This window comes from Nonomuraea sp. B12E4 (assembly GCF_039871825.1).
GTDB lineage: Bacteria > Actinomycetota > Actinomycetes > Streptosporangiales > Streptosporangiaceae > Nonomuraea.
On record NZ_JBDPME010000017.1, the window covers coordinates 1 to 112669 of the forward strand.

The following is a 112669-nucleotide window of genomic DNA, read 5'->3' on the forward strand; positions in this document are numbered from 1 at the left end:
CAACTCTGGCCTTGGACACACCGCCCACGTTCATGACAACGGCGGTTGCCTATGTCCCGAGACACACTCTGTTGAAGTTTCCTATGTCTTGCGACATGGGTTTCCTATGTCCTGAACCAGCACACTGCCGGGGGCACTCACCTAGATAGGCATTCCAGGCCCCCGACCTGCGGTTTCTCAGCCGCAGGTCTTTTGTTTTGTGCCCTTGGCAGGCAACCGACGGTGCCCGCATGCGAGCCGTAAGACCATGATCAGGGGATATGCGCGGGATGATCTTGAAAGCGTTTCCCCAGCTCATGGGCCCAATTCTCCGCCGTCCCGGCCACCGCTACCCGCCACGACCACCTGCACATTGGACGAACGCCACGGTGACCATGCCAAATGCGTGCGTAAACCTGCGCCGCAGGCGCACCTTCGTCTGCCAGGTACGCGTCCCGCCCCAAGGCGAGCCGTGGCCACCAGAGTCCAGCAGGCTACGACCAGACCGTAGGAGAGCCACTGCGGACGCCGCCCCGGCATCCGACTCGCCCCTTCAGCTCTGGGTCAACTGAAGGACACGTCAACCGGATCACCCTCCTGGATGCCAATAGCCAGGTGGGGCCCTACGGCCTGGCGGAAAATATCGGCTGGCTGGTTCCGCGATAAACCTGGACAATCGCCTATCGTGATGGGGATCTCCGGCTTCAAACCGACCTTCCTCGTCGGACTCGAAGCCGTCCGCCAGGCACACGGACCGGCTCTGGCCGCGCTTGCCGGCAGGCGTCTGACGGGGTTCGCGCTCGTAGGTTTCGCCGAGGACGGGGACTGGTTCGCCGAGTGCCCCGTCATCCTGGACTTCGACGGCGTCCAGGCGGAGATCTGCCACTGGAAGTTCGACGAGCTGTCGATCGGGTGGAACGCCATCGACACGACGGCTGCGATCAGCGGCTGGGAGTACGTCGAGCAGACACCGGCGTGGTCCGGCACCGACGAGCGGCTCGAGCCGTTCGTCGGCCAGTAACTCCACGAGGTCGCCCTGCTCGAATGGCGGGCATCATCACGTCATGACCTGGCGGACGGCACCCTCGCCGTGGAGTTCGTCACGCCCCCATGTCGCGTCCAGCCGGGCCCAGACTGCGCCCACGCCAGTCCCGGCGGCCCCAGGCCAGCACGGGACGGTAATCTCACCTACCGGAGGAGAAACCGAGGGAAAGCCACCTATCAGCAGCACATCGCATAGGCCCGATCAGGGGAAGCTGATTTTCCTGGCGTTGCCTGAAGCCAGGCCAGGCGTTCAAGGACCGCAATAGGTTGATTCACGTGTCAGAGGTCCAGCTGCAGTCCGGCGCGCCACACCCCGTTCACACATCCGAACCGCACGCCGTGCACAACGACCGCCGCAGGCGCCGTCCCCACGCGCTCGACGGCCTCCACAGGCACGGTAGCAAGCCGCACCTCCACCTGGCCCCTGGTCGCAACGGTTCGCTCGTCCACCGAGACGTCCACCGTCACCCGGCCATTCGCCTCAATCTGGTCGATCACCTCGTCCAGTACGGCCACCAGCAGCGCCTCGTCGCTCTCCTCTGCCAGGGAGAACATCACGCAGGCATCGGGCACCGCGTCGCCCACCCGGACGCAGCACTCGACCAGCGCCTGCACCGCCTCGGCCAAGCACTCCTCCCGGCTGTCCGCCCACGCCTCCCCCACGACGTCCGCCGCCCTCAGGACCGCACGATGCCCCCGCCCCATGCGCTCAGCCATACCCGCAGCCGACGGTGTCATCCACGTTCGGATGACCATGGCATCGCAGGCTCGCTCTCTGAGAGGGCGAGCTTGCCGGATTGCATGGCCAGGTCCGGTTCCAAACGAAAGCTCCCGCCCAACTACCGTCCTAATCCTATACTCGGGGCAGCAACGCTTTCGGGTGACGGAGGCACAGAGGTGAGCGACGGTTCTGATAAACCGAAATTCGCTGTGGGCCTGGGGATCGCGGTGTCCGTGATCACCATCTTGGCGTTCTTCGGCATCAAAAGTTTCGATGACCTGTTGAACAACAAGGATTCTGCACGGTCCAAAGCTTGCGCCCTGGCAGTCGCTGCTCGCAATGTCCAGACGATCACTGTGACGCCAGAGGAATGGCAAGCGAATGCCCTGGCATATGCCGACAGGTTGCTCACGGCTGCGGAGGCAACCGATGAGCCGAAGCTCCGTGGGAGCTTGCGCGAGTCGGTATACGCCCACCAGGACTGGGCGGCCGCACTACAAGGAGAGCAGAACAGCCAAGCAGAGCTGGAGAGGCTGCACGAGGCTGAGCGAAAGTGGGCGGCATTCTGCAAGGTTCCCGCTCCGGAGTGAGATTGGGCCCGAAGTGTTGCACAATGCCAAGGCCGCCGCGGGCTGAGCGCGCTGATTCCTACAAGAAACCAAGGGCTGAAGGAGTTCTCATTATGTGAGACCGAGGGCGATGAGCGGGTTGGTGAAGTCGTCGCGTGCCCAGCGGGCGCCTTCGGCGATGTTGGGGTGGTTGAGCAGGCGTAATGCGCCGATCGCGTAGCTTCTCATGGTGGCCAGGATGGACGGAGCCGAGGCGGTCCGTACTCGACAGCGGTCCTCGCTGAGCGTCGTGTCGCGCACGTAATGATCTTGATTTTCGATGGCCCACTCGCCTCTGGCCAGTTCCGCGAGGCGACGCGGACCGGCCAAGGTGGCGGGCAGGCTGGTGACGCCGAGCACGGCGACAGCCGACAGGGGTGTCCAATGCAGGTCGTAGACGTAACGCTCAAGAAGGAAGACCTGCCGCACGTGCGGGAAACGAGTGCCCGGCGGAGCCGGTTGCACCTGGATGGTACGGATCTCGGTGCGGCCGTGGCCGCGGTCGTAGGTGGTCCACTCGATCGGCACGTCCTTCCACGGCAGGGCGTCGAGCTGGTCGAACAGCTTCGGCTGGTTGCCGCCGACCGGGAAGAGATAGAAGGCCTCACGGCGGTGCGGGTAGCGGGCATGCTCACGCTGGCAGTGCAGCCGATCGGCGGTGATGACGACGTTCTTCAGGCAGCCGATCTGGTCCAGCAGCGGCGCGAAAGCGGTGATCTCGTTGCTCTTGGAGGCGACGTCGAGGGTGGCGACCATGACGCCTTCCTCGCTCAGCAGCGCGCCGAGCCGGTGCCGGGCGGGCCGATCGGCGGTGGCGGTGCCGCGCAGGCTCTTGCCGTCGACACTCATCGGGATGAGTTCGTCAGGGTCGTCGTACAGGTCGGCGAGCTGACTGGCGCGGTGCGCGGCGTAGGCGGCATCCACGCTGGCGGCATTGACCAGCTTGATCGTGCGGCACACGGTGTCAGGATGCGGGGCCATGAACATCCCGGTATGCCGCTGTTGCCGGGCTCCGAGCTGGGCCAGGACCTCCTGAGGCGCGGCGGCGACCCAGTGCCGGATCGCGGCGTAGCTGTTCGCCCCGGACACCAGCGCCGCCTGGACCAGGCCGAGCAGTACCGCCAGCGGATGCCGGCGCCCGCGTGAGTCGCGGGGATCGGGCACCTGCTCCCACACCCGGCGCAGATCCCGCAGGTCCGCCTCCTGCCTGTTCGACGGATTCGCCCAGGTCGGCACCGCCGGCCACAGCGGCGATAGCGGACAGGACAGGTGGCATGGCAGACTGCACGGACAACGAGGCTCCGGTAGATCGACTTGGTGTGAGAACCGTCGTTCTACGGGGCCTTGTTGCATCTCACGCCGTCGCCACGCCGTACGCGATCAAGCCGTGACCTGTACCGGCTCCCGCCGGTCCATCAGGTCGTCGGATAACGGCTGGCCTGATTCCTCAGCGACCCGCAGGCAGGTGTCGACGAAGACCTCGAAATGTTCGCGTTCAGGGCGCACCGGCCGAGTTCTGCTGATCATTACGGCGATGGTGCTGCGTTTCAACCGCAACGGCGCCCAGCCGTTGCGCCGCGGCGGCGTCCGGGGTACTGGAGATCTCCAAATCGCGAACAGCGCCGCCCTGGAACTGGCGGACCTTGACGCCGAGTGGGCCGCCCAGGCGACCACGCTGATCCATGCGGGGCTGTTCGAGCACCTGACGACGGAGGCGAACCGATGACCAACACCGCGAACGAACCTCGCCAGGCGGACCGGCTGCTGGTGCCCGCGCTGATGTTCATCGCCTTGGTCGTCGCGGTGGTGGGAAGCCTCGGGGCGCCGCTGGTGCACGCCCGTGCGACAGGTCGAGCCAGGTCGAGCTACCGCACCGTCTCCTTCGGGGGTCGCCGACGAGAGCGTCGAGCCCGACCTGTCGGCTCTGGTGCCACTTGACAGACATGGCCGTGTCGTAACAAAGTTGATTACGATGAGTTCGAACAGCAGGTTCACGGTCGCCATCCACGCTCTGGCCTGGATGGCACTGGTGCAGCCCAAGCGAGACGGCGGCGTGATGACCTCCGACGAGATCGCCGGCAGCGTCAACACCAACCCCGTGGTGATTCGCCGCATCCTGGGGCAGCTGCGCGAGGCCGGACTGGTCGAGGCACGGCGGGGTCAGGGCGCGGGGTGGCTGCTGACTCGCGAGCCGGCCGCGATCAACCTGGCAGCGGTGTACGGCGCCGTTGAGGGTGATCCGCTCTTTGACCTGCACCCCGCCCCTCCCAACCAGGCTTGTCCCGTCGGGCGAGGTATTCAGCCCGTGCTCAGGCGGAGGTACAGCAGGGCCGAAGCCGCGCTGCGCGCCGACCTCGCCGGCACCTCGATCGCCGACGTGCTGAAGGAAACCGTCGCGTAAAGTCCACGGCCGGCCACCAGGTCGGCCTTATTTCCACTCATTGATGTAACAGATATTGTTACAATAGGAGAGATCAGTGCATCGAAATCTCGTCGTGCTCGCACTCGGCGTGTTCGTCGTGGGCACCGACAGCTTCGTGATCGCCGGTATTCTTCCCGCGATGGCGGAATCGCTGCAGGTGAGCACCACAACCGCCGGCCAGTTGATCACTGCCTACGCCCTGGCGTACGCGCTGCTCTCCCCCGTCATGGGTGCCATCACGGCGAACTGGCCGCGCAAACGGCTGCTGCTCGTGGGCCTCACCGTCTTCACCTTGGGCAACATGGCCACCGCCGTACTGCCGGTCTACGCACTCGTGCTGGCCGGGCGGATCGTGGCGGGGCTTGGCGGCGCGATCATCACGCCCACCTCGACCGCGACCGGCGCCGCCCTGGCACCACCCGACCGGCGCGGCCGAGCCATCGCCGTGGTGATGACCGGGCTGAGCGCGGCCACCGCGCTCGGCGCGCCGATCGGTACCGCGATCGGCAGCCTGACCGGAAGCTGGCAGGCGACCATGTGGGCGGTTGTGGCCTTCGGCGTCCTGGCCCTGCTGGCCGTCGCGGCGCTGCTGCCCGAGGTTCCCGCACCGGCGCCCCTCACCCTGCGGCAACGTCTGGCGCCAGTGGCCGACCGGCGTATAGCGCTCACGCTGGGCACGTCGGTGCTGGTCTACACCGGCCTCTACACCGTCTACTCCTACATCAGTGTCAGCTTCCATCGCGCCACCCAGGGCAGCGGGACCACGCTCGCCCTGCTGCTGTTCATCTGGGGACTGGCAGCGACGGCCGGCACCCTGGTGTCCGGCCCGCTCACCGACCGCCTCGGCAGCCGACGCGTCATCAACACCGCCGTCGCCGTGGCCGCCGTGGACTTCGCCCTCCTGCCCTGGACCAGCCAGCACATCGCGACCGCCGCCGCCGCCCTGATCATCTGGGGGATATCCGGCTGGGGAGCCCTGACCCCACAGACCCATCGCCTCATCTCCGTGCTGCCCTCGGCCACGCCCGTGCTGACCGGACTGGCCTCCTCCAGCGTCTACATAGGCGTTTCCGTGGCCGCCGCCGTCGGGGCGCTCGGCATGGCCACCGTGGGCCCCTACCTGCTGGGGCCGTTCGGCGCTGCCCTCATCCTGGGTGGGCTCGCAGCCGCCGAACTAGCGCACGCCTCAATCCGGAGACGTGATGTGTCCGCCGGGCAGGCCGCGTCCAGGCCATGATGTACGTGGGCTATCACGCTCGCACGGGCGCCGGGCCACCTCCGCGTGGTGGCCCGCGTCGGGCAAGAGCCGGTCGAAATTGACCGTCGCTGACAACAAAGACGGTGCCGTTGTTGTCCTGCTTGATGACCATGAAGAGGCTGGTCTCGCCGAGGGGTGGACAGAGCCTGATCGAAGGCACATGGCGCAGCTCGGACCATGGCCCGCCGACAACGAAACCGAACGTACCGGCCTGCGGACAAAGCCACGCCCCGCATCGTCCGGGTTGTCTCGACGGGCTCACCCATGAAGGCGGGCAATGTACTTGCCCTCGCCCCGGCCCTCGGCCAGCAACTGGTGAACGACGGCACGTCCGCGAGCGAATCGACATCCGTGGTCGCGATGTCCAGCAGGCCCTTGCCGATCCGATCGAGAACCCGCCGCAGGCCGGCGGCAGAGCGAGCGGGTGGGCGCGCGCGAACTGCTCGGCGATGGCCTGATCTACCGTGTCCCCAGCCGCAAAGCATAGGCGCGTTCCCCAGCCACGGCCGGGCCGAACACAGCCCCCAACGGGCCGCGCGTGCCGGTCTCCGCCAAGGTCATCAGCACGAGTTTGGGGTAACCAGGCGACCAGCCAGGCGGTGAAGTGCGGATCAGGGGTGTGCAGGGGTTTGAGCGTCGGCTCTGCGGAACTTGGCCTTCTTGGCTCGGTTGCCGCAGATGTTCATCGAGCACCAGCGCCTGTTCTGGCCTCGGCTGGTGTCGACGTAGAGCCCGCCGCACTCCGGGTTCTTGCACACCTTCACCTGGGAGCGCTCGTCACCTCCGAGGATGGCGATTGCATGCTGCGCGATGAGGCCCAGTGCCGCATGGATCGGATGCCTGGACCAGCTGCACCAGTGCGCGCCGGATGCGGTGAGCTGGGGATAGGTCCGGCTCTCGCGGGAGAGCCTGTTGATGAGCCCGATGTCCGCCCGCTGGGGCACGTCACCGCCGACGACCGCTGTGCCGGCGCGGTGGATGGCCTCTCGGAGCTGGCACGCCAGGACGAGGTCCTGGTCGGTGGTTTGCTCCTTGCCGAGGCGAAGACTGTTCGCGTCGAGCCAGTCATTCAGGCGCTTTGGCGTGGGAAGCCGCTCGACCGGCTCGCCGTACCGGTCACTGAGTGTGGCGGTGAATCGGAACGAGAGATGTTCGTTGTCGAGTCGGAATGTCGGCGCTTCCATCGGAGCCCCTCCTGCCGCATATGTAGCTCGTCCACTCATGGAACCATTTTAGTTGGTTCGCATGCCGACGACGAGTAGAGTGGAACCGGCTTAGACGGTTCCACTAGGAGTGTGTGACTGAATGACCGATGTCACGGTGGTCGGTACCGGCGGGATGGGCGCAGCGATCGCCCGGAACCTCGTCAAGGCAGGATTCGAGGTCGCGGCATGGAACCGGGACCGCTCCCGGCTCGCTCCGCTGCTCGACGTGGGTGTGATCGAGGTCGAAGACCCGCGGGAGGTTTTCGCTTTTGGTGTGGTGTTCTCGGTACTCGCCGACGACACCGCAGTGCGCGAGGTGTTCCTCGACAGCGGTGCGCTGCAGCGGGCTGGCGAGGGTGCGGTGCATGTCAACCTCGCAACGATCAGTCCTGATCTGGCCGAGGTAGCGGCAGCGGTGCACGCCGAGCAGCACGTGGGATATGTCGCCGGCCCGATGTTCGGTGGTGTGCCGGTTGCGGAGGCGGGCAAGCTCAACATCGTCACCGCCGGTGAGCCTGAGCTCATGGAACGAGTGCTGCCGATGTTGGAGGCCGTCAGCTCCCGTGTTTGGCCGGTTGGCCGGGCCCCGCGGCAGGCGAACGTGGTCAAGGTCGCAGGGCAGGTGCTCATCGCATCGGCGATTCAGTCAATGTCGGAAGCGGTTGCGATCGGAGAGCGCGGCGGTGTCGACGCCAGGACACTGGTGGAGTTGTTCACCTCGACCATTACGCCCGGCCCTGTGTACACGAACTACGGCGGGCTCATCGCCGCGGCGAAGTATGCGCCAGCAGGGTTCACGCCGGTGCTGGGTCGCAAGGACGTTGACCTCGCCCGCGCCCAGGCCGCGTCGACCGGTATGCGTCTGCCTGTCGGTGACCTGCTCTCCGAACTGCTGACGCAGGCGATCGAGGCCGGGCACGAGCACGCCGACTGGGCATCTCTGGCCGATATGCAGCGCCACCGTGACGTCCCTGGGGCGACCCGGTGAGCGTCGAGACGGACACGAGCACTCAGATCGGCAGAGTCCGCACGCGGCAGCCTGCCCTGGGGAGCGCTCTCCCAGTTCATAGAGGGGTTGGCGATGCGGAAAGTCCAAACGGAGGCGCTGTGGATCGGCTACGAGCAGTGGGGCAGCGAGGATGCGCCGTTGATCGTTCTCATGCACGGGTTCCCTGACGGAGCGGGGGCTTGGCGGGCCGTCGCCGACCAGTTGGTGCCGGCCGGGTTCCGGGTGGTGGCCCCGTACCTGCGGGGCTACGGCCCAACGAGCTTCCGCGATCGAGACCGGCCACGGAGCGCGCAGCAGGCCGCACTCGCTCGCGACCTGCTGGATTTCCTCGACGCGGCCGGCCTCGTGCCCGTTCTGGTCGGTGGGCACGACTGGGGGGGCTCTGACCGCGCAGGGCGCCGCAATCCTCGAGGCGACCACCGGTGACCGTCCCCACGACCGTCATCCTTGGCGCCGACGACGGCGTCGCTCCGCCGCCTCCCGCCGACCTCGCCGCGGTCGGCTTCGCTCACCCCCTCGGCGTCAGGGTCGTCGCAGGCGCCGGCCATTTCCCACACCGGGAACAGCCCACGGAGGTCGCTCAGGCCATACTCGCGACCCTTGAGGAAGCCGAGGTCGAAAGTCCGAAGCGGGGAGATACCGCCCCCGCTGAATTAGAGCGACCGACAAATGGGCGCGTGGGTCGTGTCGTAACAGACCGCAGGCACGGAATCTGATGATCACGGCCTTGGCGACAGTCCGTGATCTTCGAGATGTTCCGTGCCTGCCGCCCGTCCGCCGGCGCGCCGGAGTGTAGAGCCGGGCGTACAGCGGAAATACAGCCGTTCATCGGCCCGCAGCGTGGTGACCGTCACGATGCCGTTGTCGGCCTTGCCGAGGCGGCCTAGCCACTTGGCGGCCGGTGAAGGCCGTCGCACTGCCGTCCTTGCGATCATCGATCACAAGCACCCCTCGGCATGCGCGGCGGTGGCGGGATCAGCCAGCAGCAGCTGCAGCCGGCGCCCCGTTCCCCGCCACATCATCGACGGACGTCTCGGCGCTCGCTGGTGGGGTACCCGTCACCTGCTGGTTCCGCCGCCTGGCGGGCTGGACGGCGCCTGCCTGCGCCGACGGCGAGCGCGAGGAGAGCCAGAACTTCGAAGGCGGCTCCGGCCAGTGGTAGCCGGGAGAGCAGACCGGCTCCCACCAGAACGCCGCCGATGGCGGCGGCCACGGTCTGGCCGAGGTAGACGGCGCTGTTGTTGAGAGCGAGGAGCATATCGCCGTCGCGGCCGCCGAGGGCCAGGAGCCGGTGCTGGATGAGCGGGAAACTCGCCCAGTGGACCAGTCCCCAGAGCGCGAGCGTCGCGGCCGTCCAGGGGAGGGAGTACACGGCGACGCCGAGCCCCGCGAGGACGATCGCGAGCAGCGCGATGGTCGCTGTCAGGCCGGTGACGGCGTTGGTACGGTCCGCCAGGCGCCCTCCGCTCATGACCCCGGCGAAGCTGCCGATCCCGAAGGCCAGCAGCAGCCAGGTACGGTCGGAGGCGCCAGCATGGGTGATGGTGTCGAGGATGCTGCCCAGGTAGGTGTAGACCACGAAGGTTCCGATCACCCACAGCGTGGTGGTTAGCATCGCGAGGGGAGCGCGGCGGATCCGGATCGCCCCGAGCCTGTCACGTACACCGGCCGCCGCCGACCCGGGCAGGCGCGGAAGACTCAGCCACAGTCCGGCCGCGGCGACGAGGGTGATGATCGCCACGAATCCGAACGCCCATCGCCACGATGACAGGGCCCCGATCGCATTGCCCAAGGGGACGCCGAGGGCGATGGCGGTGGTCATGCCCGCGTACACGATCGCCAGTGCGTGACCGCGTCGCTCCGGCGCGGCGATCCGGCCCGCCACCGCCGACGCGGTCGCCGCGAACAGTGCCGCCGACGCTCCGGCGACGATCCGGCCTGCCAGCAGGACGGCGAAGGCCGGTGCGAGCGCTGACAAGGCGTTGCCGGCGGTGAAGACGAGGAGAACGGCGAACAGGAGAATCCGCCGATCCATCTTGGAGGTGAGACTGGCCAGGATCGGTGCCGCCACGGCGTAGGTGATGGCGAAGACGGTCACCGTCTGGCCGGCTGCGGCCGTTGACAACCGTAGGTCGTGCCCGAGGTCAGGCAGCAGGCCGGACACGATGAACAAATCGGTGCCGATCGCGAACATGCCCAGCGCGAGCAGCCATGTCCGGGTGCCTGCGGATCGGGCTTGCGCTGCCCCCGTTTCGCGAGCCATCAAGATCGATCTCCTTCCCGAGTAACCATATGTCAGGTTACTGTGCCCGGTAACCTATCATGAGGTTATGGATGGAGATCGGGTGCAGGGCCGGCCGTGGGTCTGGTTCGGCGGCCGGCCCGCCATCGACTTCGCCAACACGGTCCGCGAGCGCGCCACAGCCTGGCGGGACCTGCTGGAGACCCCCGCCGACCTCGCCGGCTGGTTCGTCGCCGCCGGGATCGGCGACCGCCCCCTCACCGTGGACGATGAACTGCTCACGCGGGCCAGAGAACTGCGTGAAGCCATCGACCAAGGGATCAGGGCGATCCTGCTGGAAGAGGACTTCCCGCCGGCATCGGAGCAGATCATCAACGCATGGCTCGTCCGCGCGGTCGGCAACCCGCCGCACCTGGACACCAGCCAACGCGTCCCTGTTCTGCGGACCCTCACCACCACGCCGTCCGACGCTCACGGCGCGCTGTGCCGCATCGCACTCGACGCGGCGGAACTCATCGGCACGGACGCCCGCGCGACCATACGCGTCTGTGCTTCGGCGCCGTGCAACGCCCTGTTCGTCGACAAGTCAGCGGGACGCCGTCGGCGCTGGTGTTCGATGGCCACCTGCGGCAACCGCGCCAAAGCCGCCCAGTTCCGTCGCTCAGCCACGAACCGGTGAACGGCCGGGAGCGTCAACCCTCGGCCTCAAGACGGACCAAAGACGAACGACGTCGGCGGGCAACCACCCCGATTTTCAGCCCGGAACGGGCCTCCCGGCCAGGGAGATCCGACACTAACCCCCGGGTCTGCTGACTCTTCCCTGGCTAGAACGCCGGAGGACCCCCGCCATTCGAGAGCAACTCCGGCTGCTTGGTTTCCCCAGCGGCGCCGCCAGGGAAGCCACCCTGCGCCAGCTCATGCTCCAACGGTCTCTGCCGGTATCGCCCCCAGCGCACTGGTCCGCCGGACTCAGATCAGCGCCGCGACGGCGGTGTCCACGTCGGCTTCCGTCGTATAAAGGTGGAAGGCGAGGCGTGCCGCGCCGTTGCGGACGGATGCGCGGATGCCGGCCGCTGCGAGCCGCTCGGCCGCGCCCGGGCGGGTGACGCTGACGATCGCGCTGTCGCCAGGCGGCATGCCAAGGCCGGTCCGGAATCGGTTGGACAGCCGTACATCATGGTCGTGGATCGGACCGATACCGATCTCCAGGAGCAGTTCCAGAGTGGGGGCGGCCGCGACATAGGAGAACCAGGGGGCGGCGATGTCGAATCGCCGGGCGTCCTTCGCCAGCCGCAGCGGCGGGCCGTACGAGGCATCTCCGTCACCGGCGTACCAGTTGGCGGCGAGCGGTCGGATGCGGTCGCGCACAGCCGGGCTCACGTAGCAGAAGGCGGTGCCGCGCGGGCACATCAGCCACTTGTACGCCGAGACGGCGAGGACGTCGAAAGGCGTCGCGTCGATCGGGCGCCAGCCGACCGCCTGGGTGGCGTCGGCGACGATGAGCGCGCCGTGCGCCCGCGCCGCCGCGACGACCTCGTCCGTGGCGGCGACCTCACCCGTCGCGGACTGGACCAAGCTGAAGGCGACCGCGTCCGTGCGCTCATCGATCGCGTTGGGCAGGTCGGCGGGCGGCACCGTGCGCACGTCGAGATCGTGCACGAGCCAGGGGAACAGGTTCGACGTCTGCTCGATGTCGGGGACGACGACGCGCGAGCCGGGCGGCAGCGAGGCCGCGACCGGGGCCAGCACCTGCGAGGCGGAGGCGCCCACGGCCACGTCGTCGGCCGCGACGCCGACCAGGCGCGCGAACGCGCTGCGCGCGCGACCGGTGGACCGGTCCCACTTGTCCCAGCCGTTGGCCCCGCGACGCCATTCGGCGAGCGCGCCCTGCAGCGCCGCGAACCCCGGCTCCGGCGGTATGCCGTAGCTCGCGGTGTTAAGCCATCCCGGCTCTGGGTCCCACAGGCGTACCGCCTCGTCAAGATTCATCCTGGTGAGCCTAGAGCTTTGGGTCCGCGATTCTGAAGCCGACCGCCTGATGCACCACGCCCACATGGTCGAGACCAGCGGCGAATCCCATCGCCTGGCCGAGGCCCTTGCCGGAAGAGGCGTCGTTTCCCTGACCTGACCGCCCACCCGGACGCCGCATGTCCGTCTACCTGGAGATCTCATGGCCGCCAGCCTGGATCAGGCTGGCCGCCCACCTGGAGAAGTTCCTGACCGTCCACACCGCCGGTGGCGACGGACGTCGAGATGAAGTCGGGCGCGGCGGTGGCCGGGCGGAACAGTGCGTTGATCTCACCTTTGTCGCCGTAGTAGCGCGGATCGGGGTAGGCCATGGTCTCTCCTGCTGGTGAGGTGTACGCCTATGCGGCCGGGGCGGTGTCGCTGAGGTCACGGGGGACCTCGACGAGCTTGCCCAGGTCCTTTGAAACCAGTCCAAATGGGCCTGTCCCTAGATCTCCATCAGGTGGCGCTTGTCCCGTCTACTCCCAGCCGGTGCGCTTCTTCCTGCCCGCGGTTCACCTCCCTCCGGCTGCGGGAAGCAGGAAAGATCGTGTCACCCGGTCCCGCGAACCGAATCAGTCAACAGACTGGGGTCCCGCCGACTGCCATGCCTCGGCGACGCCGCTGAACCTCTTCGTCGAGTGCGGGACATACGCGGGATGATCTTCCAGGCGATACGGGCTGCAAGACACATCTGCCCAGGTCACAGCACGAGATCCAGCCGTACGGCAACCACCCTCCCAAGCGGGTGCCGCAGGTTCGGGGCGCCGGGAAGGCCGGCCCGGCCGGTGGGCGGCACCGGCCGGGGCGTTGGGAATGTCGGGAGTGATCGGGCGGGCTGGTCAGAGACCGGCCCGGCTCGCGGCCTGGTGGCCGCCGACCAGCGGCAACCGGAAGTTGCTGATCTTGGTCGTCACGCTGATGTTCGCCCGGGTCTGGTCCGCCACGCTGGAGTAGCCGCGGTAGCTGCCGACCACGATCAGACCGAGCCGGTGGCCCGGCGCGAACACGTGGTCGACCGGCAGCAGCGGCAGGTTGAAGTCGTACTTCTCACCCGGGACGAGCGGCTCGGGCGTGGTGAGCGAGTTCCGGTTGAGCGCGTCCATGACGCCCTTGCTGACCCGCTCCCGGTCGCTGGTCACGATGTTCTTCTCCGTCTGCTTGTAGCAGGCGTCGTCGCTCGGGCCGCTCTCGCCCCAGCAGTCCTCGGTGGTCAGCGTCCTGATGCCCTCACCGGAGGTCTCCCAGCTGACCCGGGTCTGCGGGCCGTAATCGACCAGGACCGCGCCGAGGTTGGTGTCGGTCTGGTCCGCCGACGCGTTCAGCCGTACGACCGGGCTGCCGGAGACGTGCAGCGGCGCGGTGAGCGGCGCGGAGAGGAACACCAGCCGGTTCGGACCGACGTTGGAGGTGTCGCTGACCATCTGGGTCTCGGTCTGGGTGGGGTTGTCCTGGAAGGTGAGGTCGGCCGGGTTTCCCTTGGCGCGTTTCACCGACAGGCCGGCGGGACCGCCGGCGACCTCGCCGGGCTGGAACCACAGGCTGGTCTCCCTCGCGCCGGGGATCGGCCAGTCGCGGTAGGACTCGAAGACATCCGGCGACCGCTCGATGTCGACCCGGGGCTCCTTCGTGATCCTGTTGGGCACGCCCTGCAGCCAGTTGTCGAACCACCGGTGCAGGGTGTCCACCCATGCCGTACGCCGGAAGTCGAACGGGTCGACGTGCCCTTCCTGCGAGAGCAGCAGCTTGCGCGGCACGTTGTGCCTGGCGAGCTCGGTCCAGAACTGGCTGAAGTGATCGGGCCGTACGTTGTCGTCGTTCAGGCCGTGCACCATGAAGACGCTGGCCCGCACCTTCGCGACGTCCTTGACGTAGTTGCGCTCCGCCCAGAACTCCGAGTAGTCGCCGGTGGCGTCGCCGTCCGCCGCGCTGAGCTCGGCCCGTACCGGGGCGCAGTGCTCGCGCCGGTCGGGGTCGGTCACGGTGTTGGCGAGGCTCGCCACGTAGTGGTTGGAGCGGGTCACGACGCCGTTCTTGCGGGTGTAGTCGTAGTAGTTCGACGGGCCGGAGATGTCGACGATCGTGCTGAGGCCCCTGACCCCGGTCACCGCCGTCGCGAGCGCCAGGTTGCCGTCGTACGACTTTCCGATCATCCCGGTCTTGCCGTTGTGCCAGCGTGGGGAGGGGACCACGTTGCCGTCGGCGTCCCGCGCGGTGCCCCGGCCGTTCAGCCAGTCGATGGCCACCTTGGCGGACAGGTTGTCCGGTGTGCCGTTGGTGGTCGGGCAGCCGGTGGAGTTGTTGGTGCCCACCATGTCCAGCAGGACGACGGCGTATCCACGGGGCACGAAGTAGTTGTCGTAGAACAGCGGCCACTTGTCGAGCAGGCCGTCGCCGTCGGTGTCCTGCTTGTGCTCGGACTCGTTGCCCCGGCCGAGTGTGGAGTAGTACGGGCTGGCGTCCATGACGACCGGCGCCTTCAGGCCCTGCTCGGTGGCGCGTGGACGCATGATGTCCACCGAGATCTGGTCCATGGCCCCGTCATGGTCGCTGTCGAAAGGGGCGTCCACCCAGACGTGCTCGCGGATCGCGTCGGCGTAGCCGAACACCGGTTGCGTGACACCGTTCTCCACCACGATGCCGGGCCTGCCGTCGGCGGCGGCGGGCGTGATCTGACCCTGCGATGCGAGCAGTGACGCGGCGGCGAACAGTCCCACGCCGAATGCCGTCCTGCGGCGTGGGCGGCTCATGCGGGTTCCGCCAATGATGCTGCTAAAAGGGATACCATGTGGCGGACCGTACAAAACGACCGTTCTGCGGAGCAGTGGTCGTTTGTCGCGAACGCACGCCCCCGATTCCGACGGTTGCCGAATCCCGCCGCCGGGTGCCTGCTCAGGGCACCGGATCGGGGCCGGCGCCCGGTCCGACTACGACGACAACACGCGTACGATCCGGACGAACTCGCCCACCAGCGGGTTGACCGTGCCCGCCGGCCACGCCAGCGCGATCCGGAGCGGCTCGACGTCGATGATCGGCAGCCACTTCAACTCCGGGTGCGCGTAGTACTCGGCCATCGAGCGGGCGCCGATGCACACCGCCGCTCCCGTGGCCACGTGCTCCAGCATCTCGTCCACATTGTCGTTCTTCGGCCCCCAGACCGGCGCGGACCCGTCGGGCCGGGGGTTCACCGCCCACCAGTCGACCCACTCGGCCGGCGCCACCCCGGTCCACCCGATCGGCTCGTCGCGCAGGTCGGCTATGCCCACCGACTCCCGTGCGGCCAGCGGGTGGGTGGCGGCCACCGCCACGCATCTGGGTTCCGTGGCGACCACCTCGTCGCACAACCCGGTCAGGTCGGCGGGCAGCCACACGAAGGCGACGTCCACCCGCCCGTCCCGCAGCGCCTGCGTCTCGCCCGCCCACTCGAACCGTTTCGGCTCGACGGTCGCCTCCGGGTGGCGGGCGGTGAGGGCGGCCCTGGCCCGCCGGGCGAGCGGGCCGCCGCCCGCAACGACGAACCCGACCCGCAGTACGTTGCGGTCGGCCGCGGCGGTGGTCCGTACGAGCCTCGTCGTCTCCTGCCACTCGGCGAGGTGGCGGCGCGCCGCGGCCAGCAGCTGCTCGCCGGCCGGGGTGAGCCGGACCTCGGGCCGGGTGAACAGGTCGGCGCCGAGCCGCTCCTCCAGTTGCCGGATCTGCCGGGACAGCGACGGCTGCGCCACGAACAGCTCCTTCGCCGCCTGCGTGAAGCTCAGCCGCTCGGCGACGGTGACGAAGTAGCGCAGCACCCGGGTGTCCACGTCCATGCCTGAAATGTATGGGCTCAGGTATTGGCCCGTGGCGCGCACCGGCTGGTTGCCTGTCGGCATGACCACGCACATGTCAGCGCCGTCGAGAAGGACCGTCCTCGCCGCCACCGCGGTGGCCGCCCTCGCGCCCGGCACCGCCGAAGCCGCCACCCCCTCCCCTACGCCCGGCACCGCCCAGCGGACCCGGGACCGGTTCGCGGGCAAGGTGGTTTTGATCACCGGTGCCACGTCCGGCATCGGCGAGGCCACCGCCCGCGCGTTCGCGGCCGAGGGGGCGACGGTGTTCTTCTGCGGCCGCCGCGAGGCGCTCGGCGACCAGGTCGCCGCGAGCATCCGGGCCGCGGGCGGCAAGGCCACGTTCCGGCGCGCCGACGTACGCGAGGAGGACCAGGTGCGCGACTTCGTCGAGGCGTGCGTACGCCGCCACGGCCGGATCGACATCGCCGTCAACAACGCCGGGATCGAGAGCCCGCGCGCGGTCCGCCTGCACGAGCAGACGCTCGCCGACCTGGAGGCGGTGTGGCGCACCAACGCCGCCGGCGTCTTCCTGGGCATGAAGTACGAGATCCCGAGGATGCTGGAGCGGGGCGGCGGCGCCATCGTGAACACCGCGTCGGTGTCCGCCGAGGTCGGGTGGGCCACGATCGCGCCCTACAACGCGAGCAAGCACGCCGTCGCGTCGCTGACGAAGGTCGCGGGCCTGGAGTACGCGGCCGACGGCATCCGGGTGAACGCGCTGGCACCCGGCGCCGTGGACACGCCCATGCTGCGGCGCGCGGCCGAGGCGTTCGGGCTGACGTACGAGCAGATCGCCCAGGACTACCCGATCAAGCGGATCGTGGGCGCCGGGGAGATCGCCCGGGTGGTCATGTTCCTCGCCTCGGACGACGCGAGCGCCGTCGTGGGCCACGACCTCGACACCACCGGCGGCTATCTCTCCCGCTAGGTTCGTCGACGACCCCGACGAACCCAGGTCGCCGCGAGCGGGGACGGCCGCTGGAAGGTGTTCCCCGCTCCCGCGCCTGCTGAGCGGGGGCAGGCCCACATTCCGTGGGGTGCTCTTCTCCGGGCTGGAGCGTCGCGACGCTCGGGGATCTCGGCCGGGCTGGGCACTGACCTCACGCCAGGAGATTCACGCCGCGTACTTCGACCCGCCGGCGCGGCTCATCGCATGGTTGCGGGAACGGGTGGTCGACTGGAGGTCCGATCTCAGCGTCCACATGCGTTTTCTGTGAGGACGATGTCCTCCAGCCGGCCTCTGTGGACAACGGCGAGCTCGTCATCGGGTAGGAACCCAACCGTTCACCCCCTCTCGGGCGTCTTGTCTATATGACGGATTCCGAGGCGTTCGAGGCCTTCGTCGCTGCCTGGCACCCGCGGCTGCTGCGTGCCGCCATTCTCATCAGCGGTGACAGGCATCTCGCCGAGGACCTGCTCCAGGATGCCCTGATCAAACTGGCGCGCCGCTGGACGAAGGTGCACACCGACCCGGTCGGTTACGTGCGTACCACCCTGTACAGGGACGTGGCGTCCAGGTGGCGGAGGCGTCGGGAGTTCGCCTCCGGGGAGCCGCTCGACCAGGCGGATCGTGACACCTCGGGAGCGTCGGACCTGAAGGTGGTGTTCGCCGGCGCGCTGGCCAGGCTGCCGGTGAAGCAGCGGGCGGTGCTGGTGCTGCGCTTCTACGAGGACCTGCCCGTCGGGGAGGTCGCCGAGATCCTCCAGGTCTCGTCCGGGACGGTGAAGAGCCAGACGTACGCGGCGCTGAAGCGGTTGCGCGAGATCGCTCCCGAGCTGGAAGAGGTGCTGATATGACGGACCAGAGACTGCGGGAGCTCTTCGACGATCTCGCCGGGACTCTGCCCGAGGGGTCATCGCGCGCGGGCGAGCTGTGGCGGCAGGGCACGCGGAGCCGTAGCCGCCGCCGGTGGACGGTGGCCGCGGCGGCCGCGGCGGCCGCGGCGGCCGCGACGGTCACGGCGCTCGTCGTGGCGGGGATCGCCGTGTTCCCGGAGCCGGTCGAACGCGCCGTCACCGCTCGTCCCAGCGTCACACCCACGCCCGCGATCCCGCCCGTCATGGACACCGCGCCGCCGCCCAGTGCTCAGGCCGGGCTGCCCGCGGTGGCGACCGGGCTGCCGGAGCGGTGGGCCGACATCCCCGTCGTGACCGCGGTTCCCGGCCCCGTCCTGGCACTGGCCGAGTACGGCGACGGGCGGATCTACGTCATGAAATCCGGCGGCCGCATCCCCCTCGACGTGAAGCTGGCCGATTCCGTGGACGCGGGCGGCAACGTGGCGGGGCCGCTGAAGCCCAACTCGCTCGCCCCCGACGGGACGATGGCCGCCTTCCCGCAGAAGGACGAGGTGGTGGTCGTCGACCTCGTGGTCGGCCAGGCCAGGCGCTACCCGGTGCCGGGGTTCAACGAGGTGGTGCTCTGGCGCGGCGGACGGCTCCTCGTCGAGCAGGAGGAGGCGAACTACCTGCTCGACCTGGCCACGGGGGAGGTGCGGCGGCAGCCGTACAAGGGGTTCATGGGTGTCGCGGGCTACCGCGACCTCAGGATCGTCTCGCCCGACGAAGGCGGCTGGACGGTCGTCCGGGAGGGCGAGTCGGAGGTGGAGCTGGACGTCCGGGACATCACCAACGAGGGCAGCATGCCCGTGGGCATGCTGGGCAACCACGGATGGCAGCGCGGCGGCCTCGTCGCCAGGTCCGTGTTGGCCCGCTATGACCGGGGGAAGCCGGCCGACGTCGTCGTCGTGGCCGACATCGCCACGGGACGGGTGGTCAGGACGCTGCTCCTGCCCTGGGGCGATCCTCCTGACATGAGGTGCGGGAAGATCGGCTGCTCCGTGCGCGGCTGGATCGGGCAGGACACGGTGATCATCGAGAGCGCGGACAGGCTGATCGGCTGGAACATCGGCACCGGCGCCCTGTCACGCGTCGCCGACCTGCCCAAGGGCGTGATCGTCTACTCGCTGCGCGGTTGGTGAACGGCCGAGGCCCTCACCGCTGGGCGGGAGTGTCAGGCGAGGGTCCTGACGATGCCCGTGAACAGGCCGGGCAGGCGGCAGGCGGCGGGCACCACCAGCCGGGCCGTGCCGGGGCGGCGCGCGGCCTGCACCAGCGCGCCCGTCAGCAGCCGGTGCGTGCGGGACAGCCGGAGCCACGCGCCGTCGTAGTCCTCGGGCCGGTCCTCGGCCAGGCATCTGACCAGCAGTTCGGCCGAGCGCACGGCCAGCGAGACGCCCTCGCCGGTGAGCGCGTCCACGTAGCCGGCGGCGTCCCCTACCAGCAGGACGCGTCCCGCGCGGCGGGCGCGCACGGCCTGGCGCAGCGGGCCCGCGCCGCGTACCGGGGTGACGGCCGGGCCGGACAGGCGGCGGCTCAGGGCGGGGAAGCCGCGCAGGTGCTCGTCGTAGCCGCGCCGTACCGAGCTCAGGATCGCGACGCCGATCAGGTCCGCGGCGACGGGCGTGACGTACGCTTCGCCGGTGCCCGACCAGTGGACCTCGACGAAGTCGGTCCATGGCTCGATCCGGTAGTGCCTGCGCTGCCCGTACCGGCGGGGTCCGCGCGCGGGCAGGTCGAGGCCGAGGGAGCGGCGCAGCGGCGAGTGCAGCCCGTCGGCGGCCACCAGCCAGCGGGCCCGCAGCCCGCCGGCCGTCACGCCGTCCCGGTCCTGCTCGACGCGGGTGATCTTGCCGGTGACCGTCTTGACGCCCAGCTCGGCGGCCCGCCGCGCGAGCGCGGCATGCAGGCGCGTACGCCGTACGCCCAGCCCGGGGGCGGTGGCGAAGGCGGCGCGCACCTCCCGCCGGCCGTCGAGGTAGTGGATGCCGCGGAACCCGAGCCCCTCGACCTCCACCCCCATCGCCTTCAGCGCCGCCACCCCGCCCGGCATGACGCCCTCGCCGCACGCCTTGTCCACCGGCCCGGCCCGCGGCTCGACGACGACCGCCTCCATCCCCGCCAGCGCCGCGTGGACGGCCACCGCCAGCCCCGCCGGGCCGCCGCCCGCGACGAGCACGTCGATCACGCCGTCACCGCCCCGCGGCGAGGGCGAGGGCCGCGTTCTCGCATCGGATCCGCACCACCATCAGCGCGGCGTTGAGCACCGTGAACGCCAGTGCGGTCACCCACGCCGTGTGCACCAGCGGCAGCGCGAGCCCCTCCACCGCCACCGCCACGTAATTGGGATGCCGCAACCACCGGAACCGATAGGGACCGCGCGTCACCAGCGGCAGGCCGGGCACCACGATCACCTGCGTGTTCCAGCGCGGCCCGAGCGAGGCGATGCACCACCACCGCAGCCCCTGGGCCGCCACGACGAGGGCGAACATCGGCCAGCCGAGCCCGGCCAGGAAGGGCCGCTCCCCCAGCGCGACCTCCAGCGGCGCGCAGAGGAGCAACCCGGTGTGCAGGGCCACCATCCACGGATAGTGTCCCTGACCGGTCATGACACCGCCGCGCGCCATGCTCCACGCGGCGTTGCGCCGGGCGACGACCAGCTCGGCCACACGTTCCAGGCCGACCAGTACGACGAGCACGAGATACCAGGTCATGAGGCAGTCACCCGCAGTCGGATCATGGGAGCGGTCACCAGCGGATCAGGACGAGTTCCGAGCAGAAGCCCGGACCCATGGCGATGATCAGTCCCCAGGTTCCCGGCTCGGGCCGCCGGGTGGCGAGGGTGTCACCGAGCACCTGCAGGACCGAGGACGAGGACAGGTTGCCGTTGGCGGCCAGGGAGCGCCACGTCACGTCGAGCGCGTCGGCGGGCAGGCCGAGCGCGTCCGACACGGCTTCGAGCACCTTCGGCCCGCCGGGATGGCACACCCACGCCGTCACCTCCCCCGCCGTCACGCCGTGCTCGGCCAGCAGGCCGTGCACGTCGTCGGCCAGGTAGCGTCGCACGACCGCCGGGACGCTCGGGTCCAGCATCACCCGGAACCCGGTGTCACCCACCTGCCATCCCATGACGTGCTCGGAGCCCGGATACAGGTGGCTGCGCGTGGCCACCACGGTCGGACCGGCGGCCCCGCGTTCGCCGCCGCAGGCCACCACGGCGGCCGCGCCGTCGCCGAACAACGCGCTGGCGACCAGGTTCGCGGGCGAGGAGTCGCCCCGCTGCACGGTGAGCGAGCACAACTCCACCGACAGCAGCACGGCCACGTGGTCCGGCCAGCCGCGCAGGTAGTCGTGGATCCTGGCGATGCCCGCCGCGCCGGCCACGCAGCCCAGGCCGAAGACGGGGATCCGCTTGACGTCGGGCCGCAGGCCGAGCGCCGTCGCCAGCCGGGCGTCGACCGAGGGCGCGGCGATGCCGGTCACCGACGTGAACATGATCATGTCCACGTCGGTCGGCTCCAGTTCGGCCGCGTCCAGAGCGGCCTTCACACTCTCGAGTCCCAGGTCCACGGCGACCGAGACGAAGGCGTCGTTGGCGGCGCCGAAACCGTTGAGCTTCTCGTACTGCTCGATGGGCAGGGCGAGGTGGCGGAAGTCCACCCGGGCGCTGCGGTGCAGGCGGTCGAGGAGGCGCCGGTCGGCGTTCTCCGGCAGGCACACGCGGGCGGCCAGGTCGGTGAGCTCGGACTGAGGGTAGCGGTGGGGAGGGAAAGCACAACGGACTGCGGCGATACGGGTCATGCAGTTCTCCCTCAGCAGCCGACAACTCTCACTCCCGCACGTTTCCCTTTCAAATGGTCATTTAAGCCACACGGGAGGCGTGGGAATTCTCGGCGCCGGTCACCCGGTCTACGATCATCTTGTGACTGATCCCGACCCCGCGGCCGCCGCCGTCGTGCGCGAGCGGCCGGGACGGCCGGCTGCCGGGCTGGCGCGCGCGTGCCATCCCGGCCCGACCGTGGCCGTGACCTCGCTGGTCACCGCGCTGGCCGTGGCCACGGGGCGGGACGCGGCGGGGTGCGTCCTGGTGGGCGCGGCCGTGCTGGCGGGGCAGCTCTCGATCGGCTGGTGCAACGACGCGATCGACGCCGAGCGGGACGCGGCGGCCGGGCGCGCGGGCAAGCCCGTCGCGGGCGGCACGGTGAGCGCGCGTGCCGTCTGGATCGCCGCCCTGGTCGCGCTGGCCTGCTGCGTGCCGCTGTCCCTGGCCTCCGGCTGGCGGGCCGGCGCGCTGCACCTGGCGGGGGTGCTGGCGGCCTGGGGGTACGACTTCGGGCTGAAGGCGACGCTCCTGTCGTGGGCACCGTACGCCGTGGGATTCGGTGTGCTGCCGGCCTTCGTGACGCTGGGCCTGCCCGGTGAGCCGTGGCCCGCGTGGTGGGCGGTCCTGGCCGCCGCGCTGCTCGGTGTGGGTGCGCACCTGGCCAACGTGTTGCCGGACATCGCGGGTGACCTGCGCACCGGCGTACGCGGCTGGCCGCAGCGCATGGGCACCGCCCGCGTTCGGCTTCTGGTTCCCGTGCCGCTGCTGGCCGCCACCTGCCTGCTCGTCTTCGGGCCCGGCGGCGCCCCCGGTGTGGCGGGCTGGCTGGCCGTGGCCGCCGCCTCGGCCCTCGCGGCCACGGGGTTGCTGCTCGCCGCCCGGTCCTCACGGGTGCCGTTCGTCACCGCCGTCGCCGTGGCGGCCGTGGACGTGATCCTCCTGCTCGCCGGCGGCGCCTCCCTCACCGCATGACCCGCAGGTCCCCACGCCCCGCTCACCGCCCGGCGTGCAGGGACCCGCGCAGCCAGCGCATCCCCACGGCCAGGGCGAGCGGCGCGGGCACCGTACCGGCTCCGAGTCCCACCTCCACCAGCAGGTCGAACACCTCCTTCCTGCTCGCGGCGACCTCGATCGCCGCGTCGATGAAACCCGGGGACTGGGCCAGCCGGGCCAGCACGTCGGTGGTGCGCAGGTGCCGCCCGAGCGCCTCGCGCAGCTTCCCCCGGTACAGCGCCAGCGGATCGCCCGGCGACTCCACCGCCGCCTCGGCCGCCAGCCGCCCGGACAGCAGCGCGTAGTAGATGCCCTCGCCGGTGAGCGGGTTGATCAGCCCCGCGGCGTCTCCGGCGAGCAGGACCCGTCCGGCGCCGGGCGCCGGGCGCCCGGTCGAGAGCGGCAGGTGGTGGGCGCGCAGCTCGCGGGCGGGCCGGTCGGGCAGCAGCTCGGCGAGCCTGCCGTGCAGCACCTGGCGCCCGGGCGCCCCCGCCGCGCGCAGCCGGGGCAGCAGCATGCCGAAACCGACGTTCGCGGTGCCGTCGCCGATCGGGAACGACCAGGCATAGGCCGGCCAGCCCGCCTTCTGCATGGCGATGAGCTGGACGTCGTCCTCTTCGGGCACGTCGGCGTAGCCGCGCACGGCGATGGCGGTGTGCTTCTCGGCGGGGGCGGCCAGGCCGATCAGGCGGCGGACGACCGAGCCGGCCCCGTCGGCGGCCACCACCGTACGGGCCCGCAGCCGCCCGTCGATGACCACCCCGGACCCGTCGAAGGCGAGTTCCTTGACGCGGTGGCGGCGTACCTCGACGCCCCTGGCCCGTGCGGCGGCCACCAGGCGAGCGTCGAACACCCGGCGCGGCACCACGTGGTTGGGCCGCGCGGCCTCGGCGGAGACCCGCACCCCGCCGGGCGAGACCACGGTCAGGCGGGGTGCGGGCCGGTAGTCGTCGATGAGCGCGGGCAACCCCAGCAGGGCCAGCTCGTCGCGCCCGTGGGCGGCGATGCCGTCGCCGCACGGCTTGTCACGGGGGAAGTCGGCCCTGTCCAGCAGGAGCACGCGCAGCTCCGGGCCCAGCTGCGCGGCCCGCAGCGCCGCCGCCGAGCCCGCCGGACCCGCTCCCACGATCACCACGTCCCACATGTCGTCCATGCGAGGTCTGTCCCACCGCACACACGATCAGAAACTCATCACGTCCCGCCGATCCCGCCACGGCGACCAGCCCAGACAGTGGGTGCACGCCGCGGATCAGCGGTCCCTGACGGGGAGCACGCCGCCGACGACGCCCTGCACCAGGTCAGGCGGGATGGGCCGGTGCGCGATGAGGCGGCGGTAGAAGAACGGGCCGCTGAGCAGGCCGATGACGACCTCCAGGTCCAGACCGGCGGGCAGTTGCTTCCCGCCGGGTCGCGGATCGGACTGATGATCTTCTCGACCGACCACGAGTTCACCCTGCATCCCGAGCCGGGCACCGTGCTCACCGTCGATCTGGCCAGGACGTCGGTCGAGCTGCCCGTCGTCGGCGGGCCGCCGGCGATGCCGATCTGCGCCGAGCCGGACGTCCGGCCGACGGTGGTGGTCGGCGGGATCGACAGCGGGGTGCCGAACCGGTCGCTGACCGGCACCTGCACGGTCAACGACCACATCCTGGACACGGAGGACTGGCCGGACCACGGCCAGTTCGTCCGGCACGTGACCGAAGTCGCCGGGCAACTCGTCACGGCGAACGTGATCGACGCCCGGGAACGGTCCGCACTCGTCAGCGCCGCCGCCCGGTCGAAGGTCGGCACGTAGGGATTCGCGGCACACCCACTCGAACGAAAGGCAGACATGCGGAGAAGCGGAGCTGCGGCGGAACCAGGTCAACGACGACCCCACCATCTGTGATCCCGGCGTACTCGTCTATCGGGTCGACGCCTCGATCCCGAACGGCGACGGCTCGATCAAGGTCCACGACGCCAGGCCAGGACTCGGGACGGCAGGGGTCGTGCACCGAACTCGACATCGGCACGCTCGGCCTCGGCGCGGGGAAGAACCCGGTGTTCCGCGACCCGGCGACCGGCGTGACCATCGAGGTCGTGAAGGAGTCCACGGGGAGCGCCGTGGTCCGGGTGACCAAGGCGTGAACCAGACGCCGGTCGACCCTCACGGGAAACCGGCCCGCACCAGGGAGCGGGTACGCGACGGCCATCCCGTCGCGCGCCCGATCCCGGTCGTCGCTCGCTGAAAGTGCCGCGATCTGGTGTGCGTCCTGTGATGCCTGGGGATGAACACCACGGCGCCGCCTCCCGCTCACGCACTGTTCGGGGGCGGCGCCGACGACGACGGTTCGCCGGTTCCCGCGGCTGTGTCGGTCAGGGCGTGGTGGCGGTAGTCCCGGGGCGGAGCGCCGAACGCGGCGCGGAAGGACCGGGAGAAGACCGCGGCATCGGTGAAGCCCCAGCGCCCGGCGATGTGCTGCACCGGCGTGGCCCGCTGGGCGGGGTCGGCCAGGTCCCGGCGGGCACGCTCCAGCCGCTCACGGCGGATCCAGGCCGCCAGGGTCGCGTCATGACCGAGCGTGTGGAAGAGCCGGTGCAGGTGACCGGTGGAGATGTGATGAGCGGCCGCGATCGTCCGCGGCGTCAGATCGGGATCATGCAAATGGCGCCGCACGAAAGACTGGATGCGCAACGCCAGCGTACGGGAGCGCGTATGCGCCGGAAGGGCATCCTCGGTATCGAGATGATGAGCGAGGGTGGCCGAGAACAGGTCCACCACGACCGCCTCCAGCCGGGACGCGTCCGCCGCCCGATAGGTGCCACTGTCCCGCAGCACCCGCGTGAGCGTGCCGGCCAGAAGCCCCCCGACCCCCCGGTGCCCCGGCAGCGGCCGGGTGACGAGCCCGTCGACGCTCTGGTCCGGCAACGGCAGCCGATGCCTGGGGACCTCCAGGCCCACCACGCGCATGGCAGGGAAGTTCCTGCCCACGAACGGCTGTGAGGTGGTGACGAGGTACATCTGGTGGGAGCCGTGCACCTCCTGCCTGCCCGCCTGGCTGATGCCCACCGCCCCGGTCAGCGGGAAGGCGAGCTGGTAGCTCTCGGGATCGGAGCGCCTGATCAGCCTGGCCGTCCGGTGGAAGTCCATCTGCTGGCAGTCCGCCCGCCACACGCCCACCTCACCGAGCCGGACCTGCCGCATCTCCGCCCGGAAGTCCTCCGCGTGCGGGCTGGTCATGTCCATCGGGCAGACAGTCGAAGCTGTTTTCTCCCGCCACAAGTCGAACCGGTCCATCGGTGGCACATCGACAGTCCGCCACACCGATTCCAGCACCACAGACCTCCCCCGTACCAAGGCGTCTTCCTGCCTTCGCCCGCCTTCTCGCTTCCTTCCGCTCGAGTTCACCTGAGTATCGGAACCAGGCCGAAAGTACTGCCGTGACCAAACTTGTGGTCGAGGTCCGGCATGGGGCGGCATCCGCAGGATTAGCCCCATGTCCTGTAACGATCATGCTCCGCTGGTGGTTCCGGTGCCGGCGACGGGATGGGAGGCCCAGCGATGACCTCCCCCGGCCGGGCGCGTATCGCCGCCCTCGACGTTCTGCGCGGGTTCGTGCTGTGCGAGATCCTGCTCGCCAACGTCCAGCTCATCGCCACCGGCGGCACCGCCGTCGCGGCGACGCCCATGGGGGACGCGGACCCCTGGCTCGGGCTCCCGGTCTTCTCCTTGCTGTTCGGTGTGGGGTTCTCGCTGCTGCTGGACTCCGCCGCGAACCGCGTCCCCCGTCCGCGGCTGGTCCTGCTGCGCCGGCTCCTGACGCTGCTCGCGATCGGCCTCGCCCACATGCTGCTGTGGCCGGGCGAGATCCTGACCAAGTACGCCGTCGTCGGCCTGCTGGTGCTGCTGCCCTCGACCTGGCTGCCGCGGTGGGCCACCGCGGGTCTCGCCGCGGTGGCCGTCACGGGGGCGCTGGTCAGCGGCGGGGGCGGTCTCCTGCTGATCGCCGGGCTGTTCCTGCTGGGCTCGGCACTGGTCCGGTACGAGGTGATCGAGCGGATCGAGCACTCCACCCGAGGACCGCTCCTGCTGGGCCTGGCCTTCGCGGCGGGGGCAGCCGCCACCCGATGGGCGCAGGCCCATCTGCCGGCCGGCGCGGGCCCGATGCCGCGGTCCCTGGCATCCTCCCCGGCCGACCTGCTGATCGCCGGCGTGTACGTGTGCGCCCTGCTGGTCCTGCTCAGAACACCGCTGCGACCGGTGCTACGGGCCGTCTTCGCGCCCCTGGGCCGGATGGCCCTGACCAACTACCTGACCGCCACCCTCCTCGTTCTGGCCGCCGGTCGGGTCCTCGGCCTGCCGATCGGGCAGTCCTTGACGGTGGCGTTCGTCACCGCGGGAGCCATCCTGGCGGCCCAGTGGCTGTTCTCCACGCTCTGGCTGCGCCGCCACCGCCAGGGTCCCATCGAGTGGCTCTGGCGCTGGGCCACCTGGGCCCGCCGCTCAGCCCTGCGCGTCCCCGCGAGCTGAGCCCGCCACAGGCCCGCGCTGCACTACGCTGCCGTACAAGATCACGATTTGTCCGGAGGTCGTCTTGCGCCACCCCCTGCATCGAACGTTCCGGCTGCCTGCCACGTTCGTCTCGCTGGTCGAGTTCATCATGGACGGATTGGACCCGAACGATCCGGACGTATGGCGTTACGCCGAGTGGATCGACCGGGGTGGCGACCTTTTCTGCGGGGACCTCGACCCGAGCCTTCTCGGCGAGCCGCCCAGCGGCGACGATCCGCGGGCGCTGTGCGGCGAGCTGACCTATCACTTTCAGCCGCTCGAAATCCTCCCCTTCTGCTGGAACGGCGGTGACGCGCTGCATTACGGGTGGGCGGTACTCGCGCCGGAGCTGGACGCGGAGGACCACCTGTGCGTGTCGTTCGCCCCGGTCGACGATCGGGCGCTCTGGCTCGGCGACAACACGAAGGAGGCGCTGGAGAACCTGCTCGTCGGCAGCGTGGCGAACTGGTCGGCCAGGGGCGGGCCCGAGAAGAGGCGGGAGCCCCCTGCCGAGGACGCGCGCTGGGCGCCGGTGTGCCGTGCCCTCGGCCTGCGCCCCGACCTCGGCTCCACGCAGATCGCGGCAGGGGCCCGTTCGAAGCGGGCGATCCGTCCGGTGGTCCCTCAGGGATGGCGGTACGAACCGACCGGCGACGGCATCGGCGTGCTCGCCGACGCGGCGGCGTTCGCGCCCGGCACCGTACGGGTGGACCACCCGTGGGATTCCGAAGCGTACGAGCCGTCGGCCCGGCGATTCCTCGCCGACGGGTATCCCGGCTCGGCGCTATGCGTGCTCAAGTCGCTCTCGAGTTACGACCGCACGACCGTGATCTTGATGCGTGAGGCCTATCGGCAGCTCGGACGGGAGCTTCATGCCGAACGCGCCGAGTTGTGGCTGCGGCTGCACCCGTCGGACTGACCTCCCGCACCCGGCGCGGTCTCATCCGCCGAGCCGGTCGGCGTAGTCGCGGGCGAACTGGGCGAACGTCCTGCCCGGCCGGCCCGTCACGGCGGTGAACGTGGGCGTGGTGTAGTCGCCCCAGCCCGCGTCGTAGGCCTTCAGGTATTCCTTGGTGACCTCTGCGTCCCACTCCTTCAGCCCGGCCTGCAGCAGCACGGGGTAGGCGTCGTCCGGGGTCAGCGGCTGGTAGGCGATCGGCCTGCCGTACACCTCCGACAGCGTGTCCGTCATGTCCCGCAGCCGGATGCTCTCCGGCCCGGTGAGCGTGTAGGTCTCCCCCTGGTGGCGCGCGGGGTCGCGGAGCACGACTGCGGCGAAGTCGGCGATGTCCCGCACGTCGATCATGCCGATCCGCCCCTCCCCCGGAGCGCCGTAGAAGGTGTCGCCGTTGACGGAGCCGAGCAGGTTCTGCATGAAGTTCGCCGGGCGGAGGACGGTCCAGCCGAGGCCCGAGGCCCTCAGCTCGATGTCCGACAGGGCGTGCAGCCGGCCGTTGCGGGTCGGCGCGTCGTGTCCCGCGCCGATGGCCGACATGCGGACGAGGTGCCGCACGCCCGCCTGCTTGGCCGCCCAGAGTGCGTTGCCGCTGGCGTGCGTGGAGTCCGGGCCCATGGGGACCAGCAGCCACACCGTGTCCACGCCCTCGAATGCCTGGTGCAGCGTCTCCGGGTGGTGGAGGTCGCCGACCGCCACCTCGGCACCTGACGGCGCCTTGGCCTTGTCACGCACCAGGACCCGCAGGTCCACCGTGCCCTGCAGCGAGCGCAGCACCTCTCGGGAGACGGTGCCGTTGGCACCGGTGATCAGGATGGTCATCGCAGTGTCCCCTCTTCCGTGGAAACGAGTTCGTCGATCAGGGCGAAGAAGGCCTGGATTCCTGGCAGGTTGCCGCCCTTGGCGCGGGAGGCCGCGAAGCCGGCCGGCGAGCGCCACTCCACGAGGTCCAGCCATTCGCCGTCGGGCAGCTCGACCAGCTTGGCGCCCAGGAACCCGTCCCGGTCGGCCTGGAAGTCCGCGATCATCGCGCCACGCGCGCCCAGCAGGTCCGTCGCGTGCTCGGGAGAGACGCGGAACCTGGTGATTTCCACTGTCGCCGTCATGCCAGGGACGATATAGTAAGGATCAGTGACAGTCAAAATCAGTGACTAAATGGGAGGCGGGGCCGTGCGTAGGAGCGAGCGCAAGCGGGAGGCGCCCGACCTGGGGATCCTGTCCAGCCGGACGCTGTTCAGCCTGCAGAAGGAGCTGTACTCCCGGCTGTCGGAGATGGGGCACCCACAGGTCAGGCCGCGGCACGGAGCCGTGCTGGCCTACCTGGACGTGACGGGCAGCCGGGCCTCCGAGCTGGCCGCGCAGTCGGGCCAGCACAAGCAGGTGATCGGCACGTTGGTGGACGAGCTGGTGGCGCTCGGATACGTGGAGCGGCAGCCGGATCCCGCCGACCGCAGGGCCAAGCTCATCGTGCCCACCGAGCTGGGCCGCGATCACATGGTGAAGTCGGACGCCGTCCTGGTGGAGATGGAGGCCGAGCACGCGCGGACGGTCGGCGAGGAGGCGTACGCGGAGTTCAAACGTGTCTTCAAGCTGGTCGCCGAACGCCAGACCAGGACGAGATGACCGGGCCGGGCCGGCGACGCCATGTCAAAGTCGAAGAATGGCCGTGCCTGCGGATCAGATCCCTGGCTTTGTCGTTCGCCGATGACCCTGACTACGCCTATGGGTGGGGGCCCGAATATGCCACATACGCCTCCGGGAAGCTCGTCCACCCCGACGGCGACCACGAACGGCCCCATCAACTGGCGGGCCGGGATCACCCGGTCACGTGATCAGGACCCACCTCGACGGAATCCCCGAGTATTCCGCGATCTGGCGAGTGACGGCGGCCACCACCTGATCAGCGACCGCATCGGGAAGATCGCCTTCGATGTCGACGCCGGGTCGTGCGGCGTTCGGAGCGGACCGGAGCAGCCCAGATCGCCGGCTTCCCGGCCGCGGGCCAGGCGCAGTCGCACGCTCGGCCCGAGCAGGAGGCTTACCGGCCCGCGCGCAGGGCCTGGATGAACCAGCCGAACAGCGGTGCCATGCTCGGCGGCACCGGCCAGCCGTTGATCGACGCGAGCAGTTGCAGGTAACGCTCGGCGAGGGGTTCGGCGGCCGTTTCCAGGCGGACCAGCATCCAGCCCCGCAGGTCGGCGTCGTCGGCGCGGCCGAAGGTCTGGGCGTACCGGGTGGCGAGGGCGCCGACGATGGCGGCCGCCTGCGGCGACGCGGGGTCCACCTCCGCGGCCACCGCCGCGCCGACGCGGTCGCGGACCTCCTCGGTGAGCTCGTGGTGCAGCCCCGTGGTGTCACCCTGGGCGCGCTCGGCCGCCTGGTACCCGGCCAGCCGGCGGACCGCCGCGCGGAACTCCGGGTCCTGGACCAGCTCGGCCAGCTCCACCCAGGCGTCCACCTGCTCGGGATCGGGGTCGTCGGGCAGGTCCGGCATGGCCGAGCGCATCATCGCGACCCACTCGGGGTTGGCGTCGAGATCGCCCAGGACCTCGTCGATGAAGTCGGTGACGAGGCGGTGGCGTTCCTCGTTGGAGAGTTTGGCGAGCCTGTGCATGAGTTCCGTCTCCTCTAACGTCGATCCCCGCCTGGCCACCGTGCGCAGCACGGCCCGGCGCAGCCGCAGGATGCGGATCTGCACGTCCAGGGCCTCGGCGTACTCCTCGGCGACCTGCGCCACCGGGAGATCGCGTTCCAGCAGGCGCCGCACGGTGGGCAGGTCGATCCCCAGCTCACGCAGTGTGCGCACGAACTCCAGCCGGGCCAGCGCGCCGACGTCGTACAGCCGGTAACCGGCGGGACTGCGAGTGGTGGGCGGTACGAGCCCGCGGTCGGAGTAGAACCTGATCGCCTTCACCGTGAGCCCGGTGCGCCGGGCCAGGTCTCCGATCGTCAGCAGCGCGTCGCCGTCCATGCGCACAGTCTGCCGCCTCCCCTCAGGGGAGACTCAACGGTTGTCCCCCGCCCGCTTCAGGCCGGCAGCTCGCCGAGTTCGTGGGAGAAGGCCGTGGCGGTGTGATCGGCGCTGTACTGGTACACCCCGATCGGTGCCTTCGCCGGGTCGCCCTTGTCGGTGAAGTCGATCGGGCCGCTGACTCCGTCATAGTCGATGTCCTTGCCGGAGGCCAGCAACCGGGCGCAGTCCAGGAAGTCGGTGCACCGCTGGCCGTCCCTGGTCACCTCGGCCATGGTCCTGGCGAGGCCTTTCGGCTCGTCGCGGCCGGCGGCGACGGCGGCCAGCGCGGCGACGATCGTGGCGTCGTACGCCTCCGGCGCGTAGGTGAAGTCCGTCGGCGCGGAGTCGACCGAGCGCAACCGCTCCTGGAAGGCGGCGCCCACCTCGGCGCCGGCCTGGGTCGCCTTGACGCCGGTGAGGGTGCCGCGGGGCAGGCCGCTGCCGGTGTCGCCGGAGGACAGGTAGCCGTCCGTGAAATACCACCTGCTCTCGCCCAGCCCGTGCAGCTCCAGCTCGCGGGCGATGGCCGCGGTCTCGGTGTAGCCGACGACCACGACGGCGTCCGGGCGTGCCGCGCCGATCCTCCGCACCTCGGTGGCGTAGCTCCTGTCCGCGGTGTCGTAGGTCTCGACCTGGACCTGGTCGACGCCGCGGCGCTCCAGTGACCTGCGGATGTGCCCGCCCAGTCCTCTCCCGTACGGGTCGTCCAGGGCGAGGATGCCCACCCGCCGGCCGCCTTCGGCCCGGATGAGCTCCGCGAGGACGTCGCCCTGGATGGCGTCCGGGGCGGCCATGCGGAAGAACAGGCCGTGGTCGTCGGCGTCGGTGAGCTGGTCGGAGGTCGCGGTGGGCGAGATCTGCACCACGCCGGCCCGCTTGACCTGGTCGATCATCGTCAGCGACGTCGAGGACGTGACCGGGCCGATGACGACGTCGCTCCCCTGGGAGATCAACTGGGCCAGCGCCTGGGTGCCGCGGTCGTCGCTGTCGCCGGCGTCCACCTCGGTACCGATCATCTTCCGGCCGAACACCCCACCGGCGGCGTTGACGTCGGCGACGGCGAGGCGGATGCCCGCGGCCATGGGACGGTTGAAGAACTGCAGGGCGCCGCTCTTGGGCACCAGCGCGCCCAGCTTCAGCACCCCGTCACCGCCCACGTCGGCCGGGGCGATGGTGGCCTTCGCGGTGCCGCCGTCGTGCTGGGAGACCGGCGACAGGGCCCAGGCGGCGACGGCCACGCCGGTCAGCGCGATCGCACCGGCTCCTTTGACCAGGACGCCCTGCCTGCGCCTGCCGGGAGCCGCGGCCGGCCCGGCGGAGGACGCGCTGGACGGCGGACCGAGGTCGGCCGGCCCGGCGGGGGACGCGCTGGACGGCGGAGCGGAGTCAGCCGGTCCGGACGACGGCGGGGGGACTCCTGCCCGCCCGCGAGGGCTCCCGGGTTGTCCCCCGGACGGCGGCGATCCCACCTCGCGCAGCCGTACGGCCGCCTCGGCCGCCAGGCGGTTCGTACTGCGAGCCCCGGCCATGCCCACCAACATCTCCCGGTAGGCGGCGTCCCACGTCTGACGATCCCCGAACTCGTCCGGCAGCGACCGGCCGGACTGTTCGGCCACGCGTAGACAGGTGTCGACGAACACCTCGAAATGCTCCTGCCGCGGGCACACCGGCCGCGTCTTGCTGATCATCCCGTCGATGGTGCTGCGCCTCAACCGCAGGGGAGCCTGTCCCGCGCGGCGACGCGGCGTACGGCTGCTGGCGACCTCCAACTCGCGGACCGACAACTGCGCGGCGTCCTTCAAGGCCCGCAACCGCAGCGCGAACCCTGGCCGCAGATCCGATTCCCACCCCATCTGACCCCCGTCAGGCCGAACCCGAAACCCCAGGTGCCCGGCCCTGCCCGGCACCTGCTCCGTCTCCAGAGAGGACGGACCCCCACCTGCCGATACACGGTCCTCCGGTTCGAAGCGTCCGGCCACATCGCCGGACGCCCGGCCGCGCGCCCAACGTGGGTGACGACCAGCACTCGGCCTTCACTCCCCGTCGCCGTCCGAGACGAGCCGCAACGGCGCGCCACCGAGCGGGAGCGGGCGCTGCCGGCCAGGGAGGCGCACGACCTTCTCAACCATTCGGTGACCACCACGGTGGTGGACGCCGAGGCCGCCGCCGACACCGGCGACCACTCCGAAGCCACGCTGCGGCGGGTGGCGGACACCGGCCGCGCGTCGCTGGCGGAGCTGCGCAGGCTGCTCGGCGTCCTGCGGGAGGTCCCTCGGGACACGACCCGCTGGTGCCTCCCCCGCGGCTCGACCGGCTCGACGACCTGGTGGCCGCCCTGCCCGCGGGCGGCCCACGGGTACGCCTGCGCCGCGTCGTCGCGAGCGGTCAGTCCGTGCTCGCGCCGGAGGCGACCACCCGGATGATCGAGGCGCTGCAACCGCCGATCCCCACGGCCGAGGACCATGCGCTGCTGGAGGCGGCACGCCGGCTCACCGATCGCGCACGCGACGTCTGCGCGCTGATCGCCGAGGGACTGTCCAACGACGACATCGCCGGCCGTCTCCTGATCAGCCGCTGCACGGTGAAGGTCCACGTGTCCAGCATCCTGACCAAGCTGGGGCTTCCCGACCGCCTGCACGTGCTGATGGCCTGGACCCGGCTGCGCTCCCCGCGCTCACGATAGGCGGAACATTTGTTCAAGACTCCTGGCGCCGAGCTTGTGATGCTCGACCGCGGGTCCGGCACGGTGCCGGGGCATCGAGGCTCCGAGCGACAGGAGAAATGATGGCGAAGGGCATGGACAGCGTGCCAGAGGTGCGGGTGGCGGGTGGCCGGGTGCGGGGCCGGATGGACCAGGGGGTGGCGGCGTTCCTCGGGATCCCGTACGCCGCCCCGCCCTTCGGGGCGCGCTGGGTCGGCGGGGCGGCGCGGGCCGAGCCGTCGACCCGGAAGTCACCTTCACCTGGGGGAAGCTGGTGGCCAGCCGAGGGCGGGTACGTGTCGAACGGCTGGTCGCCGAGATCGGATGGAGCCGCAAGCGCCTTTGGTCCCGGTTCCGCGCCCAGATCGGCCTCACCCCCAAGCGTGTCGCCCGGCTCATCCGCTTCGACCACGCCGCCCGCCGTCTCGCCGCCGGCCATGGCGCCGCCCTGGTGGCGGCGGAGAGCGGTTACGCCGACCAGTCCCACCTTCACCGGGACGTCATGGCCTTCGCCGGGATGACGCCGGCCGCGGTCGCGGTCTCGCCGTTTCTCGCGCGCGACGATGTGGCGTGGCCTTCCGAGCACGCGTCCGGCATGTGACGTGGGCTTCCAGTCACGCTGACCAGAGCGGGGAGCGATGCGACCCGGCCGAGGCGGGGGCGGGGGCGGGGGCGGGGGCGGTCCGGTCGGCGGTCCTGTCCGGCGACGGCCCCTCCGGAGGGTTCCTCTCCTGGGACGGAACACCGGTCCCGTGGTGACAGACGCGGTGGCTGTGGCCGCACCGGCCCGCCTCCACCCGGAAGGCGGCCTTTGTGCCTTCCCGGCTCGAACGCGAACGTTGAAGGCGTCTCCCGCGCGAACGTAACGGTGAGGTGCGTCCGCCACCTGGCCCGCTGTCGCGCGGCTGATCTTGTTGCGGCTGGGGTTCATGTCTGGCATACAGGATGCGGCCGAAAGCTCGGCCCAAGGGTCGTATCTGGCGAACGGCGCCATGAACGGAGGATGCGGTGGCAGGGGAACCTGGAAGCGAGGAGGTTTTCGCCGGGCGCCTCACGGCGTGGCGGCAGGAAGCCGGGTGGGAACGGGCCGTCGCGCCACTGCTGGAAACTCTTGCCGCCACCGAGGAACCCGTGGACGCCGCCGTCCTGGCCGCCTGGAGCGGTGTGACGGACGCGGCGCTGGTGAAGCGGCTGTGTGAGGGGCCGTTGCGGCCGTTTCTGACGGTTGTCCCGGATGAGCACCGTCGGTGGCGGCTCGAAGAGCCAGGCTTGCGTGAGTACGTCCTGCGTGTCATCGGCGACAGCGCTCATTCCCGGATCGCCGGCCACTTCCTGGACGCCTTCGGCGGGCTGACCGGCGGCCTCGCGACCCTGGCCGGTGAGCCCGCGATCGGAGCCGTCCACGGCGGGTACGCCCAACGTCATCTCGCCCGCCATCTGGCTTCCGCCGGCCGCCACGCCGACCTGCACTCCCTGCTCACCCGCGGCCACACCCGAGCCGATGGCGAGGTGGTCAATGTCTGGTTCGCGGCGCACGAGGCGATGGGGACCCCCGAGCTGTTCCTGGACGATCTGAGCCTGGCCCGTCACCATGCCGAACGGCTGACCGACGCCGCGTTGGCCGCGGGGCAGCCGGCGCCCGCGTTCGCCGCCGAGGTCCGTTATGCCCTCATGGCCGCCCGCGTCCGCGACAGGGAGCGCGGCGAGGAGTTCGGCCGGCTCCACACGCTCGCCGGGGTGGCCGCGCACCTGTCGCAGGATTCACGGCCGGCCATCCTGCGGCAGGTGCTGGCGGCCGCGATCGACATCGATGACGAGTGGTCCCGCGACCGGCTGCTGTCCGAGACGGTCAAGGTGTTGCCCGGGGAGTTGTGGCGCGAGGCACTGGCAGTGGCCCACACCATGACCAGCGACTTTCGCCGGGCACAGGCGCTGGGGGCAGTGGTTTCCCGGATGTCGGCCGGACAACGCGATGACGCTCTGGCCGAACTTCTGGCGGCCGCTCGCGGGCTCACCGACGACTCGAATCGCGCGCGGTTGCTGGCGGAGATCGCCGAGGGGCTGCCGGCGGAGGCCATGACAGAGGTCTTGGCCGCTGTGCGGGCCGTGGACCATGAGATGTCCCGGGTGCGGGCGTTGGAGGGGGTGGCGCCGCACCTGCCCCCACGGTTGTGGGGCCGGGCGCTGGACATCGCCCGTACGGTCGATGACCTGCATCGCTGGTTGTTGCTGGCGGAGCTGGCCGAGCACCTGCCGCCGCAGTGGTGGGACGACGCGCTGGTGATCGCCCGTGAGACCGCTGACGAGCACGACCGGGTGCGCGCGCTGAACGCGCTGGCCGTGCGGCTCCCGCAGCCGCGGCGTCAAGAGGTGCTGCGGGAGGCGCTGACCGTCACTCGCACGATTCCCGACGCCGTCTACGGCGCGCAGGCGATCGGCGAGGTGATCAGGGCCGGCCTGGACGGCCAGGAGGGAGTGGACGCGGCCCGTACGGCACTGGCCGACCTACGCGAGGCCCCCGAAGGCCGGGACCCTGTCATCGTGCTCGGCGAGGTCGTTGACAGCCCGTCGGAGCGGGACTGGCCGCACCTGGCGGGCGACGTGCTGGCCGCCATCCGCACCGTGCGCGAGGAGGCCGACCGCGCGCAACTGCTGCGCAAAACGGCCGAACGCCTGCCGCGGGAGTGGTGCGACGAGGCGCTGAGCATCGCCCGCGCCCTTGGCGACGAGGAAGAACGCGACAGGACACTGGCCGTGCTGTTCCCGCACGCGCTGCTCGGCAGGGAGGTCTCCGAGGCCGTCGACGCGGTGCGTGACCTTTCCAGCGTTCACTTTCGCGCCGGGGTGTTGCGGGAGCTGGCGCAGCGCGCCGAGGGCGAGCGGCGGGCCGAGTTCGCGCGCGAGGCGCTTGCCGCGGCACGGGCGATTCCCGACCCGTGGCGTGTCCGCGCGCTGGCCGACGTGACGTCGGTGCTGTCGGCGCGGGAATGCCTCGATCTCGTACGCGAGGTACTGGCCACCGTCCACGCCGAGCCGGAGGAGTCTCGGGCGGTCACCCTCGCCGGGTTGCCGCTGTCCCTGCGGGCGGAGGTCGTGGGTGAGGTGCTGAGTGCCGCGCGCGGCATCACCGGTGCCCGCCACCGCGCATGGCTCATGGCCGTGCTGTCGTCGCGCCTGCCGCCGGAGTCGCGAGACGAGGCGTTGGAGGAGGCGGTGGCTGCGATCCGTTCGCTTTCGGGGACAGGCGGCAGCAAGGCGGAGGTTCTTGGCGAAATCCTCGCCGACCTTCCCGAGGACCCGCGCCCCGAGCTCGTACGAGAGCTTCCTGCCGGGGATTTCATGCTCGTCCACCAAGCGCACAAGGTGGTCGCGTTCCTGTCGCCGGGACAGGTGCCGGACGTTCTGGCCGCCATATCCGACCTGGACGACTGGGACGAAAAGGAGGCCCTGCACGACCTCGCCTCATCCCTGCCCGTGCGACTGCTGGATGAAGCGCTGACCGTCTGGCCACAGGGTGACGCCGGCAACCTGGTGGAACTACTGTCGAGAGCGCGGGACGCACACGGCGAGGACGGCTTCCCGGCCATGGTCACCGCGGTGAGACGTCATCTGCCGCACACCGATCGCGCCGGCTGCGAAAGCATCGTCCGCGAAATACGCGACACCGACGAGAACCTGCTGGAGATCGCCGCCGCGGTCAACGACGTCCACCAGTGGTGGCCCTGAGGGCGCAGGATCACGTTACGCGACTCCCTTTGTGTGTCTTTGTAAGCATTCGTCCCCAGTGTGCCTTTCTGCACGGAAAGGGACATTTCGCCCATCTAGGTTGAAAGCGTGCCAAGGAAAGCGCGCACACCACACACAAGGGGGACACGACATGAACACGACCATCCGACGCCTCGCCACCGCGGCCGCCACCCTCGCCGTCGCCGGCGGCATCCTCGCCACCACCGCCGGCGCCGCCTCCGCCACCCCCACGACCACCCCCACCACCACCGCCGCGGCACCCGACCGGCTCGGCGGCCCGCCGCCATCGGAGCCCCATCACCGTCCTGCTCCCCCAGGCTGCCGAGGAGAGCTCTACGCGTTGTAGAGTAAGGTCTTGATCGCGTCTCCTGGACGCCCGCTCACCTCACCGGCGGCGATCTCGGAGCCCGTCGCAGGGGAACGTGCGGGCTGAGGGTGTCACTTACGCCAGGCAGCGTTGACGCGGCGGCACCTACTCCCGGGGAAGTATCGCCGACGGCGACCCGATGCCGATCAAGGGTGGCTGCGTGGACGCGACATCCGCGTCAACGCGCTGGCACCCGGCGGAACAGACACGCCCGCGATGGACTCCGCCCTGGCCGCGTCCGGCCTGGACGCGCCCGCGCGCGAGCAGTGGCGGGTGGAGCACTCGGCGGCGATCCCCCTGCGACGGCTGGCCCGCCCCGAGGAGCAGGCCGCCGCCGCGCTCTTCCTCGCCTCGCCGGAAAGCAGCTACATCACGGGCGTCGAGCTGGCCACCGACGGGGGCGCGACCCAGCTCGGTATCGGGCTCGTCTAGGACGCTCGTTCCAGCTCGTCCCGGTTGGTCGCGACGGCCTGCGCGGTCCGGGTGAACAGGGTGCGGGCCGCGTCCGTACCGCCGCCCGGCCACGCCAGCACGAGCCGGGTGGCCGGGACGTCCACAACCGGCACCGCCACCACGGTGTCCCCGATCCGTTCGGTCACACTGGCGCCGACCACCACGACCAACCGGCCGAGCGACACCAGCTCGACGATCTGGTCCAGGGTGTCGGTCGGGCGGTTCTCCCGGTACGCGTCCTCCCCGGCCAGCTCGGCGAACACCACCGCGGGCCGCCCGGCCAGGCGATGGCCGGGCGGTAGCAGCGCGACGGCGGATTCCTGGGCCAGTTCGACGGTGGTCATCCCGTCCAGGTCGCCGCGAGCGCACATCAGCCCGAGGTCCGCCACGCCACTGCGCAGCGCGCCGGCCTGGTCATGGGTGAAGACGACCTCGACGGGCACCGCCCCGGGCAGCCGCTCGTAGGCCCGCAGGATGCGGGCCATCAGTCCGGGCCCGGTCCCCGGCCTGGTGGCGACGACCAGTCGCTGTTGCCGGGCGGCGCGCTGGGTTCGTCGTACGGCGGCGTCCATCGCATCGAGCGCCCGCCGGCTCTCGGCCAGGAAGACGCTGCCGGCGGCGGTCAGTTCGACCCGGCGGCTGGTCCGCTCGAACAACCGCACGCCGAGCCGGCGTTCGAGCCGGCCGATGGTCCGCGAGAGCGGCGGCTGGGCGATACCGAGCCGCTCGGCCGCCCGCCCGAAGTGCAGCTCTTCCGCGACGGCGACGAAGCACTCCACCTCGCGCGTTTCCACCCGATCCACGCTTTCAGGGTAAACCTCGGCCATCACCGTGCCGGGGTCGCGTCGTCGCTCAGTCAGGGTCGCAGGCCCCTCCTCAAGGTTTCACATGATCCCTCGCCCTTTACAACGTAGATCATGACGACGGCCCACAGGCGCTACGGCACCCGATCTGGTGTGGTGCTACCGTCCATCGCCGAAGCCGGTCCCCATCCAGCCCGCAGTCCTCCTCAGACATCGATCAGGAGGCGTCACGGGCGAGGAGTGCACGGCCAAGTGCGTACACCTCGGCCAGGTCATCGCCGCAGTAGCTGAGGGCGGCCAGGTCGGCGAGGTGATGGTCGGCGTTCACCGCCACTGTTTTGGTCAACTGGCGGAACAGCGGAGCGTCGGACATCGAGTCGCCGTAGGCGACGCATTGTGCGGGCGAAAGGCCGTACCGCTGGCACATGTCCTTCACGACGCGGACCTTGTCGCGGGGGGTGAGGATGTTCGCCGGATCCAGCGGCTCCTGGAAGGGCAGCGGCGGGAACCGGGAAGCCACCACGTCGTCGAAGCCAAGCTCAAGCAGGTGCCGCGCGAAGAAGTCGGGTGACATGGTGATCACCACAGAACGTTCACCACGCTCATGGATGTCCGCGCAGACCTCACGGATTCCAGTCAGCCATGGACTGCCGGCGAACACGTCCGCGACCACCGACGGCGTCAGGTCTCGCCACAAGTCATGGATGGCGGCCGCGAACCCGCGAGTGTCGATCTCGCCGGCCGCGAACCATGCTTCCAACTCGACGACCTTCTGCGTGGATCCAAGATGCCGGGCTATCTGGAGGCTGGCCGTCGTTCCGCTCAGCAGAGTTCCATCCATATCAAAGACATGCAAAGTCAACACAGCTGACAAGTGTGCACGTTCGCGTCGGGATCTTGTACATGAAGGGGACTTCGGGCTCAGCGGCCCGGCCATGAGATGCGGGAGATCGTGAACGCGATCCAGGGCCGGACCGGCTGCCAGTGGGAGTTCCCGCCGCACGACCTGCCGTCCCGTGGCGCTACGTACCACTTCGCCGAGGGCCGCGGCGATGGCACCCGCCCAGACCCTCCATGACCTGCCGCGCCGGCAGGTCGCGTGCCGAGCGGGAGGCTCGGTCGCGTGGGCCGCCCAGGACTCGGGCCGCCGGCCGGCGATCGGGCAGGCTAGGGTCGAGCATGTCCTGAGATGCCCGGCGGCCTGGGCATCTCCGGCGATCTCACGTCAGCACCACTCGAGAGGAGCCGCGGTCGTGACGGATCCGGACGCCGTGACAGGAGCCGTACCCGACCCCGCAGCCACGGCGCGGACCCGGCGGGTCGCCGTCGTGCAGGCCGCGCCCCGCCTGTTCGACCTTCCCGAGACGTTGCGCCGCTTCCGCGAGCTCCTGGGCCGGGCGGCGGACCAGGGAGCGCGGCTCGTGGTCTTCCCCGAGGCGTTCATCGGCGGCTACCCCAAGGGGGAGACCTTCGGCGCCACCGTGGGCCGCCGCGACGACCGGGGACGGGCGTTGTTCGCCGACTACCGCAGGTCCGCGATCGAGATCCCCGGTGAGGCGTTCGAGGAGATCGCCGCCGCGGTGGCCGCCCATCGGGTGCACGTGGTGGTCGGGGTGATCGAGCGTCACGGCGGTACCCTGTACTGCTCGGCCCTGCTGCTCTCCCCCGGCGGCACGCTGCTGGCCCGGCACCGCAAGCTCGTCCCCACCGGGACCGAGCGGGTGATCTGGGGTCGCGGCGACGCGAGTGACGTCGTCGTCGCCGACAGCGAGGCAGGCCGCGTCGGCATGTCGATCTGCTGGGAGAGCTACATGCCGCTCTACCGCACCGCCCTCTACCAGCAGAACGTGCAGATCTACTGCGCGCCCACCGTGGATGAGCGCGACGTGTGGACATCGAGCATGCGCCACATCGCCGTCGAGGGCCGCTGCTTCGTGCTGTCGGCCAACCAGTACGCCACCCGCGCCGACTACCCGCCCGACTTCTTCGCTCCCGGCTTCTTCACCTCCGATCAGGACGATGCCGTCATCCGAGGAGGTAGCTGCATCGTGGACCCCTTCGGCAACCTGCTGGCGGGGCCGTCGTTCGGCGGGCCGGACCTGCTCGTCGCCGACCTCGACCTCGGCCTGCTCGACGGCGCGTACCTCGACCTCGACGTCGTGGGCCACTACGCGCGCCCGGACGTCTTCCACTTCCGCACCGAGTAGGGCGATCAGGTCAAACCATCTCCGGAATTGTGGATCCCGGACGTGCCTGGAGCGAAGGTATTGCCGTCGTCCGGGATGAGGGGATCTCGTCGGGCGAACTGTATGGATTCATCCGGTCGTGATCCGTTGTTGGGTCGCGCCCGGCTCTGCGGGTGAATGTGCCGGGGCGCGCAATCGGATCGCCTTCGCCGCGCTATCCCGATGGCCTTCCGCGTTATCCGGCCGGACAGCGGGCCGTGATCTCGCATAATGCCGCCCGCCGGGGTGCACGAGAGCGGGGGAAGAGGGCGCGAAACGCTTCCGACCTGCCCTGATATCAGCGTGGAAGAGATCGGATAAGGAGCGGATGGCCCCCGTTGTGAATGTTGCGGCAGTTCACCTGATCGGGAGCCGGCGGGGCTGCCGGACGAACCAAAGGCAGGCAGAAAATGAGCAAGCGACTCAGCATCCAGGCCATCCGGATCGTCCTCATCACCATGATCGCCGGCACCGGCGGACTGGCCCTCTCCAGCGCGATGACCGCCACCGCCGCGAACGCCGCCCCGATCCCCTGCGGAGAGCCCTGGCACACCTGCTGATCTGCTGATCGCTCGCCCGGCCGGAGGCCCCAAGAGGGGTCTCCGGCCGACTCATGTCCCCAGGTCTCCGGCCGGGCCAGGACACCGCTGGAGATGGAGCTGCCCGAACACGCGGAAGCATGAGCTTTCGGGGATCGTGACGCGGCTGGTGCGGGCCGAGTGCCGCGCACTGGTCGCGCCGCCGGGGCTGTCAGGCGGACCGGCGAAGGTGGAAGGCGGGGCCTCTCTGGGCGGGGCCTCTCTGGGCGGGGCCTGCTTGCGCAGGGCCTGCTTGGGCGGGGGCCCAAGGCGGCTGCTCCCCCGGGCGGCCGCCCGGTTCCGCGTTCTCGCCGCGGCGGATCACGTCGTCCAGGGCGGCGCGGGCGGACTGCAACTCCTCGATGGCCCGGTCCAGGCGGTCGCGCTCGCCGCGCAGTCGTTCGACGACTCCCGAGCAGGCCGGGGCGGGCAGCGCCTCCTCCCGCAGGCAGGAACCGACCTGGGAGATGGTGGCGGTGGACAGGCCGGCGGCCAGCATCGCCCGGATCTTCAGTACGACGCCGACGTCCGTATCGGCGTACTCGCGATAGCCGTTCGAGGACCGCTCGGGTGCCAGCAGCCCCTGCTTCTCGTAGTAGCGCAGTAGCTGCTCATCGACGCTGGTGCGCCTGGCCAGTTCCCCGATGCGCATGTGCGGGCTGCCTTCCCCTTGACCTTGTAACCGGTTATAGACCTTACCTTCGCGATGAACCACCCGAAGAACCAACGGAACACAAGGGGATTCATCATGATGCCGGCACAGCAGAAAGTGCTTTTGGTGGGTGCGACCGGGCTGCTCGGCAACCGGCTCGCGTCGGCGCTGCTGGCGCGTGGAGCCACCGTACGGGCCCTGGTCCGCCCCGGGGCCACCGGGGAGAAGCGGCGGGCCCTCGACGCACTGCGGGCCAGGGGTGTCGAGCTGGTCGAGGGCGATCTCACCGATCCGGTCGACCGGTTGGCCGCGGCCGTCGGCGGGGCGTCGGCGGTCGTCTCGGCCGTCCAGGGCGGGCCCGAGGTGATCGTGGAGGGCCAGGTGAACCTGCTGAGGGCGGCCGAGCGGGCCGGGGCGGCCCGGTTCGTCCCCTCGGACTTCGCCTGCGACCTCACCCGGCTCGACGACGGCGACAACTTCATGATCGACTGGCGAAGGCAGGCGGCGGCCCGGTTCGCCGGGTCCCCGCTCGGGGTGCTGTCGGTCCTGAACGGCGCCTTCGCCGAGGTGATGGTGGGCTTCATGGGCCTGGTCGACTGGGAGAAGGGGACCCTTTCCCACTGGGGCGACCCTGACCAGCCGCTGGACGTGACCACCGTTCAGGACACCGCCGACTACACCGCCGCCGCCGTCCTGGACCCGGCACTGGCGGGCGGCGGCACGGTACGGTTCGCCGGCGAGGTCCTCTCGATGCGCGGGTTCCACGAGGCGGTCGAGCGCGGCAGCGGCCGCAGGCTGGACCTGCGGACCCTGGGCACCGCCGACGACCTGCGGGCCGAGATCGAGCGCCGGGCCGCCCGGACCCGGAACCCGTTCGACTATGTGGCGCTGCAGTACCAGTGGTGCATGGTGACCGGTAAGGCCAAGTTCGCCGCGCTCGACAACGACCGCTACCCGGAGGTCAAGCCGGCCACCGTCGAGCAGTTCGTACGCGATGCCGGCCCGGCGTCCTGACGCCCTGACCGCCCCCGCCCCGCCCGCCGGAAGGCCGGCCAGCCCAGGGCCACGAACCAGGCGTGTACCTCGACGATGCCCAGCCGCTGCACCAGCCCGGCCGTCCCTTGCTCCGCCCCCGCCGCGGTCTGCCGGAAGGTCAGGAAGAACGCCACGAGCAGGATCAGCGTCAGCGGGCTGCCCGCCAGCAGCCAGGTGCCGAACCGGCGCCACCGCGGCAGGCGGCGGAAGGACAGCCCGGCGACCAGGAAGGCGACCACCGGGGTGCCGATGGCCAGCAGGAAGCCGAGCGTGTGCGGCATCATCTGCTCCAGATCGTAGACCCCGCAGATGATCTGGCCCACGCCGGTGAGCCCGAGCAGGGCCGCGCAGGTCCGGCGCGCCGGCGCCGGGACCGTCAGGTAGACGCCGGCCACGCCGGCGATGAGCATCAGGCCGGTGACGACGAACGCGGCGTTCATGTACGGCGCGGTCACTCCGAGGCCGAGCCCGCTGACCGGCTGGCTGATGGGCGAGTAATCGGCGAACCTGTGGCCGAAGAGGGTGTAGCCGGGGCTGACGAATCCGAGCACGAGCCAGGACAGCTCGAACAGCACGGGACCGGCGACGGCTCCGAGAGCGGCCCAGCGGGCGGTCATCGGCGGACTGACGGTACGTAACATGGCAGAGCTCCTCCAGTGAGCAGGGTCGTGATGACGTGCCCCGCGGGAAGAGTTCCGGCTACCCTTACGGTTGCCGACCTCGTGCAACCGGTTCCGTTCCCGCGGGATCAGTGCGAGGCCGACCCCGGCCGTGGTGTTCCCGCACCGCGACCGGGGTCGTTTCCGGGTCAGCCTGGCGGGCCACCCCCCTCCCGATGATGGGCGTGTGCCCGCGCCCACCCGGGGCCCCAGCCCTTCTCCGGATCGATGATCCGCTGGACGAACCGCTCGACGAACGCGATCTCGGCTTCCAGCAGCGCGAGCCGGTATTCCTCCTCGATGACGAACAGCTCCGGCATTCCGGAGCTCACCGTGCCCTCGATCAGCACGGCGGTCTCCTCGCGTGCCTCGGCCAGCCGCTCCAGCCGCCTGCGCAGCAGCTCGACGGCCTCGTCCGGAGGCAGCGCCCCGATCAGCGACAGGGCGGCGACGAAGCCCGGGTATTCGTGCCTGGGCTGTTCTACCAGCTCGCGCAGCCAGTCGCGCTGTTCCCGCCGTCCCTCGTCGGTCAGGCCGTAGACGGTCCGCTCCGGCAGTTGCCCCTGACGGCCCGTCGCCACCTCGACGATCAGCCCCGCCCGGGCGAGCTGCCCGACCACCATGTAGAGGGACCCGTGGTTGAACTTGATGCTGCGGTCGTCCCCGTGGTCGCGCAGGGTCCTGCTCAGCTCGTACGGATGCATCGGCCGCCGGCTCAGGTAGGACAGGACCGCCAGGGCCAGCAGGTTGGCCACCTTGCGCTTCTTCGCCGCCATCTCTCCCCTCCCGGGCCACTACCAACTATCCGGATCCAACTAGTCAGTGTCAACTACTTCTGGACTCCTCCTTCCGTCCAGCGTGGACGGCGGCGCGGGCGGTGCTCGCGTGGGATGCCCTCCGGGTGTCCAGCCCCGGGCGCCTGCGCCCGTGCGAGAACCCGGGCTGCCGGCTGTTCCTGATCGACCACAGCAAACCGAACCGCGCCCGCTGGTGCTCGATGGCCGTCTGCGGCAACCGCATGAAGGCCCGGCGCCACTACCAGCGCACCCGCCAGGGCGGCGCGGACTGACCGTTTCGCTGACACATCCGGTCCGGACCCAATACGGTGACCCGTTGAAGATCGGCCACGCCCGCAAGCCTTCCGGAGAGCTTCTTCATGCGTACCGCAGCGGCAATCCTGTCCTTCCTGCTAGCCATCACCCTCCTGCCGGCCCTGCCGGCCACCGCCACGGTGGCCGCTTCACCACTGCCGGGCGGCAAGAGCACCTATGTCGTCTCACAGGGCCATCTGAAGGCCGCTTCCCAGCAGAACTGGGTTCGGCTGGGCAACTACCGCTTCGCCGCGAACGGCACGGTGACCTCCGCCATGTACCTGTGGTGGCAGCGCAATCCCCAGGCCAGGCAGCGCACCGGAACGCGTCCCGACGGGAGCTGCACCACCAAGGCGGGCGGCAAGCAGTCGCGGCCGCGCGCCTGCGAGGTGCTCACCGCCGGCGGCTTCACCGGCTCTCCCGACGAGAGCCGCACCGGGACGTACACCGTGGCGGGCAACGTGCTCACCATCCGCTGGAAGATCGCCCAGGCGTGGACGGAGCAGTGGTACGTACGGCCCTCGCCGGACGGCAGGCTGGCCCGCCTGGACCTCAAGCAGAGCACACTGGCCACCCACGGGTACGGCTACGGCAGCAACGCCGCGTTCGGCACCCGCCGCGCGATGAGCTCGGTGAAGGCGTTCCCCGGCTCGCTCAGGCAGGACCTGACGAGCTGGGCGAGCGGCAAGCTCGTCAAATCCGCCAACCAGCCGTTCGGCCACTCCGCCTTCCGCTCCTGCGCCGCCACCACCTCGTGCCTGACCTACCTGCAGCCGTCCTCGAACAGCGCGTGCCAGAAGGAGGGCGGCTGCCCCAATTACGGCGGCGGAACGCGCGCCAACATCAGCTCCATCCAGTACTACCTCACGATGATCTCCAAGACCGACCGCCGCGACACCCTGTGGCACTGGTGCACCTGCCTGGCGATGGAGCGCAAGGAGTTCTGCTACACCGGCAACTCCCACGTCAAGCCGCTCATGCAGATCATCGACGACAAGGGGGCCTTCCGCGGCTGGGTCGGTGCGGAGGCGTCCTTCTCGACCGGTTCCCGGGCGACGGACATGCTGGCGGTGCTGCGCATCTCCGACTTCCGCTGACCGGCCGTGAGCGCGCCCGGCGGCCGTGATCGCTCAACCCGCGGGCTGGGCGCCGCCGGCCGGCCCTGAAGCTCCTTCCCAGCCCTCGGGGCGCGGGGCCGCCCCGAGGGAGGACGGCTTGGCGACGGCGTCGCCGCAGAGCGGCTCGATGCGGTCGACCACCTGCTCGCTCCAGGCCCGGATGGCCGCGGCCTGCTCGGGCGTCAGCGGGTCGAGGAAGTAGCGGCGGACGTTGCCGGCGTGCCCGTCGATGGCGCTCTCCACGGCCCGGCGGCCCTTCTCGGTCAGCCCGATCCCCGTGCGGCGGCCGCTGGCCCCGCTCTCGGCCCGTTCCACGAACCCGCGGCTCTCCATCCGCGTCAGCAGGTGCGAAACCCGGCTCTTCTCCCAGGCGAGCGACTCGGCGAGATCGCCGACGCGCAGCCGGCGGCCTGGTGCCTGCCGCAGCGTCACGAGCACGCTGAACTCGGCCTTGGAGATGCCGAAGTCACGCTGCAGGCCGCGGTCGACCTCCCGGACGAGCAGGCGATGCGCGTGCATCCAGGTGTCCCAGAGCTCCCACTCCTCGGGTGTCAACGTCTCCGCCATGAGGAGATCCTACCGACGACCCGCAGTTGACGCGTCAACTCTTGGTTCATACAGTTGACGCGTCAACTCTGCACGAAGGGAATGGTCGATCCATGAGGCTTCTGGTGCGCGGCGGCACGGTGATCAGCGTCGATCCGAGGACCGGCGACCTGCCGCGCGGTGACGTGCTCGTCGAGGGCGGCCGGATCAGCGCCGTCTCCGAGCACCTCGACGCGCCCGGCGCCGAGGTGCTCGACGCGACCGGGATGCTGGTGCTGCCCGGCTTCGTCGACACCCACCGGCACACCTGGCAGGCGGTGTTCCGGGGCATCGGCGCCGACTGGACGTTCGCCCAATACCGGGCCGCGATGCACGGCACGATGCGCCCGCACTACCGGCCGGAGGACGTGCACGTCGGAACGCTGCTCGGCCGGGTCGAGGCCCTGCATTCGGGCATCACCACCCTGCTGGACTGGTGCCACTGCACCGACACCGCCGCGCACGGCGACGCCGCGCTCGACGCGCTCCACCAGGCACCCGGCCGGAGCGTCTTCTGCTACGGCGCGGGAATCGGCACCGACATCCCCGTCGCCGCCGAACTCGCCCGGATGCGCGGCCGGATCCCCGGCGGCGACGCCCTGGTGACGATGGCGGTGGGCCTGCGCGGCCCGCAGACCACGAGCATGGAGACCACCGTCGCCGACGTCGCCGCGGCCAGGGACCTCGGGCTGCGGGTGAGCGTGCACGTGCACGTGCGTCCGGACGCGACCCAGGGACGCCGGCCGGTCGCCGTCATGCGGGAGCACGGGCTGCTCGACGACCGCACGACGTTCGTGCACGGCAACGGCCTGGACGACGACGAGGTGGCGATGATGGCCGACGCGGGCTGCTCGGTGTCGATCAGCCCGGACGTGGAGCTGAAGATGGGCTTCGGCTGGCCCGAGACCGGGCGCATGCTCGCCGCGGGCATCCGGCCGACCCTGTCCATCGACGACTGCCCCTCCGCCGGTGGCGACATGTTCTCGACCATGCGCACCACGCTCAGCGTGCAGCGCGGCCTGGACACCGCGCGGGGCGGGCCGCCGTCGCTGACCGCCCGTGACGTGCTGGAGTTCGCGACGATCGACGGCGCCCGCGCCGTGGGACTCGGCGACCAGGTCGGCAGCATCACCCCGGGCAAGCAGGCCGACCTGGTGCTGCTGCGCGCCGACGACCTGACACTCTTCCCGGCCAACCACCCGGTGGGCGCGGTCGTGTCCGCCGCGCATCCCGGGCTCGTGGACACCGTGCTCGTCGCGGGGAAGATCGTCAAACGCGGCGGCGCGCTGGTCGGCCTCGACCTCGGCGAACTGCGGGAACGCGCGCTGCGTTCCCGGGCGCGGATCGCCGCCGACGCCGGTGTCGCCCTCGACGGAACGTGGATCCCCGGCGAGATGTAAGGTACGCGACCGCCCACTCCGCTCATATGAGCAAATTTCGGCTCAAGTGTTGCGACGAGGTTAATTCCCGACTTACGGTGCGTTACCTACGTCACATACGGAGGCCCCTATGCGTGGATTCCGGTCGCTCACAATTCCCCTCCTGCTGGTCACAGCCCTGTCCGCCTGCTCGGTGTCCGCCACCCCCGGCGGATCCACCGCGGCCTCCGGCCAGAAGTCGGACGGTCCCGTCACCATCGGGTTCAGCCAGGCGACCCAGCAGTCCCCCTTCTACGTGCAGCTCCGCGAGGGCGCGGAGGCCGCCGCCAAGAAGGCGGGTGGAACGCTCTATTTCGCCGACGCGGGCGGCGACGTCACCAAGCAGAACAACGACATCCAGGACCTCATCACCCGGCAGGTGGACGTCCTCCTGGTCAACCCGGTGGACCCGCAGGGCGTGCAGCCGGGCATCGCCGCGGCCAAGGCGGCCGGCGTCCCGGTCGTGACCGTGGACCGGCCGGTGCCCGAGGGCGCGGCCGCGCACGTCGGGCGCGACAACAAGGCCATGGGCGCGCTCGTCGGCAAGCGGCTGAGCGAGGTGCTCGGCGACAAGGGCGGCACCGTCATCGAGATCCGGGGAGACACCGGCGGCGCGGTGGCACGCGACCGCAGCGCGGGCTTCCACGAGGCCGTCGCGGGCAACCCCAAGATCAAGATCGTCGAGGGGCCGTACGCGGACTACGTGCGCTCCAAGGCCGTCACCGCGATGCAGGACCTGCTCCAGGTCCACCCCGACGTCGCCGCCGTGTACGCGCACAACGACGACATGGCGCTCGGCGCCCTGCAGGTCCTCAAGGAGAACGGCAAGGACAAGGTCCTGGTCGCCGGCGTCGACGGCCTCATGGAGGCGGTCAAGCAGATCCCCTCGGGCCAGTACGTGGCCACCGCGCTCAACGATCCCATCTCCCTCGGCACGAAGGCCGTGGAGACCGTGCTCAAGGTCCAGCGTGGCGAGCACGTCGAGCCCTCCGTCGACGCGGGCACCGCGCTGATCGACACCGACAACGCGGCCCAGTACGCGGGAACGGGCGAGTTCGCCCAGGCAGGCAAGTAAGGAAGGCACAAGGATGTCGGAAACCATGCAGGCCGCGGTGCTCCACGCCCCCGGCGACATCAGGGTCGAGCAGGTGCCCGTCCCGGAACCGGGCCCCGGCGAGGCGCTCGTCCGCGTCGCCGCCTGCGGAGTCTGCGGATCGGACATCCCGCGGATGCTGCACGCGGGCGTCGCCTACCACTTCCCGATCATCTGCGGCCACGAGTTCTCCGGGCACGTCGTCCGGCTCGGCGACCGCCTGGCCGCCACCGGCCGGGTACGCGAGGGCGACCTGGTCACGGTGCCCCCGCTCATCCCCTGCCATGCCTGCGCCCCCTGCAGCCAGGGCCACTTCAGCCTGTGCAAGAACTACGGGTATTTCGGCAGCCGCCGCGACGGGGCGTACGCGCAGTACGTGACCGTGCCGGAGGAGAACCTCATGGTGCTGCCCGCCGGCCTCGACCCCCGGGCGGCCGCCATGCTCGACCCGGCGGCCATCGCGCTGCACGCCCTGTGGCGCACGAAGATGCGCGGCGGCCACCGGGTGGCGGTGGTGGGCGCGGGCCCCATCGGCCTGTTCGCCGTGCAGTGGGCCAGGATCGCCGGGGCCGCCGAGGTGCTGGTGATCGAGCTGAACGAGCAGAAGGCCGCGATGGCCACGGAGGCGGGCGCCACGCACACCGCGACCAGCGCGCGGGCCGCCGCGGAAGTGGCCGGAGAAGGCTATGACGTGGTCGTCGAGTCGGCCGGCGTGCCCGCCACCGTCGACCAGGCCGTGGCGCTGGCGGCCCGGCACGGGGAGGCCGTGTTCATCGGCATCCCGCACGAGCCGGTGGTGCTGCCCGAGTCCACCTTCGCCTCGTTCCTGCGGCGCGAGGTCACCCTGCACGGCGCGTGGAACTCCTTCTCCGCCCCCTTCCCCGGCCAGGAGTGGCGGGAGGCGGCGCGGTCGCTGGCCTCCGGCGACCTGGCGTGGAAGTTCATGATCACGCATGAGCTGGGGCTGGACGCGCTGCCCGGCACCATGGCCAGCCTCGGCGACCGGTCGATCTTCAGCTCCAAGGTCCTGTTCCTGCCGAACGAGGAGTGACGATGGCTGCCTTCCTCGCCCTCGACCTGGGGACCGAAGGCGCCCGCGCGGCGGTCTACGGTGTTGACGGCGCGCTCATGGGAGCGGGCGAGCACTCCTACCCGACCTGCTTCCCCCGGCCCGGCTGGGCCGAACAGGATCCGGACGACTGGTGGCGGGCGAGCGTGCACGCCACCCGGCAGGCGCTCGCCGAGGCGGGCGGGCCGCCGATCGACGGGGTCGCGGTGGCGACCACGGCCTCGACGGTGGCCGTCCTGGACCGGCACGGGCGCCCGCTGCGGCCGGCCCTGCTGTGGATGGACGGCCGGGCCGGCGAGGAGTCCGCGCGCACCTCCCAAGCCGGCCATCCGGTCCTGCGTTACTCCGGCGGCCGCGACGCCGTGGAGTGGCTGGTGCCCAAGGCCATGTGGCTGGCCCGCCACGAGCCGGAGACCTACCGCGCCGCCGCCCGGATCACCGAGGCGGTGGACTACATGGTGTGGCGGCTCACCGGGCGGTGGGCCGGATCGCGGATGAACGCGGTCTGCAAGAGCAACTACGACCCGCGCGGGACCGGCCACCCGCACGACCTCTATGAGGCGCTCGGCATCGGCGACCTGGGCGGCAAGCTGCCGGACGAGATCGTGCCCGTCGGTGACCCGGTGGGGCCGCTCGGCGGGCCGGCCCGGGCGGAGCTCGGGATCACCGGCCCGGCCACCGTCGTGTCCGGCGGGATCGACGCGCACCTGTCGCTGCTGGCCATCGGCGGTGCCCGCGAGGGCCGGGTGTCGATCGTCTGCGGCACCTCCAACGCCTTCGTCACCGAGATCGCCGAGCCGGTCTTCCCCGCCACCGTGTGGGGGCCGTACCCGGACGCGCTGCACACGGGCCGCTGGCTGGTGGAGGGCGGCCAGGTGAGCGCGGGCTCCGTGCTGGCCTGGACGGGCGAGAAGCTCATCGGCCGGCCCCGGGCGGAGATCGGCGGGCTCATCAAGGCGGCGGCCGAGCTGCCCCCGGCCGGCCACGGCCTGATCGTGCTGGACTACTTCATGGGCAACCGCACCCCGCTGCGGGACCCGCGTCTGCGCGGCGCGGTGCTCGGGCTGACCCTGGCCAGCTCCCCCGAGCAGGTCTACCGGGCGGCCGTGGAAGGCGTCGCGTACGGCACCCGCCAGGTCATCGACTCCTTCACCGACGGCGGGATCGCCGTGGAGGAGATCTTCCTGTCGGGCGGCATCCAGCGCAACGAGCTGTGGCTGCAGGCCACCGCCGACGTGCTCGGCCGGCCGGTCCACCTGGTCACCGGCGACAACCTCACGCTGCGCGCCTGCTCGGTGCTCGCCGCGGCCGGCTCGGGACGGCACACCTCGCTGGCGGAGGCGTCGGCGCGGTACGCGCCCCGGGTCCGCACGGTGGAGCCGGTCGCCGCGCACGCGCAGGCGTACCGGGCCGGCTACGCCGACTACCGCGAGGCCACCGCCGCCACGGCGGAGCTCTCCCACCGGCTGAGTGCGAGGTCCGGAACATGACCGACGACGACCAGCTCTACCAGGTGGCCGTCCGCTACTACGAGGCCGGTCAGACGCAGGAGCAGATCGCGCACGCGATGCACCTCACCCGCTGGAAGGTGGGACGCATGCTGGCCGAGGCGCGCGAGGTCGGCATCGTCCGCATCGAGGTGCTGCACCCGCGTTCCCGGGTACGCACCCTGGAGCGCTCGCTGCGGGAGCGGTTCGGCCTGCGCGAGGCCATCGTGGTGGCGGCGGGCGACGGCGACGGCCCCGAGCAGGTGCGCGACCGGGTGGCCGCGGCGGGCGCCGACCACCTCATGGAGCTGCGGCCCGCGCCCGGGCTGATCGGAGTCTCCTGGGGCCGGACGCTCGACCGCCTGGCCGGCGGGCTCACCCCCGGCTGGGCCACGGGCGTCAACGTGGTGCAGATCAACGGCGCGCTCAGCCGGTCACGCCACCCGACCAGCGCGCACAGCATGGCCAGCCTGATGGCCCACCACGGCGGCGGCACCGCGACGCTGCTGGCCGCCCCGGCGATCCTGCAGCAGCAGAGCACCCGCGCGGTGCTGGAGAGCGACCGGGCCGTCTCCGACGTGCTCGCCCTCGCCGCGCGGGCCGACCTGTTCCTGTTCAGCCCCGGGGGCATGGGCAGCGACTCCGTGCTGGTGGACTCGGGCCAGATCGACGCCGGCGACCTGGCCAGGCTCGCGCGGGCCGGGGCGGTGGGCGACGTGCTGGGCCGCTTCATCGACGCCGAGGGCCGGATCGTCGATCCCGACCTGGACGGGCGTACCCTCGGCCTCTCCCTGGACGTCCTGCGCTCGGCAACCACCTCGATCGCGCTGGTCAGCGGCGCGGCCAAGCACGCCGTGTGCGGGGCCGTCGTGTCGAGCGGCCTGTGCGACGTGCTGATCACCGACGACCAGAACGCCAAGCACCTGCTGGAGGGATCATGACCGGCACAGTGACCCGCGCTGGGGAACGCCTGCGCATGACCGGGATCGTCAAACGCTTCCCCGGCACCCTCGCCCTGGACGGCGTCGAACTGAGCGTGCGTCCCGGCGAGGTGCACTGCCTGCTGGGCGAGAACGGCGCCGGCAAGAGCACCCTGATGAAGATCCTCTCGGGCTCGTACCGGCCCGAGGAGGGGACGATCCTGCTGGACGGGCAGCCCTACGCTCCCGCCACCCCGCACGCGGGGCTGGCGGCGGGCGTCGCCGTGATCTATCAGGAGCTGGACCTGCTGCCGGACCTCACCGTGGCGCAGAACCTGCTGCTGGGCAGGGCACCCCGGCTGGGCCCGTTCGTCCGGCGGGCGCGGCGGGCTCGGCTGGCCCGCGCGGCGCTGGACCGGGTCGGCGCGACCTTCCCGGTGACGGCGCGCGTCAGGGACCTGCCGATCGCGGCCCAGCAGCTCACCGCCATCGCCAAGGCGCTGACCGCCGACGCGCGCGTGATCGTGATGGACGAGCCGTCCGCCACGCTCGGTGAGAGCGAGCTGCCCGCCGTGTTCGAGGTCATCCGGTCGCTCGCCGCGGAGGGGCGTTCGGTGATCTTCATCTCGCACCGGATGGAGGAGGTGATGGAGATCGGCGACCGCGCGACGGTGCTGCGCGACGGCCGTACCGTCGGCGTCTACGACCTGGCCCCCACCGGCCCCGGCGAGATCGTCGCGGCGATGATCGGCGAGGCCGGGCAGCAGGCGGGCGCCACGGACCGGGCCGCGCCCGGGGGCGAGCCGCTGCTGCGGGTGGCCCGGGTCCACATCCCCGGCCTGCTCGACGTGCGCGACATCGAGGTGCGGCCCGGCGAGGTCGTCGGGCTCGCCGGGCTCGGCGGCGCGGGGCGTACGACGCTGCTGCGCGCGCTGTTCGGCGACCTGAAGGCCCACGTCGTGGCCGACCTGGAGGGCCGCCCGCTCAAGGTGCGCAATCCCGCCGGCGCCGTGCGGGCCGGCCTGGCGCTGGTGCCGGAGAGCCGCAAGGAACAGGGCCTGATGCTGGGCCTGTCCGTGAGCCGCAACGCCGCCATCGGGGCGCTCGGCAGTCCTCCGTGGCTGCTGCCCGGCCGGCTCGGCCGCCGCGTCACCGAGCCCGCGCTGGCCGGGCTCGGCGTCAAGGCGGCCGGTCCCGGCCAGCCCGTGGGCCAGCTCTCCGGTGGCAACCAGCAGAAGGTCGTGCTGGCCAAGTGGATCACCCGCGGCGGGATCAGGGTCCTGCTGCTGGACGAGCCCACGCGCGGCCTGGACGTCGGCGCCAAGGCCGACCTCTACCGCCAGGTGCGCCACCTGGCCGGCCAGGGCGTGGCCGTCCTGCTCGCCAGCAGCGAGCTGAACGAGCTGACCGCCAACGCCGACCGGATCCAGGTCCTGTACGAGGGCCGCAACGTCGCGTGCTTCGACCCCCGGGTCCACCCGGAGAACGTCATCGCGCACACCGTCATCACAGGAGCCACACCATGACCGCGTCCATCGGATCCAGGGCGGCCGCAACCGCCCGGGACCGCGGCGCCCGCACGCGCCGCGGCGCCGACCTCATCGTCAAGTCCAATCTGCTGCTGGTCTTCCTCGCGCTGTGCGTGGTCGCCTCGCTGCTGGCCCCGCAGTTCCTCACCGGCCGCAACATCGCCAACCTGCTGCAGCAGTCGTCCCTGACCGGGATCGTCGCCATCGGCATGACCATGGTGGTGCTGACGGCAGGGATCGACCTGTCCGTGGGCAGCGTGGCCGCCTTCGGCGGGATGACGGTCGCCCTGCTCATGACCTCGGGTGTGCCGGTCGTACCGGCGATCCTGCTGAGCGTGGCGGCCGGCGCGGTGTTCGGCGCGTTCATGGGGGGCCTGTCGGCCTACCTGTCGCTGCCGTCCTTCATGACCACGCTGGCGGGGCTGACCGCCGTCCGCGGGCTCACGTACCTGCTGACCGACGGCAAGCCGGCCGAGACCGGCGGGACGGAGGCGTTCCAGCTCCTCGGCGGCGGGTTCGTGGGCTATGTCCCGATCGTCGGGATCATCTTCGTGGTGATCACGCTGCTCGCCGGCGGGGTGCTGCGCGGGACCACATTCGGCGAGTACGTCTACGCGGTCGGCAGCAACAAGGAGGCCGCCCGGCTGTCCGGCCTGCCCGTGCGCGGGGTGATCACGGCCGTGTTCGCCGTGTCGGGAGCGCTGGCCGCGCTGGCCGGGGTGCTGCTCACCTCCCGCCTGACCGTGGGCCAGCCCACCGCCTTCGACGGGCTGGAGCTGGACGCGATCGCGGCCGTGGTGCTCGGCGGCACCAACCTGTTCGGCGGGCGGGGCGGGGTGTTCGGCACGTTCGTGGCGGTGCTGCTGCTGTCCGTGCTGCGCAACCTGTGCAACCTGCTTGGCCTGGGCTCCTTCTTCCAGATGGTGGTGACCGGTCTGATCCTGCTGGTCGCCCTCGTACTCAACCTGCTCATCGAGAGGCGTGGCGCCCGTGCCTGACACCATCCCGGGATCGTTGCGGTCCTACCTGCACGGGCTGCCCGGCGTGGACGAGGTGGGCGTGGCCCGCCGCGCCGCGGACCTGGCCACCCGGTCCGTCAAGACCACGGCGAAGCGGCAGGCGCTCGACCTGGCCATCCGGATGGTCGATCTGACCACGCTGGAGGGCTCGGACACGCCGGGCAAGGTGCGGGCGCTGGCGGCCAAGGCCGTACGGCCCGACCCCGCCGACCCGGCCGCCCCCTCGGTGGCCGCGCTCTGCGTGTACCCGGACATGATCGCGACGGCCGCGCGGGCGCTGGCGGGCACCGGGGTCGGGCTCGCCTCGGTCGCCACGGGCTTCCCAGCCGGGCGTACGCCGCTGGAGGTCAAGCTGGCCGACACCCGGGCGGCGGTGGCCGCGGGGGCCACCGAGGTCGACATGGTCATCGACCGGGGGGCGTTCCTGGCGGGCGACTACCGCAAGGTCCTCGACGAGATCACGGCCGTCAAGGAGGGCTGCGGCCAGGCCCACCTGAAGGTCATCCTGGAGACCGGCGAGCTGGTCACCCTCGACAACGTGCGGCGGGCGTCCTGGCTCGCGCTGCACGCCGGGGCCGACTTCATCAAGACCTCGACGGGCAAGATCGCGCCGGCCGCCACGCCGCCGGTCACCCTGGTGATGCTGGAGGCCGTCAGGGACTACCGGGCCGCCACCGGGCGGCAGGCCGGGGTGAAGCCGGCCGGCGGCATCCGCACCGCCAAGGACGCCCTCCGCTACCTGGTGCTGGTCAAGGAGATCGCCGGGGACGACTGGCTGGATCCGGCGTGGTTCCGGCTCGGCGCCTCGACCCTGCTGAATGACCTGCTCATGCAGCGGACCAAGCTCGGCACCGGCCACTACTCCGGGCCCGACTACTACACCATCGACTAGGGAGAGGCGTGGAGATCTTCGAGTACGCGCCGGCGCCGGAGTCACGATCCATCGTGTCCATCCGGCCGTCGTACGATCTGTTCATCGACGGGGAGTTCGTCGAGGCCAAGAGCGACGAGCGCATCGTCACGGTCAACCCGGCCGACGAGGAGCCCCTGGCCGAGGTGGCCGCCGCCGGGGACGCCGACGTGGAGCGGGCCTTCGCCGCGGCGCGGCGGGCGTTCGAGCGGGTGTGGTCGCCCCTGCCGGGTGCCGAGCGCGGCAAATACCTCTTCCGGATCGCGCGCGTCATCCAGGAACGCGCCCGCGAGCTGGCCGTGCTGGAGTCGCTGGACAACGGCAAGCCGATCAAGGAGACGCGGGACATCGACCTGCCCCTGGTCGCGGCCCACTTCTTCTACTACGCAGGCTGGGCGGACAAGCTCTCCCACGCCGGGCTGGCGGGCACGCGCCCGCTGGGCGTGGCCGCGCAGGTCATCCCGTGGAACTTCCCGCTGCTGATGCTCGCGTGGAAGGTCGCGCCCGCGCTGGCCACCGGGAACACGGTCGTGCTCAAGCCCGCCGAGACCACACCGCTCACGGCGCTGGCGTTCGCCGAGATCTGCCAGGAGGCGGACCTGCCGCCCGGCGTGGTCAACATCGTGACCGGCGCGGGCGACACCGGCCGGGCCGTGGTCTCCCACCCGGACGCCGACAAGGTCGCCTTCACCGGCTCGACCGAGGTGGGCAGGCAGATCGCCCGCACCGTGGCGGGCACGGGCAAGCGGCTCACCCTCGAACTGGGCGGCAAGGGCGCCAACATCGTCTACGACGACGCGGCCATCGACCAGGCCGTCGAGGGGATCGTGTCCGGGATCTTCTTCAACCAGGGCCACGTGTGCTGCGCGGGCTCGCGGCTGCTGGTGCAGGAGTCGATCGCGCAGGAGCTGCTGGCGCGGCTACGTGCCCGGATCGAGCGGCTGCGCCTCGGCGACCCGCTGGACAAGAACACCGACCTCGGGGCGATCAACTCGGCCGCGCAACTGGCCAGGATCCGCGAGCTCGCCGCCGCCGGGGAGGCGGAGGGCGCCACGGGCTGGTCGCCGGCCTGCCCGCTGCCCGAGCGCGGGTACTGGTTCCCGCCCACGGTGTTCACCGGTGTCACCCAGGCGCACCGCATCGCCCGCGAGGAGATCTTCGGGCCGGTGCTGTCGGTGCTCACCTTCCGCACTCCGGAGGAGGCCGTGGCCAAGGCGAACAACACGCCGTACGGGCTCTCGGCCGGCGTGTGGACGGAAAAGGGCTCCCTGATGCTGTGGACCGCGAGCCGGCTGCGCGCGGGCGTGGTGTGGTCCAACACCTTCAACGTGTTCGATCCCGCCAGCCCGTTCGGCGGTTACAAGGAGTCCGGTTACGGCCGCGAGGGCGGGTTGCACGGGTTGGAGGCCTATCTCGATGTGTGAGCGGATCATTGCGACAGGGGGACAGTGCCGTGGCTGAGGCATCGCCGCGCATCGGCGTGCGCAGGACCTACAAGCTCTATGTCGGCGGCGCGTTCCCGCGCTCGGAATCAGGCAGGTCTTATCCCGTGACGTCCCCGGCCGGAGTCCACCTCGCCAACGCGGCCCTGGCCTCGCGCAAGGACGTGCGCGACGCCGTGGTGACGGCACGCAGGGCGTTCCCCGGCTGGTCGGGGCGTACCGCCTACAACCGGGGGCAGATCCTCTACCGGATCGCCGAGATGATGGAGGGGCGGCGGGACCAGTTCGCCGCGGAGGTCGCCGCCGCCGAAGGGGCCGGCCGGGGGAAGGCGCAGGCGCTGGTCTCGGCGGCCGTGGACCGCTGGGTCTACTACGCCGGGTGGGCCGACAAGCTCGGCCAGGTGCTCGGCGGTGCCAATCCGGTGTCGGGGCCCTATTTCAACCTCTCCGAGCCCGAACCGACGGGCGTCGTGGGCGTGCTCGCCCCCACCGGCTCCTCCCTGCTCGGGCTGGTCTCCGTACTCGCCCCGGTGATCACCTCGGGCAACACGGCGGTGCTCGTGGCGAGCGAGCGCGCCCCGCTTCCTGCCGTCACGCTCGCCGAGGCGCTGGCCACCTCCGACCTGCCGGCGGGCGTGGCCAACATCCTGACCGGCCGCGTGGCCGAGCTGGCCCCGCCGCTGGCCGGGCACGCCGACGTGAACGCCCTGGACCTGGCGGGCGCGGGCGCGCTCGCGGCGGAGCTGGAGGAGCTCGCGGCGACCACCCTCAAGAGGGTGCTGCGCCCCGGCCGGGACGACTGGAACGCCGCCGATCCCGGTCTGGCCCGCATCCGCCCGTTCCTGGAGATCAAGACCGTCTGGCACCCGATGGGCCGCTGACGGCCGGGCGGGTCGCATCACCCGCCCGCGGTGCCCCTTCAGCCGGCCTCCGTCTTGACGACCGTCGCAGATAGTTCGATTCTCACTACATACGGTGCAGTCCGAACGTCGGTTGGAGGGGGCATCGTGGCGATCATTGTCACTTTCACTGGCAAGACTCCGCTTCCTGAAGGGGACCCCCGGTATCGGATCTGGTCCTACCGGATCGATCCCAGCCCGTCCGGGGAGATCCCGGCGAACCAGCGGATCGCCCTCGCCCTGCCACGCGACCTGGACGTGCAGGACCCCGCCCGCTTCCCGAACGTCCCCGCACTGGCCAACATGTTCCTGATCCGGGACGCCGGCTCGACCCGCCAGTACGCCGGCCGGGTCACCAGCCAGGCCGGCGCCCTGACCATCTCGTTCGTCGCCCCGGCCGCCGAATCGACCGCCGAGACGTTACTGGTCAGGCTGGTGCTCGGCCAGACGCCCAATCCCCTTCCCTTCGCCACCGCCTCCGGCGGGCCCCATGCTCTGGCGCAGATGCTCACGGCGCCGGTCCCCGGCCCGCCGGTCTTCCAGGGCCGTCCTCCGGCCGAGTTCACCGGCATGCTGCCCTATGCCAGCGAGCTGTTCGGCATCTTCCAGCCGCTGGCCGGGTGGTACGGGATGCAGAGTTCGATGCGCGCCGCCGGGGGCATCGCCGATGACGCCCTGGCTCGCCTCAGCCACGACTCGTTCTCGGGAGAGGCCGCGCGCGCACTGGACGACGCGGCCCTGGCCGCCCTGGCGGCGCGCTTCGAGGCCGTGAACCGGGGGATCCTCTCGCCGATCGGGCTGGTGCACCTCTACCGGCAGTACTTCTTCGAGTTCGACACGTTCCTCGGCACGCCGGCCGGACACCTGTGGCTCAGCCCCGGCGGCACGGTGGAGCTCGTCGAGACCAGCACCCGGCGCACGCTGGTCGAAAGGACCGCCGAGCAGTTCGAGGAGACCTCCCGCAAGGTGGAGGAGAGCCTGACCGAGCAGGAGGACATCGCGAACGCGGTCAAGGAGGACAACGCCAACGACACCAAGCTCGGTGTCAGCGCGGCCGGTGGCGCCAACGTCGGCATCTACCACGCGGAGGCGAGCACCAGCTTCGGCTTCTCGAACACGGTCAAGCACTCCTCGGAGGAGACGCACAAGCACTCCCGTACGCAGAGCGCGAAGGTCTCCAGCGAGATCAAACGGAACTTCAAGACCACGTTCAGGACGGTGACCGAGGCCACGGACCTGTCCAGCCGCCGCTACATCGTGCAGAACACCACGGACAAACTGCTCAACTACGAGCTGCGGCGCAAGATGCGGAAGGTCGGCGTGCAACTGCAGCACATCGGCGCACGGCTGTGCTGGCAGGTGTACCTCCCCGCGCCGGGCCGCATCCTCGGCCTGGGGGACCTGGTCCACATCGTCCCGGCGCCGGACCTCACCTCGATCAGAAGGCCGGAGCCGCCACCGCCGCTCGTCCCCAAGACCACCCAGTTCACCGGCGCTTTCCCCATCAGGAAGGTCAGGGGCACGGAGGATCCCCCGGAGGCCGACATGGAGTTCGTGCACCACAATGCTCCGGAGGACGAGGGGATCACCAGCCACGACAACGCCATCCACGCGGTGGCCCGGATGGACTTCACGCCGCCGCCGCCCGACCAGGACTACAAGGTGAAGGAGGCACGGCTCGTCTCTGTCGCGCCGGGACGGGCGTTCCAGTCCCATGTGATCCATACCAATGAGGCGAAGACGGGATTCGCCGTCTACGCGAAATACTTCCATTCAGGAGACCTCAGCCCGATCGGCCTCACCTTCGACGTCCTCTGGGATCCACCGCAGACCAATGCCGCCCAGGATGCCTACAAGGAAGAGCTGAAGCTCTACAACGAGCAGGTGGCCGAGGTGCAGCGCACCGCCTACGCCTCGGCGCTGCGTGATCGGCTCGGCCTGGTCGCGGCCATGCGCCCCCGGCCGTCGCAGGACCTGCGGAGCGAGGAACGCCAGACGATCTACGGAAGCCTCATCCAGAAGCTCAAGCCGTTCGAGCTGTTCGAGAACAAATATCTGGGCTCGGAGCTGCTCCGGCAGATCTTCGACGTGGACGAGATGCTGTACTTCGTCGCGCCGGACTACTGGAGACCGCGCACCGTCCCGCCAGGCACGCCTCCGGACCCTGCCCCGCCCACGGACCCTCCCCCGCCCACGGAAGCCACCGTCGGCCGGTATCCGGTGCCGGACCCGAGCGTGCTCGCAGGCCGGACCGTGGTCAGCTGGTACACCCACACCGACTGGGCGAACGCGATCGATCCGCAGGGCGCCGCCACCAAGGAGTTCCGCGTGAACTACCTCATCACCGAGGACACCCAGCCCGCTCCCCTGGGCAGCTCGCTCGGCTGGCTGATCCAGATCGACGGTGACGTGCGCCGCAACGAGTTCCTCAACGCCGCCTGGGCCAAGGCGGTCCTGCCCGTACGCCCCGGGCAGGAGAAGGCCGCCCTGGCCTGGCTCCAGCAGGCGAACGTGGAAGGGCAGGCGGCACTGGGCCTGGACTACGAGCTCCAGCCCGGCGACCCCGACGACTACCAGGGCCTGAAGGTCGGGCAGGTCCTGGACCTGCTCGCCGAGCAGTTGGAGGAGTCCAACACCCTCATCGGCAACACCCTCGCCTCCGAGCAGGTCTTCGAGACGGGATTCGACCCGCTCGACGGTGGCTTCCGCCCGGCCGACCCCTACGAGATATTCGACCAGTGGATCGAAGTGCTGCCCACCGACCAGGTGGTCGCGGTGGAAGTGCAGTACGACCCCAAGACCGGGCAGCAACTATGACCGGCGGGGTGCCTCCTGTGCCATCACCGACGCCGGCGGCGTGACCCATGGCGGCCGACTGGCGGATCACCGTCGTCATGGACAACGCGAGCGGTGTGCCCGTCAAGGGCACCCGGCTGACGCGGCGGTTGTGGGCGGGGGGCGCCGTCCAGCGACTGCCCGAGATCCCGGTCGCCGAGGCGACGTTCAGCTTCGACGTGCCCGGCGACACCCTGAACATCGTCTGCGAGGTGCGGCACTCACGCTATGCGCCGCTCGTGATGAACCTGGTGCGCGACCCGGGCGAGACGAACTGGCGGTGGACCAACCCCACCCGCCGCGTCCGCACGGTGGGGCAGGAGGTCACGATCATGGCCACGCTCGGCCGCATCAGGCCCGCCCCGCTGAGCCATATTCCCGAGGCCGGCCTGATGCAGCGCGCGCAGGCGCTGAAGCCCCGGCTGGACGCGGCCGAGGCGAAGAACGCCGAGGCACGCCGGCGGAGGCGGCCCCCGGCGGAGCCGAACTTCGTCCCGCTCGACCCCGATCACCGGACGGCGCTCGTCACCAAGGACCAGCGGGCCTACCGTCCGCAGGCGCCGCGTCAAGGGGCGATCAGCGCCTTCCACGTGGCGGCACCGGCGCTGCTGTCCGAGACTCCGGAGGCCGCCGGGTGGGGGCGCTTCGCGACCACCGCCCCGACGGTCGATCCCGTTCGAGCGGGACGGCTCCACCTCGTGGAGTACGGCGAGGTGGGCGAGGAACCGAGCCGGGGCCCGCGCTTCGTCGTCGGCGTGTGGGTGCCGCTTCGCCTGCACGCGCCCAAGGTCGACGCGCTCGACTTCGTCGTCTGGCTGCATCCGAACACGAACAACCCGCTGACCGCTCCCCAGGTCCCGTTCCCGTACCGGCAGCCGTACCCCTACGGTCTCATCGCCGTCAAAGACCCCCTCGGAGCGGCCATCGCGTCCCAGCGGTTTCTCGACATCCCCGTCTTCCACCTGCTCAGCCAGCATTTCCTCGCCTATCAACTGGCCGCCGCGCACCGGGAGGCGGTCATCGTGATCCCGGTCATCCCGTCATTGGGCGGGGCCGGGGACCACCTCGCCTTCGTCGAGAGCCCCGCCACGCTGATGCGGCTGCTCCGGGAGCTCTGCCTGTGGATCCCTCGCGACCTGCCGCGGGGCTCGGACGCCGCCGTCCATCCACCCGCGCCGGTGGTCCGCCGCCTCGCGATCAGCGCGTTCAGTGTCGCCGTGCCGCGCCTGCACACGCTGATGCGCGCCGGCCTTCCCGACATGCGTTACGAAGCGCCCGCTTGGTGGGCCTCGTCCAGGGAGGGAGGGCTCGACGACGCGGGCGACTTCAACCGGGTGTGGAAGGAGCAATGGGCCATCGACGGCGTCGCGCAGGGCTTCCACGCGTACGTGGACGCGGCCGCTTCGTGGGTCCAGCACCAGGCGGGCCGGCGGATCCGGATCTACAAGAGCGAGTTCACGGGTGGCTGGGACCCCCTGGCGTCCCGTCCCGGAGCATGGGCCGCCCTGGTGAAGGGCACCAAGCCGGAGCGGCGCGAGAGTGGCAAGGCCAGGGCCGTCTTCGCCAGGGACCCCCAGGATCGGTGGCAGGCCGCCTCGTTCTCCGAGGAATTCGTCCTCGGCCCCGAAAGCGGACCGGCGGCCGCGCTCGAACCCCGCCTGCTGCCGGCGGGTGCCCACGAGCTGATGCCGCGCGTCTGTTTCGGGCACGCCGCCGCCACGAGCGGCCTGGCCTCCGCTGATTAGCCGGGGGTGTCCGCTGATCGGCCCGGGGATCGGGAGATGCGTCCGGGCGACGTCCGTCATCGGGGGTCGCGCGGACCTTCCTGGGATCGCTGGTACCAGGAAGACGCGGAGGAAGTGGTGCACAGTGGTGTCAAGGGCCCGGCGGCTTCTCCCCTGTACCCGAGCGTTGGAGACAACTGATGAAATGTCCCCACTCCGCCCAGGAGGCGGCAGCCGAGACGATCGTCATCGATCCCCTGGTCGCTGATCTGGCGGGCGAGACCGCCCGGCTGATCGCCGCCGGACCGATGGCCAGGGTCGACCTCCTCGGGGTCCCCGCGTGGGCGGTGACCCGTCACGCCGAGGCCCGGGCGCTGCTCACGGACGCCCGCCTGGTGAAGGATCTGAACGCCTGGCGGCTGTGGCGGGAGGGCGTCGTCACCCAGGAGTGGCCGCTGATCGGCATGGTCGACACGGGTGTGTCGATGTTCACCACGGACGGCGCCGAGCACCGGCGGCTGCGGGCCAAGACCGCGCAGGCGCTGACGCCGAGGCGTTTGGAAGGCGTCCGCGGCGACATCGAGCGGTTCACCCGGGAACTCCTCGACTTCATGGCCGCCGAGGGCGGCGACGGCCGGGTGGTGGACCTGAAGAAGCTGTTCGCGCAGCCGCTGCCGATGCGCGTGGTCAGCCACCTGATGGGGGTCGAGCTGTCCAGTCAGCCGTGGCTGGCGGAGAACTACAAGAAGTTCTTCTCGATGCTCACCCCGCACGACGAGCGCCTGGCGCTCATCGCGGAGCTGGACGAGTGGTACCACGGCATGGTGCGCGCGCGGGTGGCGAATCCCGGGGACGACCTGCTGAGCGCCCTGATCCTCGCTGAGGACGGCGGGCGGCCGATGGACGAGGACGAGGTGGTCGGCAACACCAAGGCGCTGGTGGCCGCCGGTCACGAGACGACGATCAGCCTGATCCTGCACACGGTGCGCGCCCTGCTCACCCATCCGGAGCAGTTACGCCTGGTCCTCGACGGTACGGTCTCGTGGGAGGCGGTGATCGAGGAGTCGCTGCGTCTCGAACCGCCGGCCACTCACATCCTGATCCGGTTCGCCACGGAGGACATCGAGGTCGGTCACTCGGTGATCCCCGAGGGCGACGGTGTGATCATCTCCTACCGGGCGATCGGCCGGGACACCGCGCGGCACGGGGAACGGGTGGACGAGTTCGACGCCACCCGGCCGACGCCGATCCGTCACATGTCCTTCGGGCACGGTCCGCACATCTGCCCGGGTGCGGCGCTGGCCCGGCTCGAGGCGTCGATCGCGCTGCCCGCGTTGTTCGGGCGGTTTCCGGGGTTGCGGCTCGCGGTCCCGGCCGAGGAGATCCGCAATCTGCCCGCGTTCGGACAGAACGACCTGGACTCCCTCCCGGTGCTGCTGGGCGCCTGACCGGCGGCTGGAGGGCGGCGTCAGGTCGTGGTGGGTGGCTTGTCGAGGCCGGTCAACCTGACCAGGGCGGCGAAGCCGTCGTCGGTGCCCGGCCAGTGCCGGCGGACCGCCTGCAGGCCGGCCCGGCGCGCCACGGAACGCAGCACCGCCGTGACGATGATGGCGTCGTCGGCATAACCGAGAATGGGGATGAAGTCGGGCACCAGGTCCAGAGGCAGGGCCAGGTAGGCGAGCAGCAGCGCGAGTCGCACGCGTACGCCACGCGGCAGATCGGCGTCGGCGGCCAGGCGGCGCACCAGGCGCAGCACGTCGGGCAGCAGCCGCAGCGCCTCCCGCAGCAGGTTGCCGCGGGGCCGCACGATCGCCAGCGCGGCGATCAGCGCCAGCCAGGCGACCAGCAGCGCGGCCGCGATCGTGATCAGCAGGTCCCATCCCCACGAGCCCGTCATGCCTGGCCCCCTTCCCGCGCGACCGGCCCTTCGAGGCCGGTCTCTGCGGGCGCTTCGGCCGCCAGCGCGCTCTGCTCGAAGGCGGCCAGGTCGGCGGCGGCGTCCTCGACCGCGGCCCGGGCCGCTGCGGCGGCCGGGGCGGCGAAGTAGTCACGAGCGGCGATCTTCGCGAGCCAGGACCGGAAGCGCTCCAGATCGGCCTCGGACTCCTCGACCTCGGCATAGGTGGCCCGGCCCCGTTCGCGCTCGCGCGTCAGCTCCTCACGGAAGGCCGGCAGGCGCTCCAGCACCTCGGTGTACTCGGCGTCGCGGGCGGTGTTGAGCTCCCCGATGATCCGCTGCTCCTCAGCCGTGTCGGTGAGGGTCAGGCGCAGCATCCGGCCGGTGCCGCCCTGCTGACGCACCCGGTCCAGCAGGCGCCGCACCTGCCGGAGGGTCTGCTCGCGCTCGGGCAGCAGGCACACCGACTGCTGCAGATACAGCGCGCCCAGCGAGCGGAGCTTGCGCCACACCTGCACCCGCAGGGTGGGGGCGGCCCCGGCGGTGGACACGCTGATCAACAGCCAGCCTCGACCTGTCGTATCGTCCGTCACGTAGCTATGTTACACCCGTAACATTCGATGGCGACGAATCGTGCCGGGGCATCGCCCATGACGGTGAGGTGGCGCCGGTCGGGAGGTCAGCCGCGGCGCAGGCCCGGGCCCTCGGTGATCCCCCACATCTCCGCGAGGCGGCCATCCTCGACGCGGAAGATCTCCATCAGCGCCGGCCGCCTGCCGCCGTCCGGGGCCACGGTCCCCTCGATGGACGAGCGGACCGCGACCCTGTCCCCGTCGACCAGGATGTCCTCGGCGACGACGCGTATGTCGGGGAACCGGGCGACGATCTCGCGCCAGGCGCTCTTGCCCGCCTCGAACCCGGTGGCGCCGAGCGGGTGGCTGAAGAAGCCGGGGGTGAACAGGTCCTCGGCCTGGTCGAACCGCCGGGTGTTGAAGCACTCCTGCATCCGCTGCACCAGGGCGCGCGCGGCCTCGCGTGTGGTCATTGGTGTGGTCCCTTCCGGAAGTGGTGGCTGGGGCGGCGCTGAAGCCATAACCGGTGCGCCGCCCCGGTTATCGCTCGGAGTATACGGTGCGGCGCCCCGGTTATGCTAGGAGGGTGTCCAGCCGATCGCCCAAGCCCAATCCAGCGAGGTCATCCGCGGCTCACGGAAGCGACCGCGAGCTGCGGGCTGACGCGCGCCGCAATCGTGAGCAGGTCCTCCGGACCGCGCAGCAGTTGTTCGCGACGGAGGGTCTCGGCGTCTCACTGGACGAGATCGCCCGCCGCGCGGGCGTTGGCCCCGGCACCGTCCACCGGCATTTCCCCAGTAAGGAAGCGCTCTATCTCGCCGTCGCGATCGATCAGATCGAGCACCTGGTGGCGGAGGCGGAGGCGCTCGCCACCACCGGCGACCCCGCGGCCCTGTTCACGCTGCTGTCCCGGATGATGGCCACGGGCGCCGAGAACGCGACGGTCAAGAGCGCGCTCGTGGCCGCCGAGTTCGACCTGCGCACGTCCGCCCCGGGCGTCGCGGCGGACCTCACACGCCATGTCGCGGACCTGCTCGCCCGCGCGCGCGCAGCCGGCGCCGTCCGCCCCGACGTCACCGTCGAGGAGGTGATGGCACTCGTCGCCGGCGCCTTCGCCGCGATCCGCCACGCCAACGCCGAGACCAGCGCGAAACGCTCGGCACACATCGCCCGGCTCATCCTCGACGGGCTACGTCCCCACCCCCGGTGAGCCGGTGTGCTCGATCGCCGTGCGCGGACTCCGGTTCGCGGCACCATCCTGCGATGACCGAGGCCGCGGATCGGCAACGGACCCTGATCTCACCCGCATGACCGGGACAGGTAAAAAGCCACAGAACATGTGTCCGTTCCGGCACCGCGGCCCCGGCCCCTCCCGGGTTGTACTCGTCCTCGGCCGCCGATCCCGGCGGCCGGCCACCGATCAGAGGGGGAAAGATGAGTACACCGCGGACCGAGCGGCGTTCGAGGTTCACCTGGTTGCGCGGGAACGGGGTGCGCGCGCTGACGGCGGGTGCGGCGCTGGCCGCCTCGCTGGCCGCCTCGCTGGCATTCTTCGCGGGGCCGGCGCACGCCGCGGGCAGCGTGACCGTGACGGGCAGCCTGCTGGAGATCATCACGAGCGACCTGGCGGACGACGTCCTGATCAGCCAGGTGAACGGCCAGCTGGTCGTCAGGAACAACGGCGACGTGCTGATCCCCGGCGCCGGGTGCGCGTCGGTCGCCAAGAACGAGGTGACCTGCGAGGCCGACGGCCTCACCCACCTCCTGGCGATCACGCAGCCCGGTGACGACACCGTACGGAACCGGACCAGCCTGCCCTCGCGGGTGAGCCTCGGCGACGGCGCCGACACGTTCATCGGCGGGCTCGGCACGGACCAGGTGAGCGGCGGGAACGGCGACGACCGGCTCGCCGGGCTGACAGGGGACGACCTCCTGCTCGGCGAGGGCGGCTTCGACAGCGCCAACGGCGGTGACGGCGCCGACAAGTGCGACGCCGAGATCGTCACGTCCTGCCCGTAGTCCTGAGGTGCCCCTCAGCGGGATGCCGCCGAGGGGCACCTCAGGCGCCGGCGGCTCCCGGCCCGGCAGGCGCGGGAGCCGCTGGTGTGGCAGTTCCCGCTGGTGACGGCGTTCGGCGCCGGAGAGCTCGGGGTCGTCCTCGCACGGCTACCAGGTGCCGGTCGGCCGCCGGCAGGTGACACCACACCGGCATCGAAGCGCAGAGCGTCGCGATCCGCTTGTCCGTGATCCCCGAGGACGGGCCGGACGGCTGCTTCGGCACCACCGAGTGCACGCCGGACGGCTCCGGCCTCACGTTCATCCGCCTCAGCGACACGCACGGGTACGCGGTCCGGCGCGGCGAGGTGAACGTGCAGGTGCTGGGCGGCCTGCGGGTCGGCAAGTCACCACTGAGGCAGGCCGCCCCGAAAGCCCGCCCGGTCACCGAGGAGGAGTTGCGCCGCGTCCTCCCGCCGCTGCGACCGCGCGACACCGTGGAACGCTTCCGCCAATGGCTGCGGACGTTCTGAGGAACCCGGCCACTCCGCATCTGGATCGGAATGCTCAGCCGCGCCGCATGAGGCCGCGGCGCCCTCGGGCACGCCGACCTGCAGGTGAGCTCCGTGCCATCACCCGAGGGGCCGCGTCAGGCGGGGATCCGGATCGGGGCGAATCACTCCTTGGATCCAGGTCGGGTAGGCGACCGGCGGCACGTATTCAGCCCTACCTCACCTTTTCGCTATAGGCACACTGCGTTATAGATCGTTACCTTCGGTGATGGTCCGTCAGCTCAGGGAGGCCCATGAATCGCCTGTCAGGCGCACTGGCCGTCGTCGTGCTCGTGCTGGCCGCCGGCTGCTCCGACCCGACCAACACCTCCGCCCAGGGTTCCCCGCAGAACGCGATCAACATCTACCTGTACCAGAAGCCGAAGCGCTTCTCCCCGCTGGATCCGCCCACCGGCCCCGACCAGCAGGTCATGACGTTGATCTTCGACAACCTGCTGACCATCGACGACTCCTACGCCTACGCGCCGCGCCTGGCCGAGCGCTGGCAGGTGGCCGAGGACCGGATCACCTTCCACCTGCGGCGGGGCCTGAAGTGGAGCGACGGCACGCCGTTCACCAGCAAGGACGTGCTGTTCACCTACAGGCTGCTGGCCGATGCCAGGAGCGGCGGCGCGATGGCGGGCAAGCTGGCCGGGGCCGCCTTCGAGGCCCCGGACGACGCCACGTTCGTGATCAGACCGGCCAGGCCGAACGCCGGCTTCCTCAGCCTGATCGCCGGCCCGTTCGCGTTCATCCTGCCCGAGCACGTGCTCGGGCAGGAGCCGGTGGACAGGATCGCGGGCAGCGCGTTCTTCAACAACCCGACGGTCGGCCTGGGCCCGTACACCTTCATCAGCTACCAGACCGACCAGTACGTGGAGCTGGCCGCCAACCCGCACTACCGCAAGCCCGTCGCGATCCCCAGGATCTTCCTCAAGCCCATCAGCTCGGACGTGGCGACCGCGCAACTCGGCACCGGCGAGATGGACCTCGTCCAGATCTCCCCCACCGACCTGCGGGCGGTGGAGGCGCTCAAGGGTGTCACCGTCTCGGCGAAGCCGAGCCCGGGCTTCATCAGGCTGGCGGCCGACCTGAGCGACCAGCGCTTCGCCGACCCCCGCGTACGGCGGGCCATGCTCCACGCGATCGACCGCGAGGCGCTGGTCGCCAAGCTCCTGGCCGGCCGGGGCCGGGTACAGAACTCCTCGTTCGTCACGCCCTGGGCGCTGCCCGGCACGCTGGAGGAGTACGCCTACGACCCCGCCAAGGCCAGATCGCTGCTGGCCGAGGCGGGCTGGAAGGCCGGCGAGAGGGTACGGCTGTCGTGGATCCCCGGCCAGCGCGACCGCGACGCGGCGGCCACGGTGGTGCAGGGGGCGCTGAGCGCGGCGGGCATGACCGTCGAGCTCAAGCAGGTGCAGGCGGCCGAGCTGCTGGAGTCCTACGAGAAGCGCACGTTCGACCTGGCGCTCTTCGGCGGCGGCAGCTACGCCGTGGACCCCTCCAGCAGCACCACCATCATCCATTGCGCGGCTTTCTACCCCAGCGGGAGCAATGTCAGTAACTTCTGTGACACGTCGCTGGACACCCTCACCGCCCAGGCCGACGCCCTCACCGACCGGGACCAGCGCGCCGAGCTCTACCAGGAGGCCGCGGCCAGGGACAACGCCCAGGTCCCGTACGTGTGGTTGTACAACCCCGACACCCTGTGGGCCACCAGCTCGCGGCTGCGCGGCTTCAGGCCCAGCGGCGACTTCACCACCGGCTTCTGGAACGCCGACGAGTGGACCCTGGCCGGCTGATGCTCGCCTTCCTCATGCGCCGGCTCCTGAGCAACGCCGCCGTCTTCCTGCTCATCAGCGTCGGCGTGTTCCTGCTGGTCCGCGCCGCGCCCGGCGACCCGGTCCGGATGATGGTCAACCCCGAGCAGCTCGCCTCCGGCGGCCCGGCGTTCGTCGCCGCCAAGCGCGCCGAACTCGGCCTGGACCAGCCGGTCCTGATCAGGTACGGGATCTGGCTGCGCGACGCGCTGACCGGCGACCTCGGCCACTCCTTCGTCAGCCGCCGCCCGGTGGCCGAGGTGCTCGCCGAGCGGCTGGGGCCCACCGTGCTGCTCATGGGCACCGCCCTGGCGATGGGCCTGGTGCTGGCGGTCGCGGCGGGCACGCTGGCCGCGACCCGGCGCGACACCGCGATCGACCACGCCACCACCGTCGCCGCCCTCGGCACGGTCTCGGTGCCCGGCTTCTTCCTGGGCATCGCCGCGATCTACCTCTTCTCGCTGAGGCTCGGCTGGGTGCCCTCCGCCGGCATGTCCACGCCGGGCGACGGCGGCGGCCCCGACATCCTGGCCCACCTGGTGCTGCCCGCGGCCATCCTCGGACTGTCCATCGCCGGGCCGTTCACCCGGTACGTACGCGCCGGGCTGCTGGCGGAGCTCGGCGCCGACTACGTGCGCACGGCCGAGGCCAAGGGCGCCGGCCCCGGCCGGGTGCTGATGCGGCACGCGCTGCGCAACGCGCTGGTCCCGCTCATCACCGTCGTGATGATCTCCATCCCCCAGTTGCTGGCCGGGGCGGTCGCTTTGGAGCAGGTCTTCGCCTGGCCTGGCATGGGGCAGCTCGCCGTCAGCTCGATCGGCCAGCTCGACCACCCGGTGGTGATCGGGTTCGCGATGTTCGTCGCGGTGCTCGTACTGGCCTGCAATCTCGCCGCCGACCTGCTCTACGCGGTGGCCGACCCGAGGATCAGCCTGTCATGACCACGGCCGTCACCCCCGCCTCGCCGCGCGCGCCGGCCGCCCGGCGCTTCCGCCGCAACCGCATGGCGCCGGCCGGCGCCGCGTTCCTCGCCGTCGTCGGCGTGCTGGCGCTGGCCGCGCCGCTGGTGGCCGGGCATGACCCGAACGCGGTGGACCTGGCCGCCTTCCGGGAGGCGCCGTCGGCGGCCCACCTGCTCGGCACCGACTCCTCCGGGCGCGACGTGTTCGCCAGGCTCGTACACGCCGGCCGGGTCTCGCTGCTGGTCGGCCTGCTGTCGGCACTGGCGGCGGTCGCCCTCGGCACGCTGCTCGGCGCCCTGGCCGGCATGTTCGGCGGTCCGGTGGACGCCGTCGTCACGCGCGCCGCCGACGTGGTGCTCTCCTTCCCGTCGCTGGTCGTCATCGTCGTGCTGGCGGGCGTGCTCGGTCCGGGCACCGCCATGCTCGTGCTCGCCTTCGGCGCGTGCCACTGGCCGACCACCTGCCGCGTGGTGCGCGGGCTGACGCTGTCGCTGCGCGAGCAGGAATACGTGCAGGCGGCACGCGCCTTCGGCGCCGGGCGGCTGACGGTGATCGGCCGGCACGTGCTGCCCGCCGTCCTGCCGCAGGTCGCGGTGGCCGGCACGCTGCTGGTGGCGCAGCTCATCCTGCTGGAGGCGGTGCTGTCCTTCCTCGGCCTCGGCGTGCAGCCGCCGCAGGCAAGCTGGGGCAACATGCTGACCGACGCACAGAATCTCACGCTCCTGCAGACCATGCCGTGGTTGTGGCTGCCGCCGGGCCTGGCCATCGCGCTGACCGTCCTGGCCGTGAACTTCGTCGGCGACGGCCTGCGCGACGCCGTGGACCCGAAGGGAGCCCGCCGATGACGCCGCTGCTCACGATCGACGACCTCGCGGTCGAGTTCCCCGCACGGGACGGCGTGGTGCGCGCCGTCGACGGCGTCAGCCTGCGGGTGGGGCGGGGCGAGATCCTCGGCGTGGCCGGCGAGTCCGGCTCGGGCAAGAGCGTCACGGCGATGTCGGTGCTCGGCCTGATCCGGCCGCCGGGGCGGGTGGTGCGCGGCAGCGTCCGCTTCGACGGCGAGGACCTGCTGGCCCTGCCCGCGCACCGGCTGCGCCGGATCCGGGGCCGCCGCATCGCGATGATCTTCCAGGACCCGATGACGGCGCTCAACCCGGTCGTCCCGGTCGGCGCCCAGATCGCCGAGGCCGTCCGGCTGCACCGGCCGCGCCTCGGCCGCGCCGCCGTGCGGGCCCGCGTCCTGGAGCTGCTGGCCGCGGTCGGCATCGCCGACCCCGCCGACCGGTACGGCCGGCACCCCCACGAGTACTCCGGCGGCATGCGCCAGCGCGCGTTGATCGCGATGGCCCTGGCCAACCGGCCCGACCTGCTCATCGCCGACGAACCGACCACCGCGCTGGACGTCACCGTCCAGGCCCAGGTGCTCGGCCTGCTCGACACGGCCAGGCGGGAGGCCGGCGCGGCGGCGCTGCTCATCACCCACGACCTGGGGGTGATCGCCGAGCTGGCCGACCGGGTCGCGGTCATGTACGCGGGCCGCGTCGTCGAGCACGGCGACGTGCACCAGGTCTTCACCACGCCCCGCCACCCCTACACGCGCGGCCTGCTGTCCAGCCGGCCCGGCCTGGAGCCGGCGACCGGGGACCTGGTGCCGATCCCGGGCAGCCCGCCCGACCTGCTGGCGCCGCCGCCCGGCTGCGCCTTCGAGCCGCGCTGCGCGCTGGGCGCCGGCCGCGCCGCCTGCCGGGCGAACCGTCCCGAACCGGTCGCGGTGGCCGGCGGCCACCTGTCCGCCTGCCATTTCCACAAGGAGCTCGCGTGAACGAACCCGCCCGCCCTGGGGTCGGCGTGAGCGCACCCGTGCTGGCCGTCGAGGGCCTGACCAAGCACTTCCCGATCCGCACCGGGGTCCTGCGCAGGCGGAGCGGCGCGATCCGGGCCGTGGACGGCATCGACCTGGCCTTGCACGCCGGCCGTACGCTCGGGCTGGTCGGCGAGTCCGGCTGCGGCAAGACCACCACGGGCCGGCTCATCGTGCGCCTGGCCGAGCCCACCTCCGGCCGCATCCTGTACGGCGGGCGCGACCTGGCCCTCATGTCGCCCGCCGAGTTCCGCCCGCTGCGTGGCGAGATCCAGATCGTCTTCCAGGACCCGTACGCGTCGCTGTCACCGAGGCTGACCGTCCACGAGAGCGTCGCCGAGCCGCTGCGCATCCAGGGCCGCTACCGCGTCGGCGGCCGGGACCGGGTCGGCGAGCTGCTGGAGCTGGTGGGCCTGGCGCCCGAGCACGCCGGCCGCTACCCGCACGAGCTCTCCGGCGGCCAGCGCCAGCGCGTCGGCATCGCCAGGGCGCTGGCCCTGAACCCGCGCGTGCTGGTGCTGGACGAGCCCGTCTCGGCGCTGGACGTCTCGGTCCAGGCACAGGTCGTCAACCGGCTCGCCCGGTTGCAGCGCGAGCTGGGCCTGGCGTACCTGTTCATCTCGCATGATCTGTCGGTCGTGCGGCATCTGTGCGACAGGGTGGCGATCATGTACCTGGGCCGGATCGTGGAGGAGGGTGAGCGCGCGGAGATCTTCGCGCGGCCCGCCCACCCCTACACGCAGGCGCTCATCTCGGCCGTGCCGATCTCGCATCCGTCGCAGCGGGGCCGGCGGAGGCGGATCGTACTCGCCGGTGACGTGCCCAGCCCGGCCGATCCGCCGTCCGGTTGCCGCTTCCGTACCCGCTGCTGGCAGGCGCAGGAGCGATGCGCCGTCGAGGAGCCGGCGCTCACCGGCGCGGGACACCGCGTCGCCTGCCATTCCCCTTTGACGTGACAACCTGTTAACGAAGTCAGGCCGGCGTGTTATCACCGAATCATGATTATTAGTCGCCGGACACTTTTAGGCGCGGTCGTGCCCGTCACAGCGGCCACGGGTCTGGTCGCGGGCACCGGTACGGCCTCGGGGACAGCGGGTTGGGAGGACCTGGCCGCCGGGCTGGGGACGACGGCGGACGACGCTTACGACGGCTCCGACCTGTGGCTGCGGTACGTGCCGGTCAGCGACCCCAATCTCCTCTGGAAATATCGGGAAACAGTCACCACCGTCATCGTGGAGAACGCGGGACGGAACAAAGTACACCGCCACACGCCCAACCTGGGCATGGCGCCGGGATCGGCCGAGCGGCTCGTCGAGTCCACCCTGGAGGCGGCCAGAGACGAGCTGGTCAGAGGGCTGCGCGGGTTGCTGGACCGGGCGGTGCCGGTGAGGGCGGATCCGGGCGACAGGCCCCCCGGCGGCGCCGTGATCGTGGGGACCCGGGACAGCTCGCAGCTCGTACGGCAGCACCTCTCCGCCCGCGACCTGGCCTCCGTCGGCGACGACGGCTACCTCATCCGCTCGGTCTCCAGGGGGACGCGGGAGTTCACCGTCATCGCCGGCAACACCGAGGTCGGCGCCCTGTACGGGACGTTCGCCTTCCTGCGCCGCCTGCAGACGCACAAGACCATCACCAGGCTGGACATCTCCGAGTCCCCCAGGGTCAGGAACCGGCACCTGAACAACTGGGAGACCGTACGTCTCTACTCCGGCAACAATCCCTCGGGAACGGGCGGCCTGAACGGCGAGAACGGAACGATCTTCAACTTCGCCGCCACCGGCCAGAGCGCCGGGCTGAACCTGCCGGTCATCCTCGACCGCTACATCGTGGTGGCGCGGGCGATGGCCTCCGTGGGGATCAACGGCATCACGATCAACCTCGTCAACGCCGACAACGTCTATCTCACACCGGCGTACATCGCGCAGGAGGCGGCGCTGGCCGACGCGCTGCGGCCGTACGGGATCAAGATCGCCCTGTCCATCAACTACACGGCCCCCACGGACCCCCGGTTCGCGCCGGACACGCTGACGAACGAGCAGCTCGATCCGCACGGCGCGGAGTTCAGGGGATGGTGGAACCGGCGGGCGGCGCTGGTGCAGGCGTCCGTCCCGGACTTCACCGGCTTCACCGTGAAGGCCAACTCCGAGGGCCAGCCGGGACCGCAGGACTTCGGCGACGACCACGGGGACGGCGCCAACGCCATCGCGGCGGCGGTGGACCCGCTCGGCATGAAGATCTTCTGGCGTACCTTCGTCTACAACGCCGATGTGGACGAGGACCGGCTGAAGCGGGCGTACCTGGAGTTCGGGTACATCGACGACGAGCGCCAGCCCGACGGGACGAAGGGCCGTTTCCTGGACAACGTGTTCCTCCAGACCAAGAACGGCCCGCTGGACTTCCAGGGGCGCGAGCCCATCCATCCGATGTTCGGCCGGATGGAGAACACCAACCAGGCGCTCGAATTGCAGATCACGCAGGAGTACACCGGCCAGGACGAGATGCTCTGCTATCTGGGCCCCATGTGGGAGGAGGCCCTGAAGACCGACACCTATGCCAGGGACGAGCGGGGCCGGCTGCTCGACAAGCGCCTGATGGGCCACATCGTGGACGGAACGGCTCAGGGCCACTCGGACACCGCCATCGTCGGCGTGGCCAACCTGGGCAACGCCGACAACCTGACCGGCCACCACTTCTCCCAGGCGAACCTGTTCGCCTTCGGCCGCCAGTCCTGGGACTGGACGCTGGACTCCGCGGACATCGCGGCCGACTGGGTACGGATGACCTGGAGCAACCGCGGCAACGTGGTGGGCACCATCGTGAGGATGATGATGGGCTCCTGGGAAGCGCTGGTGAGCTATCAGACCCCGCTTGGCATGGCCCACCAGTTCCGGTCGAGCGACCACTACGGCCCCAACCCCGCGGAACGGCTCGCGCGGGACGACTGGAGTCCCGTCTACTACAACAAGGCGGACAGCTCCGGGCTGGGCTATGACCGCTCTCCCACCGGGAGCGACTTCACCGCCCAGTACTTCCCCACGCTGGCCGCGAGGTACGGCGACATCGACACCGTCCCCGAGAACCTGCTGATGTGGTTCCACCACGTGCCCTGGGACCGCCGGATGCGGAGCGGCCGGATCTTCTGGGACGAGCTGGTCCACCGCTACCAGATGGGCGTCCAGTACGTCACCTGGATGCGGCTGACCTGGGACTCCCTGCGGTCCTCGATCGACGCCCGCCGCTTCGCCGAGGTCGAGTCCAAGCTCGCCGTCCACGAGGCCGACGCCGGCGACTGGCGGGACACCTGCGTGAACTACTGGAAGCGGTTCAGCGGCAGGGACAATCCCGTGGACGGCGGCCCTCTGTCGATCAAGATCGTGGTCGGCGGGCGGGCGATCGGCGCCTTCGACCTGTCCGCTTCCTCGTACCCGATTCCCGTGCCGGCCGGCGCCTCCCCGAAGATCACCAAGGTCATCCCGTCCGACCGGGCGGCCCGGTACGAGATCCTCTCCCAGGCCGACGGCGTTCCCGGTCAAGCCGTCGTGAGGGTCATCAAGGAGGACTTCTTCGGGCCCATCGTGAAGGACTACGTCTTCGTCATGGAGCGCGCCTCCACCTGATGCCCACCGCGACGCTCCGGCTCGGGCCCACACGGCCGGCGAGGCACCGGCTCGGATCCCGCCCGACCGGTGACGCCCCGGCTCGGGTCATTCGCGGCCCTGGGCGTGGCCCTTGCCGGGGTGCTCGGCGCCCTGCCCGGGCGGGATGCGGCCGGTCGCCTTCTTGGCGAGGCCGAACGGCACGGCCACCTCGGCCGGGGGCGGGACGGGCGTACCGGTGCGCTCCGGGCGTGCAGCGCGGCGCTGGATCGTGACCCGCCGGGACGTCAGCTCTCCGACGGGTGACGGCGCCGCCGTGGTGGTGGCGGGCTCGGGGGCAAGTGTCGCCGATGGCGTGGCGGGGGCGGCGGGATCGCGGTCGCCGGGCCGCTGCTCGGCCGCGGGTGGCCCGGGCGACCCGCCCGGCCAGAGGGTGGCGGCCAGCACGCCGAGAGCCAGCGCGGCCGCCACGGCCACATTCCGCACGTTGGCGCGCCGCGTCGGGAGGAGGCGGCGAGGGCGCCTCGGCCGACAGCGGTCCGCGCCACCGGTGGGGCCACGGCGGGCTGCGTCGGCTTCGGCGCCGCGGCGGGCCGCCCGCGCCGGCTGACCGTCTTCGACGCCGACAGCGGGCAGCCGGTGGGCGACCCCGTGGCGCAGGCCGGGGGGTCGCTGCACTGGGGCATGCGCGGGTCCGAGGCCCGGCTGGCGGTCGTGGTGGAGGACGGCGGCGGTGTCGACGTTCACGACGCGCACGGGCGCCACCGGTACCACCTGCCCATCGCCACCACGAGGCGCGTCGGCCGGTACTTCTACGACGGCCAGGAGCGCCCCTGGGCCTGGGAGAGCACCGGGGACTTCGGCGCGTGCCTGACCGCGGGCGGGCGGGCGGAGGTGTGGTCGCTGGGAGACGAACCGGCCCGGGTCGGGTCGATCGAGGCGCCGGACGGAACGGAGGCGGTGCTGTGGGGCTCGGACGGGGTGCTCGCGCTGATCGGCGCGCGAACGCTCCGCTTCGTCGGTGCCTTCTCCGGTGACGTGCTCGGCGACTTCGTGTTCGGCCGCTACTTCGACGATGAGCGGAGCCCGCTCCACAGCGGCTGCGAGACCCTGCACGGGATGTTCCAGGCGGACGCCTTCCCGCTGGCGGACTCCTCGTGGTGTGCCATCGCCGACCCCGCCGTAGGACCAGCCGCGGCTCTGGTGGTCGCCGGCGATGACCCCCTGGACGACCTCGACGCCGTGCTGGCCTGGACCGTCGACCGCCGCTACTCCTGGCCCGTCCGCTGGGGCCGCCTCGACATCGTCGCGAGCATCGAGGCGGCAGCCGCCCTTCTTCGCTGACGGAACTATCCACAAAATCGACCTTTTGAAGGGAGTCGCTTTACCTTCATGCGGATATTTACGTAGTCAGGTCGGAGCCCCAGGTCGGGGGATCCTGGGCAAACGGCCGGGGCGCCCGCGGCATCGGGGGGCAGCGGCGGCGCCACGTTGCCGGGCCGGGCAGGCGGATGTCTGCCCGGCCCGATGATCGTCCCCTCGATCTGATGCTTGAATGCCCTGCATGGAACCAGCAAGCACGCTCGCCGCTCTCCACGAGTTCTGCGCCGAACGGCTCGGCGCGGAGCTCGCCACCCACTTCATGAAACTGGCCCGGCCCGGTTTCGCGCTCACCATCGCGGCGCCGGGTGCGGAGACCGGGCACAGCCGCTTCGGTGGGCGAGCGATGCTCGAACCAGGCACGCCCTGGCCGTCCTGCGACGGTTTTCCGCTGAGCCTGGTCGCCGTGCTCGACACGGACGCCTTACCTCGCGAGTGGCTGGGCGATCTGCTCCCGGACGACACCGGACTGCTCAACTTCTTCACCCTCGACACTCACTCCGCGCAGCGGGACAGCGCCGCCTTCGACGTGTGGGAGCACCGCGGGCTCAACAGCTTCGACCCGGACCTGGGAAAAGTGATCGCGGCGCGCTCCGCCCACGCCGCCCCGGCGGATCCGCCGGACCGGTCGGGCGTCTTCACGCCGGTCGCCTGGACGGCCTCGCCCGGCTTCGCCTTCCCGAACCAGACCTGCGACCTGGCCCTGCCCTACGATCTCGGGCCGGAAGCCAAGCTCAAGAGGGACATGCTCATGAGCGGCCTGTACGTTGCGAACGAGTTCCCCGACTGGGAGCAGCGGCCGGGCGCGCTCGACTCCGAGGACTTGGCCTTCGGCTGGCCGGATTCGCTGAATTCGCTGGTCCTGCCAGATGGCGCGGACTTCCACGGATATCACCACCTGCTTCAACTGTCCCCGTCCAGCTCCTACGAGTGGGGTCTCGGTGCCGACGGGGTGATGCACTGGTCGATGCCCACCGAAGCCCTGCGGACCGGGGACTTCGGCCGCGCGATCCCCACCCCGGACCTGGCCTGACGGTGAGGGCGTCCAGCGGAAAACCGGGCACGAAGTGGCATGGTGGATGGATACGAAGATCGCCGACTGTTGTCGATCAAGCTGAGGCCGTTTCCGCGTGCACCTTGAGGATCTTGAGGAACTCCCGCATCCACGCCGGATGGTCGGGCCAGGCCCGGCCCGTCACCAGGTTGCGGTCGATGTGCGCCTCGCTGTCCACCCAGGTCGCCCCGGCCACCTCCACGTCGGTGGAGCAGGCGGGGTAGGCGCTCACCGACCGGCCCTTCAGCACGCCCGCGGCGGCCAGGACCAGCGGCCCGTGGCACAGCGCCGCGATCGGCTTGCCCGCCTCGGCGAAGTGCCGCACGATCGCCCGGCAGGTCTCGTCGTTGCGGATGTACTCGGGGGCGCGGCCGCCGGGGATCACCAGCGCCGCGTACGCCCCCGGATCGACATCGGCGAAGGCGACGTCGCTCGGCCAGGAGTGACCGGGCTTCTCGGTGTAGGTGTCGAACCCCTCGACGAAGTCGTGGACCACGAACTGCAGCTTCTTCACGCTCGGCGCCGCGAGGTCGACCTCGTAGCCCTCCTCCAGCAACCGCTGGTAGGGATACATCACCTCAAGGTCCTCGGCGGCATCGCCGGTGATGATCAGTATCTTCGCCATCGCGGGCACCCCTTCGTCACGAGCGAGAGTGGATCAATGGTCCCTCCCCCCATTCCCCGGCCCGCCGCGCACCACACCGTGGCGGGAGGGCACCGTTCCCCCGGCGGGAGCGCGCGGGCGCGACGCCTGCGCCCGGCGGACTCGCGCACTCGTCTCCCACGCCGCGGCTGTGATCCACGAGGAGGAATACGAGTACCAGGCGTTCCGGGTGCGTCCGGCGTGAGACGAACGGGGCAAGGCAGGCTAGTGCCGTGCCGACATCCAGGAGCGGAGCGCGGACGTGGTGGTCTCGACCCGGTCGGCGAGGAGCTGGAAGTGGTCGCCGGGCACGTCGATGATGTCGACGGGCGGCGGCCACGACGTTCTCCCGTCCACGCCGGATCCGTGGTCCCGCAGGTAGGGCAGTGGTTCCTGGGCGCGCAGCAACAGCGTCGGCGTGCCGGCCGGTCGTGGCAGCCACCCGCGCAGGATGCGGGTGTAGGCGCCCATCGCGGCCAGGGCCGTGTCGTCGAAGAGCTCGTCGAAGACTTCTCCCATCTGTGACGCGTGATGGGCGGGCATGCCCAGGAGCCACTGCTCGTCCTCGTTCTCGTACGTCACGTGGTAGGTGTCGATCATGACGATGCCGGCGGGTGGTGTCCCGGAGCCGGTGAGCCGGGTCGCGACGGCCTGGGCGGTGCATCCTCCGACGGAATAGCCGGCGAGCACGACAGGACGGTCGCCGAAGTGCCGCCGGACGGTCTCGGCGTGCATGTCGATCAGCGTGGTCCAGTCCTCGGGCACCACGCCGCCGCCGGACAGACCCGGATACGGGATCTCGTACACGTCGCGTTCGCCCGCGAAGCAGCCGGCGAGCCGGCCGAAGACGCCCGCCCCGACGCGCGGGTGGAAGTCGGGGAAGCAGACCAGGGCAGGCCCGCCGGAACCGGTCGCCAGCCGCTCAGGCGGCAGGGCGTGCGCCCCGCGCAGCCCGGACGCGAACGTCGGCAGGGCCATCGACGCCGTGACCAGCATGCGCATCGCCTCCACGGCCTGACCGGCCTGGGCCATCCTGCGATACAGGGAGGCGAGCAGGGATCTCGCGGGTGGCGGCTGTGGCAGCGCCTCGTCGAGCAGGCCGAGGAGGTGCCCGGCCAGTTGCTCCGTACCGGGATGGTCGAACGCCACGGCCGGGGCCAGCCGCAGCCCGGTGAGCGTGCTCAGCCTGTTGCGCAGCATGATGCCGGCGAGCGAGTCGAATCCGAGCTCGGTGAACGACCGTTCGAGGCTCACCTCCTCCGCGCGGGCGTGGCCCAGCACGGTGGCCACCTCGGCCCGTACCGCCTCCACCAGTGCGGTGCGCCGGTCGGCAGGCGGCAGCGGGGCGAGCCGCCGGCGCCACGTCTCGGGTCCTTCCTCCGGCGACGCGGCGTTGGCGGCAGGGCGGGCCGAGCGCAGCAGGCCGCGGAGCGAGGCCGGTACCGGCCCGCCGTTGGCGCGGGCCCACGCCCGGTCGAGCAGGAGCGGAGCGAGTACGGGCGCGGCCGAGCCCAGGGCGGCGTCGAACAGGCTCAGGCCCTGCTCGTCGGTCACCGGCGCCAGCGGACCATGACGCACCGTGCCCGCCATGCCGCCGGGATGCTGCCACGGTCCCCAGGCCAGCGACAGGGCGGGCAGGCCCCGCGCGGCACGATGCCGGGCCAGCGCGTCGAGGAAGGCGTTGGCCGCGGCATAGCTGGCCTGCCCGGCGTTGCCCAGCAGGCCGGCCGCGGAGGAGAACAGCACGAAGGAGGACAGGCCAAGGTCCCGCGCCAGCTCGTGCAGGTGCCAGGCCGCGTCCACCTTGGGCCGCATCACCTTCGCCAGCCGCTCCGGGGTCAGCGCGTCCAGCACCCCGTCGTCCAGGACCCCGGCGGCGTGCACGATCGCGCTCAGGGGCGGCTCGACCCCGGCCAGCAGGCCGCGCACGGCCGCGCGGTCGGAGATGTCGCAGGCGGCGACACGTACGTCCACCCCGAGGTCAGCCAGCTCGGCGCACAGCGCTTCGGCCCCGTCGGCGGCCTCGCCACGCCGGCTCACGAGCAGGAGGTGAGAGGCCGAGTGATGGGTGGCGAGGTGCCGGGCCAGCACGGATCCGAGCGCGCCCGTGCCGCCGGTCACCAGGACGGTGCCACGGGTGTCGAGGCCGCCGGCGGCCTCACGCGCGTCGGTGCCGAGGGCGCCCGCGGTTTCCTCACGTGCTTCGGTCAGGCGCGGGACCAGGATCGTGCCGGCGCGCATGGCCAGCGCCGGTTCGCCGGACGCGCGCGCGGCGGGCAGCGCGGCTGCCGACTCGGGGGTGCCGTCGACATCGGCCAGCACGATGTGGCCCGGATACTCGGCCTGCGCGACGCGTACGAGTCCCCACACCGCCGCGGCGGCCAGGTCGGGGTCCGGCGAGGTGGCGTCCTGCGTCACCACCACCAGGCGCCGGCCTTCGGCGAGGTGTCCCGCGCTCCAGGCGTGCAGCTCCTTGAGGGTCTCGGTCGTGGCGGCGTGCACCGCGGCCACCGGGTCGGGGCCGCGTGACGTGCCGCGCACGCGCAGGATGATGTCCTCCGGGGTGCCGGCGCTCTCACCACTCTGACCGGCCGGGACCCACTCCTCACGGTAGAGGGTTCCGGCGGCCGGCCGAGCGGTGTGCCGCCCGGCCGGCCGGCGCATCGTCGCCGTTTCGATCCGGGCGACCGGCGAGCCGGTGCCGTCGGCGACGCTCAGCCGTATCCGGCCTTCACCGAGCTCTCGCGCGTGCACCCGCAGGTCCGTGGCGCCGGAGGCGACCAGCCGTACCCCGGTGAAGGCGAAGGGCAGCCGGGCGTCGGCGAGGTCGGGGGCCGCGGCGAGGCTCGCGTGCAGCGCGGCGTCCAGCAGCGCGGGGTGCAGGGTGTAGCCCGCGCTCTCCGCTTCGGGCAGCCGCACCTCGGCGAACAGCTCGTCGCCCCGCCGCCACACCGCCCGCACGCCGCGGAACGCGGGACCGTAGGCGAGCCCGGCGGAGGCCAGGACGTCGTAGGAGCCGTCGATGTCCACGGGCACGGCCCCCGGGGGCGGCCACGCGGCGAGTTCGTCCGGGGCCACGGGACCGGCGACGCCGAGGAATCCCGTCGCGTGCCGCGTCCACGGCTCGCGCGTCCCGGCGTGCTCGGGCCGGGAATCGATGTCGACGGTCCGCCTGCCCGACTCGTCCGGTTCGCCGAGCGTGACCTGGACGCGAACCCCGTCCGCGGCCGGAAGTTCGAGCGGCGCGACGATCGCCAGGTCGTCCAGGACGTCGCAGTCGACCTCGTCCCCGGCGCGGACGGCCAGGTCGACGAGTACGGTCGCCGGCACCAGCGTGCGGCCTCCGACCACATGGTCGGCGAGCCACGGGTGCGTCCGGGCGGACAGGCGGCCCCGGCACAGCACGCGGTCCGTGCCGGGCTCCGGGGCGGCGTCGGCGAGCACCGGATGTCCCAGCGCGCCGCCATGGCCCGCGGAGTGACGGCGCACCCAGTACCGTCGGCGCTGGAAGGGATAGGTGGGCAGGTCGATGAGCCGCGCGCCGCTACCGTCGTAGACGGCCCGCCAGTTCACCGGTACGCCCCTGACGTGCAGTGCGGCCATGGCCTCGACCAGCACGCCGGCCTCGTCCGCCCCCGCCCGGCCGGCGGCCGCGACCGTCGGCTCCTCGCCGGTGAGGCAGTCCGCCACCATGGTGGCCAGCACCGCGTCCGGCCCCACCTCCAGGTAGCAACGCGCGCCCTGTTCCTCGGCCACCCGTACGGCGTCGGCGAACCGGACCGGCTCGCGCACCTGCCGCACCCAGTAGCCCGGCGAGCACATCTCGTCCGTCACCGGCCGGCCCGTCAACGTGGAGATCACCGGGATCGCCGGGGAGCTCAACGGGAGGCCCGCGAGCACGTCACCGTACTCGGCGAGCATCGGCTCCATCAGCGGGGAGTGGAAGGCGTGGCTGACCCGCAGCCGGGTGGTCCGCCGTCCCCGGCGGGCGAACCCGGCCGCCACACCCGACACCGCCGCCTCCTCGCCGGAGATGACCACGGAGTGCGGCCCGTTGACCGAGGCGAGGCTCACGGCGCCTGTCCCGCCTGCCAGCGCGGCGGCCGCCTCCGCCGCCGTGGCCTGCACCGCCACCATCGCGCCGCCGTCGGGCAGGGCGCTCATCAATCGCCCCCGCGCGGCGACCAGCCGGGCCGCGTCCGGCAGGGTGAGGACACCGGCGACATGTGCCGCCGCCAGCTCCCCGATGGAGTGCCCGACGAGATGGTCCGGGCGGATCCCCCACGACTCCAGCAGGCGGAACATCGCCACTTCGAAGGCGAAGACGCCGGCCTGGGTGAAGTCCGTACGGTCCAGCGACGCGGCGCCGTCGCCGATCACCTGCGCCAGCGGCCGCGACAGGTGCGGGTCCACGTGCCGGCACACCTCGTCGAACGCCGCCGCGAACACCGGGAACGCCTGCCGCAGCCGGGCGCCCATGGCGGGCCGCTGAGCGCCCTGACCGGTGAACAGCAGCGCGAGCGGAGCCGGCCCGGCGGTGCTCACCCGGACGTCCGGGTGCGGCTCGCCGCGTCCCAGCGCGTCCAGCGCCGTCCGATCTCCCCCGGGTACGACGGCACGCAGCGGCAACGAGGAGCCGGTCACGGCGAGCGAGTAGGCCGCGTCCACGGCATCGATCTCGCCGAGGGCGGCCACATCGCGTGCCCTGGCGCGCAACGCCGTCACGTCCGCGGCGGACAGCAACCACGGCGGCCTGGGCAGGCCGAACGCCCGGGTGACGGGCTCCGGCTCGGGCGCTTGCTCCAGGATGATGTGGGCGTTGGTGCCGCTGATCCCGAAGGCGGACACACCGGCCCGGCGGGGCCTGCCCGTCTCGGGCCAGTCTCGCGCCTCGGTCAGCAGTTCCACGGTCTTCCGCGACCAGTCCACGTGCGGGGTGGGCGCGTCGACGTGCAGGGTGCGGGGCAGCATTGCGTGGCGCAGGGCCTGGACCATCTTGATGACACCCGCCACCCCGGCGGCGGCCTGGGTGTGACCGAGGTTCGACTTCACGGAGCCCAGCAGCAGCGGCGGCGCGTCCGGTGGGCGGGAGCCGTAGGTCGCGATCAGCGCCTGCGCCTCGATCGGATCACCCAGCATGGTTCCGGTCCCGTGCGCCTCCACCGCGTCCACGTCCCGAGCTCCCAGCCCGGCTGCCGCCAGGGCCGCGTTGATGACCGCCTGCTGCGCGGGGCCGCTGGGCGCGGCGAGACCGTTGGAGGCGCCGTCGGAATTGACGGCGGTCCCCCGCAGCAGCGCCAGCACCGGGTGCCCGTTGCGCCGGGCGTCCGACAGCCGCTCCAGGAGCAGCAGCCCGGCTCCCTCCGACCATCCGGTGCCGTCGGCGGCGGCGGCGAACGACTTGCAGCGGCCGTCCGGGGCCAGGCCCCGCAGCCGGCTGAACGCGATGAACGTGCCAGGTGTCGCCATGACGGTCACCCCGCCCGCCACCGCCAGCGAGCACTCCCCCGACCGCAGCGCCCGCGCCGCCAGGTGCAGCGCCACCAGCGACGACGAGCAGGCCGTGTCCAGCGTCACCGACGGGCCGCGCAGGCCCAGCGTGTAGGAGATGCGGCCGGAGGCGACGCTGCCGGCCGATCCCAGGGCCAGTTGTGCTTCGAGCTCGTGGGCGTCGTTGAGGAACCGCGTGCCGTAGTCGTTGTACATGACGCCGGCGAACACTCCGGTGTCGCTGCCCCGTACGGCCGCGGGGTCGATGCCCGCGCGCTCGAAGAGCTCCCACGACGTCTCCAGCAGCAACCGCTGCTGCGGGTCCGTCGCCTGGGCCTCCTTGGGCGACATGCCGAAGAAGGCGGGGTCGAAGTCCGCGGCCCCGTCCAGGAATCCGCCGCGCCGCGCCAAGGACTTGCCCAGGATGTCGGGATCGGGGTCGTACAACGCGGACGTGTCCCAGTCGCGGTCATCGGGGAAGCCGGAGGTGGCGTCCCGTTCGTCGCGTACCAGACGCCACAGGTCCTCCGGCGAGGCGACGCCGCCCGGATACCGGCAGGCCATCGACACGATGGCGATCGGATCGTCGCCGGCCGGAACCCGTGCCGGGGCGATCTCCCGGCTCGGCGCCGCATCGCCGCCGAGCCTGACTCTCAGATGCCCGGCCACCGCGGCGGGGGTCGGGTGGTCGAACACCAGCGTGCTGGGCAGCTCGACACCGGTCCTGGCGCGGAGCCGGTCCCGCAGCACGATGCCCGCCATGCTGGTCATGCCGAGGTCGATGAACGGCCGCCGCGGGTCGACGCGCTCGCCGGGATCCGATCCGAGCAGCGCCGTGAGCTCGGCCAGCACCAGCCGTTCCAGAGCACCGTCTCCGGTCAGGCCCGAGCCGTCGCGGCCGAGGATGCCGGCGACCGGGACCTCATGGCGCTTGGCCTTGCCGGTGCTGGTGCGCGGCACGGCGTCGATCGTGTGCACCGCGTCGGGCACCTTGGCCTCGGCCAGCTCCGCCCGGCACGCGGCCAGCAGGTCCCGCGCGTCGAACCCCTCGGGCCCGGGTACGACGAACGCCACCGGCACCTCGCCGAACACCTCGTGCGGCACGCCCACCACGACCGCGTCGGACACCCCTGGACAGGCCAGCAGGACCTGTTCGACCTCGTCGGGATGGATGTTCTCCCCGCCGCGGATGATCAGCTCCTTGATCCGGCCGGTGATCGCGAGGTGCCCGTGCGCGACCCGCCGCCCCATGTCGCCGGTGCGGTACCACCCGTCCACGAACGGTGAGCGCGGGTCGCCGTGGTAGCCGAGCATGAGTCCCGGCCCGCGTACCCAGATCTCCCCCTCGTCGCCGTCGGGGACGTCTTCGGCGCTGTCCGGATCCACCAGCCTGAGGTCCACGCCCGGCAGCGGAGGCCCGCACGAGCCGTCGACCCGAGGCCCTTCCGGCCGGTTCGCCGTGATCTTGCCGCACGTCTCGGTACTGCCGTAGGCGTCGAGCAGCGGCACGCCGAGCAGCTCCTCCGCCTCCGCGCACAGGCGCGCGGAGGCGGGCGCACCGCCCGTGAGACAGATCCGGAGCCCGGACGGCCGCCGGCCGTCCCGCCGGACGGCTTCCACGAGCCGGTGGTAGGTCGTCGGCACGCCCGCCAGGAAGGTCGGCTCGCGTTCGTACAAGGCGTCGAGCAGGTTCTCCTCGCCGAGCACGTGGGCGCTCGCACCAGTCGTCACGACCCCCAGCAGGCACAACGAGTACGCGTAGGTGTGGAACAACGGCAGCGGCCACAGCAGCCGATCCTGCGCGGACAGCCCGAGGATCGGCGCGTAGCAGGCGGCCGTGGACCACAACGCGGCACGTTGCGTCGACAGCACGCCCTTGGCCCGGCCTGTGGTCCCCGAGGTGTAGTGCAGCCAGGCGGGAGCGTCGAGATCAAGATCGTCCGCCGGCCGGCAGGGGGCGTCCCGTCCCGCGAGCTCCTCGAAGTCCAGATCACCGTCGCCCTCGCCCACGAGGATGACGACGGAAGGCGAAGGCGCAACCCGGCGTACCCGCGGCAGGCGGGTGCCATCGGTGAAGATCATACGGGCGCCGCTGTCCTGTAACGCGTACGCCAGCTCGGCGTCGGATGACCTCGGATTCAGCGGCACGCCCACCGCCGCCGCCCGGGTGATCGCGAGAGAGCTCTCGATGGCTTCCACCTGGTTGCCGAGGACGATCGCCACTCGATCGCCCGCGGCGACTCCCGCGGATCTCAGGTGACCCGCCAGCCTCGCCGTACGGGCTTCCAGGGTCGTGTAGTCGACCGTCCGGTGCGCGTCCGAGAAGGCGATCCGATCTCCCTGGGCAGCCGCATGCCTGACCAGCGACTCGGGCAACGCACTGATCGATTCACTGTGAACCAAGACACTCCCATCATCAGGTGCCGCGCGCCCGGCGCAGAGGTCCAGCGCATTGCCGAGGGCTACGGATTCATTCTGCGCAAGCCCACGGCCTTCGCGCGAACGCCTCAAGAAAGACGGAGAAGCGGACCGGCCCGGCGATGTGGTGATCGCCGGGCCGGGTGGCCGTGTCGTGCTCGCATGCCGTGGTGGTGGTGGGTGGTTTCAGTGCCGGTCGCGGTGGTCGTTGCGGTCGTGGTCGCGGCGGTCGTTGTGCCGGTCGTTGTAGCGGTCGTGGTCCCGGCGGTCGTAGCGGTTGTGGTCGTAGCGGTCGTGGTCGTAGCGGTCGTGGTCGAAGCCGTGGCGGCGGGCGTAGTCGAAGGAGGTGATCCTCCAGCGGTGGCCGTCCCAGCGGTAGTGGTGGCGTCCGTCGAAGCGGAAGTGTTCCCGGTGCTGGGCGATGGTGACGGTGGTCTTGGCGGCCGTCACGGCGGTGGTGGTGGGGGTGGTTGTGGGGGTGGCGGAGGCGGCGCCGGCGGTGGTGGTGGCGAGGATGCCGCCGGCGACGGCGAGGGTGGCGGCCGCGGTGGCGAGGCGTCGGATGGTCGTGTTCATGTCGTGTCCCCCTTGTGTGTGGTGTGCGCGCTTTCCTTGGCGCGCTTTCAACCTAGATGGGCGAAATATCCCTTTCCGTGCAGAAAGGCACACTGGGGACGAATGCGTACAACGACACACAAATGCCAGCGCCTGACCAGGCCGCGGACGAGCCCGGCGACGGGCGTCTCGGTCATGCCACCAGCGACGGCCTCCAGGGAGATCGCGTGGCCCTGATGCGCGGCGACCGGCGGGTCTTCTGGCCGGCCGGTCCGCGGGATGTCAGTCGGCGCGGATCAGTACGAGTGAACCGTTCAGAAACGGCTGCCGGCGAAGGTGACCGTGCCGCTTGGTCATCGCACCGTCGAAGGCATCGTCGTCGAACGGCAGGCGTTCGGCGACGGCGTTGACCGCCTCGGGCAGGTGCGCGGGTCGCTGGGCGCGCATGGTCGTCGACGGCTCCACCGGGGTGACCTCGAACGCCGCCGACTCGTAGGAACCGGCACCGGCGCCCACGTTGACCACGGTGCGCGCACCGGCCAGCGCCTGCTCGATGAGGGTGGCGACGCGCGGTTCCGGCCGCCGGTAGGCGGCGTAGGCGCCGCCGATCGCGCCGTAGTCCGCATCACCCGCGCTACCGTCTGCCGTGCGCTGTGTCATGGGGCTCCCTTCAACCAGTTCGGCACTTGCCCGGCGTGCTCACCGGGCACCTCGATCGGATGAAAGACGTGCCCGACGACGCTGTCACGGACGACCATGGTCAGCCGCGGGCACAGCCGAGCCCCGCCGGCCTCGAAGGCCGGACGCGGTTGCCGCGCGCCGCGGTGACGTCGGCTCTGGTCTCCCTCGCGGACATGTCGACGAGCACTTCCAGACGGTCGGCCTTGCCCGAGCCGTCGAGCCCCTTGCGAAGCGACGTGGTGATGCCGGCCTGAGGACCGTTGGCGTTGTGTGAAGCGCTGGAGGGATCTCCTGACACCGCCGGGCGCTTCCTGTGCGTCATAGCCGGCCCGCGTCATCCGTCCAAGGACCATCGACAGCCCGTCGTCGAACCGGGCGCCCCGTCCCACGGCCGGCCCGGCCCCACGCGGGCGTGGTGAAAGCCATGACCTGGCCGTTCGTGCTTCACCATCGATTCACCGAGTCCGCCGGTCCGTCGGCTAGCGTCGCGTCCGCATGATCAATGAACTGGTCGGACGCCGCGCGGCCCGAAGCCTCGTGTGCCGGCGGCGGTCCGGCCACACCTGAAAACGAGGAACGCATGGAACTGGGCCGTAGACAGTTCATCGTCATTGGTGGCGCGGCGGTGGCCGCCGCCGGGATACCCGCGACGGCCGCGTACGCGGACCCGCAGCGGGGGCCTGGCGGGCATGGTGAGCCTGAGGGCGTGTGGCTTCCGGGTGACACCCACATCCACTGTGATCATTCGTCCGACGGAAGTGATCCGCGTCAGTCGTCGGACCAGCGGCTTCCCGGCAACCTGCCGGTCAGCGACCAGATCGGTTATGCGGAGTCGGTGGGCCTGGCCTTCATGCCGTTGACCGACCACCGGACCTTTGACCAGCACTGGGATCCGCTGTGGAGATCTGACAAGCTGCTGCTGCTCACCGGGGAGGAGGCGAACGGATCGCCGCACGCCATCGTGCTCGGCGGGGTCGACACCGTGGTGGACGGCGCCAACCCGGCGGGCTCGGCGGAGTTCCGTCACGTCCAGCAGTCGATCTGGGACGCGCACGCCCAGGACGCGATCTGGTCCGTCGCCCACCCTGACGACGGCGAGTACACCTCGGCGGAGGGACCCAACGCCAACGCCAGCGTGCAGGGCGTCGATCTCGTCGAAGTGTGGAACACCAGCAACAACCCGGACGCGGAAATCGAGTACGCCGAGAATCGCTGGAACCACGGGTTCCGCTTCGGCGCGGCCGGCGCGTGTGACAGTCACCGCAAGGAACTGCGGCCGGTCAGCGCCCCGGGAGGGCCGACCACCTGGGTGTTCGCCGCCGAACGCTCGGTGCGTGCCGTCCTCGACGCCTTCAAGGCGGGCCGGACGACGGTGTCGGCGAGCCCGTCCGGGCCGTTCGTCACGATCGAGGCGGATGTCGATGGCGACGGCCGGTTCGAGGCCATGGGCGGTGACGAGGTGGTCGTCGCCGACCGCCGCCTGTCGAAGCGGGCGGCGCTGCGGGTCCGGGTCAGGTCCGCGACCGGGATGCGGGTGCTCGTCTACGCCGCGCCGGGCCGCTCGGCCGGCCCCGTCGCGACGTACGTGCCCGACAAGGCGGACCAGACGTACCTGCTTCCGCTCACCCTGAAGGGGGACCACACCTGGTACCGGGTGGAGGCACGCGCGCCGGGAGACCTCTCCGGGCGTGACGCCGACCCGAACCTTCCCGACCAGCTGCGCGGGGCGACCTCTCCGGTGTTCCTGTCCGTGGGGAGGCCCGCCGACCCGGAGCCCGAGACGGCGATCCCGGCTCCGGCCGGCGACGATGATCGCGCCACGCTGGTCCTCGGCGAGGACGGCGAGTTCGCGGGCTTCGCGGACGTCGCGGTCGAGGGCCGGTCCACACACGTGGTCGCCGAGGTTCACCGGGATCACCGGGCGTCGGTGGTGTACCGCAAGCTGGACGGGCACCCCGGCGACAAGAACAAGATCATCGAGCTGCCCGGCGGCTCCGGCACGGCACGGGCGCCGCGGGTGGCGGTCTCCGGGGATGACGTCTGGGTGGTGTGGCAGGACGCCCGCGGTCACGAACAGCCCCATCAGCCGGGCATCTACCTTCGTCACAGCCGCGACGGCGGACGGAGCTTCGAGCCCGCGACGCGGTTGACCAAGGGGCGGGGACGGGCCGAGCAGCCCGCGCTCGCGCTGCTCGACGGCAGGCACCCGGTCGTGGCGTGGGCGGACAACAGCGGTGGCGCGTTCGACGTCTACGTCCAGGTGATCGGCGTCGACCGGGAGCCGGTCAACATCTCCGCCGCCGGCAAGACCACGAACGCCGGCACGCCGGAGGACGCGCGTTCGCCCATCTACCCGGCCTCTCTGTTCCCCTCGGTCGCGGTCACCGGGGACCGGGACGTCATCGTGACCTGGCAGGACAACCGGTTCGACCCCGACCCGGGGTGGACCGGGCACACCCCGCCGCCCGGCGAGCCCGCCAGCGGTGGCACCAACCCCGACAACTGGGAGATCCTGGCAGCGGTTCGGGCCGGTTCGTCCCAGAAGTGGGGCGATCTCGTACGGGTGAGCGGCAACGACGACGCGGCCGACCGGCACCCGAGTGTCGCCGTGGACCAGGACGGCGCGTTCGTCGTCATCTGGGAGACCAAGACGCTTTCCGCTTCCGGGGCGAACCTCTCCCTGCGAGCGAGCCGGTCCACGGACGGCGTGACCTGGTCGGCCCCGGAGACCGTGGGCCTCGACGCCGACGCCATGAGCCAGCGGCCCCGGCTGAGCACCGACCGCGACAAGTCGGTCCGCGCGGTCTGGTACGACTCCCGCTCCGCCGACTGGCGCTGGAAGGTCTTCATGGCACGCCGGGACCCGCGATCGGGCTGGACCGCACCCGTCCAGTTGAGTACGCGGGGCAACGGCACCTGGCCCGCCATCGGCAACGGAACGGTGGTCTTCACCAGCGACCGTCAGGCCAAGCGGAGCCAGCGCGACGCGGTCCAGCAGATTTACCTGATCCAGCAAGGATGACGTCGAGGGGTGGGGCGGCACCGCACCCGCGGCCCCGTCCCACCCCTGCCGACGATCCCGCCCTTGGTACGCGCCCGCCTCGGCATGCGGCCCGAGGTCCTCATCGATCGCCCTCGGCGGCCACCACCCCGGTACTGCGACAAGCCTGCCCGGCCGCCTGCCTCGATGTGGAGGGCTGAACCGCGCCTGGCCGGCCCGGAGATCAGCCCGTGCCCCACCCGCTCTGGCCCCCGCCGCCGAAATACTCCCTGATCTCGAAGAAGTGCTTGCGCGCCCACCGCCTGCCCGCCTCGATGAGCTCGGGCGAGCCGCTGTTGAGGTAGTCGGTCGCGATTTCTGACGTGCCGCGCCGGTCAAGCAGGGTTTCGAGCCGGGCGAGCGATTCCGGTCTGCCTATCTTGATCGCTGCTCTCAGAATCGCGCGTAGCTCACCGGCCTCCACCGCCTTGTCCAGCGCGAGGGCGTACACACTCGGGTCGTGGCGGCGCAACCGGGCGCAGAGCTTGGCGGCGGAGCCGGGGTCCGTCCAGGTGCGGTCGCGCCGGCTCGCGCTGGGGGGACCCAGAATGAACCCGCCCCAATGGTGCCCGAGGTCGATCAAGCCCGCGAGTTCGAGAAGCTGGAGTTCGGCCAACCGAACGTTGGCCATCGATTCCGGGGTCAGCCCGAACCGGTTCCGCAGGCCGGTGTCCGCGCCGAGGGCGAGCAGTCCTTCGACGACACGCTCATTGCCCGAATAGTACGCATGGTGCAGGAGGGAGTTGCCATCCGTGTCCCGGTCCCGATTGGGAGGCTTCAGGGTGAGCGGCTTGCACTGGGGGACGACCTCGTCGACGAAACCGTACGCGCGGGCCTGCTCGGCGGTGAACGAACGCGCCGCCCTCATATCGGCGAGGACCTGCTCGATGGTGCGCCCGGTCTGCTCAGCGGTCACCAGCGCCACCTGGCGCAGCGCCGAACGCACTCCCCGATCGTGCGGGAACTTCCTGATCTCATCCGCGTTCGGTGGCTTGCCTGTCATGACGCGGCTGTCCGGGGGCCGGCGCATCACGACGCGGGCGTGCGGCAGGGCATAGCGCTTTCCCCTGGTCCCCGCGCCCAGAACGAAGAGCCCCATGCCCGTGACGAGCCCCGTCGCGTACGTCACGACATCACAGACGACAGAGTCGATGACCTCGACGATGTCGAGACCGGCCTGGACCGGACCGTCGGAGGAGTCGATCAGCACCACGATGTCGGTCCAGGGATCGTCATGCGCCAGCGACAACAGGTCAGCGGCGATCCGCTCGGCGTTGTCGTGCTCCAGTCTGTGGTCGAGCACGATCGTACGCTGACGCAAGAATTGCTCACGTGTGAATGCCCGCGTTGCCGGGCGCCCCTCGGACGACTGCGGACCGGCGCCGCCTGGAACGTGCAAGTGATCGGTTATCGCCATCCCCTGTCGTACGTCCTTGACACCCCACATCAGTTCTACCCGCCGTCCCACAGATTCGTCCCGCCTTTCGCCGAACCAGCCGCCCGAGATGAGATCGCGCCGGTGCGGGGGTGGCCCCTCGGCGGCCACCCCCTGGGGAAGGCGTCAGCAGATGGACGGCTGGGCGCCGCTGCTGAGGTTCGTTTCCGGGATGAAGCCGACGATGCCGCCACCAGGCCGCGCGTACACCAGGTCCCAGAACACGTTCCCGGTCTGGATGTAGCAGACCGACTCCACGGGTGGTGCCCGCGGGCACCACCGGCTGGAGCGTGAATATATTCGCCCGGCTGAAGGTCATCAGTGGCACGCGCGCGTATGGCCATGATCAGACCACCCGCCGAATTCGGCAGAAAGATGTTTCGATGGAATCCGAAAGTCCTGGGCCAGGGACATGAAAGGCGCGGGCCCACTGAGAGAAATGCCGATCAAAGGGCGCAGGAAACCGGTTCGCGGGCACCGGAGTGGCGCGGTACGATCGCCCGTGGCGGTTTCCGGCCGCCTCTGGGTCCGCGGGCAGAGCTGCAAGCTCACCGGTTTCACCAAGCACATCGACGGCATGCCTTTTCCCGCCCGATGACGCGGACCCGCGGGCGACAAGGGAAGGACTGCCTTGTCCGATCAGTTGCGTTCGCTCCCCGACCAGCCGAGTCTCCGCTACCTGAAGCTCGAGGCGAAACGCCGCCTCTCCGCCGGGGAGTTCGACAGCCGAGGTCGGTGTCCACCATGCCGTCGGCGGGCGGTCTGTGGACCACGGCGGCCCTGGTCATCAGACCGGGGCGCGCCAGCCCGGGCGGCGGCGAGCCCTGGGTCGTCGTCGCCAACCGGCAGGTCTCGGTCGAACCCATCAACGAGCGCTTGGTCATCCCCCTCGCCTGAGCAGCCCGCGCGGCGGCGGCCCCCGCGGCGGCGCACGGGGGACGGCCTCCGCGCGGCGGTCGGCCCCCCGGCAGCGCACGGTGGCGCGCAATATCACGAAATTGGCACGCAAAGCCATGAGTCCCCCGGGGGCCAGGGAGTAGAACTTCTGGCACCAAGGTGTCCACCGGCGTTGGGCGCGGCGGGTATCGGCCATGTCCTCAGCGAGGGGAAGCGACCATGACGTCGAGGGACGCAATGCCCGCGCTCGACCAGGTGACCCGGCAGCGTCTCGGCCCGCCGATCATCGACTGCGCGGGCGGTGGCAGGGCGGGCTTGCGGACGCTGCTGTTCGCCATGGGCGTGATGGTGGCGGGGTCCGCGTTGCTCGGGGTGAGTCCTTCGCTCCCGTTCCGGGCGGTGGCGATGGTCGCGATGGTCCTCGGCCTGGCGCTTCTCATCGTGGGCGTGGGCTTGATCTTCGCCGGCGCCAGGCAGGCACTGCGGGGAGCCGAGCACTATTACCTGCACACAGGCGGCCTGGTGTACGTGCGGAGGGGCCGGGCGGCCACGACCACCTGGTCGGAGGTCAGGTCGGTCACCCGGCGGCGCCCCACCGGGCCCGCCCCCGCCGCCGGGATCACCATGACGTCGGTGCTGGGATACGAGATCGCCACGCGGAGCGGAGCCCGCTTCCACCTCAAGGTCGGCGATTTCGCGGGAGACGAGCGGTCCCGCTTCTGCTTTCTGCTCGAAGAACTCGCCACCCGCGCCGGAGCCCGCGTCAGGGGCTGACCCCCCATAGGAACCCGGCGCCGATTTTTCGCCACGCTGCTGGATCTTGTCCGCGCCGGACCCCGGACCACACCGGTGTCCTGGACCGACCTCCTGGTGGACGGCGGCTTCCGGGAGAGGTGAGCACCTGCCCGTGACGCTGTTCAGCCCGCGCGTTCCCAGGTCTGGAGGACTGCCAGCGCGTACGCGACCCGGGTGTCCAGACGCTGAGGGTCGAAGCGGTAGGTCTTGCTGAGGCCCCGGTAGTCCAGGACCGTGCCCGCACCGGGTGCGTGCCACCGGGTCCGGGCCGGGCTGCTGAAGGTGTAGTCGTCGGCGGTGCCGTCGAAGAACGAGTAGACGGTCACGCAGAGCACGAGCAGGAGCCAGGCGGGGGCGGTCACCACGTAGGTGAGCCACGCGTACCAGGTGCCCACCTTGCCGGTGACCGGCTGTGGCGGGTCAGTGAGCCGCGCCGACCACCGCACGCGCCGCGGCCAGGACAGGAGGCGGGCGTCCCGGCGGGTGATGCGCGCCAGAAGGGCGCCGTCGGCCGCGCACACGTCGTAGACGTCCGGGGCGACGGGACGGACCGAACACCACGGGCCGCCCTCCAGTCCGGGGTGGATCCAGAAGGGCACGGGTGCCTGGCGGGTGAAGCGCCGAGTGACGTGAGGGGTGAAGACCCGCGCCAGCGGGGTGTCCCCGGGGCGCCGGGCGGTCGACAGCCGGATCGTCGAGGCCATCGCGGCGCCGGACGGCAGGTGGGCGGCTCGTGGATCGTGGACTGGCACGGGGTTGTTCACGAGGACCAGGAACGAGTACTTCACGGTGTCATCCAAGCGGGGTAGCCACCCCAGAGGGGCCGTTTTCGGACATTCAGCCCCACTTCCCCGCGACCGACTTCCGGGGACCATCGGATACGAAACATCCAAAAGTAACTCTTCTACCTCACACATGTGATTTCTCCATGAAACCCTCCTGAACGTGACACCTTCATGGGAGCAACACCGACCCAGGAGGGCATGTGCGTCTGCAACGCGCGTTGTCGATCTTCACCGTGGCGGCATCCATGATCGCGGGCTCCGCTCCGCCCGCGTTCGCCGCGGCCACGTCCACCACCCCCACCCCGGCGAACTCAGGACCTCGCGGATGCGACCCGATCGCCGGGACCGAATGCCTGCTGCCCTTCCCGAACGACTGGTTCACGACCGGCGCCCACACACCGACGGGCCTGCGGCTCGCCCTCACCGACGCGATGACGCCCGAGAACGCCACGGGCAAGCCCATCGACCCGGCCGCGTGGAACCTCTCCGACGGCTTCTCGCCGGGGTCGATGCTCCTCGCCCAGGTGCCGGGCCTGGACCTCGCCAGGACCGGTGCCGCGCCGGTCACCGACGTCGGAAGGTCCCTCGACCGGGACGCGCCGATCGTCATCGTGGACACCCGGACCGGCCGGCGCTGGCCGTACTGGGCGGAGCTCGACGCGAACGCCACCGACCCGGCGCGCCAGGCCCTGATCATCCGCCCGGCGAAGAACTTCCTGGAGGGCCACCACTACGCCGTCGCCCTCCGCGACCTCAAGGACTCCTCCGGCGCCCGGATCGCGGCGCCCGCGACGTTCACCCGCCTCACGGGGACCAGGCTCAACGGCGGGGACCCGCTCGCCGCGCGCCAGGACGCGCTCCGCGGCACGCTCAAGGACCTCGACCGGGCGGGGGTGAGCCGCAAGGGCCTCTACCTGGCCTGGAACTTCACCGTCGCCAGCGAGCAGGGCATCGCCGGGCAGGTGCTGCGCATGCGTGACGACGCGCTCCGCGGCCTGCGCGGGCGGTCGCCGGAGTTCACCGTCACCTCGGTCACCGACTTCACGCCCGAGCAGGACGCCGGCATCGCGCGCGAGGTCAAGGGCGAGTTCCTGGTGCCGAACTACCTCGACCGGCCCGGCGGCCCGCCCGGTGCCAAGCTCAACCGGGACGCGCACGGCGACCCTGCGCGCTTCGGCGACGACGTCCGCGCGCGGTTCCAGTGCGAGATCCCGCGGGCCGCGTTCACCAAGCCCGCGCGGCCCTCCCTGTACGGGCACGGCCTGCTCGGCAGCATCTCCGAGGTCCACGCCTCCAACGTCCGCGCCATGGCCGGTGAACACGACTTCGCCTTCTGCGCCACCGCCTGGATCGGCATGGCCGCGGAGGACGTCGACAACGTCACCGGCGTGTTCGGCGACTACTCCCGCTTCGACACCGTGGCCGACCGCCTCCAGCAGAGCCTGGTCGACTTCGTGTTCCTCGGCCGTATGATGATCACCAGGGACGGGCTGGCCGGTGACGAGGCGTTCCAGGACGACAGGGGCCGCTCCCTGATCGACTGGCGCGCCGGTCTGGCCTACGACGGCAACAGCCAGGGCGCCATCGCGGGCGGCGCCGCCGTCGCCGTCTCCCCCGACGTGCGCTTCGGGGTGCTCGGCGTCCCCGGCATGAACTACAGCACGCTGCTCAACCGCAGCGTCGACTTCGCGCCGTTCCAGCAGGTGCTGGACGCCAACTACCCGGACAAGCTCGACCAGCAGCTCTGCTTCGCGCTGCAGCAGATCCTGTGGGACCGGGCCGAGACCGACGGGTACGCCCAGCACCTCGGTGACGACCCGCTGCCCGGCTCGCCCCGCCACCGCATCCTCATGCAGGTGGCGTTCGGCGACCATCAGGTGGCGAACGTCACCGCCGAGGTCGAGGCCCGGACGATGGGCGCCCGTGTCCACCAGCCGGCGATCGCGCCGGGCCGCAACCGCGACGCCGTCCCCTACTGGGGCATCAAGGCGCTGCCGCGCGGCCCGTACGCGGGTTCGGCGATGGCCGTGTGGGACAGCGGCACTCCCGCTCCCCCGGTGGCCAACACGCCGCCCGCCGGTGAGCAGTACGGCGTGGACCCGCACGAGGACCCGCGGGCGGACGCCACGGCGCGGGTGCAGAAGGCGCGGTTCCTTGAGCACGGTGTCGTCGTCGACGTCTGCGGCGGCCGCCCCTGCACGGCACCGCACGCGGAGTAGGCGAGGCCCCGCCCGCCACGGCGGGCGGGGCCGGAACCGTGACGGTCAGTGCGCCGCCTCCAGCAGGCCGAGGTCGCGCAGGTTCTCGGCGGTCTCCACGATCGTCGTCTCGGCGGGCCGGGGACGCCATCCGAGCTGCTCCCGGGCCCGGTCGTTGTGGATGATCGGCCGTGGCGGGTCCTCCCCCGGCACCTCCTGGGTGGGCACGCGCGCGGCCAGCGGGCCGAGCCGCCGCCGGAGGATCTGGGCCACCTCCAGGAAGCTCAGCGTCGGGCCGTCCGCGACCGCCAGGAAACGCTTGCCCGCGGCCTCGGGCGCGGCCATCGCGCGGATGTGCAGGTCGGCCACGTCGCGTACGTCGGCGACGCCGAAGCGCCGGCGGGGCGCGACGCTCATCGTCCCGTCGAGCATCGCCTTGATCAGCTCCATCGAGGAGCGCAGGCCGGTCGTGAGGGAGGGCCCGAGGATGAACGTCGGGTTGACCACGACGAGCTCGGTGCCGCCGCCGTCGCGGCCCATCAGGTCCCACGCGGCGCGCTCGGCGATCGCCTTGGAACGCGGGTACGGCTCCAGCCCGGGCGTGTCCGGATCGGTCCAGTCGGCCTCGGTGAACTCGGCGCCCGGCTTGGGGGTGTACCCGATGGCGGCGAAGGACGAGGTCAGCACGACGCGCCGGGCGCCCGCGGCGCGCGCGGCACGCAACACCCGCAATGTGCCCTCACGGGCGGGGACGATCAGCTCGTCGGGGTCCTCCGGCTGGAGGACCGGGAACGGCGAGGCGACGTGGTGGACCTCCTCGCACCCGGCCACCGCGGCGGGCCAGCCCTCGTCGGACGTCAGGTGCGCGGCGACCACCTCCAGACCGGCGTCATCGGCCCGGCCGCGGCGCACCGCCGCACGCAGGCCGGCCTCGTGTGCCAGTGAGCGCACCGTGGCGCGTACCGGACGCCCGGCCTTCAGCAGCGTGGCGATCAGCTGCGTCCCCAGGTAACCGGAGCCGCCGGTCACCAGAACCCGGCTCGTCCGGGAGACTTCTTGAGCGGTGAAAGCTGTCATACCGGGCAGCAGAACATACCTCAAGCGCTTGAGGTCAAACGCGGCCGGCGGGCAGGCGCGCGGGTGCCGGCCCACGCGTGACGGCGTCGCGACCACCCTCCGCGATCGACGATCGCGGCTCTCGGGGGCCAGGAAAGCCTTACCGCCACGTGATGTCACCCATTGTATTCGTGACACTACTTTTAGTGAGACTTGGTGGGACGGCCAGCGCTACCGCCCCACCCCCCACGTTCCGAGGAGACAGCATGCCCTCAATCACCAAGTCTCGCCTGGCCGTCGCCGCCACCATGCTCGCCGTGACGGCCGGGCTCGCCGGCGCCGCGGGCGGCGCCCTGGCCGCCAGCGCCCTCCAGCCGGCCAGCAGCTCCCGATACCTGCGCGCCGGCGGTGCCATCAGCGGCGACGGCGTCATCGCTCACCACCACGGCCTCGTCTCGGTCACCCGCGTCCGCGCCGGCGTCTACTGCGTCCGCACCGAGCTGAGCGATGTCCGCCGTGCCATCGCCCTCGGCACGGCTCGCCCTTGGGGCCGCGTCGTCACCACCCTCACCACCCCGCACAGCGAATGCGACAACCGGCAGGACACCATCCGGGTCACCGTCGCCGACCACAACCGCGCCGCCGTGGACGGCGACTTCACCATCGCCCTGCCCTGACCCGGCCCCGCTCCCAGGCTGCACCGGCCGCCGCCCGAGAACGCACGCGGGCGGCGCCGGAAGCGGCCCTCCGCCTTCCGACGGCAGGCGGGCACGCCGTGGTCACGGGGTGAGGTCGGACTCGTCCCAGATCCGCAGCACGCCGTCCGCCCCCGAGGTGACGAGCACCTGACGGCCGTCCACGATCGCCGGCTCCATCGCCGTGACGTCGTGCGCGCCGACCCGGCCGGCCTCGGTCCCGTCGGCGGCGTCCCACAGTCGCAGCGCGCCCTGGTCCGCGGTCACCACCACAGGCCGTCCGCCGGGGGTCATCACCGCCGCTTCCAGGGGCCCGTCCGAGGCGGCGACCGGCTCGTACAGCGGCAGCCCGTCCGGCTGCGCGTCGAGCGGCCACACGTACAGCTCTCCCTCCTCGGTGCCCCCGACGACCACCGGGCGCCCCGCGAGGGCGCAGGCCGTCACGGCCCACACCCGCCCCTCCTCCGGAGCGAAGTAGCCGAGGTGGGCGAGGGTCCCGGCGTCCCACACCTCGGCCTCCGACCCGCCCGCCAGGATCAGGCGGCGACCATCCACCCGGGTCGCGGCGAGGCAGAACGGCGAGCTCACCTGGCCGAGCACCGTGTCCGTCCCGTCCGGCGACCAGAGCCGCACCTCCTCCGAATACTGCTGGGCGGTGACGAACGCGCCGTCCACCGCGATGACGTCGGCGAGGTAGGCGCCGTTGAATGGTGTCCGCCACAGCAGCTCACCGCTGTCGAGATCCCAGAGAGCGGGCTCCTGCTCGTCCCCGCCGGCCGCCAGGAGCAGTCTGCCGTCGGCGGACAGCGCACCGACCATGTCGATCACGTTCGCGGCGTCGGGGAACTTCGCCATCGACGGATCCTCTGCGTGCGCGTACGGGAGAGGCCGCGGCATCCATTCCCCGGTCGCGGGAGCCCACGTCAGCACCTGACCCCACTTTTCCGCGCAGACGATGAGGGTTTGTCCCGCATGGTGAACAACGGAGAAGTCACGGATCGGGGAGCCGGTGGGGATCTGTGCGCTCGTGATCATCCGGGGATTTTAGCGGTCGCGCGGCATGTGTCCCGTCTTGCTGAACGGGAGGTGCGAGCCTCGATCCGCTGCGTGGGCGGGTTCCTCCGGCAGGGACCCCAGCAGGGTGAGGGCGTCGGCGCTGGGCGAGCCGGGCTCGGCGTGGTAGACGACGAGCAGTTGCCCGTCGGCACCGGTGACGGCGAACTTCTCGTAGTGCAGTTCGAGGTCGCCGACGATCGGATGGCTCATGCGGTGCACCCCGCCGCCCGGATGCGGCTTGGCGTCGTGGCGCGACCAGAGCCGGCGGAACAGGTCGCTCTTCACCGACAGTTCGCCGACCAGGTCGGTCAGGCGCGGGTCGTCGGCGTCCGGGCCGGCCATCGCCCGCAGGGCGGCGACCAGGCTGCCGATCCGGTTCTGCCAGCCGGGCAGGAGCTCCTGCACGGCGGGGTCGAGCAGCACCGACCGCAGGATATTGCCGCCCGGGGTGAAGATCGGCGACAACGCCACGGCCAGCCGGTTGGCCGCCAGGACGTCCTGGAACGGGCCCTGGACGTAGGCGGGGGTGGTGTGCCAGGCGTCGAGCATCGTTCGCACGCCTGGCCGGATCCGCTCGGGGCTCCGCCGGCGAGGCTCGGCCGGGGAGCCGAGCGCGTGCAGGTGCGCGGTGGCGTCCTCGTCGAGGCCGAGGGCGCGGGCCAGCGCATCGAGCACCTGGGGCGAGGGACGCCGGTCGCGGCCCTGCTCCAGCCGCGTGTAGTACTCGGTGCTGATCCCGGCGAGCATGGCCAGTTCGTCCCGGCGAAGTCCCGGCACCCGCCGATGGCCGTTGGCGGGCAGCCCGACGTCTTCGGGCCGGATCAGCTCGCGCCGGGCCCGCAGGTATTCGCCGATCAGATTCACGCCTTCGACCATAAACCGGGCAGGGTCCCCGCTGGGTAGCCCTGGCGGCCCCCCTCTCACCAGGGGAATAGCTGATGTGCCCGGCTTCGGCGCACGCTACCGCCATGACAACACGAACGTGGCTCATCACCGGCGGCAACAGCGGTTTCGGCCGGCACCTCAGCGAGCAGCTCCTGTCCCGCGGCGACCGCGTCGTCGGCACCTTCCGCGCGCCCGGCAGCGTTGACGATCTGTCGGCCCGCTGGCCGGACGCCTTCCGCGCGGCCCACCTCGACGTCACCGACCCGGCCGAGACCACCACGGTGGTCGACGAATCCTGGGCCGCCCTGGGCCGGATCGACGTCGTGATCAGCAACGCCGGGTACGGCCTGATGGGCGCCGCCGAGGAGCTGACCGACGAGCAGCTCGTGCACCAGATCGCGACCAACCTGACCGGCTCGATCCGGCTGATCCGGGCCGCGCTGCCGCACCTGCGACGGCAGGGCGGCGGCCGGATCCTGCAACTTTCCTCGGTCGGCGGCCAGGCGGCGTGGCCGGGCGGGTCCCTCTACCACGCGACGAAGTGGGGCGTGGAAGGGTTCGCGGAGGCGCTGGCGGGCGAGGTGGCGCCGTTCGGCATCGGGGTCACCATCGTCGAACCGGGCGGGGCCCGTACCAACTTCCGCTACGGCGGTTCGGTGCTGGCCGACCGCATCGAGGACTATGACGGCACGCCCGTCGCGGCGATCCGCCGCATCCTCGCCGAACGTACGACCCACGGCGTCGGCGACCCGGCGCTGATGGCCACCGCGATGATCGCCAGCGTGGACCGGAACCCGGCGCCCCGCCGCCTGGTCCTGGGCAGCGACGCCTACCAGGCCCTCGACAACGCGCTGAACGCCCGGCTGGCCGACGTCCGCACCCAGCGCGAGTCGGCGAAGACGACGGATGCCCCGCTGGCGGGCGTGACCACCGGCGGCCCGGCCGACCTGGACGCCGGGTAGCCACGGGCCGCGCGATCGGACGGGACGCCCTGCCCGCTTCTTGCCGAGGCCGACCGGATCCGGGTCAGTGCCGGCCGGGCAGGCGTACGTTGGGGAAGATCGAGGCGAGGGTGGGGCTGCCGGGGGTGTACAGATCCAGCGGGTCGGCGCGGATCGCGGCGTCCAGGGCATGGGCGTCGTCACCGACCAGGATGCGCCAGGTCCCGGCGCGGACGCCGTCGAGGATGACGGTCACGGCGTCGGCGGCCGACAGCGGGGCGTTGTCCCGGAAGCCCTCGCCTATGGCCTTGACCATCTCGCGTACCTCCGTGTCGCTCAGCTCCTCGGCGGCAACGCCGGCGGTGGCGACGACGAACGCGCGGGCCGCCTCGATCTCCTCGGGAGTCATGTCGCCGTCGTCGGAGCCGCCGTGTGCCCGGCGGGAGTTGATCACGATGTCGGTGCCGATGTGCCCCGGCATCACCAGGGCGACCCGTACGTGGGGCGCGTTGGCCCGCAAGTCCATCAGCATCGCCTCGGAGAAGCCCTTGATGGCGAACTTGGCGGCGCTGTAGGCGGTGGACGGCATGCCGGGACCGGAGGCCCAGAACCCGTTGACGCTGCTGGTGTTGACCAGGCAACCCTCGTCACTCGCGATCAGCAGCGGCATGAACGCGCGTGAGCAGTTGTACATCCCGCCCCAGCAGACGTTGAAGGTGCGCTCCCACTCGTCCTGCGGGCTGGTGATGAAGCTGCCGCCGCCGGCGATGCCCGCGTTGTTGAACAGCAGGTTGATGTGGCCGGTCCGGTGCCGCTCGACGACCTCGTCCCGGAAGCGGGCCACCTGGGCCGCGTCCGACACGTCGCAGTGGTGGGTCGTGATGCGCGCATCGCCGGATGCGGCCTTCCCGGCGCGCTCGGCGGTTGTGGCCAGGGTGTCCTCGTCAATGTCGCAGGTGGCGACCGAGCAGCCGTCGGCGGCCAACTGAGCGACCAGTTCCCGGCCCATCCCCGTGCCGCCTCCGGTGACGACGGCCAGTTTTCCCGTGAACGACCTCATCGATCATCCCCTTCGTCTGAGCCCAGACTCCCAGGCACGGGGCGAACCATCAATGCGTTTACGCACGCGAACACCGGGCGTCGCCGAGGACCCGGGACGTCGGGTGGTCAGGCCGCCGGGCGCTGGTCCGCCGGGTGGGGTTGCACGAGGACCGGCACGTCCGACACGACCACGACGGAATACGGCAGGCCCGGGGACGGGGCGTCGGTGCCGACCAGGTCCTCCAGGACCGGGGACTGCGTGCGCTGCGCGGGAAGGGTCAGGTGGAACGGCCCCAGCGGCTCCCCGCCCTCCGCGCAGAAGGTCAGCTCGACGTGGGCCTTGCCGGAGCTGATGTTCAGCAGGCTGAGCTGGTCGCCGGGCATGCACCCGTCGGCGATCGCCATCTTCCAGTTTCCCACCATGGTGCTCATGTGCGACTCCTGTCTGACTGCTCCGGCAGTCCCCCCGTTACCCCGGCAGAACGGGATCTATCGCGGAGTCGTGATCGAGCTTGCCGTGCCCTCACGGAAGGGCCGCCCGGTCCCTGCCCGGGGACCGGGCGGTGACGGTCATCCGTCGTAGGGCTTGGGCAGGCGCATGCCGCGCTCGGCCATGATCTGCCGGACCCGGTTCGGGTAGTCCGTGATGATGCCGTCGATCCCCATGTCCATGAGGGCCTCGATCGTGGCGGGGTCGTCGCAGGTCCACGGGATGACCTTCAGGCCCCGCCGGTGCGCGTCCGCGACCATCTTCTCGTCGACGTAGAAGCGGAAGGCCGGGTCGCCGATCGTCCCGTTCTGCGGGAAGCCGTACACCGGGGACAGGGCGGTGACGCCCGGGACGGCGGCGGCGGCCCGGACGAAGTCGCCGCCGAAGTCGTCAGCGTCGATCCCGCCGAGCCATGGGGAGGCGCCCGGCTTGCCCACTTCGAGGAAGTCGTAGTTGGTCAGCGCCACCAGCGGCCACTTGCGCGCCAGCCGGTGCATCTCCTTCAGCGCGCCCCAGTCGAAGGACTGGATGGTGACCTGGTCCTCGATGCCCGAGGCGCGGATCTCCTGGAACACCCGGCGGACGAACAGCTCGCGCGGCGCGGTCTGCTCCGGTGCGCCCGCTTCGACCTTGGTCTCGATGTTCAGCTTGACCCGCTTGGCCCGGTAGCGCTTGACGAGGCCCAGTACGTCCTTGAGCTCGACCATCCGGAAGCCGTGGACCACCTCCTGCTCGGGGAAGCCGGGGAGCTGCTGGTATCCACAGTCCATGGTCTTGATCTGGGCCAGGGTCAGATCCTTGATGAACTTGCCGACGTAGGGGAACATCGGGTCGCCGGGGCTGACCGGCGCGGTGTCGCGGCACTTCTGGGCGCTGATCTGCCGGTCGTGGTTGACCACGACCTTCAGGTCCTTGGTGACGTGGGTGTCGAGCTCCAGGGTGCTGACTCCGAGGCGCAGGGCCTTGGCGAAACCCTCCAGCGACTCCTCGGTCGTCATGCCGAGGCCGCCGCGGTGGGCCTGCAGGTCGAAGTGGGCCTTCTGGTGCCGCACACCGTAGTCGTCGGCCGTCGAGGCGTGGGCGGCCGGCGGCAGGACGAGTACGGGAGCGAGGGCCAGACTCAGTAGGGCATGACGAAGGTGCACGGGATGCTCCGCTTGTGGGGTCCAGATGACCTTCGCGAGGCTAGGGTCCCGTCAGGGCCCTCGTTGCGGCGACGGCGTGATGGGGTCGTGAACGTTCGAGAAACGCTTCCGGCGACGACCGGGCGCCCGGGAAGCCGGCGAGGAGGCAGGCCGCATCGGGCCGGGCAGAACAGCCGTCTGCCCGGCCCGGCATCGTGCGGTGCCGCCGCTGCTCCCCCCGATGCGGCGGCGGCCCCTGGCCGTTGCCTCGGGATCCCCGGATCCGAGGCCCTGGCCTGACTGTGTAGGTATCCGCAGGGAAGTAATGGGATTCCCTGCGGAAGGTTGATTGTGTGGATAGTCACATCACCCGGCCCAGACCCGAGCCGGGTGCAGGGGAAATCATGCCAATTGACCGGAGCGTCGGGAATGCGCCTTTTGATCGCTATGAGCGGTTCACCGGGCGGTGCCGCAACGCCTGAATACTCGGCACGTCCACAAGCTGTCGAGAGGATCGGACATGACGTTCCCCACCGCGCGCCGGGCCGTGCGGTCGCTGATCGCCGTCGCCACACTGACCGCCGGCCTGGCGGCCGGCACCATCGGTGCACATGCCGACGACGACCCCCGAGTCGATGAAATCCGGCAGATCCTGGCCCAGCTCAAGCCGCTGGCCAAGCCGCCGGTGTGCGATCAGGTGCCGGAGCCGGACCGCTGGGAGCACGTGGGAACCCCGGACGAGGGTTCCGACAACGTGATCATCTCAGCCCACCGGGGAGCGAACACCCTCGCCCCCGAGAACACCCTGAAGTCCTACGAGTACGCCTTCGCCTACGGTGTCGACCTGGTCGAGGTGGACGTCCAGCAGACCAAGGACGGCCAGTTCGTCGCGCTGCACGACTCCACCGTGGACCGCACCACCAACGGCACCGGCAACATCACGGACCTGACCTACGACGAGGTGCGCGCCCTCGACGCCGCCGACTACGAGCCCTGGAAGGGCGGCGAGTACGACCCTGCGCAGATCGCCTCGCTGGAGGAGATCCTCGCCCTCGCCAAGCGGGCCGGCCGGGGTGTCGAGCTCGACATCAAGGCCTCGGTGACCGAGGAAGGAAAGGTCGCGGACCTGGTCAAGAAGTACGGCCTGATCGAAGAGTCGATCTTCAACACGGGCGACCCGCGGGTCTTCGTCTCCGCGCCCGACGCCCGGGTCATCTACAACCGCAGCGACTGGGAGCCCGGCTTCCTGATCTACGAGATCGGGCAGATCGCCAAGGTCTTCGGCTCGACCCTGGCCGAGTACACCCCCGAGTCCGTCGCCGCCGCCCACGACGCGTGCGCGATCGTCCTGCCGCACGCCTACGACGCGGGACCTGACCAGGAAGTGGCCCAGTTCCAGCTCGCCCGTTCGATCGGCGCCGACGGCGTGCAGACCAACCAGCCCGCCCTCATCGTGGCCGCGGCCGGCGAGGCCGTCGACTCCAAGATCGTGAGGAAGCGCGGCAACGGTCACGGCGACGACCGCGAAAGCGGCCGGAAGGACGACCAGGTGTGCCTGGTCAACGCCGACAACGGCTTCGGCTTCCCGGGCAAGACGGTGCACCTCGCCAAGGGCGACGACGGGAAGGGCATCGACCTGGTCACCGGTGACGGCGGCTGCGCGGACGTACCCGCCGGGAACCTGCGCGGTGCGAAGGTGTCCTTCGCCGGCGACGGCGCCGTCCACGCCTCCACCGGACGCGCCTGAACCAGAGGGGCCGGTGAGCCCTTTCCGGATGAAACCGACGCCGCCGCGGGACTCCGTGGGCCAGGCCAGCGCCAGGTCGAGGGGCGGAAGGTCGCCGACCGGCAGGTAGGCGACGCCCGGCCGGGGGTGGCGCCGGCCTTCTGCTCGACGACACCTGGGGCGGCGTCGAGGAGGTCCCCGTACTCGGGGCGGAGGACCTGTCCTTCCAGGACATGGCGGGGATCATGTCCGAGGCCCTGGAACGCCCCGTCCGGTTCCAGCGGGTGTCGGGGCGCGGACTTCAAGGCCCGGATGATGCGGTCCGGCACGTCCGAGGCCATGGCACAGGGAGCGCTGGACATGATGCCGGCCAAGGACGCCGGGCTGGACAACGCGGTGGCTCAGGCCGGCCGTCCTCGCGTGAGGAGCACCCAATGCAATCAAACCTATGCGTAGTGTGCCAAACTATGGCACTCGCCTGATACGTACGAGAGAGATGCATGTCCGGTTACGCGCTCGTCTTCGTGGTCCTGTTCCCCCTGATCCTCCTGCCGTTCGCGATCAACCCACGGCTCGGCTGGACCCTTTCCCGATGGCAGTACGCCAACCCGGACGCCAACGAACCGAGCGAGGCGGCCTTCGCGTTCACCAGGTTCATGGCCATCCTCGCCATGATCATCTGCGTGGCGGTCGGCCTCTGGATGTACTTCTCCACCCGCAATCTGGAAGAGAAATTCGCGCAGGACAAGGCGGAGTGGGCCGCGATGGACAAGGAGTCGCGGCGGGAGACGGAGTTCCACGCTTCACACGCCCTGGGCCTGGTGCGGAACGCGGACGGCGGCCAGATCCTCGGCTACTGGGCGCTGCCGAAGGCGAAGAAGCTGACCGTCTTCTACCGGCCGTCCCCCTGCAACCACCTCCTTTACGGCGCGGCCGAGGAGGACAAGCTCTCGGTGACAATCGAGATGAGCGAGGAGACCACGCTGGAGCACCACGGCGATCCCTGCCCCGAATCGTCGTCCGGCGAGAAGGTCAAGACCAAGGCCATCGACCTGCGCGAACGACTCGGCACCCGGGTCCTGTACACCACCGAGAGCAGCCAGCCGATCGAACGGTGCGACGACTGGAAACCGCTGTCGGAGCTGTGTGAGAAGGCCAGTAAGCAGTACGTGCGCGAACGGCCGCGTGCCCACGCGGGCACGTGACGGCTCCCCGTGGCGACCGGTGGTGAGGCCCGCCAGGCCGCCCGCGCCGGGTCACCACCTGGTCCCAAGGGATGGCGTCGATGCCGGCCACGGCGACCACGGCTCAGCTCTCACCGAAGTGCTCAGAACGACGGCGCGACCCTCGTAGCGGACGGACAGGCGTTCGGCGTCGGCCATGGCCTCCCGCGCCGCTCGCCGGGCCGCCTGGTGCCTGCCCGCCGTGGCCAGCACCTCCCCGATCCGCTCGGCCCCGGCCCCGGCTCCGCCGGCGGCTCGGCGGTGATGCCCTTGGCCGCCAGATCGGTGATCGTGGCGTCGAGATCGTCCACCTGGATGACGAGGTGGTTGACGGCGCCGGTGTCCTTGACCGGTCGCGCGGGGTCGTGCACGAGCTCAAGGCTGACGAACGGGTCGTCGGGCAATTGGAGCATGGTCAGGCTGCCGAAGCCCGTCTCCGGCACGCTGCCGAGCTCGGCGTACCCGATCGAGGTGTAGAAGGCGAGCGAGCGTTCCAGGTCGGTCACCCGCAACCCGAGGTGCAGCATGCGCATGCCCGGCACCCTAACGCCACCCGGACGAGCGGACCACACCTCCGGCAGAAGCAAACGCCGCTAATGTGATCATGTGCCGGGAGCGTACTGGAACCACAACGTCCACTACCAGAAGCTCGTGCTGAAGCTCCTTCCCGAGGGGTGCGCGGAGGCGCTGGACGTGGGCTGCGGCGACGGGCTGCTGGCGAGCAGACTCGCGTCGTCGTGCCTGCCGTGACGGGCGTCGACCACTCCCCCGAGGCGATCAGGATGGCCGAGGAGCGGCACGGCGGCGTGCCGGGACTGGTCGGCCGCCGTGCGGGACGGCGCCTGACCTCGCACCCGCCGCGATCGATCACCCGGCCAGCCGGGACCGGGCCTGACCTCACTCCCGCCGCCGGTCAGCCGGCCGCCGTCGGTCGCAGGGCGTCCATGACGAGGCCGATCAGGCGTCCGGTCTGCTCGGAGGTGTCGCCGGCGAGGAAGATCCCGAGCAGCATCACGGTGATGTCCTGCGGCTCGACGTCGCCTCGGAGCGATCCGGTTTCGGCGCCCCGGGCGAGGATGGTGGCGACGGCGGCGGTGATGCGTTCCCGGGTGGCCGGGGTGGCGATCCGGCCGGAGGCCCAGCCGGCGCGGAGGGTGTCGGCCATGCCACGTTTCGTCGCGACGAACGCGGCGTAGCGCTCCATCCAGGCTCGCATGGCCGCGTCCGGCGCGAGCTCCTGGAGGAGGGTGGAGGCGCTGCCGGTGACGTCGTCGAGTTCGGCCGCGTACACGGCCTCGACCAGGGCCTCGCGGGTCGGGAAGTGACGATAGAGCGTGCCGATGCCGACCCCGGCCCCGCGGGCGATGCCTTCGAGCGGGACGGTGCCGTCGGCGGCCGCGAACGCGGCCCGGGCGACCTCGATGAGCTTGTCCCGGTTGCGTTGCGCGTCGGCGCGGGGGGTGCGCGGTTTCGCTGGGGGTGTCGGGCCGGCGGATTTCAAAGCGGAGGACCCTCCGGTATACGTGTTACAGTGCTTAAAGCGGAGGATCCTCCGCCTTTCTATCGTCTCATGAGGACGGAATCTTTCATGACCCCGAGCAGTTCCCCCTCCCCTCAGCTCACGGCCACCGGCGCCCCGCGCGCCGGAGGGGCCGGGACGATCGCCGGCCGCACGGTCTCCCGCATCGGATACGGCGCCATGCAGCTGGAGCGCCTGCGCACCGACCGCGACGCCGCGATCGCCCTCCTGCGCCGCGTGGTCGAGCTCGGCGTGGACCACGTCGACACCGCCCAGTTCTACGGCGACGGTTTCGTCAACGGGCTCATCCGCGACGCGTTCCGTCCCGAGGACGGTGTCGTGGTCGTCAGCAAGGTCGGCGCCGATCCCGATCCGGGCGGCGCCATTCCGCTGCGCCCCGCCCAGCGGCCCGAGGAGCTGCGGGCGAGCGTCGAGGACAACCTGCGGGCCCTCGGCCTCGGCCAGATCCCGGTGGTGAACCTGCGCCGCCTGGACACCGGGCCAGGCCTGCGGGCCGAGGGCGACCAGATGGTCGATCTCGACGACCAGCTCGCGGTGATGACCGCGTTGCGGGACGAGGGCAAGATCGGCGCGATCGGCCTGAGCAGCGTCACCCTCGACGGGCTGCGCCGGGCTCTGCCCGCCGGCATCGCCTGCGTCCAGAACCACTACAGCCTGGTCTCGCGTGACGACGAGGAGATGCTGCGGCTCTGCGTCGACGAGCGGATCGCCTGGATCCCGTTCTTCCCGCTCGGCGGCGCCTTCCCCGGTCTGCCGAAGGTGTCCGGCGATCCGGCCGCCTCCGCCGCGGCGGAGGCCCTCGGCTGCACCCCCTCGCAGGTCGGCCTGGCCTGGCTGCTCCACCACGCGCCGAACATGCTGCTCATCCCGGGCACCGCGGACGCCGGCCATCTGGAGGAGAACGTCGCGGCCGGCAGGATCGAACTCGACGAGGCCACACTGACCACGCTGAACGCCGTGACGACTCACTCCGCCAGCGGCCTCACCTTGGGTGAGCGGTCATGACGGGGCCGTCCCGCCCAGGGCGAGCAGCACGGTGGTGCGCAGCGCCCGCCTCGACTCCTCCCGCGACATGCGTCCGGAACCGGCCTCCTCGGCGGCGGCGTGGGCGAGCCTGATGGTGACCGTGGCCAGCCAGTCCGGCGGGAGCCGGTGGTCGAACTCGCCGGACTTCTGGCCGCGCCGGATCACCCGTGCCAGCAGCTCGCTGATCGGCTCGTGGCGCTCGCGGTCGGCGCGCGGGCCGGCGGGCAGCGATCCGGCCAGCCGCGCCACCGCGGGGTGCCGCCCCACCGTGCGCTCGCCGGCGTCGAGCACGCGTAGCAGGGCCTCGGCGGCCGGGCCCGCGTCGGGGTCCGCGGCGTTCATCGCGGCGGCGGTCTCCTCGGTGAGCCGGTCGACGACCGCCGCCAGCAGTTGGTCGCGTGAGCGGAAGTGGGAGTAGACGGTCTGGCGCGTCACCTCGGCGGCGGCGGCGATGGCGTCGAGACTGGCGTCGGGCCGGGCCTCGAGAACCTGGAGTGCCGCGTCCAAGATGGCATTCCTGCTGCGCACCGCGTCGGCGCGGAGGTTGCGGGCCGGAGGGGGAGTCATTTCTTACACCTTGCCAAAGTTAGCGGACACCTCATATCTTACGGCGTGTAAGAGATCTTATCCCCGACGCGCGATGGGACCACCATGAATCCCTTCTACGACGACGACCCGAAGCGGTTCATCGCCGACTTCTTCACCTCGTTCACGGCGGAACTGCTGCACAGCGACGACGATCCGGCCCTGATCGTCGATCGCTATCACACGCCGGACATCATCCAGGTGGCGGACGGCAACCGCATGGACCGCGACAAGCTCATCGCGCACACCCGCCCCGTGCGCAAGACCCGGCCGGAGGGACGCATGGACGTCCACGAGGCGGTCGCCGCCGGCGATCGGCTGGCCGCCCGCTACACCCTGCACGTGCGCACCCGCAAGCGGGATCTCGCCATGGAGGTGTGCTTCTTCGGCCGGTTCGCCCCTGACGGGCGGATGCGGGAGGCTCACCTGCTCACCCGTACCATCCCCGACGGCACGGAGGTGCCGGCATGACCGGGACCACCTACGGAGTGAGCGGCATGGCGTGCGGCCACTGCGCGGCCTTCGTCACCGAGGAGATCGAGCGCATCCCCGGCGTCGGCGCCGTGGCGGTGGACGTGGCGGGCGGCACGGTCACAGTCACCAGCGACCGGGATCTCGACGTCGCGGACGTGCGCGCCGCGGTCGAGGAGGCCGGCTACGAGCTCACCCGCTGACGCCGTCAGGCCGAAGCGGGGTCCGCCGCGGGCGCGGGGCTCCCGTCGGCCACGAGGCGGCGGACGGCCTCGACGACCGCGGCGCGGTGCCGTCGCGCGTCCTGGCCGGTGGCGGCCACCGGACTGGTCGGCATCCAGGCGTTGGTGAGC

The 112669-nt window shown here is 71.2% G+C and carries 110 protein-coding genes (1 of these 110 cut by a window edge); 63 read left to right on the plus strand and 47 right to left on the minus strand.

Annotation, left to right across the window (positions count from 1 at the left end; translation table 11 throughout):
- Positions 1–664: 664 nt before the first annotated feature.
- Positions 665–1000 carry a hypothetical protein gene (locus tag ABGB18_RS31305; protein ID WP_347699229.1) on the plus strand — a complete coding sequence of 112 codons (336 nt, stop codon included), beginning with the start codon at positions 665–667 and terminating at the stop codon, positions 998–1000.
- A 302-nt stretch (positions 1001–1302) separates the two neighbouring features.
- Here the strand turns inward: ABGB18_RS31305 and ABGB18_RS31310 are convergent, their stop codons facing one another.
- Positions 1303–1740, minus strand: a complete 438-nt coding sequence (locus ABGB18_RS31310) for an archease (protein ID WP_347699230.1) — start codon at positions 1738–1740, stop codon at positions 1303–1305.
- Between the two features lie 180 nt (positions 1741–1920).
- On the opposite strand from ABGB18_RS31310, the gene ABGB18_RS31315 reads away from it, so the two are divergent.
- Positions 1921–2334: a hypothetical protein gene (locus ABGB18_RS31315; protein ID WP_347699231.1), complete on the plus strand. Its 414-nt coding sequence runs from the start codon at positions 1921–1923 to the stop codon at positions 2332–2334.
- 90 nt (positions 2335–2424) lie between these two features.
- Here ABGB18_RS31315 and ABGB18_RS31320 read toward each other — a convergent pair whose 3' ends face one another.
- Both ABGB18_RS31320 and ABGB18_RS31325 read right to left on the minus strand, forming a co-directional pair.
- The gene (locus ABGB18_RS31320; protein WP_347699232.1) at positions 2425–3588 is read right to left on the minus strand and encodes an ISAs1 family transposase; all 1164 of its coding nucleotides are present in this window, start codon (positions 3586–3588) and stop codon (positions 2425–2427) included.
- 144 nt (positions 3589–3732) lie between these two features.
- A complete protein-coding gene (locus ABGB18_RS31325) occupies positions 3733–3879 on the minus strand; it encodes a hypothetical protein (RefSeq protein WP_347699233.1) in 147 nt (48 codons plus the stop codon).
- 7 nt (positions 3880–3886) lie between these two features.
- Between ABGB18_RS31325 and ABGB18_RS31330 the strand changes: the two genes are divergently transcribed.
- The 3 genes from ABGB18_RS31330 (at position 3887) to ABGB18_RS31340 (ending at position 6011) form a co-directional block, all read left to right on the plus strand.
- Positions 3887–4078, plus strand: coding sequence for a hypothetical protein (locus ABGB18_RS31330; protein ID WP_347699234.1), 192 nt, complete (start codon positions 3887–3889; stop codon positions 4076–4078).
- 246 nt (positions 4079–4324) lie between these two features.
- Positions 4325–4753 (plus strand): Rrf2 family transcriptional regulator, encoded by a 429-nt coding sequence (locus ABGB18_RS31335; RefSeq protein WP_347699235.1) that lies wholly within the window; start codon positions 4325–4327, stop codon positions 4751–4753.
- A 76-nt stretch (positions 4754–4829) separates the two neighbouring features.
- Positions 4830–6011 (plus strand): MFS transporter, encoded by a 1182-nt coding sequence (locus tag ABGB18_RS31340; protein ID WP_347699236.1) that lies wholly within the window; start codon positions 4830–4832, stop codon positions 6009–6011.
- Positions 6012–6643: 632 nt separating this feature from the next.
- On the opposite strand, the gene ABGB18_RS31345 is transcribed toward ABGB18_RS31340, so the two are convergent.
- Positions 6644–7216: an ABATE domain-containing protein gene (locus tag ABGB18_RS31345; RefSeq protein ID WP_347699237.1), complete on the minus strand. Its 573-nt coding sequence runs from the start codon at positions 7214–7216 to the stop codon at positions 6644–6646.
- Positions 7217–7337: 121 nt separating this feature from the next.
- Between ABGB18_RS31345 and ABGB18_RS31350 the strand changes: the two genes are divergently transcribed.
- Together ABGB18_RS31350 and ABGB18_RS31355 are read left to right on the plus strand one after the other, a co-directional pair.
- A complete protein-coding gene (locus tag ABGB18_RS31350) occupies positions 7338–8225 on the plus strand; it encodes an NAD(P)-dependent oxidoreductase (protein WP_347699238.1) in 888 nt (295 codons plus the stop codon).
- 93 nt (positions 8226–8318) lie between these two features.
- Entirely contained in the window at positions 8319–8672 is a 354-nt protein-coding gene (locus ABGB18_RS31355) for an alpha/beta fold hydrolase (protein ID WP_347699239.1), read from the plus strand.
- Between the two features lie 592 nt (positions 8673–9264).
- On the opposite strand, the gene ABGB18_RS31360 is transcribed toward ABGB18_RS31355, so the two are convergent.
- Positions 9265–10509, minus strand: coding sequence for an MFS transporter (locus tag ABGB18_RS31360; RefSeq protein WP_347699240.1), 1245 nt, complete (start codon positions 10507–10509; stop codon positions 9265–9267).
- A 67-nt stretch (positions 10510–10576) separates the two neighbouring features.
- Here ABGB18_RS31360 and ABGB18_RS31365 point away from each other — a divergent pair, with 67 nt between their 5' ends.
- The gene (locus tag ABGB18_RS31365) at positions 10577–11167 is read left to right on the plus strand and encodes an ABATE domain-containing protein (protein WP_347699241.1); all 591 of its coding nucleotides are present in this window, start codon (positions 10577–10579) and stop codon (positions 11165–11167) included.
- Between the two features lie 290 nt (positions 11168–11457).
- Here ABGB18_RS31365 and ABGB18_RS31370 read toward each other — a convergent pair whose 3' ends face one another.
- From ABGB18_RS31370 to ABGB18_RS31385, 4 genes are all read right to left on the minus strand, one after another.
- Complete coding sequence (locus ABGB18_RS31370) at positions 11458–12477, minus strand: aminotransferase class V-fold PLP-dependent enzyme (RefSeq protein WP_347699242.1); 1020 nt, start codon at positions 12475–12477, stop codon at positions 11458–11460.
- A 179-nt stretch (positions 12478–12656) separates the two neighbouring features.
- A complete protein-coding gene (locus ABGB18_RS31375; protein ID WP_347699243.1) occupies positions 12657–12827 on the minus strand; it encodes a hypothetical protein in 171 nt (56 codons plus the stop codon).
- Between the two features lie 510 nt (positions 12828–13337).
- Positions 13338–15245 (minus strand): CocE/NonD family hydrolase, encoded by a 1908-nt coding sequence (locus ABGB18_RS31380; RefSeq protein WP_347699244.1) that lies wholly within the window; start codon positions 15243–15245, stop codon positions 13338–13340.
- Positions 15246–15422: 177 nt separating this feature from the next.
- Positions 15423–16301: a LysR family transcriptional regulator gene (locus ABGB18_RS31385; protein WP_347699245.1), complete on the minus strand. Its 879-nt coding sequence runs from the start codon at positions 16299–16301 to the stop codon at positions 15423–15425.
- A 73-nt stretch (positions 16302–16374) separates the two neighbouring features.
- On the opposite strand from ABGB18_RS31385, the gene ABGB18_RS31390 reads away from it, so the two are divergent.
- From ABGB18_RS31390 to ABGB18_RS31400, 3 genes are all read left to right on the plus strand, one after another.
- Positions 16375–17250: an SDR family oxidoreductase gene (locus ABGB18_RS31390; protein ID WP_347699246.1), complete on the plus strand. Its 876-nt coding sequence runs from the start codon at positions 16375–16377 to the stop codon at positions 17248–17250.
- Positions 17251–17633: 383 nt separating this feature from the next.
- Positions 17634–18119, plus strand: a complete 486-nt coding sequence (locus ABGB18_RS31395) for a SigE family RNA polymerase sigma factor (RefSeq protein ID WP_347699247.1) — start codon at positions 17634–17636, stop codon at positions 18117–18119.
- Positions 18116–19300 (plus strand): hypothetical protein, encoded by a 1185-nt coding sequence (locus ABGB18_RS31400; protein ID WP_347699248.1) that lies wholly within the window; start codon positions 18116–18118, stop codon positions 19298–19300. The genes ABGB18_RS31395 and ABGB18_RS31400 overlap by 4 nt, the downstream gene beginning before the upstream one ends.
- 32 nt (positions 19301–19332) lie before the next feature.
- On the opposite strand, the gene ABGB18_RS31405 is transcribed toward ABGB18_RS31400, so the two are convergent.
- The 3 genes from ABGB18_RS31405 to ABGB18_RS31415 are packed head-to-tail and all read right to left on the minus strand — an operon-like array spanning position 19333 to position 21959.
- Positions 19333–20346, minus strand: a complete 1014-nt coding sequence (locus ABGB18_RS31405) for an NAD(P)/FAD-dependent oxidoreductase (protein WP_347699249.1) — start codon at positions 20344–20346, stop codon at positions 19333–19335.
- 4 nt (positions 20347–20350) lie between these two features.
- Positions 20351–20872, minus strand: a complete 522-nt coding sequence (locus ABGB18_RS31410; protein ID WP_347699250.1) for an isoprenylcysteine carboxylmethyltransferase family protein — start codon at positions 20870–20872, stop codon at positions 20351–20353.
- A 34-nt stretch (positions 20873–20906) separates the two neighbouring features.
- Positions 20907–21959, minus strand: a complete 1053-nt coding sequence (locus ABGB18_RS31415) for a 3-oxoacyl-[acyl-carrier-protein] synthase III C-terminal domain-containing protein (protein ID WP_347699251.1) — start codon at positions 21957–21959, stop codon at positions 20907–20909.
- A gap of 121 nt (positions 21960–22080) precedes the next feature.
- Between ABGB18_RS31415 and ABGB18_RS31420 the strand changes: the two genes are divergently transcribed.
- Positions 22081–22953 carry a UbiA family prenyltransferase gene (locus tag ABGB18_RS31420; RefSeq protein ID WP_347699252.1) on the plus strand — a complete coding sequence of 291 codons (873 nt, stop codon included), beginning with the start codon at positions 22081–22083 and terminating at the stop codon, positions 22951–22953.
- Between the two features lie 22 nt (positions 22954–22975).
- Here the strand turns inward: ABGB18_RS31420 and ABGB18_RS31425 are convergent, their stop codons facing one another.
- Together ABGB18_RS31425 and ABGB18_RS31430 are read right to left on the minus strand one after the other, a co-directional pair.
- Positions 22976–24127 (minus strand): NAD(P)/FAD-dependent oxidoreductase, encoded by a 1152-nt coding sequence (locus ABGB18_RS31425; protein WP_347699253.1) that lies wholly within the window; start codon positions 24125–24127, stop codon positions 22976–22978.
- A 96-nt stretch (positions 24128–24223) separates the two neighbouring features.
- Complete coding sequence (locus ABGB18_RS31430; protein WP_347699254.1) at positions 24224–24418, minus strand: hypothetical protein; 195 nt, start codon at positions 24416–24418, stop codon at positions 24224–24226.
- On the opposite strand from ABGB18_RS31430, the gene ABGB18_RS31435 reads away from it, so the two are divergent.
- Positions 24398–24769 (plus strand): hypothetical protein, encoded by a 372-nt coding sequence (locus tag ABGB18_RS31435; protein WP_347699255.1) that lies wholly within the window; start codon positions 24398–24400, stop codon positions 24767–24769. The genes ABGB18_RS31430 and ABGB18_RS31435 overlap by 21 nt on opposite strands.
- 89 nt (positions 24770–24858) lie before the next feature.
- Complete coding sequence (locus ABGB18_RS31440) at positions 24859–25101, plus strand: hypothetical protein (RefSeq protein ID WP_347699256.1); 243 nt, start codon at positions 24859–24861, stop codon at positions 25099–25101.
- A gap of 166 nt (positions 25102–25267) precedes the next feature.
- On the opposite strand, the gene ABGB18_RS31445 is transcribed toward ABGB18_RS31440, so the two are convergent.
- On the minus strand, positions 25268–26452 hold the full coding sequence (locus ABGB18_RS31445) for a helix-turn-helix domain-containing protein (protein WP_347699257.1): 1185 nt from the start codon (positions 26450–26452) through the stop codon (positions 25268–25270).
- Positions 26453–26515: 63 nt separating this feature from the next.
- Here ABGB18_RS31445 and ABGB18_RS31450 point away from each other — a divergent pair, with 63 nt between their 5' ends.
- Positions 26516–27484 carry a DUF418 domain-containing protein gene (locus ABGB18_RS31450; RefSeq protein WP_347699258.1) on the plus strand — a complete coding sequence of 323 codons (969 nt, stop codon included), beginning with the start codon at positions 26516–26518 and terminating at the stop codon, positions 27482–27484.
- Positions 27485–27548: 64 nt separating this feature from the next.
- A complete protein-coding gene (locus tag ABGB18_RS31455; protein WP_347699259.1) occupies positions 27549–28424 on the plus strand; it encodes a hypothetical protein in 876 nt (291 codons plus the stop codon).
- A gap of 21 nt (positions 28425–28445) precedes the next feature.
- On the opposite strand, the gene ABGB18_RS31460 is transcribed toward ABGB18_RS31455, so the two are convergent.
- Positions 28446–29282, minus strand: coding sequence for an SDR family oxidoreductase (locus ABGB18_RS31460; protein ID WP_347699260.1), 837 nt, complete (start codon positions 29280–29282; stop codon positions 28446–28448).
- Positions 29279–29566 (minus strand): hypothetical protein, encoded by a 288-nt coding sequence (locus tag ABGB18_RS31465; RefSeq protein WP_347699261.1) that lies wholly within the window; start codon positions 29564–29566, stop codon positions 29279–29281. Before ABGB18_RS31465 ends, ABGB18_RS31460 begins: the two co-directional genes overlap by 4 nt.
- Before the next feature lie 64 nt (positions 29567–29630).
- On the opposite strand from ABGB18_RS31465, the gene ABGB18_RS31470 reads away from it, so the two are divergent.
- Positions 29631–30083, plus strand: a complete 453-nt coding sequence (locus ABGB18_RS31470; protein ID WP_347699262.1) for a MarR family winged helix-turn-helix transcriptional regulator — start codon at positions 29631–29633, stop codon at positions 30081–30083.
- A gap of 415 nt (positions 30084–30498) precedes the next feature.
- Here the strand turns inward: ABGB18_RS31470 and ABGB18_RS31475 are convergent, their stop codons facing one another.
- Complete coding sequence (locus ABGB18_RS31475; RefSeq protein ID WP_347699263.1) at positions 30499–31431, minus strand: MerR family transcriptional regulator; 933 nt, start codon at positions 31429–31431, stop codon at positions 30499–30501.
- A gap of 56 nt (positions 31432–31487) precedes the next feature.
- Positions 31488–33326 (minus strand): ABC transporter substrate-binding protein, encoded by a 1839-nt coding sequence (locus ABGB18_RS31480; protein WP_347699264.1) that lies wholly within the window; start codon positions 33324–33326, stop codon positions 31488–31490.
- 437 nt (positions 33327–33763) lie between these two features.
- On the opposite strand from ABGB18_RS31480, the gene ABGB18_RS31485 reads away from it, so the two are divergent.
- From ABGB18_RS31485 to ABGB18_RS31505, 5 genes are all read left to right on the plus strand, one after another.
- Entirely contained in the window at positions 33764–34156 is a 393-nt protein-coding gene (locus tag ABGB18_RS31485) for a LuxR C-terminal-related transcriptional regulator (protein ID WP_347699265.1), read from the plus strand.
- Between the two features lie 292 nt (positions 34157–34448).
- A complete protein-coding gene (locus ABGB18_RS31490; RefSeq protein ID WP_347699266.1) occupies positions 34449–34775 on the plus strand; it encodes a helix-turn-helix domain-containing protein in 327 nt (108 codons plus the stop codon).
- A gap of 407 nt (positions 34776–35182) precedes the next feature.
- Positions 35183–37900 (plus strand): hypothetical protein, encoded by a 2718-nt coding sequence (locus ABGB18_RS31495; RefSeq protein ID WP_347699267.1) that lies wholly within the window; start codon positions 35183–35185, stop codon positions 37898–37900.
- A gap of 151 nt (positions 37901–38051) precedes the next feature.
- Entirely contained in the window at positions 38052–38267 is a 216-nt protein-coding gene (locus ABGB18_RS31500; RefSeq protein WP_347699268.1) for a hypothetical protein, read from the plus strand.
- 111 nt (positions 38268–38378) lie between these two features.
- A complete protein-coding gene (locus ABGB18_RS31505) occupies positions 38379–38720 on the plus strand; it encodes an SDR family oxidoreductase (protein ID WP_347699269.1) in 342 nt (113 codons plus the stop codon).
- On the opposite strand, the gene ABGB18_RS31510 is transcribed toward ABGB18_RS31505, so the two are convergent.
- Together ABGB18_RS31510 and ABGB18_RS31515 are read right to left on the minus strand one after the other, a co-directional pair.
- Entirely contained in the window at positions 38717–39544 is an 828-nt protein-coding gene (locus tag ABGB18_RS31510) for a LysR family transcriptional regulator (protein WP_347699270.1), read from the minus strand. The two genes, ABGB18_RS31505 and ABGB18_RS31510, sit on opposite strands and share 4 nt — an antisense overlap.
- A 217-nt stretch (positions 39545–39761) precedes the next feature.
- The gene (locus tag ABGB18_RS31515; protein WP_347699271.1) at positions 39762–40409 is read right to left on the minus strand and encodes an HAD family phosphatase; all 648 of its coding nucleotides are present in this window, start codon (positions 40407–40409) and stop codon (positions 39762–39764) included.
- A 388-nt stretch (positions 40410–40797) separates the two neighbouring features.
- On the opposite strand from ABGB18_RS31515, the gene ABGB18_RS31520 reads away from it, so the two are divergent.
- A complete protein-coding gene (locus ABGB18_RS31520) occupies positions 40798–41751 on the plus strand; it encodes a carbon-nitrogen hydrolase family protein (protein WP_347699272.1) in 954 nt (317 codons plus the stop codon).
- 428 nt (positions 41752–42179) lie between these two features.
- A complete protein-coding gene (locus tag ABGB18_RS31525) occupies positions 42180–42329 on the plus strand; it encodes a hypothetical protein (protein ID WP_347699273.1) in 150 nt (49 codons plus the stop codon).
- Between the two features lie 190 nt (positions 42330–42519).
- On the opposite strand, the gene ABGB18_RS31530 is transcribed toward ABGB18_RS31525, so the two are convergent.
- Positions 42520–42999, minus strand: coding sequence for a MerR family transcriptional regulator (locus ABGB18_RS31530; RefSeq protein ID WP_347699274.1), 480 nt, complete (start codon positions 42997–42999; stop codon positions 42520–42522).
- A 126-nt stretch (positions 43000–43125) separates the two neighbouring features.
- Between ABGB18_RS31530 and ABGB18_RS31535 the strand changes: the two genes are divergently transcribed.
- The gene (locus tag ABGB18_RS31535) at positions 43126–44013 is read left to right on the plus strand and encodes an NmrA family NAD(P)-binding protein (protein ID WP_347699275.1); all 888 of its coding nucleotides are present in this window, start codon (positions 43126–43128) and stop codon (positions 44011–44013) included.
- Here the strand turns inward: ABGB18_RS31535 and ABGB18_RS31540 are convergent.
- Positions 43950–44675, minus strand: a complete 726-nt coding sequence (locus tag ABGB18_RS31540) for a DUF998 domain-containing protein (RefSeq protein ID WP_347699276.1) — start codon at positions 44673–44675, stop codon at positions 43950–43952. The two genes, ABGB18_RS31535 and ABGB18_RS31540, sit on opposite strands and share 64 nt — an antisense overlap.
- Before the next feature lie 167 nt (positions 44676–44842).
- Positions 44843–45469 (minus strand): PadR family transcriptional regulator, encoded by a 627-nt coding sequence (locus ABGB18_RS31545; RefSeq protein WP_347699277.1) that lies wholly within the window; start codon positions 45467–45469, stop codon positions 44843–44845.
- A gap of 125 nt (positions 45470–45594) precedes the next feature.
- Between ABGB18_RS31545 and ABGB18_RS31550 the strand changes: the two genes are divergently transcribed.
- Both ABGB18_RS31550 and ABGB18_RS31555 read left to right on the plus strand, forming a co-directional pair.
- Positions 45595–45762 (plus strand): CGNR zinc finger domain-containing protein, encoded by a 168-nt coding sequence (locus ABGB18_RS31550; protein ID WP_347699278.1) that lies wholly within the window; start codon positions 45595–45597, stop codon positions 45760–45762.
- An 87-nt stretch (positions 45763–45849) separates the two neighbouring features.
- Positions 45850–46881 carry a hypothetical protein gene (locus tag ABGB18_RS31555; RefSeq protein ID WP_347699279.1) on the plus strand — a complete coding sequence of 344 codons (1032 nt, stop codon included), beginning with the start codon at positions 45850–45852 and terminating at the stop codon, positions 46879–46881.
- A gap of 33 nt (positions 46882–46914) precedes the next feature.
- Here ABGB18_RS31555 and ABGB18_RS31560 read toward each other — a convergent pair whose 3' ends face one another.
- On the minus strand, positions 46915–47469 hold the full coding sequence (locus ABGB18_RS31560) for a MarR family winged helix-turn-helix transcriptional regulator (protein ID WP_347699280.1): 555 nt from the start codon (positions 47467–47469) through the stop codon (positions 46915–46917).
- Between the two features lie 92 nt (positions 47470–47561).
- Between ABGB18_RS31560 and ABGB18_RS31565 the strand changes: the two genes are divergently transcribed.
- The 13 genes from ABGB18_RS31565 (at position 47562) to ABGB18_RS31625 (ending at position 65280) form a co-directional block, all read left to right on the plus strand.
- Positions 47562–48887: an amidohydrolase family protein gene (locus ABGB18_RS31565; protein WP_347699281.1), complete on the plus strand. Its 1326-nt coding sequence runs from the start codon at positions 47562–47564 to the stop codon at positions 48885–48887.
- 109 nt (positions 48888–48996) lie between these two features.
- Entirely contained in the window at positions 48997–49980 is a 984-nt protein-coding gene (locus tag ABGB18_RS31570) for a substrate-binding domain-containing protein (RefSeq protein ID WP_347699282.1), read from the plus strand.
- Between the two features lie 13 nt (positions 49981–49993).
- Complete coding sequence (locus ABGB18_RS31575; RefSeq protein WP_347699283.1) at positions 49994–51049, plus strand: galactitol-1-phosphate 5-dehydrogenase; 1056 nt, start codon at positions 49994–49996, stop codon at positions 51047–51049.
- A 2-nt stretch (positions 51050–51051) separates the two neighbouring features.
- Positions 51052–52557: an FGGY-family carbohydrate kinase gene (locus ABGB18_RS31580; protein ID WP_347699284.1), complete on the plus strand. Its 1506-nt coding sequence runs from the start codon at positions 51052–51054 to the stop codon at positions 52555–52557.
- Positions 52554–53495, plus strand: a complete 942-nt coding sequence (locus ABGB18_RS31585; protein ID WP_347699285.1) for a sugar-binding domain-containing protein — start codon at positions 52554–52556, stop codon at positions 53493–53495. Before ABGB18_RS31580 ends, ABGB18_RS31585 begins: the two co-directional genes overlap by 4 nt.
- Complete coding sequence (locus tag ABGB18_RS31590; RefSeq protein ID WP_347699286.1) at positions 53492–55000, plus strand: sugar ABC transporter ATP-binding protein; 1509 nt, start codon at positions 53492–53494, stop codon at positions 54998–55000. Before ABGB18_RS31585 ends, ABGB18_RS31590 begins: the two co-directional genes overlap by 4 nt.
- Positions 54997–56001 carry an ABC transporter permease gene (locus ABGB18_RS31595; protein WP_347699287.1) on the plus strand — a complete coding sequence of 335 codons (1005 nt, stop codon included), beginning with the start codon at positions 54997–54999 and terminating at the stop codon, positions 55999–56001. Before ABGB18_RS31590 ends, ABGB18_RS31595 begins: the two co-directional genes overlap by 4 nt.
- Positions 55994–56914, plus strand: coding sequence for a deoxyribose-phosphate aldolase (gene deoC / locus ABGB18_RS31600; protein WP_347699288.1), 921 nt, complete (start codon positions 55994–55996; stop codon positions 56912–56914). The genes ABGB18_RS31595 and deoC overlap by 8 nt, the downstream gene beginning before the upstream one ends.
- 14 nt (positions 56915–56928) lie before the next feature.
- Positions 56929–58356, plus strand: coding sequence for an aldehyde dehydrogenase family protein (locus ABGB18_RS31605; protein ID WP_347699419.1), 1428 nt, complete (start codon positions 56929–56931; stop codon positions 58354–58356).
- Positions 58357–58385: 29 nt separating this feature from the next.
- Positions 58386–59255 (plus strand): aldehyde dehydrogenase family protein, encoded by an 870-nt coding sequence (locus ABGB18_RS31610; RefSeq protein WP_347699289.1) that lies wholly within the window; start codon positions 58386–58388, stop codon positions 59253–59255.
- Between the two features lie 126 nt (positions 59256–59381).
- Positions 59382–62090 carry a hypothetical protein gene (locus ABGB18_RS31615; protein WP_347699290.1) on the plus strand — a complete coding sequence of 903 codons (2709 nt, stop codon included), beginning with the start codon at positions 59382–59384 and terminating at the stop codon, positions 62088–62090.
- 47 nt (positions 62091–62137) lie between these two features.
- Entirely contained in the window at positions 62138–63853 is a 1716-nt protein-coding gene (locus ABGB18_RS31620; protein WP_347699291.1) for a hypothetical protein, read from the plus strand.
- Between the two features lie 179 nt (positions 63854–64032).
- Positions 64033–65280 carry a cytochrome P450 gene (locus tag ABGB18_RS31625; RefSeq protein WP_347699292.1) on the plus strand — a complete coding sequence of 416 codons (1248 nt, stop codon included), beginning with the start codon at positions 64033–64035 and terminating at the stop codon, positions 65278–65280.
- A 20-nt stretch (positions 65281–65300) separates the two neighbouring features.
- Here ABGB18_RS31625 and ABGB18_RS31630 read toward each other — a convergent pair whose 3' ends face one another.
- The 3 genes from ABGB18_RS31630 to ABGB18_RS31640 all read right to left on the minus strand — a co-directional run bounded on the left by ABGB18_RS31630 (position 65301) and on the right by ABGB18_RS31640 (position 66774).
- Positions 65301–65729: a YkvA family protein gene (locus ABGB18_RS31630; RefSeq protein ID WP_347699293.1), complete on the minus strand. Its 429-nt coding sequence runs from the start codon at positions 65727–65729 to the stop codon at positions 65301–65303.
- The gene (locus tag ABGB18_RS31635; RefSeq protein WP_347699294.1) at positions 65726–66322 is read right to left on the minus strand and encodes a Chromate resistance protein ChrB; all 597 of its coding nucleotides are present in this window, start codon (positions 66320–66322) and stop codon (positions 65726–65728) included. The genes ABGB18_RS31630 and ABGB18_RS31635 overlap by 4 nt, the downstream gene beginning before the upstream one ends.
- A gap of 86 nt (positions 66323–66408) precedes the next feature.
- On the minus strand, positions 66409–66774 hold the full coding sequence (locus tag ABGB18_RS31640; RefSeq protein WP_347699295.1) for an ester cyclase: 366 nt from the start codon (positions 66772–66774) through the stop codon (positions 66409–66411).
- A gap of 113 nt (positions 66775–66887) precedes the next feature.
- Here ABGB18_RS31640 and ABGB18_RS31645 point away from each other — a divergent pair, with 113 nt between their 5' ends.
- From ABGB18_RS31645 to ABGB18_RS31685, 9 genes are all read left to right on the plus strand, one after another.
- Positions 66888–67511 (plus strand): helix-turn-helix domain-containing protein, encoded by a 624-nt coding sequence (locus ABGB18_RS31645; RefSeq protein ID WP_347699296.1) that lies wholly within the window; start codon positions 66888–66890, stop codon positions 67509–67511.
- Between the two features lie 224 nt (positions 67512–67735).
- Positions 67736–68320 (plus strand): calcium-binding protein, encoded by a 585-nt coding sequence (locus tag ABGB18_RS31650; RefSeq protein ID WP_347699297.1) that lies wholly within the window; start codon positions 67736–67738, stop codon positions 68318–68320.
- A 218-nt stretch (positions 68321–68538) separates the two neighbouring features.
- On the plus strand, positions 68539–68829 hold the full coding sequence (locus tag ABGB18_RS31655) for a hypothetical protein (RefSeq protein WP_347699298.1): 291 nt from the start codon (positions 68539–68541) through the stop codon (positions 68827–68829).
- A 272-nt stretch (positions 68830–69101) separates the two neighbouring features.
- Positions 69102–70649, plus strand: a complete 1548-nt coding sequence (locus ABGB18_RS31660; RefSeq protein ID WP_347699299.1) for an ABC transporter substrate-binding protein — start codon at positions 69102–69104, stop codon at positions 70647–70649.
- Complete coding sequence (locus ABGB18_RS31665) at positions 70649–71608, plus strand: ABC transporter permease (protein ID WP_347699300.1); 960 nt, start codon at positions 70649–70651, stop codon at positions 71606–71608. The genes ABGB18_RS31660 and ABGB18_RS31665 overlap by 1 nt, the downstream gene beginning before the upstream one ends.
- Complete coding sequence (locus ABGB18_RS31670) at positions 71605–72474, plus strand: ABC transporter permease (protein WP_347699301.1); 870 nt, start codon at positions 71605–71607, stop codon at positions 72472–72474. Before ABGB18_RS31665 ends, ABGB18_RS31670 begins: the two co-directional genes overlap by 4 nt.
- Complete coding sequence (locus ABGB18_RS31675; RefSeq protein ID WP_347699302.1) at positions 72471–73451, plus strand: ABC transporter ATP-binding protein; 981 nt, start codon at positions 72471–72473, stop codon at positions 73449–73451. The genes ABGB18_RS31670 and ABGB18_RS31675 overlap by 4 nt, the downstream gene beginning before the upstream one ends.
- A complete protein-coding gene (locus ABGB18_RS31680) occupies positions 73448–74446 on the plus strand; it encodes an oligopeptide/dipeptide ABC transporter ATP-binding protein (RefSeq protein ID WP_347699303.1) in 999 nt (332 codons plus the stop codon). The genes ABGB18_RS31675 and ABGB18_RS31680 overlap by 4 nt, the downstream gene beginning before the upstream one ends.
- A gap of 78 nt (positions 74447–74524) precedes the next feature.
- Positions 74525–77107, plus strand: a complete 2583-nt coding sequence (locus ABGB18_RS31685) for an alpha-glucuronidase family glycosyl hydrolase (RefSeq protein WP_347699304.1) — start codon at positions 74525–74527, stop codon at positions 77105–77107.
- 87 nt (positions 77108–77194) lie between these two features.
- Here ABGB18_RS31685 and ABGB18_RS31690 read toward each other — a convergent pair whose 3' ends face one another.
- Positions 77195–77563, minus strand: coding sequence for a hypothetical protein (locus ABGB18_RS31690; RefSeq protein ID WP_347699305.1), 369 nt, complete (start codon positions 77561–77563; stop codon positions 77195–77197).
- A gap of 162 nt (positions 77564–77725) precedes the next feature.
- On the opposite strand from ABGB18_RS31690, the gene ABGB18_RS31695 reads away from it, so the two are divergent.
- Both ABGB18_RS31695 and ABGB18_RS31700 read left to right on the plus strand, forming a co-directional pair.
- Complete coding sequence (locus ABGB18_RS31695; RefSeq protein WP_347699306.1) at positions 77726–78430, plus strand: hypothetical protein; 705 nt, start codon at positions 77726–77728, stop codon at positions 78428–78430.
- 220 nt (positions 78431–78650) lie between these two features.
- Entirely contained in the window at positions 78651–79499 is an 849-nt protein-coding gene (locus ABGB18_RS31700) for a DUF1963 domain-containing protein (protein WP_347699307.1), read from the plus strand.
- Positions 79500–79575: 76 nt separating this feature from the next.
- On the opposite strand, the gene ABGB18_RS31705 is transcribed toward ABGB18_RS31700, so the two are convergent.
- The 5 genes from ABGB18_RS31705 to ABGB18_RS31725 form a co-directional block, all read right to left on the minus strand.
- Positions 79576–80145: a DJ-1/PfpI family protein gene (locus ABGB18_RS31705; protein WP_347699308.1), complete on the minus strand. Its 570-nt coding sequence runs from the start codon at positions 80143–80145 to the stop codon at positions 79576–79578.
- A gap of 243 nt (positions 80146–80388) precedes the next feature.
- Entirely contained in the window at positions 80389–88056 is a 7668-nt protein-coding gene (locus ABGB18_RS31710; protein WP_347699309.1) for a type I polyketide synthase, read from the minus strand.
- 201 nt (positions 88057–88257) lie between these two features.
- A complete protein-coding gene (locus tag ABGB18_RS31715) occupies positions 88258–88647 on the minus strand; it encodes a hypothetical protein (protein WP_347699310.1) in 390 nt (129 codons plus the stop codon).
- 261 nt (positions 88648–88908) lie between these two features.
- Positions 88909–89286: a methyltransferase domain-containing protein gene (locus tag ABGB18_RS31720; protein WP_347699311.1), complete on the minus strand. Its 378-nt coding sequence runs from the start codon at positions 89284–89286 to the stop codon at positions 88909–88911.
- Between the two features lie 100 nt (positions 89287–89386).
- Positions 89387–89629, minus strand: a complete 243-nt coding sequence (locus ABGB18_RS31725; protein ID WP_347699312.1) for a hypothetical protein — start codon at positions 89627–89629, stop codon at positions 89387–89389.
- Positions 89630–89887: 258 nt separating this feature from the next.
- On the opposite strand from ABGB18_RS31725, the gene ABGB18_RS31730 reads away from it, so the two are divergent.
- Positions 89888–92329, plus strand: a complete 2442-nt coding sequence (locus ABGB18_RS31730; protein ID WP_347699313.1) for a CehA/McbA family metallohydrolase — start codon at positions 89888–89890, stop codon at positions 92327–92329.
- A 202-nt stretch (positions 92330–92531) separates the two neighbouring features.
- Here the strand turns inward: ABGB18_RS31730 and ABGB18_RS31735 are convergent, their stop codons facing one another.
- Both ABGB18_RS31735 and ABGB18_RS31740 read right to left on the minus strand, forming a co-directional pair.
- Positions 92532–93794, minus strand: coding sequence for an ATP-dependent Clp protease proteolytic subunit (locus ABGB18_RS31735; protein WP_347699420.1), 1263 nt, complete (start codon positions 93792–93794; stop codon positions 92532–92534).
- Between the two features lie 114 nt (positions 93795–93908).
- Positions 93909–94040 carry a hypothetical protein gene (locus ABGB18_RS31740; protein WP_347699314.1) on the minus strand — a complete coding sequence of 44 codons (132 nt, stop codon included), beginning with the start codon at positions 94038–94040 and terminating at the stop codon, positions 93909–93911.
- Positions 94041–94517: 477 nt separating this feature from the next.
- Between ABGB18_RS31740 and ABGB18_RS31745 the strand changes: the two genes are divergently transcribed.
- Positions 94518–94679 carry a hypothetical protein gene (locus tag ABGB18_RS31745; protein ID WP_347699315.1) on the plus strand — a complete coding sequence of 54 codons (162 nt, stop codon included), beginning with the start codon at positions 94518–94520 and terminating at the stop codon, positions 94677–94679.
- Positions 94680–94898: 219 nt separating this feature from the next.
- Positions 94899–95453 (plus strand): hypothetical protein, encoded by a 555-nt coding sequence (locus ABGB18_RS31750; protein WP_347699316.1) that lies wholly within the window; start codon positions 94899–94901, stop codon positions 95451–95453.
- A 143-nt stretch (positions 95454–95596) separates the two neighbouring features.
- Here ABGB18_RS31750 and ABGB18_RS31755 read toward each other — a convergent pair whose 3' ends face one another.
- On the minus strand, positions 95597–96262 hold the full coding sequence (locus tag ABGB18_RS31755; protein ID WP_347699317.1) for a hypothetical protein: 666 nt from the start codon (positions 96260–96262) through the stop codon (positions 95597–95599).
- 197 nt (positions 96263–96459) lie between these two features.
- Here ABGB18_RS31755 and ABGB18_RS31760 point away from each other — a divergent pair, with 197 nt between their 5' ends.
- Positions 96460–98478 carry a hypothetical protein gene (locus tag ABGB18_RS31760; protein WP_347699318.1) on the plus strand — a complete coding sequence of 673 codons (2019 nt, stop codon included), beginning with the start codon at positions 96460–96462 and terminating at the stop codon, positions 98476–98478.
- A 45-nt stretch (positions 98479–98523) separates the two neighbouring features.
- Here the strand turns inward: ABGB18_RS31760 and ABGB18_RS31765 are convergent, their stop codons facing one another.
- Positions 98524–99534 (minus strand): NAD-dependent epimerase/dehydratase family protein, encoded by a 1011-nt coding sequence (locus ABGB18_RS31765; protein WP_347699319.1) that lies wholly within the window; start codon positions 99532–99534, stop codon positions 98524–98526.
- Positions 99535–99779: 245 nt separating this feature from the next.
- Between ABGB18_RS31765 and ABGB18_RS31770 the strand changes: the two genes are divergently transcribed.
- Positions 99780–100190, plus strand: a complete 411-nt coding sequence (locus tag ABGB18_RS31770) for a hypothetical protein (protein WP_347699320.1) — start codon at positions 99780–99782, stop codon at positions 100188–100190.
- A gap of 102 nt (positions 100191–100292) precedes the next feature.
- Here the strand turns inward: ABGB18_RS31770 and ABGB18_RS31775 are convergent, their stop codons facing one another.
- Positions 100293–101243: a hypothetical protein gene (locus tag ABGB18_RS31775; protein ID WP_347699321.1), complete on the minus strand. Its 951-nt coding sequence runs from the start codon at positions 101241–101243 to the stop codon at positions 100293–100295.
- Between the two features lie 9 nt (positions 101244–101252).
- On the minus strand, positions 101253–102128 hold the full coding sequence (locus tag ABGB18_RS31780) for a helix-turn-helix transcriptional regulator (RefSeq protein WP_347699322.1): 876 nt from the start codon (positions 102126–102128) through the stop codon (positions 101253–101255).
- Positions 102129–102232: 104 nt separating this feature from the next.
- Here ABGB18_RS31780 and ABGB18_RS31785 point away from each other — a divergent pair, with 104 nt between their 5' ends.
- Complete coding sequence (locus ABGB18_RS31785) at positions 102233–103111, plus strand: SDR family oxidoreductase (protein ID WP_347699323.1); 879 nt, start codon at positions 102233–102235, stop codon at positions 103109–103111.
- A 64-nt stretch (positions 103112–103175) separates the two neighbouring features.
- Here ABGB18_RS31785 and ABGB18_RS31790 read toward each other — a convergent pair whose 3' ends face one another.
- The 3 genes from ABGB18_RS31790 to ABGB18_RS31800 form a co-directional block, all read right to left on the minus strand.
- A complete protein-coding gene (locus tag ABGB18_RS31790; protein ID WP_347699324.1) occupies positions 103176–104150 on the minus strand; it encodes an SDR family NAD(P)-dependent oxidoreductase in 975 nt (324 codons plus the stop codon).
- Positions 104151–104257: 107 nt separating this feature from the next.
- Positions 104258–104563, minus strand: a complete 306-nt coding sequence (locus ABGB18_RS31795; protein WP_347699325.1) for a sensory rhodopsin transducer — start codon at positions 104561–104563, stop codon at positions 104258–104260.
- A 138-nt stretch (positions 104564–104701) separates the two neighbouring features.
- The gene (locus tag ABGB18_RS31800; RefSeq protein ID WP_347699326.1) at positions 104702–105766 is read right to left on the minus strand and encodes a glycerophosphodiester phosphodiesterase family protein; all 1065 of its coding nucleotides are present in this window, start codon (positions 105764–105766) and stop codon (positions 104702–104704) included.
- Between the two features lie 499 nt (positions 105767–106265).
- Between ABGB18_RS31800 and ABGB18_RS31805 the strand changes: the two genes are divergently transcribed.
- Together ABGB18_RS31805 and ABGB18_RS31810 are read left to right on the plus strand one after the other, a co-directional pair.
- Positions 106266–107492 carry a glycerophosphodiester phosphodiesterase family protein gene (locus ABGB18_RS31805; protein ID WP_347699327.1) on the plus strand — a complete coding sequence of 409 codons (1227 nt, stop codon included), beginning with the start codon at positions 106266–106268 and terminating at the stop codon, positions 107490–107492.
- 479 nt (positions 107493–107971) lie between these two features.
- Positions 107972–108676, plus strand: coding sequence for a hypothetical protein (locus ABGB18_RS31810; RefSeq protein WP_347699328.1), 705 nt, complete (start codon positions 107972–107974; stop codon positions 108674–108676).
- A gap of 122 nt (positions 108677–108798) precedes the next feature.
- On the opposite strand, the gene ABGB18_RS31815 is transcribed toward ABGB18_RS31810, so the two are convergent.
- Complete coding sequence (locus tag ABGB18_RS31815) at positions 108799–109227, minus strand: VOC family protein (protein ID WP_347699329.1); 429 nt, start codon at positions 109225–109227, stop codon at positions 108799–108801.
- Between the two features lie 73 nt (positions 109228–109300).
- On the opposite strand from ABGB18_RS31815, the gene ABGB18_RS31820 reads away from it, so the two are divergent.
- Positions 109301–109444, plus strand: coding sequence for a hypothetical protein (locus tag ABGB18_RS31820; RefSeq protein ID WP_347699330.1), 144 nt, complete (start codon positions 109301–109303; stop codon positions 109442–109444).
- 163 nt (positions 109445–109607) lie between these two features.
- On the opposite strand, the gene ABGB18_RS31825 is transcribed toward ABGB18_RS31820, so the two are convergent.
- A complete protein-coding gene (locus tag ABGB18_RS31825; RefSeq protein WP_347699331.1) occupies positions 109608–110195 on the minus strand; it encodes a TetR/AcrR family transcriptional regulator in 588 nt (195 codons plus the stop codon).
- A gap of 87 nt (positions 110196–110282) precedes the next feature.
- Here ABGB18_RS31825 and ABGB18_RS31830 point away from each other — a divergent pair, with 87 nt between their 5' ends.
- Positions 110283–111239 carry an aldo/keto reductase gene (locus ABGB18_RS31830; protein ID WP_347699332.1) on the plus strand — a complete coding sequence of 319 codons (957 nt, stop codon included), beginning with the start codon at positions 110283–110285 and terminating at the stop codon, positions 111237–111239.
- Here ABGB18_RS31830 and ABGB18_RS31835 read toward each other — a convergent pair.
- A complete protein-coding gene (locus tag ABGB18_RS31835; protein WP_347699333.1) occupies positions 111234–111827 on the minus strand; it encodes a TetR/AcrR family transcriptional regulator in 594 nt (197 codons plus the stop codon). The two genes, ABGB18_RS31830 and ABGB18_RS31835, sit on opposite strands and share 6 nt — an antisense overlap.
- An 84-nt stretch (positions 111828–111911) precedes the next feature.
- Between ABGB18_RS31835 and ABGB18_RS31840 the strand changes: the two genes are divergently transcribed.
- Positions 111912–112316, plus strand: a complete 405-nt coding sequence (locus ABGB18_RS31840) for a nuclear transport factor 2 family protein (RefSeq protein WP_347699334.1) — start codon at positions 111912–111914, stop codon at positions 112314–112316.
- Positions 112313–112519: a heavy-metal-associated domain-containing protein gene (locus ABGB18_RS31845; RefSeq protein ID WP_347699335.1), complete on the plus strand. Its 207-nt coding sequence runs from the start codon at positions 112313–112315 to the stop codon at positions 112517–112519. The genes ABGB18_RS31840 and ABGB18_RS31845 overlap by 4 nt, the downstream gene beginning before the upstream one ends.
- Before the next feature lie 5 nt (positions 112520–112524).
- Here the strand turns inward: ABGB18_RS31845 and ABGB18_RS31850 are convergent, their stop codons facing one another.
- Positions 112525–112669 carry the 3' end of a TetR family transcriptional regulator gene (locus ABGB18_RS31850; RefSeq protein ID WP_347699336.1) on the minus strand. The gene runs 464 nt beyond the window's last position, so the window shows 145 of its 609 coding nt (coding positions 465–609); its start codon lies beyond the right edge, outside the window — the gene reads right to left on this strand; its stop codon occupies positions 112525–112527.

Excerpts from the sequence above, each read along its gene's own strand:
- ABGB18_RS31310 (WP_347699230.1), bottom strand. The coding sequence starts at position 1,740 with ATGGCTGAGCGCATGGGGCGGGGGCATCGTGCGGTCCTGAGGGCGGCG.
- ABGB18_RS31325 (WP_347699233.1), bottom strand. The coding sequence starts at position 3,879 with ATGATCAGCAGAACTCGGCCGGTGCGCCCTGAACGCGAACATTTCGAG.
- ABGB18_RS31330 (WP_347699234.1), top strand. The coding sequence starts at position 3,887 with ATGGTGCTGCGTTTCAACCGCAACGGCGCCCAGCCGTTGCGCCGCGGC.
- ABGB18_RS31335 (WP_347699235.1), top strand. The coding sequence starts at position 4,325 with ATGAGTTCGAACAGCAGGTTCACGGTCGCCATCCACGCTCTGGCCTGG.
- ABGB18_RS31345 (WP_347699237.1), bottom strand. The coding sequence starts at position 7,216 with ATGGAAGCGCCGACATTCCGACTCGACAACGAACATCTCTCGTTCCGA.
- ABGB18_RS31350 (WP_347699238.1), top strand. The coding sequence starts at position 7,338 with ATGACCGATGTCACGGTGGTCGGTACCGGCGGGATGGGCGCAGCGATC.
- ABGB18_RS31355 (WP_347699239.1), top strand. The coding sequence starts at position 8,319 with ATGCGGAAAGTCCAAACGGAGGCGCTGTGGATCGGCTACGAGCAGTGG.
- ABGB18_RS31360 (WP_347699240.1), bottom strand. The coding sequence starts at position 10,509 with ATGGCTCGCGAAACGGGGGCAGCGCAAGCCCGATCCGCAGGCACCCGG.
- ABGB18_RS31365 (WP_347699241.1), top strand. The coding sequence starts at position 10,577 with ATGGATGGAGATCGGGTGCAGGGCCGGCCGTGGGTCTGGTTCGGCGGC.
- ABGB18_RS31370 (WP_347699242.1), bottom strand. The coding sequence starts at position 12,477 with ATGAATCTTGACGAGGCGGTACGCCTGTGGGACCCAGAGCCGGGATGG.
- ABGB18_RS31375 (WP_347699243.1), bottom strand. The coding sequence starts at position 12,827 with ATGGCCTACCCCGATCCGCGCTACTACGGCGACAAAGGTGAGATCAAC.
- ABGB18_RS31380 (WP_347699244.1), bottom strand. The coding sequence starts at position 15,245 with ATGAGCCGCCCACGCCGCAGGACGGCATTCGGCGTGGGACTGTTCGCC.
- ABGB18_RS31385 (WP_347699245.1), bottom strand. The coding sequence starts at position 16,301 with ATGGACGTGGACACCCGGGTGCTGCGCTACTTCGTCACCGTCGCCGAG.
- ABGB18_RS31390 (WP_347699246.1), top strand. The coding sequence starts at position 16,375 with ATGTCAGCGCCGTCGAGAAGGACCGTCCTCGCCGCCACCGCGGTGGCC.
- ABGB18_RS31395 (WP_347699247.1), top strand. The coding sequence starts at position 17,634 with ATGACGGATTCCGAGGCGTTCGAGGCCTTCGTCGCTGCCTGGCACCCG.
- ABGB18_RS31400 (WP_347699248.1), top strand. The coding sequence starts at position 18,116 with ATGACGGACCAGAGACTGCGGGAGCTCTTCGACGATCTCGCCGGGACT.
- ABGB18_RS31410 (WP_347699250.1), bottom strand. The coding sequence starts at position 20,872 with ATGACCTGGTATCTCGTGCTCGTCGTACTGGTCGGCCTGGAACGTGTG.
- ABGB18_RS31415 (WP_347699251.1), bottom strand. The coding sequence starts at position 21,959 with ATGACCCGTATCGCCGCAGTCCGTTGTGCTTTCCCTCCCCACCGCTAC.
- ABGB18_RS31425 (WP_347699253.1), bottom strand. The coding sequence starts at position 24,127 with ATGGACGACATGTGGGACGTGGTGATCGTGGGAGCGGGTCCGGCGGGC.
- ABGB18_RS31435 (WP_347699255.1), top strand. The coding sequence starts at position 24,398 with ATGATCTTCTCGACCGACCACGAGTTCACCCTGCATCCCGAGCCGGGC.
- ABGB18_RS31445 (WP_347699257.1), bottom strand. The coding sequence starts at position 26,452 with ATGGGGCTAATCCTGCGGATGCCGCCCCATGCCGGACCTCGACCACAA.
- ABGB18_RS31450 (WP_347699258.1), top strand. The coding sequence starts at position 26,516 with ATGACCTCCCCCGGCCGGGCGCGTATCGCCGCCCTCGACGTTCTGCGC.
- ABGB18_RS31460 (WP_347699260.1), bottom strand. The coding sequence starts at position 29,282 with ATGACCATCCTGATCACCGGTGCCAACGGCACCGTCTCCCGAGAGGTG.
- ABGB18_RS31465 (WP_347699261.1), bottom strand. The coding sequence starts at position 29,566 with ATGACGGCGACAGTGGAAATCACCAGGTTCCGCGTCTCTCCCGAGCAC.
- ABGB18_RS31475 (WP_347699263.1), bottom strand. The coding sequence starts at position 31,431 with ATGGACGGCGACGCGCTGCTGACGATCGGAGACCTGGCCCGGCGCACC.
- ABGB18_RS31480 (WP_347699264.1), bottom strand. The coding sequence starts at position 33,326 with ATGGGGTGGGAATCGGATCTGCGGCCAGGGTTCGCGCTGCGGTTGCGG.
- ABGB18_RS31500 (WP_347699268.1), top strand. The coding sequence starts at position 38,052 with ATGAACACGACCATCCGACGCCTCGCCACCGCGGCCGCCACCCTCGCC.
- ABGB18_RS31525 (WP_347699273.1), top strand. The coding sequence starts at position 42,180 with ATGAGCAAGCGACTCAGCATCCAGGCCATCCGGATCGTCCTCATCACC.
- ABGB18_RS31530 (WP_347699274.1), bottom strand. The coding sequence starts at position 42,999 with ATGCGCATCGGGGAACTGGCCAGGCGCACCAGCGTCGATGAGCAGCTA.
- ABGB18_RS31540 (WP_347699276.1), bottom strand. The coding sequence starts at position 44,675 with ATGTTACGTACCGTCAGTCCGCCGATGACCGCCCGCTGGGCCGCTCTC.
- ABGB18_RS31545 (WP_347699277.1), bottom strand. The coding sequence starts at position 45,469 with ATGGCGGCGAAGAAGCGCAAGGTGGCCAACCTGCTGGCCCTGGCGGTC.
- ABGB18_RS31555 (WP_347699279.1), top strand. The coding sequence starts at position 45,850 with ATGCGTACCGCAGCGGCAATCCTGTCCTTCCTGCTAGCCATCACCCTC.
- ABGB18_RS31560 (WP_347699280.1), bottom strand. The coding sequence starts at position 47,469 with ATGGCGGAGACGTTGACACCCGAGGAGTGGGAGCTCTGGGACACCTGG.
- ABGB18_RS31565 (WP_347699281.1), top strand. The coding sequence starts at position 47,562 with ATGAGGCTTCTGGTGCGCGGCGGCACGGTGATCAGCGTCGATCCGAGG.
- ABGB18_RS31570 (WP_347699282.1), top strand. The coding sequence starts at position 48,997 with ATGCGTGGATTCCGGTCGCTCACAATTCCCCTCCTGCTGGTCACAGCC.
- ABGB18_RS31575 (WP_347699283.1), top strand. The coding sequence starts at position 49,994 with ATGTCGGAAACCATGCAGGCCGCGGTGCTCCACGCCCCCGGCGACATC.
- ABGB18_RS31580 (WP_347699284.1), top strand. The coding sequence starts at position 51,052 with ATGGCTGCCTTCCTCGCCCTCGACCTGGGGACCGAAGGCGCCCGCGCG.
- ABGB18_RS31585 (WP_347699285.1), top strand. The coding sequence starts at position 52,554 with ATGACCGACGACGACCAGCTCTACCAGGTGGCCGTCCGCTACTACGAG.
- ABGB18_RS31590 (WP_347699286.1), top strand. The coding sequence starts at position 53,492 with ATGACCGGCACAGTGACCCGCGCTGGGGAACGCCTGCGCATGACCGGG.
- ABGB18_RS31595 (WP_347699287.1), top strand. The coding sequence starts at position 54,997 with ATGACCGCGTCCATCGGATCCAGGGCGGCCGCAACCGCCCGGGACCGC.
- ABGB18_RS31620 (WP_347699291.1), top strand. The coding sequence starts at position 62,138 with ATGGCGGCCGACTGGCGGATCACCGTCGTCATGGACAACGCGAGCGGT.
- ABGB18_RS31625 (WP_347699292.1), top strand. The coding sequence starts at position 64,033 with ATGAAATGTCCCCACTCCGCCCAGGAGGCGGCAGCCGAGACGATCGTC.
- ABGB18_RS31630 (WP_347699293.1), bottom strand. The coding sequence starts at position 65,729 with ATGACGGGCTCGTGGGGATGGGACCTGCTGATCACGATCGCGGCCGCG.
- ABGB18_RS31640 (WP_347699295.1), bottom strand. The coding sequence starts at position 66,774 with ATGACCACACGCGAGGCCGCGCGCGCCCTGGTGCAGCGGATGCAGGAG.
- ABGB18_RS31650 (WP_347699297.1), top strand. The coding sequence starts at position 67,736 with ATGAGTACACCGCGGACCGAGCGGCGTTCGAGGTTCACCTGGTTGCGC.
- ABGB18_RS31660 (WP_347699299.1), top strand. The coding sequence starts at position 69,102 with ATGAATCGCCTGTCAGGCGCACTGGCCGTCGTCGTGCTCGTGCTGGCC.
- ABGB18_RS31665 (WP_347699300.1), top strand. The coding sequence starts at position 70,649 with ATGCTCGCCTTCCTCATGCGCCGGCTCCTGAGCAACGCCGCCGTCTTC.
- ABGB18_RS31670 (WP_347699301.1), top strand. The coding sequence starts at position 71,605 with ATGACCACGGCCGTCACCCCCGCCTCGCCGCGCGCGCCGGCCGCCCGG.
- ABGB18_RS31675 (WP_347699302.1), top strand. The coding sequence starts at position 72,471 with ATGACGCCGCTGCTCACGATCGACGACCTCGCGGTCGAGTTCCCCGCA.
- ABGB18_RS31700 (WP_347699307.1), top strand. The coding sequence starts at position 78,651 with ATGGAACCAGCAAGCACGCTCGCCGCTCTCCACGAGTTCTGCGCCGAA.
- ABGB18_RS31705 (WP_347699308.1), bottom strand. The coding sequence starts at position 80,145 with ATGGCGAAGATACTGATCATCACCGGCGATGCCGCCGAGGACCTTGAG.
- ABGB18_RS31715 (WP_347699310.1), bottom strand. The coding sequence starts at position 88,647 with ATGAACACGACCATCCGACGCCTCGCCACCGCGGCCGCCACCCTCGCC.
- ABGB18_RS31720 (WP_347699311.1), bottom strand. The coding sequence starts at position 89,286 with ATGACACAGCGCACGGCAGACGGTAGCGCGGGTGATGCGGACTACGGC.
- ABGB18_RS31725 (WP_347699312.1), bottom strand. The coding sequence starts at position 89,629 with ATGACGCACAGGAAGCGCCCGGCGGTGTCAGGAGATCCCTCCAGCGCT.
- ABGB18_RS31730 (WP_347699313.1), top strand. The coding sequence starts at position 89,888 with ATGGAACTGGGCCGTAGACAGTTCATCGTCATTGGTGGCGCGGCGGTG.
- ABGB18_RS31735 (WP_347699420.1), bottom strand. The coding sequence starts at position 93,794 with ATGTGGGGTGTCAAGGACGTACGACAGGGGATGGCGATAACCGATCAC.
- ABGB18_RS31750 (WP_347699316.1), top strand. The coding sequence starts at position 94,899 with ATGACGTCGAGGGACGCAATGCCCGCGCTCGACCAGGTGACCCGGCAG.
- ABGB18_RS31765 (WP_347699319.1), bottom strand. The coding sequence starts at position 99,534 with ATGACAGCTTTCACCGCTCAAGAAGTCTCCCGGACGAGCCGGGTTCTG.
- ABGB18_RS31770 (WP_347699320.1), top strand. The coding sequence starts at position 99,780 with ATGCCCTCAATCACCAAGTCTCGCCTGGCCGTCGCCGCCACCATGCTC.
- ABGB18_RS31775 (WP_347699321.1), bottom strand. The coding sequence starts at position 101,243 with ATGATCACGAGCGCACAGATCCCCACCGGCTCCCCGATCCGTGACTTC.
- ABGB18_RS31785 (WP_347699323.1), top strand. The coding sequence starts at position 102,233 with ATGACAACACGAACGTGGCTCATCACCGGCGGCAACAGCGGTTTCGGC.
- ABGB18_RS31790 (WP_347699324.1), bottom strand. The coding sequence starts at position 104,150 with ATGAGGTCGTTCACGGGAAAACTGGCCGTCGTCACCGGAGGCGGCACG.
- ABGB18_RS31795 (WP_347699325.1), bottom strand. The coding sequence starts at position 104,563 with ATGAGCACCATGGTGGGAAACTGGAAGATGGCGATCGCCGACGGGTGC.
- ABGB18_RS31805 (WP_347699327.1), top strand. The coding sequence starts at position 106,266 with ATGACGTTCCCCACCGCGCGCCGGGCCGTGCGGTCGCTGATCGCCGTC.
- ABGB18_RS31810 (WP_347699328.1), top strand. The coding sequence starts at position 107,972 with ATGTCCGGTTACGCGCTCGTCTTCGTGGTCCTGTTCCCCCTGATCCTC.
- ABGB18_RS31815 (WP_347699329.1), bottom strand. The coding sequence starts at position 109,227 with ATGCGCATGCTGCACCTCGGGTTGCGGGTGACCGACCTGGAACGCTCG.
- ABGB18_RS31830 (WP_347699332.1), top strand. The coding sequence starts at position 110,283 with ATGACCCCGAGCAGTTCCCCCTCCCCTCAGCTCACGGCCACCGGCGCC.
- ABGB18_RS31835 (WP_347699333.1), bottom strand. The coding sequence starts at position 111,827 with ATGACTCCCCCTCCGGCCCGCAACCTCCGCGCCGACGCGGTGCGCAGC.
- ABGB18_RS31840 (WP_347699334.1), top strand. The coding sequence starts at position 111,912 with ATGAATCCCTTCTACGACGACGACCCGAAGCGGTTCATCGCCGACTTC.
- ABGB18_RS31845 (WP_347699335.1), top strand. The coding sequence starts at position 112,313 with ATGACCGGGACCACCTACGGAGTGAGCGGCATGGCGTGCGGCCACTGC.